Raw genomic sequence first — 115,343 nt, 5'->3', positions numbered from 1 at the left:
AAAGTATGCAGCGTAAACTGTTGAGCCAGTCCCAGAGCGTCGCGCTTGTTCGCCCATGCGTGGCTAACATTGTCCGCGCTGCGCGGGCGCTGGGGATCGCTCACCGATGGAAACACGAACGCCGAGCCCTGGTCACGCTGAGCGTTTAAAACCGCCATGGCGGCGTCGGAAAGGATGACCACGTGGGGCCGGTTGGCCTTCATACGTTCCGCCGGGATCGTCCAGCGATTGCCCTCCACCTCGTCCCAGCGCATTTCAACGGCCTCACGCAAACGAACGCCGGTCAGGGCGATCAGGCGCAGCGCCTTGCCCACGTCTCCCATTTCGGTAGTCGCTTCCAAGAAGGCGCGTAGATCCTTGGTGCCTGGGTGCCATGTGCGCGGTTTGGCCGTGTCCACCTCGGGCAACATGCTCGGGGTGATAGCGAACCCTTTGGGCAATAGCCCTCCCTTGCGGGCCTGCGTCAGCACGCCAGCGATGGCCGAGCGCAACTTGCGGGCCTGCTGGGGTGTTTTGGCCTGGATAGCCGTGATTGGGGCACTTAAGTGGTCTATGTCCAGTTCGCCGAGGGTGACGGCCTCACGCCCCGGCAAGAGGTGTTGTCGCAACAGCCGGTCATTGGCCTGCCATGACCGCAGGTTGTCGCTAGCCCAAGTGGTATAGTGATCTACCAGTTGTTCGAGGGAGATGTCGGCCTTGGTGTCAGGTCTCTCTCCTCTGCCGCGCTGGGAGCGCAGAGTAGCCCATTTGTCGCGCGCCTCAGCAACCGACATTTCGGGATAATGGCCGAGGGTCATTTCGCGCTGTTTGCCGTTCACCTCGGTGCGGTAGGTCCACCGTTTGAGGCCGGTTTTGCTGGATTTCATAATGAGGCCCGGTCGTACCGGATCGGCCAGACGCGCGCCGCGTCCTACGCGGTCGTAATGCAGTTGTGTGAGTTCCTTGGGCGCGTTGCCTTTGGCGATTTCGAGGGCGCGCACGAGTGTATTGCGCAGCTCCTTACGCGGACCCAACGCGATAGCCTGTTCAATCAGACTTGCAACTTCGGCGCGGATTTCCGATGTAGACCGCGACATGACCGTATACCCTTGCTGTGGCGGTCCCGTTACTCTCAGTTGGCGGAGCAACCGCAGCCGGGTCCTTATCCAAAATATAGTGATTCACACCCCACTAACAAGGACGAGTCACGGAAGAGTCACGGAAGAAGTGTGATACTGCACGGGTCACATCGGGTCATCGAGGGTCACTGATAGCAGGCCCCTCATCACACGTCGCAGTGAATGCAGAGCGCTAAGTGCTATGTTTTTTCAGGATTTTGTCAGGAAAATCAGTGGTGCCCAAGGAGAGACTCGAACTCTCACGCCCGTGAAGGCGGGGGATTTTGAATCCCCTGCGTCTACCATTCCGCCACTTGGGCCACGAACACTGGATTATCCTTCATAATCCGGAAGGTCCAGAGGCAAAAATCAACCATGTGCAGATTGTTTTTCCTATGCAGGTTGACGGTTTCGCAAGTGCGTGTTTTGGCTTGCACCAAGTTGGTTATGGAATTCTAATTCTTATGTTGCGATCGCTTTATGACTGGACCATTCGTCTGGCCGAACATCCGCATGCCCTTTGGGCATTAGCAATCGTTGCTTTTATCGAAAGCTCATTCTTTCCGATCCCACCAGATGTTCTGATGATTCCCATGGTTCTGGCGCGTCCCTCCCGCGCGTGGTTAATCGCCTCGGTCGCACTAGTTGCTTCTGTACTCGGTGGTCTTCTTGGCTATACAATTGGCGCATTTTTTTATGAAAGCATTGGTCAGCCTATCCTTGAATCCATGGGCAAAGCTGAGGCCATGGAGGAGTTCAACAACCGCTTTAATGATTTCGGTTTCTGGGCTGTATTAACAGCTGGCGTCACTCCATTTCCCTACAAGGTTATTACGATCATGTCCGGCTGGACAGGAATGCCTTTGGGCACATTCATTGCGACCTCTATACTTGCGCGCGCGTTGCGATTTTTTATCGTCGCGGGTCTGTTATGGAAATTTGGCGAACCCATACGCGATTTCATCGAAAAGCGGCTTGGATTAGTCTTTACACTTTTCATCGGGCTTTTGATCGGTGGGTTCATTTTGGTGAAATATCTATGAGTCGCAGAAGAATACTGGTGATATTAGCCTCCGGTGGTTCGGCCATTCTTCTTTTGGCTGCTTGGGGTTTTCAATATATTGGTGAATTGTCGCCATGCAAAATGTGCATCTGGCAGCGTTATCCGCATGGCGCTGCGGTCCTTCTGGGTGTCCTCGCTTTCGCCGTCCCCAGTTTGAGTTTGACCTACCTTTTGGGCGCTTTGGCCGCGCTGACTACCGCCGGGATAGGAATTTTCCATGCTGGAGTTGAACAGGGTTTATGGCAAGGCCCATCCACGTGCACTTCAGGAGACGTAGGAGCGCTGTCACAGCAGGATTTGTTTAATCAAATCATGAACGCGCCACTGGTGAGGTGCGATGAGATTCCTTGGGAATTTCTGGGGTTGTCAATGGCTGGTTGGAACGCGGTTACATCCGCCGGACTAGCATTGATTTGGATCGCAGCGTGGCGAGCCCGATAGACTTTACAATTGATCCAGTTCGGCATCCCAGTAAAGGAAGTCGATCCAGCTTTCGTGCAAATGGTTTGGTGGGAATTTGCGTCCAATATTCCGCAATGCTTCGGCATCTGGCTGCCGAGGAGGTCTGTTGAGCGACATTCCGGCCTGACGCAACGATTTAGATCCCTTACGCAGGTTACATGGGCTACAGGCCGCCACAACGTTCTGCCAACTGGTCACCCCTCCTGCTGCACGCGGAACCACATGGTCAAAGGTTAATTCACCCCTGCTGCCGCAATACTGGCATTTGAATTCGTCCCTTAGAAATAAATTAAAGCGCGTGAAGGCCACGCGCTTTCTGGGTTTTACGTAGTCTTTTAGAACGACCACCGAGGGTATTCGTATCTCGGTACTGGGGCTGCGGACTACTTCGTCATACTCGGCCACAATATCAACACGGTCCAGCCAAGCCGCTTTAATCGCCTCCTGCCAGGGCCAAAGTGATAATGGGTAATAGGATAGTGGACGGTAGTCTGCATTCAGAACCAATGCCGGATGATGCCTGAGCGCGCCGGGTTCCCTGACAAATTCGGTCCTGAAGTCTCCGTCCATAACAGAATCGCTCCTCGCTCTGTACTGCCCGTTTTAGACGTCAGAGCGGGGAACACCCGCCCCAGCCTTTTCTCAACTATATATCGTGTTAAAACTCTGACAAGCCCTGAGTTTCCACAACATCTCGGTTACTGGTTAAGACGAATCCGTAACACCAACATGACAGTTATCCACAGGTTGCAAGCCGGTTCAACGCAGGCTATGGCGAAGATCATGTCCTGGTTCATCCGTTTCAATAAACCATTCGACGTTCTGCCTCAGTTCACGGACCGCGCCAATGCGGGCCTGCCGCGCCAGACACTTTCTGATTTCATCGATCTTCCCGGCGTGTACCCCGCCGGACGGCTTGACCGAGACAGCGAAGGGTTAATTCTATTAACCGACAACGGACGGCTTCAGGCGCAGATTTCAGACCCCAAGCAAAAGATGTCAAAAACCTATTGGGTTCAGGTCGAAGGCATACCAGACACGGCCGCGTTAATCGCATTACGAAACGGGGTCGAGTTGAAAGATGGGATTACCCGCCCTGCTAAAGCTCGCTTGATTGAAGAGCCTGACGGTTTGTGGCCGCGCACCCCGCCAATTCGTGTGCGCAAGTCAATACCTGATTGCTGGATCGAACTGACATTGCGTGAAGGACGCAATCGGCAGGTACGGCGCATGACCGCGGCAGTTGGGCACCCGACCCTGCGACTGATCCGTTCGAGGATCGGCAATTGGACAATTGACGGGTTGGAATCCGGCTCTTGGGAAACTCTGCCGGCGCCAGAGACGTCACCCATTCAAGGCGTAAGAAAGCGCGACCGTCGTCCAAAGCGGTAAAGAAATTGATTCTCGTTACAGCGGCAGTTTTTCTCCACCAACAACGCGATAGATCTCCCTTGAGATCACTCCCACCTCACTCAAAGCCTTGCGAAAATTCTGCATATGCTGCGTGGCAAAATGTTCGTCCAGCGCTGCTTGGTCCTGCCATTCCTCGTATACACGAAAGCGATTGTCCTGTCCTAAAATCTGGCTGAACTCATAGAGGATACAACCGGGTTCTTTAACGGTTTCGCTAACCATTTCCTGTGCAGCTGCTTTCGCAGTTTCGATGCCGCCGGGGTCAACTTCAACTACTCCAGTTACGATCAACATTGTCTGTCCTCGTTTAGTTTGAAACTTTTGGATATCCGATCTATGGGTTTGCCATCGCGCAACGGAACGCCTCGCTCTACCGAAAAATCGCTGAAGCCCATTTTGTCATAATAGCTTAAACCGATTACTTTATCGGCCCGAATTGCGGCATTGATTGATCGGTATCCCAACTCAATCGCGACGCCTTTGGTTTTCTCAAGAAGAATTCGGCCAGCACCTTTCAAAACGGGCTCCCGCCGTGTGAATATCTCGATATCAACGCAGCAATCGGGAAGTTGATCATGAACGCCTAGCCATTGAAAACCAGCAACGGTCCCACGTTCATCCAGCGCTACTTGGCAAGAAATGGTATCTGCTCTGTACAAAAAACTTTTTAAAAACAATATGTTTGAGAAAGGAACTTCATGTGCAGTTGTTCCTCCTGCGACGATTATTCTATTCAAGACGCCGCAAGCATCTGCCACATCTTCAGTAATCATCGGACGGATCGCTATCATTACAAGCTGAGCTTGTCGCGCATAAATGCCAGCGCCACGCTTAGGCCATCAGGGGCAATACCGTGCCCGGTACCCTTCATCACATGAGCGTAAACTTCTTTGAATCCTGCGCTTTGCAATGCTTCGGCAGCTTCCGGAAGGGATTGAGGCGGCACCACGTCGTCAATATCTCCATGTACCAACAAGACTGGCATGCGGCTAGCGACTTCGTCGGTCAGCATGTCAGGTTCCAATAAGCGGCCAGAGAAAGCCACTATACCGGCCACAGGATCTTCTCGCCGAGGCGCGGCATGCAAGCTTAGCATTGTCCCTTGCGAAAACCCGAACAGGACAACTTGTTCTGGAAGCACATCCTCGTCCACCATCAACGCATCAAGAAATGCATTGAAGTCATCAACGGCCATATCCATGCCGCGTCGCGCTTCTTCTTCTGATGACCCATCAATCCATGGGATCGGAAACCATTGATACCCGTTGGGCATACCAGGGATTTGTTCTGGCGCGTCAGGGGCCACGAACATGGTTTCAGGTAGATGCTCTCCCAGAACATCGGCCAAACCCAGCAGATCGGCCCCATTCGCGCCATATCCATGCACGAACACCACGACCGATCGAGTGTCGCCCGAAACGGGCTCTTTTCTGAGCGCGTTCAATACCCTGGTCATCTGATCCCTTCCCTGCTCTTGGCTACTCGGTAATAGGCCCACAGAACCCTCGCCGCAACCGACCGCCACGGAGACCACGCTTCGGCCATTTTACGTAGCTCTTTATCCTTTGGTCTTTCCGGTAGGTCATAAAGGATGCGGGCGGCTTCTTGCAAAGCCAGATCTCCCGGAGCAATAACGTCCGCACGACCTAAGGAGAACATGGCATATATTTCGGCGGTCCAAACACCTATGCCTGACACTTGGGTAAGTATATCGACAACCTCGTCATCCGACGCATTTCTCAAAGCCTTAAAATCTATATTGGCTTCCGCCAAAGCCTTAGCATATCGAATCTTTTGTCGGCTCAACCCTGCTGCTCGCAAGTCTTCGTCCGTGGCCCACATAATCTTGCGCGGCCCAGTTAACTTGGCGTCCTGCAACCTTTTCCAGATCGCATTTGCAGAGGCCACGCTGACCTGTTGGCTTACGATCGCGCTAAGCAATTCTGCGAACCCATCAGGACGACGACGAAGCGGCAATGGCCCTGTTTGCCGCATGGCGTAGGCCATGCGGGGACAGGCTGCAGCCAGCCAATCGGCTCCCTCAGCGACACAATCCGGCGTCTCGATTATTCGCCCGACAGACATGCTTCAATTCTCCAATAATTGCGACGCACGTTAGGGCACCGTGTCGCAGATGCAAGCGGCTTGTGCCTGCCAGATTTCGCAGATACGCATTGGCACATGAGCATGACTACCACCTCTCCCCCTAACGATGATCAAGCCAAACGCAACGTAACGGTTTTGGTGGCTGCACAGGCCGTTCTTGGCGCCCAAATGCCAATGGTCTTTATTGTGGGTGGGTTGGCCGGGCAATCACTGGCCACCAATGCCTGTTTGGCCACATTGCCAATATCGCTCATTGTTCTCGGTTCGATGCTCGCAGCTACTCCTATCTCGGCAATAATGCAAAGATGGGGACGCCGGGCGGGATTCCTGATTGGGGCAACTGCTGGCGCTTGCGGAGGTGGGATCGGCGCATACGGCCTTTATCTGGGCTCGTTTCCAGTTTTCTTGTTGGGAAGCCTGTTCACCGGAATTTATATGAGCGCACACGGATTTTATCGCTTCGCCGCGGCCGATACCGCTTCGGACGCCTTTAGACCCAAGGCAATTTCTTATGTCATGGCTGGTGGTCTTTTGGCGGCGTTGGTAGGCCCTCAAATTGTAAAGTTGACTTCTGAATCATACGTCATCCCTTTTCTGGGAACATATGTTGCCGTGATTGCTATAAATGCATTTGGCGCAGTTCTGTTCTTCTTTCTCGACATTCCGACACCAGACCAACCAGCACCAAATGCGCCGAGGGGGCGCAGCAGAATAGAACTTTTGAAAACACCGCGCATCGCGGTGGCGGTGATCTGCGCAATGGTCTCTTACGCATTGATGAACCTTGTAATGACATCGACCCCTTTGGCTGTTGTTGGCTGCGGATATACTGCTGGTAATGCCGCCGATATCGTCTCTTCTCACGTATTGGCCATGTATATTCCCAGTTTCTTTACCGGCCACCTGATCGCGCGCTTCGGTGTAGAGAAAGTTATGGCTTTAGGCCTTGCCATTCTAGCTGGCGCAGGTGCGGTAGCACTTCAGGGCGTCGAGTTGGGCAATTTCTTTGCTGCGCTCATCCTATTGGGCGTTGGATGGAACTTCGGGTTCATTGGAGCCACCAGCATGCTTGCTGAATCCCACTCGGAGCATGAGCGCGGCCGGATGCAGGGGTTAAACGACCTGCTGGTTTTTGGGGGCGTCACGTTCGCTTCACTGGCGTCGGGCGGGTTGATGAACTGTTCAGGCGGATCGCCTATCGAGGGTTGGACGGCCGTAAATCTGGCTATGATTCCGTTGCTAACCCTTGCCGGAGCAGCATTGCTCTGGCTCGTACTCAAGCCTTCAAGTGCGAGGACGGCCTGATCGACTCTACCATCGGCCTGTTAATGTAAGTCTTATCAAGGACAACCTTCGTCGTGCCTCACTTTGCGACAAGCCGCCATCGGCAACCACTTGCGGTTTGGTAAAGGCCCGACGGAGCACCCAGTCGGCTTGCCAACCTGCATTAAAAGCTGGCCGAGCAGAGTCAGATATCGCAGTTCGTGCCGCCCTAGCCTTTCTTAGTTTTTCTAACCCCTTTTTTGCCAAAGCCCTGACTCCGTCAGTGGTTCCGTCCAACAACGGAATTCGCCCACGCGCCTCAAGTTCAGGGATAGCACGAAGCCAGTTAGCAACCCCAACGGCATAACCATAGTCTCGCAAAACTTTTTCGTCTGCAGGGCCCAACGTTTGGGCGGAAACGACCATCAATGTTCCCGCGCTGTGATCGATGTACGCGTCAAAATGCGCATCATCCTCAAACGGATCCCGATATATATCCCAACGTCTTACAGCGACATACTCGTCCAGTTTTTCCGCGAGGTGTGGTGAAAGGACTCGTGACAAAGGTGTAACCACCTCATGCCTTCGTACGCTTGGACCTTCGGCTATCTCGCGCAACGCATCCCGCCACCATTGCAGACGCATTTCTGCTATCATCGCCTCTTGCGTCACCCACGGAGCGCGGGCGACTTCCACGTTCAAAGCATAAATTGGAAATAGCACGGAGCGCGCTGCTACAGGGGCGGCCATTGCTGCCATGAAACGGTCGGGATCGGCGCGATGTACCAGAGCGGCACAAGCCTTGGTGTCATTGTCAAATTGCACAGCTACTCCGCAGCCGCCGTTCGCGACTCGCAATCGCGCACCAACTTCCACTGAATCGCTTCCAGCAACGCCTCAAACGAAGCGTCGACTATGTTCGCGCTGACACCCACGGTCGACCAACGACGCCCCTGCCCATCTTCGCTGTCGATGATTACACGTGTCACGGCCTCGGTTCCGCCCTGCGTGATACGAACCTTGAAATCAACCAGATGCATGTCATCCAAGATCCGCGAATACTGCCCCAAATCTTTAGCGAGCGCCTTGGCTAGAGCGTTCACAGGTCCTCGATCGCTGCCACTGTCATCCAATGACTCACTGACGGAAAGCTTTTTCTCGCCATCCACTTTCACGACGACAACTGCCTCGGACAGGCTGACCATTTTGTTATACTTATTCTTGCGACGCTCTACCGTGACCTTATAGCGCTTAACTTCAAAAAACTGTGGTAATTGCCCCAACTCTTCCCGCGCCAGCAACTCAAAACTGGCTTGCGCGGTATCATAGGAATACCCCTCTGCCTCCCTGACCTTAATACGTTCCAAAATACGTCCCAGCGCAGGGTCGCCAGATTCCACCGACAATCCCGCTTCGGTAAGGCGTTTTCGTAAATTTGACTGCCCGGCTTGGTTAGACATTGGAATGATTCGCGCATTTCCAACGCTCGCAGGATCGACATGCTCGTAAGTAGCAGGATCTTTGAGGATCGCACTGGCGTGAAGGCCTGCTTTGTGCGCAAAAGCCGAAGCACCGACATATGCCGTCTGTTTGCTTGGAACCCGGTTCAAAATATCGTCCAGCATTCGACTGATCCTGGTTAGACCAGCAAGTGCACCTAAGCTCACCCCGATCTCATAAGTCGAGGAATATGGCTCCTTTAACAACAAAGTCGGTATCAGCGAGGTCAGGTTAGCGTTGCCACAGCGTTCGCCTAACCCATTCAGTGTTCCCTGAATCTGCCTTGCCCCTGCATCGACAGCAGCCAGAGAGCAAGCAACCGCGTTTTCCGTGTCGTTATGGGTATGGATTCCTAACTTTTCTCCTGGGATTCCGGATGCAATTACTTCAGATACGATCCGGCCCACCTCAGATGGCAAAGCGCCACCGTTGGTGTCACAAAGCACGATCCAACGCGCACCTGCCTCCAACGCGGCGTGACAGACTTGCAACGCGTATTCTGGGTTGTCTTTGTAACCGTCAAAAAAATGCTCGGCATCAAAGAGCGCTTCACGATCTTGTGCCACGACATGCGCAATTGAGGCCCGAACATTTTCCAAGTTCTCTTCCAGCGACAGTCCAAGCGCATCTGTCACATGATAATCGTGCGACTTTCCGACCAGACAAACAGCTTGCGTGCCAGCATTCATTACTGCTGCCAGCACATCATCATTCTCGGCTGAACGACCCGAACGTTTGGTCATCCCAAACGCAGTAAGTCGCGCCGCGGTCTTAGGTGCAGCATCAAAAAAGGCGCTGTCAGTCGGGTTTGCCCCTGGCCAACCGCCTTCGATATAGTCGATACCCAATGAATCCAGTGCAGAGGCGATCTGTGTCTTTTCCGAAGTGGAGAACTGCACGCCTTGGGTCTGTTGACCGTCGCGCAGCGTCGTATCGTAGAGGTAAAGGCGGGTTTTGCCGTTATCTTTTTCAGACATCAGACCTCCTCCAGCTTGGTCGCGTCAAACCCGGGACCCGGTACCAATTCGACGCTATCCTTGCTCATCCTAACTTCCAATCCCGCTGCGATGAAAAGCGCCTTTAACCTGTCCACTTCGGAGAAATCCTTGCTGGCCATCGCTGCTGTCCGCGCAGTGACGAGTTTTTCTTTGTAAGAAGTAAAATCGGTTTCATCAGCCTTAGCCCATGCACCCAAATCCATCGTCAATAAACCCAGAAGTTGCCCACTCGCCAAAAGCTTGGCCGCTTCCCCGTCCGCAGCCAAACGGTGAAGTTCCGCAATGGCACCCGCTGTATTCAGGTCATCAGCCAGCGCATCGATTACGGCAGGAGCAACGCTGGAAGCGGGTTCAATACCTGCGGTCAGCGCCCGCCATTTTCGCAGTGTCGACTCGGCCTCACGCGCCTTTTTCTCGGTCCAGTCCATTGGTTTGCGATAATGCGTCTGTAGGAAAACGAAACGGATCACCTCGCCAGGAATGCCCTGATCCAGCAGATCGTGAACGGTGAAAAAATTGCCAAGTGATTTTGACATCTTCTTACCTTCGACCTGCAACATTTCATTGTGCAACCAGATCCGAGCGAACTCTCCTTCGGGGTGCGCACAGCAGCTCTGCGCGATCTCGTTCTCGTGATGTGGGAACATCAAGTCGTTACCGCCACCGTGGATATCAAAACTCTCTCCAAGCAACTCGTAAGCCATGGCCGAGCATTCTATGTGCCAACCCGGACGGCCCCGACCCCAAGGGCTATTCCAACCCGGTAGTTCGTCCGTCGAGGGTTTCCAAAGCACAAAATCCATTGGGTTCTTTTTATAAGGCGCAACTTCAACCCGCGCCCCGGCGATCATATCATCAACGGATCGACCCGACAGTTTGCCGTAATTTTTCTTCCAGCTGTCCACGGCGAACAGAACATGCCCCTCAGCCGCATAAGCATGGCCTTTGGAAATCAGGTCCTGGATCATCTCGATCATCTGATCGATATATTCGGTCGCACGAGGCATCTCGTTGGGTTCTAACGCACCCAAGGCACCCATATCGTTCAAATACCAGCCGATTGTTTCGTCCGAACGTTCTTGAACCAGTTGCTCTAACGATCCCTTGGCGCCAGCTTTTTGCCGGGACAGCGCAGCCGCGTTTATCTTGTCATCCACATCGGTGAAGTTTCGAACGTAAGTTACTTTATGTGCTCCGTAAACATGGCGCAGCAGTCGGTAAAGGACGTCAAAAACCACCACTGGACGTGCATTACCCAGATGCGCCCGGTCATAAACCGTCGGACCGCAGACATACATCCGCACGTTATCAGGGTCGATCGGCGCAAATTCTTCCTTTGCCCGCGTCCTTGTGTTGTGCAGTTTAATCGTGGTCATCGGGTCGTGCTCCTAAAACAGCGTACGTGCATCACGCTGGCGCGGGCTTAGCAACTTGTCTCAGAAATGAAAACGAAAGAAACCGACCCGCTTGATACTTCAGCGGGTAATGCAGCAGGTAATGATGCATTTCATCGGGTTCATGTCCCACGGCATACCACGGCAACTTCCCCGAGCCAAGGCTTGAGTTCCGCAACGTAAGTCGGCAACTTGGCAGCAATGAGCCGCGAAACCGTAAATGCCATTTGTGCCGAACTGCCCGGCGCCGAATTGTCCGATCCGCGGGGCGGCGGACACGATGCGTGGAAAGTTGGCGACAAGATGTTTGCCTGTATTGGCACCGTGGGCGATGGGGTTTCCGTCAAGACCCCAGATATTGAGACCGCACAGATGCTCATTGATGCCGGTATAGCCACTAAAGCCCCGTATTTTCACCGCAGCTGGATTCGCCTGTCGTGGGACACGGACGCCGAAGAGATGCGCCATCGGCTGACGGTTTCGTATGATCTGGTCCGGGCGTCGCTGACGAAAAAGCTTCAAGCGACGTTGTCGCCGCGCAGCTGATTGACAAATCCTCGCCTCTCTGACCCATTCTGCGTCAGAAGACAAACGGAGGCACGTCATGAAGCTGTCGCATCGTATTACCAACCTGACCGAAGGCGGCTCTGACGGATGGGATGTGTTTTATCGTGCTCGCCGGATGATTTCCGAAGGTCAGGCCATCACAGAATTGACTATTGGCGAGCATGACATCGGTACAGACCCCGTGATTCTCGACGCGATGGACGCATCTGCGCGTGGTGGTCACACCGGGTACGCAATGGTGCCAGGTACGGATTTGCTGCGTGATACAGTTGCGGCACGCGTCCAGATACGAACGGGCGTAAAAACAACCCGGGATAACGTACTCATTACACCAGGTGGACAGGCGGCATTATTCGCAGCTCATATAGCGGCGTGTAACCCAGGCGATACCGGCCTGTTTCTTGACCCCTACTATGCCACTTATCCCGGGACAATCCGCGCTGCGGGAGCGATAGCCAGACCAGTGCAAACTCATGCGATGGACGCCTTTCAACCACGAGAAAGCGAAATCGAAAGGTTTGCAGGGGGCGCCGTCTCGTTACTGATCAACACGCCCAACAACCCCACAGGGGTCGTTTATTCACAGGACACGCTCAACGCAGTTGCTAACGTTTGCAAAAACCGTGATTTGTGGCTTGTTTCAGACGAAGTCTATGACACCCAAGTCTGGGAAGGTAATCACCTTTCGCCACGGGCATTGCCTGGCATGGCTGAACGCACGCTAGTCGTCGGATCGATGTCAAAATCTCACGCAATGACTGGTTCACGATGTGGTTGGATCATAGGCCCGGAGGAAGTCGTAGAGCACCTTATCAATCTGGCGACTAACACAACATATGGCGTACCCGGATTTATTCAGGACGCAGCCAGTTTCGCTCTGAACTCTGGTCACAAACTTGAAGAAAAGATCGCTGAGCCTTTTCGGCGTCGTCGGTCACTGGCTATGCAAGTGCTTGGCGGTCAGCAAATCGTCGGCTTAATCCCGGCGCAGGGGGCTATGTATCTTATGTTAGATATCCAAGCAACTGGATTGACCGGTGATTCCTTTGCCAACGCTTTGCTGGATAGCCATAAAATTGCTGTTATGCCCGGCGAAAGCTTTGGCATGGCGGCAGCCGGCCACATTCGCGTTGCCATGACGATTGCCGATGAAAAACTTGTCAGTGCGTTGCAAACAATATGTGATTTCGCCGCTCAATTGGCCGAAAACAGGGGTGCGGCTTGACGGTCAGAACCGAAATGTCGTGCGCAAATTAAACACATTGGTATCGACACTTCCGCTAGGCCGGGAATCGAGATCGAAGTCTTGTCGCAGTGCTTCTCCGCTGATGACGAACCGATCGTTGACCGGGTAAGCAACGCCGATACCGTAAACAGCGGCAGTGTCACTGTCACCCGAAGTATCTGCTCGGGCCGTCCCGACCACGACGTAGCCTAGCGCGGAACCAAAGTCATAACCTCCGCGCAATTTTAGGCGAGAAACGCCATCCAAGCTGCCTTCGCCTTCACCGAGATCTAAATTTAAGCGATTGTATTCTAACTCACCGCCTAACACGAAACTGCCAAAGTCGTAATCGTACCCGATAAACGGACCAAATGCAGAATCACTGCCCCCAACGCCTCCGGGTCCATCTGCATCCGCATAGCCAAAACTGAACCCAACGAACGGCCCCGTCCAATCTTCGGCCAGAGCGGGTGAAACACCCGTCAACATCAACGCGGTCAGTGTAGCCTTCAATGCCTTCACGCAGACCTCCGAACATCCTGTGCCGGGCCGGGCGCTTAGACAAACATTGGCCGGGGCGCCCAAAAAATCGCAAATATTATGGCCTTTGAACTAATAACTATTCCTATCGTAACAGATTTCTAACTTTGCAGGTAAAAACTTTGAGCACGACATGCTGACTGTGTGGTGCGGACCACATTCACTCGCTCGCCAACTGAAGATTCTGGAATAAAGGTCGTAAACAGAACAGATTTTGTCAAAATGAATTTAAATAGTTGATGCACCTTTTTGAGGAAGCGGATGCAAAACGATACGTCGAAAATTCACCTGATCAGTCGCACCATCGGTGCTGATCGGGGACGCGCTGCGCGGGGACGGCCTCGGCAGGTTATAACCTGTTGATCATTTTTACCTGACCCAATTATCGGAACACCGAAATGAACGACCAGCCCCGCACAACCTCTCGCAGCGGTGGTCGCGCCGCACGACGCGCAGCTCGCGCCTCTGCATTGCCCGATCATCTGCGTCCAGTTCGCCCCGGCATGGAAGGTGGCACATACAAACCCCTTAGTTCGAAGGATCTTGAGCGTATCCACAAAGCCGCCCTTCAGGCCCTGGAAACGATCGGATTGGCAGATGCCCCGGCAAGCGGGATCGAATACCTCGTCAATGCTGGTTGTACACTGGGCGAAGATGGCCGCGTACGCTTTCCACCCTCGGTCGTCGAAGATGTCCTTGCAAAGGCAAACCGAGCTGTAACTCTGTACAGCCGGGACGGCAAAACAGACTTGGTTTTAAAAGGCAGCCGGGTTCACTACGGCACCGCAGGAGCGGCGGTGCACATGGTAGACGTGGAAGGACGGGAATACAGGGACTCCACCGTTCAGGATTTGCACGATGCCGCCCGTATTTGCGAACAGCTGGACAATATCCATTTCGTTCAACGCCCGATGGTCTGCCGAGACATTACTGACAACTTGGAAATGGACCTAAACACAATTTATGCTTGTTGTTCAGGCACGTTCAAGCATGTCGGAACCTCGTTTACAGATCCCGGTTATGTCGCGCCGGCTGTCGAAATGCTTCACATGATCGCGGGCGGAGAAGAAAAGTGGCGGGAACGCCCATTTGTATCCAACACTAATTGCTTTGTCGTTCCGCCAATGAAATTCGCGACGGAAAGCTGCCAAGTGATGGAGGAGTGCGTAAAGGCAGGGATGCCGATTTTGCTTTTGTCCGCTGGCATGGCAGGCGCGACGGCGCCGTCTACTATCGCTGGCGCCATCGTTCAGGCCACCGCTGAATGCCTGGCCGGATTGGTTTACGTAAATGCGATAAGTCCCGGAGCTCCTGCGGTTTTTGGGACTTGGCCATTTGGTTTGGATTTGCGCACAGGTGCCATGTCCGTAGGGTCCGGAGAACAAGCGCTGCTGAGCGCCGGTTGTGCCCAAATGCATAAATTCTATGACCTGCCCGGTGGTGCCGCTGCTGGTGCCTCGGATTCGAAACTTCCTGATATGCAGGCTGGTTGGGAGCAGATGTGTTCAAACGTGATGACCGGACTGGCTGGTTTGAACATGGTTTACGAGGCTGCTGGTATGCATTCTTCGTTGCTAGGATTCTGCCACGAGTCACTGATACTGAGTGATGACCTAATCGGCCAAGCACAGCGCTGTGTACGTGGGATAGAAGTTTCCGACGACACGCTTGCGCTGGATCAGATAGCTCAAGTCTGTCTGGAAGGTCCTGGCCATTACCTGGGCACGGACGAAACTTTGGGCCGGATGCAATTGGATTATGTTTATCCAAGTTTTGGTGACCGCACGTCTCCAAAAGAATGGGCGGAACTGGGAAAACCTGATCTTGTCGAGAAGGCCATAGCCCGCAAAAACGAAATCTTGTCAACGCCGTCGCCAGCACGATTTGATCCGGCGCTGGATTCTGATCTGCGCGACAAGTTTAACATTCACTTACCTGTATGACCCGTTGATCACAGGCGGCCTATTTTCGATTAGGCCGCCTGCTGGTTTCAGCCGTTGCTTGGCGGAAGAAGACCTGCCCCTTGCGCAACTGAGATTTCATCAGCATCCAGCGTTCCGTCACCGTTTGCGTCCATCGCTGCAAAGCTATCGGTATCAATCTCGGGCATAACGATTTGCACTTCTTCGAGTGTTAGAACGCCATCTCCGTTCGTGTCGACGCTTGACTGAGCGAAAGACCACGCTGGTAACAACAGAGCAATCGCTGAAATGAAAGCCAGATTGTGCGGTTTCATGATATTGCCTCCTATATGAAGTCCAATTTGACGTCGTCCGGACAAACACAGGAATTTTGATTTACACCAATCAGTCACCCCACCGATACCAAAGAGCGGATTTCGCGCTATTCTCCGCCTGTTTGAATGAGTCGGGTTTGCAATCAACCGTTGGACGAAATTGCCAGTAGGTCTTTCGGCGGTTCCTGCCCTACGCCATTTTCAAAACCCGGCGAAGTGTTGCCAGAATATTCGAATCGATTTGGGAAACAGAAAAAAGGGGGCCGAGGGCCCCCAAAAAGTTTCGCGTTCCAGGCTCATCTCGTTGACCGCCCGGTATTTTTTGCCTGCGGCCTGGACAGCGTGTGGGGCGAGCGCACCCGCCCCTGAAAGAGTGGGAAGGAGCAAAAATTCCGCCCCACCCTGTTCCCGGCCAACACGGGCATGCCGACCGAGTGGACAAAGGCGATGACGGTAAGTCTTGGCGCCTTTGTCCGTGTTCGTCGGGACCGGATATCCGGGGGGAAAATCACGGTCCCTACACCCCATTGCCGGGGCGCTATTCTCAGCTACACCCGCTGGTTGCTCCGCAGGTGTTACATTTCATGCATGTGCCGTTGCGAACCAAAGTGTAGTTTCCGCACTCACCGCATGGGTCGCCTTCATAACCTTGCATCTTGGCTTTGGTCCGCGCATCCATATTGCTTGCTACGGTGGTTTCAGTCGTGGCTTCGAATTGCACAGCTGTTTCTGTTATGCCTTCAACACCAGCCTGTCCGCCGTTCAAAACCATTAAGTCCTGCGGCAACCGCTTACGCAGATAACCGGTTGAGCTGATTTGCTTTAGAACTTCCAAGGACTTAGACGCAGCGCTGTCACTGATCTCAGAGATATTCGAAACGCCTTCTTCTTCACCCTTACCGATATCGTCAAAAGTTGCGCCTTCAGGCTTCACATGCGCCAAATCGGTGCGATCCAAATACGACACAGCCAATTCACGGAATATGTAATCCAAGATCGAGGTCGCGTTCTTAATTGAGTCATTACCCTGAACCATTCCAGCCGGTTCGAATTTGGTAAATGTGAAAGCGTCAACGAATTCCTCAAGCGGGACGCCATATTGCAATCCGACCGAAACCGCGATGGCAAAGTTGTTCATCATTGCACGAAAGCCAGCGCCTTCCTTGTGCATGTCGATGAAGATCTCGCCTAGTTTGCCATCTTCGAACTCACCCGTTCTCAGGTAAACCTTGTGGCCACCAACAATAGCCTTTTGCGTATATCCTTTACGGCGATGAGGAAGCTTTTCCCGGTGGCTGCGGATCATTTCCTTGACGACAACCTTCTCGATCACCTTCTCGGCTAAAACGACAGCTTTTTCCTGCGTCGATCCGCTCTCCAGCACTTCAGCCGCCTCATCGTCATCCTCGACTAGCGCTGCCGCCAACGGTTGAGAGAGTTTCGAACCGTCGCGATACAAAGCATTGGCCTTTACGCCCAGAGACCAGCTGAGTTCATAAGCTTTCTGGCAATCCTCGATGGTCGCATCATTCGGCATGTTAATCGTCTTCGAGATCGCGCCCGAGATGAAGCTCTGTGCTGCCGCCATCATGGTGATGTGGCTATCAACCCCAAGGAAACGCTTGCCTTTCTTGCCGCACGGGTTGGCACAATCGAAGATCGCGTAATGTTCCTCTTTCAGATGCGGGGCGCCTTCCAGAGTCATAGTTCCACAGACATGGTCGTTGGCAGCGTCGATATCAGCTTTGGAAAAGCCCAGATGCCGAAGCAAATCAAACGTCGGGTCGTTCAGCTTAGTGGCCGGGATGCCCAAAACACCGGTGCAGAAATCCTCGCCCAGCGTCCACTGGTTAAAGACAAACCTAATGTCAAAGGCGCTTTCCAGTGCGGCATCCACTTTACCCAGTTCATTCGGTCCAAAACCGTGACCCGTTAGCGAGGTATGGTTAATCCCAGGAGCATTGCCAATGGTGCCATGGCCGACCGCGTAAGACACGATCTCTTCGATCTGGGACGAAGAGTAGCCCAGTTTTTCCAGCGCTGAGGGTACCGAGCGATTGATAATTTTGAAGTAACCACCGCCGGCCAGCTTTTTGAACTTCACCAAAGCAAAGTCAGGTTCGATACCCGTTGTGTCGCAATCCATGACCAGCCCGATAGTGCCCGTCGGCGCGATTACCGTTGCCTGCGCATTGCGATACCCATTCTTTTCACCCAAGCTAAGCGCTTCATCCCATGCCGACATAGCCAAATCGACCAGACGTTTGTCTGGGCAGTTTTGGTGATCCAGCGCAACCGGCTTCACCGCCAGATTCTCGTAACCCTCGGTCACGCCCTGTGCGGCTCGGCGGTGATTGCGGATGACGCGCAGCATGTGGTCTGCGTTCCGCTCATAACCTTTGAAAGGACCAAGTTCGCCTGCGATTTCGGCTGAGGTCGCATAAGCAACACCGGTCATGATTGCTGTCAAAGCGCCACAGATGGACCGCCCTTCGTCCGAGTCATAACTGTATCCCATGTTCATCAACAGACCACCGATATTGGCATAACCCAAACCCAAGGTTCTGAAATCGTATGAGAGTTTTGCTATTTCCTTCGATGGGAACTGCGCCATGGTCACGGAAATTTCCAAGGTCAGCGTCCAAAGCCGCGCTGCGTGCATGTAATCTGCTGATTGGAATTCTCCGTCCTTGAGGAAGGTCAGAAGGTTCATTGATGCAAGGTTACACGCCGTGTCATCCAAGAACATATATTCCGAACACGGGTTCGAACCGCGGATTTCGCCATCTTCGGGGCAAGTGTGCCATTCGTTAACAGTATCGTGGAACTGAATGCCCGGATCGGCGCATGCCCATGCAGCGTGACCGACTTTTTCCCAAAGATCGCGAGCCTTTACTGTTTTGGCGACTTTGCCGTCAGTCCGATTGATCAGCTCCCAATCAGCGTCTTTCTCCACAGCGGTCAAAAACGCGTTGGTCACTCGGATCGAGTTGTTTGAGTTCTGGCCCGAAACCGAACTGTAAGCCTCCGAATCCCAGTCTGTGTCGTAGGTAGGAAATTCTATGCTGTCATGCCCCTGTTTGGCATAATCGAGAACGCGCTTTATGTATGTCTCTGGAATGGCGACCTTCTTTGCCGCGCGAACCGCGGACTTCAGGGAAATATTCTTCTTGGGATCATGGGCATCTTCTTGGGCGCCGTCCCAAGAGCGAATGGCCTCGAAAATACCGTTCAGCATCTTCTCGTGCATCTTTGATCCGGCAACGATCGAGGCCACCTTCTGCTCTTCAATCACCTTCCATTCGATAAATTGCTCGATGTCCGGGTGATCTGCGTCAACGATCACCATCTTTGCTGCTCGACGGGTCGTACCACCTGATTTTATAGCGCCTGCGGCGCGGTCGCCGATCTTGAGAAAACCCATGAGACCCGAAGATTTGCCACCACCCGACAGAGCCTCGCCATCTGCACGTAGGTGACTGAAGTTGGTACCGGTACCAGAGCCATATTTGAACAAGCGCGCTTCACGCACCCACAGGTCCATTATGCCCCCTTCGTTCACCAGGTCATCATCGACCGACTGGATGAAGCACGCATGGGGCTGTGGATGTTCGTATGCAGATTTTGATTTGGTCAGTTTACCAGTTTTGTAGTCAACATAGTGGTGCCCCTGCGCCGGTCCATCAATTCCATATGCCCAGTGAAGACCAGTGTTGAACCACTGCGGAGAATTTGGCGCGGCGCGCTGCGTTGCCAGCATGTAACGCATTTCGTCAAAGTAGGCGCGAGCGTCTTCTTCGTCTGTGAAGTAGCCGCCCTTCCAGCCCCAATAGGCCCAAGCACCCGCCAAACGATCAAATACCTGCTTGGATGACGTCTCTCCGTCGAATTCCGCATCTTCGGCTGGCACAGAGCGCCACAGAAACTCGGGAACGCCCTTTTCTTTTACTTTCTTCAAACGGTTTGGCACACCGGCCTTACGGAAATATTTCTGAGCGATGACATCACTGGCAACCTGGCTCCAGCTTGACGGAACTTCAATCTCATCTAAACGGAATACGATTGTCCCGTCCGGATTCCGAATCTCGGACGTTGCAGACACAAAATCCAGTTCTGCGTATGCGTCCTGACCAGGTTTGGTGAATTTTCTCTCAATCTTCATGTCCGCTGCCCCCGGGCAATTATTTTAAGTTTCCGGCACTTTTAATTAGTTTTGCGGAGTGCCGCCCGCTGCCGTCAGAATTTTGGGCACAAAAGACCAACCGCTGTTCATAACAGCGCAAAACCGCAAAAACGGTTGCACGTAGATAGATATGCATTAGTCCCTCGCCCCTCGCCTTTTTCCAGTCATTATCTACTAGATTTAGTGGCGCATGCTTCGGCCTATACAATCTGGCGTATCTTGCCATAGTTGGTCAACGGACTTTTTTGAGATTTTTGGAATCTTTTCTGTTGACCAACTCAGAGAGATCGGCGGGAACCTGCCGGCGCGCGATTCCTCCACAGGTCTTCCTAAGGCTGCCGGACAAGGACTTACCGAATTGGCAAATGGAATTCTCGTTTTTTGTGCCACGGTTACGAGCAAATGATCACCTAACGCACAATTAACGAACGTCACAGAGAATCATCGCGGCGCATCCAAAACACATGCAATAGTCAAAGGAACAGATAAAAAGTGCCTTGGGACCGATCTCAACATGCGTACATTGCGAACACTTCCCGCTCTGGCCCTGATCGTGTCCTGTACAACACAAGATAATCCAATTGGAACACGCAGTGCGCAGTTCACTGACTATCCAAAGCAAATGTTCAGCTCGTTCCAAACGCAGTGCGACGGTCCCGGAGAAGACTATTTGCGGATGGGAAAAGGCAGTTTTGAATGCCGTGAACAATTGCCGCCCGAGGCAACTGCATATCTGATTCTGTCCTTCGACGGTCACCCTCGGGATTTGCCAAGAATCGTTACACGATTAAGTTCGACCAAAAACCAGCTGGGATATCGCGTCGATGCGGATCTATTCTTTCTGGTTCCACAGAAAGATGGAACTACTCTTAGAGTTCCGGTTCAAAGCGAGACATTAGATAAGGATTTTAGCCAACTATATGTGCGGTTCGGCGGAATGCCTATTTAGGCACATATAGTTGGAAAGTGGTCGGGGCGGCAGGATTCGAACCTACGACCCCCTGTACCCAAAACAGGTGCGCTACCAGACTGCGCCACGCCCCGGACCGTGCGCCTTCCTAACGATGCCATTCGGATTTGAAAAGCCCTAACAAGGCCAAATTGCAGGACCTTGCGAAAAAACTTCATGCCGCATCTGGGTTCCGGGGCGAATGGCATACCGCGCAGCAAGCCCGGCATTGATTTCCAGCACAGTGTAGACCGAATCACCACCTTCAATGGGCGTCAGGTCGCCAGGAATTGCGCCTTCGTGCACATGAGTGACGTTACCAGCGCGATCCGTAAAAATCATGTCTAACGGGATGAGCGTGTTTTTCATCCAAAAAGCAACCGGTTGCGGAGGATCGAATACAAACAACATCCCTGCCCGATTGGGCAGACTTTCTCGAAACATCAAACCTTGTGAACGCTCTTGAGGGGTTTTGGCCAATTCGACATCGAATCGCACTTGGGCCTGAGAATTCCGCAGTTCAACCTGGTCAGCGCGACATTCCGCTACGGCCATCGAACCGATAATCGAAAGAAGCATCGCGAAAGCCGGGAGGAATTTCTTCATTCCGGTGATCAGCCGTTCAGGGCTGCCTCCCAAGCCAAAACCTGAGCGGCCATACGCCCACGCTTGCCATCAATGACTCGCATTGCAAGAGCTTCACCCGGTTGCAAGTCCGCCAACCCCGACCGGCGCAAAACCTCAATATGAAGAAATACATCTTCATTACTGCCAAACACATTGGCAAACCCAAATCCTTTGCCCTTATCGAACCACTTGACGCGTGCCGCTTCTAGCGGGGTTTGCGCAATCAAATCCGGATCCAACTCGGCAAAATCAGCCAGCATTAAAGTTTCAGCCCGATCCGGCGGATCCACTGAAATAACTTCAACGGCCTGAACACCGCGGTCCGTACGGTGGGTCATGATTTCGATGCCTGCGCCATCCGCAACCGAGCTTTGCCCAAAATTACGCAGAACATTCACATGCAGCAGAATGTCGGGCCCACCTTCATTGGACACAACAAATCCGTAACCCTTGGCAGGGTCGAACCATTTGACGTGTCCACGAACGCGGTACATGCTGCTCATATCTTCTGGCACTGTGTTCCCATCACGAAATTTAGCAAATCGTCAGGGGTCTGTTGTTGATGCAAATGAATTGCAATTTCAAGTCGAAAAAAATCTATGATTTCGGGCTTTTGCATTTCGCTGCGCATGACTGTCATGGATTCAACCTCTGCACTTGCCACTCGGAACCGGGGGCAGTTCTGCGCCACTGAAAACGGTCGTGCAACCTGAAAGCGCCATCTGCCCAGAACTCTATCTCCACTGGAATCAGCCTGTACCCGCCCCAAAAGCTCGGGCGTGGCGGGTTGGGTCCGAATTTGGTAGTAACTTTGGCCACTTCCGCCATCAATGCGGCCCTGCTCGTCAGCGGCTCAGACTGTCGTGATGCCCACGCACCCAGACGGCTTTTGAGAGAACGTGAGGCGTAATATTCGTCTGCTTGTGGTCCGTCTTCGCGCGTGATTGTGCCACGTACCCGAATTTGACGCCGTAGTGATTTCCAATGCATCACGAATGCCGCCTTTCCAGACTCATCAAGCTCGCCTGCCTTAGTGCTATGGTAATTTGTATAGAAAACAAAGGCATCTTCCTCGATTTCTTTCAACAAAACCATTCGAACATTTGGTAAGCTACTTGAATCTACGGTTGCCAACGCAATCGCATTTGGGTCATTAGGTTCGGTCTTTTCAGCTTCCTCCAGCCACCGTCCCGCAATGCTAAACGGATCGGTGCCAGCGAAAATGCCACTTTGCTCGTTCATTTCCATCCCCTGGAAATAATTGTTCCCGACACTAAGGCGAGAACCCGCTACGAGCAAGAGTGCATGGCCTTGATGCAAGGCAATCAATGGCATAAACCAATCCAACACAACGCGAAGACAGGCGGAGAACCGAACATGTCAAATCAGTTGATGGCCGGAAAACGCGGCCTCATCATGGGACTGGCCAATGACAAATCAATCGCATGGGGAATAGCTCGGGCTCTGTCCGAAGCTGGAGCCGAGCTTGCCTTCTCGTATCAAGGTGATGCTTTAAAAAAACGGGTTGATCCATTGGCGGCACAGCTCGGAAGCGAAATCGTCCTACCCTGCGACGTCAGCGATGAAAGCTCGATCAACGACCTTTTCAATGCGCTTGAAAAAACCTGGGGCAAGTTGGACTTTGTTGTTCACGCGATTGGTTTTTCGGACAAGAACGAACTTCGCGGTCGCTACGTCGACACCAGCCGCGCAAATTTTAACCTGACAATGGATGTATCGGTCTATTCGTTCACAGCTGTAATGCAGCGAGCCGAAAAACTGATGGGTGAAGGCGGCAGCGCAATTACCTTGACCTATTACGGAGCTGAGCAGGTGATGCCGCATTACAACGTAATGGGTATCGCCAAGGCGGCTTTGGAGGCATCGGTCAAATACTTGGCCGAGGATTTGGGCAAGGACGGCATCCGCGTGAACTCGATTTCCGCCGGCCCAATCAAGACTCTGGCCGCCAGCGGAATCGGTGATTTCCGCTACATTATGAAGTGGAATGAGTACAATTCGCCCCTTCGCCGGAATGTAACAATCGATGATGTTGGAAAGTCTGCGTTGTATCTGCTGTCAGACCTCAGCAGCGGCGTAACTGGCGAGAACCTGCACGTGGATTCGGGGTATCATATAGTCGGCATGAAAGCCGTTGATGCTCCGGATGTTGAAAAGGGATAAAAATTAATGAGCGCAAAGGACCGCCTACCCCACGAAAAAGGCTTTCACATAAGCTGGGACCAACTGCATCGTGATTCTCGTGCGCTTGCTTGGCGGCTGGACGGACAGGGTCCAGATAACGGGGCATGGCGGGCCGTGGTCGCCATTACTCGCGGTGGAATGGCGCCAGCCATGATCGTCAGCCGCGAACTGGATATTCGCACAGTCGACACTATCAGCGTCAAATCTTATCATCACCAAACTCGTGGAGAGGCCGAAATTCTTAAGGCGCCTGATGCCAATTTGATGGGTGACGGCACCGGCGTTCTGATTATCGACGATCTGGTCGACAGCGGAAAAACTCTGGAATTGGTGCGTGAGATGTATCCAAACGCGCATTTTGCCACGGTTTACGCCAAACCCAAGGGTCGCCCAATGGTTGATACTTTCATTACCGAAGTCAGCCAGGATACATGGATCTTTTTGCCTTGGGATATGGCCCTGCAATATGTCGAACCCTATCGCGGAACGGATTAAGATTCGGTCAACGACGAAATCTTCGGACGAGTTTCTGGACATGGGAAGCAAATGAAACTCACGCGCACAGCGGCAACATTTGCGCCGCCTGTGATGGAAGCATCACGATGGTTGCAGGGTGTATCATTCACGGTTGATCGGCCGTTGATCAATGTCAGTCAGGCTGCACCAGTTGACCCGCCTCCGCTTGCTCTGCGTCAGGCAATGGCCGAATTCGCGTTGCGTGATAACAGCGCTCATCTTTACGGACCGGTTTTAGGTAATGACGACTTGCGTGCTGAGCTGGCCTCTCAGATCAGCGTCCACTATGCCTCGGATATCTCAAAAAATCAGGTCGCAATCACTTCGGGATGCAATCAGGCCTTTTCCGCTGTGATTTCGGCAATTTCGAACCAAGGGGATGAGGTTATCCTTCCAACGCCTTGGTATTTCAACCACAAAATGTGGCTTGATATGGCTGGCGTCGGGACTGTCACTCTGGCTACAGGCGACAGTCTTTTGCCGAATCCGGACAAGGCAAGGGAACTAATTACTGAAAAAACCCGAGCCATTGTTTTGGTTACCCCGAATAATCCCGGTGGCGTGGAATACCCAGCTGATCTGGTGATGGATTTCTTTGAACTGGCGCGGTCGGCTGGTATTCACTTGCTTGTTGATGAAACGTATCGCGATTTCGACAGTCGCTCCGTCCCGCCTCATGATTTGTTCCAGCAACCAAGCTGGGACAATACTCTGGTACATTTGTATTCGTTTTCAAAGGCCTATAGGTTAACTGGTCATCGTGTCGGAGCGGTTGCCTCGGCCCCTGCTCTGTTGTCTGAGATAGAGAAGTTTTTGGACACGATCGCCATCTGTCCAAGTCAAATCGGTCAGTTCGCTGCACTTTGGGGGATGCAAAACCTGCCCCGATGGGTCTCTGAAGAGAGAAACGAAATACTGGACCGACGAGCTTTGATCTTGCAACAGATGCCCCGTTTGTCTGCGAAAGGATGGCGCCTTTTAGGTTTGGGCGCCTATTTTGCATATCTCGAACACCCTTTCGATCTGAGTTCCGACATTCTGGCCAAACGACTTGTTGTCGAGGCTGCTGTTCTGCTGCTGCCCGGTACAATGTTCATGCCCGTCGACGATCCAGACGGGAAAAGACAGTTGCGGATCGCTTTTGCCAATCTCGACAAGGAAGGCATATCCAGACTTTTTGATCGTTTAGAGGCGTTATCCTTCTAAGCTTGCTCCTCGGCGGCGTGCGTCGTATTCAGGGCCGCAACCGACCCGAGCAAGTACTGCCAACACAAAACACGAGGGCACCATGGCCGCAGGCATGAAAAATCTGTCAAAAACTTTTGTTTGGATCCTCATGGGCCTTTTGATGTTGGGACTTGCAGGCTTTGGGGCGACCAGCTTGACCGGCACCGTTCGAACTGTGGCTCAAGTCGGGGACGAAAGTGTTTCAGTCGACGAATATGTCCGCGAATTGCAGCGTGAAATCCGCGCGGTAGAAGCGCAAACCGGTCAACCGCTGCAGATTTCACAGGCCCACCAACTTGGACTGGATCAGCAGGCTTTGTCCCGTCTTGTTGCGCTCGCTGCTTTGGACAATGAGGTTGCGCAACTGGGCATTTCAATTGGTGACGAAAATCTGCAACAAGAAATCGTTCAAATTCAAGCGTTTCAAGGTGTCGACGGGACCTTCGACCGAGAAGCTTATCGATTTCAACTGGAGCAAGTAGGGTTGACCGACACTGAATTCGAGAATGACCTACGTAAAGAGTCCGCGCGTACCATTGTTCAGGGTGCTGTGATGGGCGGGGTGGATATGCCGCGTACTATGACCGAGGCATTGTCGAACTATGTACTTGCTCGCCGAAGCTTTACAGTCGCAACTCTTTCGTCCGACACTTTAGAAACGCCTGTGCCAGAACCAACGGATGCACAGATAAAATCATATTATGATGAAAACACTGACCGCTTTACCCTGCCCCACACAAAGAAGTTGACCTACGCAATCCTGTCGCCGGAAATGCTGTTGGACTCAGTAGAAGTTGACGCGGACTCGGTAAAACGCCTGTACGATCAAAGATCCGACCAATTCAAACAACCTGAACGCCGGTTGGTCGAACGTCTGATTTTTTCGGACGAAACTTCTGCAACAGAAGCTCTAGCGCAGCTTGAGGTCGGTGGGGCAAGCTTTGAACAACTGGTCCGCGACCGGGAACTGGAACTGAGCGATGTCGACTTGGGAGATGTGACCCGTGATGATTTGGGTGAGGCGGCCGAAGGCGTCTTTGCTGCAGAAATCGATGATGTAGTTGGCCCATTGCCGTCTGAACTGGGACCAGCGTTATTCCGTATCAACGGATCATTGGCAGAAAACATCGTCACATTTGCAGAGGCCGAAGCTGAGTTGCGCGAGGAACTTGCCGCTGACAGAGCTCGTCGCCAAATCGAAGCTCAAGCCGAAGATTTTAACGACCTACTGGCAGGCGGCGCGACCCTGGAAGAGCTGACCAACGAAACCGAAATGGAACTCGGCGAAATCGACTGGACTCAGCAAAGCGATCAGGGAATAGCTGCGTATGACGGGTTCCGTTCTGTTGCAGAAGCCGTGCAAGAGGGGGATTTTCCCGAAGTAGCGTTTTTGGAAGACGGCTCGATTTTTGCCCTGCGCTTGAACGAAGTTCTTCCACCCCGACCTGAACCACTGGACAGCGCCCGCTCGCGAGTAGCCGGAGCTTGGGTGCAGGATGAGATCGCCAAAGAGCTGCAATCCCAGGCGGGTTCAGTTATTACAGCGCTCGCAACAGATGGTGATTTTACGAACACCGGCTTGCCGTTCCGGGTTGAGAACGCCCTGACACGTACCGCCTTTTTGGATGATGTTCCTGCTGATTTCATGACGCAAGTATTTGAAATGGAGCCTGGAGAACTGCGTGTCATTCCAGGCGCTGGGACTGCTTTGATTGTACGTCTTGATGACGTTTTGCCCCCCGCGGAGACGGATGAGCAGCGGCAGATGCAAGATGCTCTATCAGCGCAAATGAACCAGGCCTTGGCGCAAAATATCTTTGACATCTATGTGCGCGATGCTCAGACACGTGCGCGCCCAGTCGTGGACCAGCAAGCGCTGAACGCCGTTCAGGCAAGCTATTAACCGGGGCTGACTATGGATCTGACACCCGACTTCGACAGTTTCGCGCGCGCCTATGAAGCGGGCGAAAATCAAGTGGTATACACACGTCTTGCTGCTGACCTAGACACTCCTGTGTCGTTGATGCTCAAACTGGCGGGCGCGCAAAAGGACGCGTTCATGCTGGAATCTGTGACTGGCGGAGAGGTGCGCGGACGATATTCGATCATCGGTATGAAACCTGACTTGATCTGGCGATGCCAGGGGGAAACCGCCTCCATTAACCGATCCGCACGCTTCGACGCCGAGGCGTTTTCGGAGCAGGCCGGGAATCCCATGGATAATCTGCGCGATCTGCTGGCCGAATCTCGCATTACCTTACCGTCTGACCTTCCTCAGGCGGCGGCAGGCCTGTTCGGTTATCTGGGGTACGATATGGTCCGGTTAGTTGAATATCTGCCGGACGTTAATCCTGATCCGCTAGGGCTGCCCGATGCCATCATGCTGCGACCGTCAGTGGTAGCGGTTCTTGATGGCGTAAAAGGTGAAGTTACGGTTGTGTCGCCCGCTTGGGTGAGTGACGGACAATCTGCCAAGGCGGCTTTCGCACAGGCGGCCGAGCGGGTAATGGACGCGGTCCGCGATTTGGAACGCGCAATGCCCTCTGAAACCCGAGATTTGGGTGAAGCCCGCGAGATCGCGCCCCCAATTTCGAACTTTACCAAATCAGGGTACATGGAAGCGGTTGAAAAGGCTAAAGAATACATTCGGGCTGGAGACATTTTTCAGGTCGTACCAGCGCAACGCTGGACGCAAGAGTTCCCGCAACCCCCATTTGCCTTATATCGCTCGCTTAGGCGAACAAATCCTTCGCCCTTTATGTTCTATTTTAACTTTGGCGGCTTTCAGGTGATCGGCGCCAGCCCAGAGATTCTGGTGCGTGTATTTGGCAACGAAGTGACAATTCGACCGATCGCAGGCACTCGCCCCCGCGGTGCAACCCCGGAAGAAGATAAAGCCAATGAAATTGACCTGTTGGCTGACAAAAAGGAACTTGCAGAACATCTTATGCTTTTGGATCTTGGTCGAAACGACACGGGCCGTGTAGCCAAGATTGGAACTGTTCGCCCGACCGAAGAATTTATTATCGAACGCTACAGCCACGTAATGCATATTGTTTCCAATGTCGTTGGTGAACTTGCGGATGACAAAGATGCGCTGGACGCGTTCTTTGCCGGAATGCCGGCCGGCACTGTTTCGGGGGCACCCAAAGTACGTGCTATGGAAATCATTGACGAACTTGAGCCAGAGAAACGAGGCGTCTACGGCGGCGGTGTCGGCTATTTCAGTGCAGGCGGCGACATGGATATGTGCATCGCACTACGGACAGCCATAGTGAAGGATAGTAAGTTATATATTCAGGCTGGTGGGGGTGTCGTGTATGACAGCGACCCGGAAGCGGAATATATGGAGACCGTGCACAAATCAAATGCAATCCGTCATGCTGCGGCTGAAGCGGCGCGTTTCAGCGGGAACGGCAACAGATAAGATTGATTGACCTAATCTTTAATATTCGGCCGAACCCGAGTTTCGCTGAACTTCACTCATCATAACGGCAGATATCGGCGCCATGGCAACCCGATTGCCGCGATCCTCGAGTCCCCAAAGCAACAGGGCTGAAATCGTCTCGGGGCGCAATCGACCCAACATGACAACAGCACCTTGCTGACTGGCGCGAAATGCAGCCTGATCCAGAAAACGGCGTATAACCTGAGCATCCTGACTGGCACCATCAAAGTCTCTGAAAACGACGCTGGACGGCACACCGTTTCGCGCAGCTAATTTCTGAACTGTGTTCAGCCCGCTATCCTGTGTGACCAACCCGCGACCGGTATCACCGGCGATAGCAGCAACCTGATCTGCCAATTTTCGGTTACCTTGAATTCCCGTTCCAACACCTTCCAATAAACCGACAGTTTCTGGCAGCGTCTCTAACCAAACCGCCAAAGACACCTCTGCGTCCTGCGCGCTAGCTGCAGTGTGCATATCGATAAGAGCCAATACTTCGAACCCAGCCTCACGGTGACGCGCCATTTTTTCCGCCGCCTTTGGGTCGGATGGATTAACTGCCAAGCTAAGCGGATATGGGAAATCCTTAAGTGCTTCGGCCCCAAATGCGCCTTCGTCATCGATCAAGATAATCGACATCAAAGGTTTGGCCTCTGGGTTTTCAAAGGCCACCGCATATTCTTCTATTGGTTTTCCTGGTGCAAGAGTTTGAACTTCGGCCTGCTCCTCAGTCGCTTGGTCACGTTCTGTCAAAGGCACAATCCGCTTGCCCACCCGCGTGCCAGACGGTTGCTCTGGTGAAATCTGCGGCAAGGAAATGATTCGTGGTTGATTGCGAGGCAGAGTGTCCTCTTCACCCTCAACCGCGATCGGGTTTTCATCGACCGCTATATCCTCCTCGACTTTAGGTGTTTGCGCTTCGGGCTGAGGAGTGTCTTCAGGTTGCACGGCGGCAACCTGTTCACCGCTGGCTTCTGGCTCTTTAGACAAAGGCGCCTGAACTGATTGTTCTTCTGGTTCTTCGATTACCGGGATTTGCGCTTCAGGCGTCAATTGAGCCGAGGAAGTTGTTAGGTCTGGCTCTGTTGCAACTTCGGGCTTTTGTTCCGGGGGCAGCAAGTTTTCTACAGCAATTTCAAGATCGGTATCTAGCTCAGGTGAAGTTGGAGTCGGAGCTGGTCTCGGCATCGATGCCGGAGTATCAGAGTCGACTGTCACAGGCTGCGCCGCAGGCGCATCAGGCGCTTGAGGACTCGAAGGGGATGACCCAGTTGTCGGTCGAGTATCAGGCTGCAACTCTATACCCGAAAGGCCGGCAAGTGTATCTGATTGCGTTTCTGGGTCATCTGGAGTTTTAGGTGCCAGCTCAACCAAATCGGCGTCTTTTCCCTGAATCTGCAAATCCGCGTTTTCTGAGGGGGTTGGTGCCTCAGAAGCTTTTGGCGCCACGATTGACACCTCGGGTTTTGTTGTAAGCGGCGTATATAGTGACGCCACAGTCGCCAAGGCTAAAACCGAGACAGCCCCGGCGAACATCCCACCGTAAAATCCCCGCATAGCTAACATGCCTCTCGCCTTGTTTATTGCCTCAATCGCTCGGGCACCGTCTGTAGCGGTGCTCACTTGCACAACCGGTCCGGAACGGATGTCCCCTTGACGCTGGCGCACAAGCCTGAGCATGTATATTCCGACATTATACCTTGGCTTGGGCCTGCATCGCCAGCCCCAATTGCCTCATTCAAAGATAAGTGCCGGAATGCTGCTGCTGATCGACAACTATGACTCGTTTACTTACAATCTTGTCCACTATTTGGGTGAATTGGGCGCCGAAATGGTCATTCGCCGCAATGATGCCTTGGATGTTCAAGAAGCAATGGCGATGAACCCGGCCGGTATCCTGCTAAGCCCGGGACCATGCGACCCCGATCAAGCCGGTATATGTCTGGCGCTGACCGAGGCGGCGGCAGAAACCAAAACACCATTGATGGGAGTGTGCTTAGGTCACCAGGCGATTGGTCAGACATTTGGCGGTAAGGTCGTACGTTGCCATGAGATCGTGCATGGCAAGATGGGCAAGATTAACCACTCCGGTAAAGGATTGTTTGCAGGCCTTCCAACTCCGTTCGAAGCAACGCGCTACCATTCGCTAGTTGTAGATCGAGGCTCACTACCGGACTGTCTGGAAATAACGGCAGAGCTCGAGGATGGAACGATCATGGGACTACAGCACAAGGATTTACCCATTCATGGTGTGCAGTTTCATCCCGAGTCCATTGCGTCCGAGCACGGTCATGCTCTGCTGAAGAATTTTTTGAATGAGATGAAAGTCCCGGCATGAGCGACGTCCTGAAACCGTTGATCGGCGCCGCAGCGGATAGGCCACTGACGCGGTCAGAAGCAGAGCAAGCCTTTCAAATACTGTTCGAAGGTGCTGCAACGCCCAGCCAAATCGGTGGACTTTTAATGGCCATGCGCACGCGTGGCGAAACCGTTGACGAATATGCGGCCGCCGCTGCCGTTATGCGAGCCAAGTGCCATGCCGTGTCAGCACCTGTCGGAGCGATGGATATTGTCGGTACGGGCGGAGATGGAAAAGGAACTCTTAATATATCGACGGCGACAGCGTTTGTTGTCGCCGGGGCTGGAGTCACCGTTGCAAAACATGGCAATCGAAACTTAAGCTCAAAATCCGGGGCTGCAGATGCTCTGAGCCAGCTGGGAATCAACGTTATGGTTGGACCAGAAACCGTTGAAAAGGCTTTGAAAGATGTGGGAATAGGTTTCATGATGGCGCCTATGCACCATCCCGCAATCGCTCATGTGATGCCGACACGGCAGGAACTTGGGACCCGGACGATTTTCAATATTCTCGGCCCCCTGACCAATCCCGCTGGTGTGAAACGCCAGTTAACAGGCGCTTTCAGCCGTGACCTGATACGACCTATGGCCGAAACCCTTGGCCTGCTCGGCACCGAACACGCTTGGTTGGTTCACGGATCAGATGGAACAGACGAATTGACCATCACCGGGGTAAGCTGGATTGCGTCGGTCGAGGATGGAACTGTCAAGGAAGCAGAAATTCATCCCGAAGACGCCGGACTGCCCGTACATCCATTTGAGGACATTCTCGGTGGAACACCCGAAGAAAACGCTGTTGCATTCCGCGCACTTCTCGATGGAAGACCATCTGCCTATCGCGACGCGGTGTTACTGAACGCGGCAGCAGCATTGGTTGTGGCCGACGCTGCATCGGAGTTACGCGAAGGCGTTGCAATGGCCGCCGAAAGCATCGACAGCGGCAAAGCGAAAGACAAGATAGCCGCGTTGGCTCGTATCACACAGGAAGCTGCATGACCGAAACAGTTCTGGACAAAATCAAGGCTTACAAGCTGGAAGAGATCGCAGCAGACAAAGCGCGAAAATCATTGGATGAGCTTGAATCCGAAGCGGAAAGCGCGTCTGAGCCTCGCGGTTTCGCCGACGCGCTTTCGGCAGCGACCCGTCGCGGTTATGGCTTGATTGCGGAGGTCAAAAAAGCCAGCCCTTCCAAAGGCTTGATCCGAGAAGACTTTAATCCACCCGCTCTGGCCCAGGCATATGAAAAAGGAGGTGCTGCCTGTTTGTCAGTTTTGACCGACACGCCCAGCTTTCAAGGTGCCAAGAACTTTCTAACCGCTGCACGCAAGGCTTGTTCTTTGCCCGCGCTTCGCAAGGATTTCATGTATGACCCCTATCAGGTGATCGAAGCTCGTGCGCTTGAGGCCGATTGTATTCTGATTATCATGGCGTCTGTCAGTGACTCTCAGGCGTCTGAGTTGGAACACACTGCGTTTGATTGGGGTATGGATGTTCTGATTGAAGTGCATGACGAGTCAGAGCTACACCGCGCAACCAACCTAAAAAGCCCTTTGATCGGAATAAACAATCGAAACCTAAAGACTTTCGAAACAAGTCTGGACACGACGCGCAGGTTGTCAAAATTGGTTCCGGCCGACCGAACAATTGTCTGTGAAAGTGGCCTGAGCACACCAGCTGATCTTGCAGAAATTGCGCGCTATGGCGCGAGGTGCTTCTTGATTGGCGAAAGTCTGATGCGTCAGGATGACGTCGCATCGGCAACACGCACTCTGCTAGCTAACCCTCTTGTTCCAGGGGTGATGTGATGGCGCTTACTCATTTCGACGCCAAGGGTCAGGCACATATGGTTGATGTGACCGAAAAGCAAATAACTGACCGAGTTGCTGTCGCAGCTGGTTACATCAGAATGGCCCCAGAAACATTTGATTTAATTTGCGAAGGCCGGGCAAAAAAGGGTGATGTTCTGGGCGTAGCTCGTCTTGCCGGGATTATGGGGGCCAAGAAAACGCCCGATCTAATCCCGTTGTGTCATCCGCTGCCAATAACTCGGGTTGCAGTTGAATTGACGCTGGATCCGTCTTTACCAGGCGTTCAGGTCGAAGCAACGGTTAAAACTACCGGCCAGACCGGTGTCGAGATGGAAGCATTAACCGCAGTCACAACCGCAGCCTTAACCGTGTACGACATGGCAAAGGCCGTTGACAAAGCCATGGAGATAGGCGGCATTCGCGTGCTTTTGAAAGACGGCGGAAAATCAGGACGTTACGAGGCGGAATGATAACAGTCAACGAGGCCCGCGCGCTGTTGTTTGAATTGGTTGACCGGCTACCGGAAGAAACGGTGCCACTGTCAGAGGCCGCCGGTAGAGTGTTGGCTCAAGACGTTCGTGCATCTCGCGATCAGCCTCCATTTGCTGCCTCATCCATGGATGGTTATGCCGTCAAATCGGTCGAAGTGGAACTGCATGCCATTTTCAAAGTCGTTGGCGAAGCCGCTGCAGGGCGACGGTATTCAGGTTCGGTTGGCGCGGGTCAAGCTGTGCGAATTTTTACTGGTGCGCCCATGCCTGACGGCGCGGATTTCGTAATCATTCAAGAAGACACAACACGGAGCGGCGACCTGATCACCATCACTGATGGTCCGGGTGCAAAAACTAATGTTCGTCCTGCCGGCGTGGATTTTAAAGCCGGAACGCCGATCAGGGCACCTCGTGAAATTCGTGCGGAGGACGTCGCACTAATGGCCGCGATGAACATTGCCTTGGTGCCAGTGACCCGCAAACCCGTTGTGGCACTAATTTCTACCGGAGACGAATTGGTCATGCCCGGAGAAACGCCTGGCCCTGATCAGATCATCGCGTCAAATACATTTGGCCTCAAGGCGTTACTGGAAAAAGTTGGGGCGCATGTTAGAGTGTTGCCAATCGCTCAAGACACAAAGTCTTCTTTGGAGACAGCGTTTTCTTTGGCTCAAGGTGCTGATCTGGTCGTCACTGTAGGCGGTGCCTCGGTCGGAGATTACGATCTGGTCGCAGATGTATCGCAGGACCTCGGGATGGAGCGATCATTTTACAAAATTCGTATGCGCCCGGGAAAACCATTGATGGCAGGCAGGATCAACGGTGCAGCCATGGTTGGCCTACCGGGAAATCCCGTCAGTGCGATGGTTTGCGGGTACTTATTTCTTGTGCCCATGATACGACGCATGCTGGGTGTTGAAGATGTTCTGGAACCATTCCGAACCGCACTGCTTACAGAGCCAGTCGGCCAAAACGGTCCGCGCGAACATTATATGCGTGCCATTGTGGACAAAACCGGCATCAAGGCGTGCGCCGATCAGGACAGTTCGTTGTTGAGTGTTTTGGCTGAAGCAAATGCTCTTTTGGTCCGCGCGCCTCATGATCCTGCCCGCTCAAAAGGGGAAGAAGTTTCCTATCTACCGATTTAGGGATTTCTCAAAAATATTGACACAAAACGTGAACATGCGTAGAACAAAAGAAAACGCATGAGCGACGAGGTGTGAGCGATGCTGACCAAGAAGCAGTTGGATTTGCTGGAATTCATCCATAAACGCGTACAGGCGGATGGTGTTCCACCCAGTTTCGACGAAATGAAAGCCGCATTGGACCTCAGGTCCAAATCCGGCATTCATCGCCTGATCACAGCGTTGGAAGAGCGCGGATTTATCCGGCGGCTTGCGCACCGGGCACGCGCGATCGAGATTGTTAAGCTGCCGGAAAGCCTGGGAGGTGAGCCCACGGTCGGGTTCAAACCGCGTGTTATTGATGGCGACAGGCCTTCTGGTATGCGTCCAGCCAATTTTGAACCAATAACTGTGGATGCAATGGAATTGCCCGTCATGGGCCGCATTGCGGCAGGTGTTCCAATCGAAGCAATCAGCCACGTATCGCACCGTGTAGCCGTCCCCGGATCAATGGTTTCCGGTAATGGGGAACACTATGCATTGGAGGTTCGTGGAGACTCTATGATCGATGCGGGCATCAACGATGGCGATGTTGTGGTGATCCGAGAAACATCAGCAGCCGACAACGGCGACATAGTTGTCGCTTTGGTGGACGATCAAGAAGCGACGTTGAAACGTTTCTTCAGACGTGGCCAAGCCATCGCGCTTGAAGCAGCCAATCCAGCTTACGAAACACGTGTGCTACCCGAGGATAAAGTCAAAGTGCAGGGCCGTCTTGTGGGGTTAATCCGTAGCTATTGACCTGAATGCCCTAAAGACCAAAAGTCTTCCCGACGATTGCATGCTGGTAGTTAGGCGCCCATTGCTTAGGGCCAAGCTTCCCGTAACCTTTAGTTTTTCGGGATCGTAAAGCCGACAGTCACCACTCAATTGCAAATCGACAGGTGATACGACAATTTGGTTGGACCGACATTCGTTGAAGTCTTTAGCTGCCCGCTTGCCTGTTAAGTGAACTATTTCCAAGCCTTCAACCTGGTGTCTTTGAACAAGCCCCGGTTCGCCAGGCCATCGTTTTGCCGCAAGTTTCTGATCGGCCCCATCTCCGTCGTTTTCCAACCATACCGACGCAACAAAACCGTTGCCCTTGCTTTTACTCAATGCGCGTCCGTTCTCTGTCATGACACCAATCAAGCCACCATTGCCCGCAACCAAAACATCTGGCGGGTCCCCTGCCCCCAGAGCGTCATCACCGCCATGGCCGGAACCAGCCCTGCCCAACAGGCGCGACCTTGCCAAAGGATGACCCACAACAGGCTTAATGAAAGTGCCGGTAGGACAAAGTCCGGAGGGCTCACTACATAGCCCTGAGCCCCGTGCAAGCCCGACACCCATTCGGACACCCCAAGAATCCACTTCAAACCGATCCCCATAACAGTCAACGCCACCCATTCCAGCCCAACCGGAGCCAAAAAGGCCGAAAGTACTGCTGCCGGCACAACAATCGCCCCCATAACTGGGACTGATAACAGGTTCGCCAACAAACCAAAGTGCGACATGGTGTTGAAATGAGCAGCTCCAATTGGAGCAGTCGCAAAGCCAGCAATGGCCGAAGACAAAATCAGGCCAATGAACTGCTTTAACCATTTCGGGCCGGACACCAGAACTTGGTTTCGCAAAGCACCAAAAACCGCTACCAAAGCTGTGGTGGCTGCGAATGACATCTGAAAACCCGGACCGAGAAGGCTTTCCGGACGCATCGCCAGCACAATCAAGGCTGCGACAGCCACAGCGCGCAAAGATATTGCCCTGCGGTCAAGCAGCAATGCCCCAAGCATGACTAATACCATAACAAACGCCCGTTCGGTGGCTATGTTGCCCCCTGACAGTAGAAAATAGATCGTTGCCGATACCATCGCGCATACAGCGGCCAGTTTCTTTACTGGCAAACGAAGCGCCGCCGACGGCACAGCAGAAAACCCAACCCGGCATGCAAGGAATACAAAGCCTGTCAGTAGCCCCATGTGCAGTCCCGATATGGCAAGAAGGTGGGCCAAGTTGGACGCTCGAAGACTCAGGAGCGTATCACTCCGCAGCCCGCTGCGGTCTCCAGTCGTGACAGCCGCGGCAAATCCACCGACCTCACCGGGGAGAAGGTTCTGCACATGGTTTGATATGGATATTCGCCAATATGTAACGGGAACACCACCATTGGCCGCGCTCGCGGGGGCGATGGTCAAAACAGGAACACGGGTGTAACCAACAGCACCAAGGCGTTGAAACCAAGCGTGGCGACGAAAGTCAAAACCGCCAGGTTCGACGGGTCCTTGTGGTGCAGATAGATGACCGGTCGTCATTATCCTTTGACCGGGTAACAAGTTAGTGGCTGGCCCATGCATAGAAATTCGAACACGCCTTGGCCTTTCGTCGACTGGCACACCTTCTATTCGAACTTGATCCAAGGTTACTCTCAAAGCGTCAGACGCCGAACGGTCGAGAGATACGACTCGACCTTCAATCGGGCCATAGTAACGCCACTTCAAAACCGGCTCTGATACCAAATGGGCTCGTCCACCGGCCAACAAAAATCCAAATGCAATCAGCGCCACTCCAATCGCGACGGGTGACCAAGCTGTAGGCAATTTCCAACTGCAAAACGCCCCGAGAAAAATCGCTGATACTAGCTGAGCATAGACGTGCACATCAGGCTCGAACCGGAGGGAAAAGTACAGCCCAATACCCGTGGCAACGCATATTGGCGACCAGACAATCAAGTGCCCGCGCTGGCGCAGCATTGCGGCCTCGACCAGTGCAAGAACACGCATGGTTGCCCCCGTCCTTCGTGCTCGTTAGACAGGCGCAAACTCTACGCTAATTGCGGTTACCAAAAGGTTAATCACCCCATGTCCGATCAGGTCGTCACCCGTTTTGCCCCCTCTCCCACCGGCTTTCTACACATCGGCGGAGCACGCACCGCGTTGTTCAACTGGTTGTATGCACGTGGCCGAGGCGGTAAATTCCTGCTGCGGATTGAAGACACCGACCGCGAACGCTCAACTCCACAAGCAACCGCGGCTATCTTACAAGGTATGGAATGGCTTGGACTCGATCACGACGGAGATGTCATAAGTCAGTTCGAAGGTGCGGATCGCCACGCCGAAGTGGCCAATCAACTGCTGGCACAAGGTAAGGCTTACAAGTGTTTCTCTACCCAGGAAGAAATCTCAGCATTTCGCGAACAGGCACGGGCTGAAGGTAAATCTACACTCTTTCGCAGCCCTTGGCGGGACGCAGACCCTTCCACCTACCCTGACGCGCCGTTTGCGATCCGCATAAAGGCACCACAAGAAGGCAGAACGGTAATTCAAGACCAGGTTCAGGGCGATGTATCCATCCGAAACGATCAGCTGGATGACATGATCCTTCTGCGCTCTGACGGGACACCGGTTTATATGCTGGCGGTCGTTGTAGACGACCATGACATGGGCGTTACTCATGTAATCCGCGGCGATGACCATTTGAACAATGCCGCAAGGCAAATGATGATTTATGAAGCGATGGGCTGGCCGGTTCCGGTCTGGGCGCACATACCACTTATTCACGGTCCAGATGGTAAGAAGCTTAGTAAAAGGCACGGCGCATTAGGTGCGCAGGAATATCAGGCGATGGGGTATCCGGCCGCCGGAATGCGCAACTATCTCACGCGGTTAGGTTGGAGCCACGGCGATGATGAGTTTTTCACTGACGAACAAGCACTTGAATGGTTCGATCTGGACGGAATCGGCAAAAGCCCTGCTCGGTTCGACCTGAAAAAGCTTGAAAATCTTTGCGGTCAGCATATTGCCGTTTCGGATGATGCTGCGTTGCGGCAAGAATTGGAGGTTTATCTTGCCGCCGCGGGGCTTACGCCTCTTACTCAGACACAATCGAGTGATCTGGAACGGGCAATGTATTGCCTTAAAGACCGCGCACGCACTTTTCCTGAACTTATTGAAAAGGCGCATTTTGTTTTGACCGGGCGACCGATTGTTCCCGATGAAAAAGCGGCAAAGGCATTAGTGAATGTATCCGATGGTATACTGGAAGAATTGACGCCGCAGTTGCAAAATGTTAGCTGGAGCCGGAACACACTGGAGGAAGCCCTCAACGCGTTCGCCGAAGCGAAGGGGGTAAAGTTCGGCAAGCTGGCGGGTCCCATGCGGGCTGCGCTAGCTGGGAGGACTGTTACACCTTCGGTTTTTGACATGATGCTCGTGCTTGGGAAGGAAGAAACCTTGGCACGGCTTTCTGACGCAGCAAATTAAACCTGATCTTCACAATCGGGTAACGCTGCCTCGTTAACACCCGGACTGCGTGACCAAGCGCAGCCGTTGCCCGCAAGTTCGGACAGCGATCCGATCCGCGCATGAATGAGGAAGGGACATTATGACCGATAGCAAAAACACCGCCACACTGACTGTCCATGGCAAAGAATACGAGCTTCCGGTCCACTCGCCCACAGCAGGACCAGATGTTGTCGACATCCGCAAACTATATGGTCAGGCGGGGGTGTTTACTTACGACCCGGGCTTTACCTCTACAGCAAGCTGTGACAGCACAATTACCTATATCGACGGAGAAAAAGGTGAGCTGTTGCATCGTGGGTACCCGATTGACCAGCTAGCTGAAAAATCACATTTCCTCGAAGTCTGCTATCTCCTTCTTTATGGGGAACTGCCAGCAGCAAAGGATCTGGAACAGTTCGAAACCACCATTACGCGCCATACAATGCTGCACGAACAGATGCAGTATTTTTACCGCGGTTTCCGCCGGGATGCGCACCCTATGGCTATTATGGTTGGTGTGGTCGGCGCCATGTCGGCTTTTTACCACGACTCGACTGATATCTCGGATCCGCGACAGCGTGAGGTCGCCTCGCATCGGTTGATCGCCAAGATGCCGACGATTGCTGCTTGGGCGTACAAATACCACACCGGGCAACCTTTCGTGTATCCGAGGAACGATCTGGACTATGCTTCAAACTTCCTGCGCATGTGCTTCAGCGTGCCGGCCGAGGAATACGAGGTTAACCCAATCCTCAGCCGCGCAATGGACCGAATATTCACGTTGCACGCAGACCACGAACAAAATGCGTCGACTTCGACTGTCCGCCTTGCATCCTCGTCCGGCGCGAACCCGTTCGCATGTATCGCTGCGGGCATCGCATGCCTGTGGGGTCCGGCCCACGGCGGCGCGAACCAAGCTTGCTTGGAAATGCTGGAAGAAATCGGCAGTGTTGACCGCATCCCCGAATACATCGCCCGCGCTAAGGATAAGAACGATCCATTCCGCCTGATGGGCTTTGGCCACCGCGTTTACAAGAACTTTGATCCGCGTGCCAAAGTTATGAAGCAATCCGCCGACGAGGTTCTTGACCTGCTGGGTGTCGAAAATAATCCAAAGCTGCAGGTCGCCAAGGAACTTGAAAAAGAAGCTCTTCAGGACCCGTATTTTGCCGAAAAGAAACTGTTCCCGAATGTGGATTTCTATTCAGGCATCATCCTAGAGGCGATGGGTTTCCCCACATCGATGTTCACGCCAATCTTTGCGCTGTCTCGCACAGTTGGCTGGGTCAGCCAGTGGAAAGAAATGATTGCGGACCCTCAGAACAAGATCGGACGCCCGCGTCAGCTGTATCTTGGCGAGACGCTGCGTGATTATGTGGATATTGAAAACCGCTGATTGGCCCAACCGATTAGGCACCAAAAAGACCTCGATTTTCTCGAGGTCTTTTTTCTTTTCAACGCCTTGTGTTACCAAATTGCAGTCTGAGACTTGAATTTTTGCGATCGGCCAAATCAGCCGCTTTGCCGAACGATGCATCCTGCACATGGTAACGGCCTTAGCCAAGTCCCGTGTTGCAATGAAATATCAAACATTGATATTTGCCGTGATGGGCGCATTGGGGTTAACCCGTATCGCGGGTGCTCAGGAAATTATTGAGAGCGCATTTAAGGAGTTTCCGCGGGAAAATACTGCTGGCTCCTTAGCTATTTTACGAATTGCCGGCATTCTGGACAACTCTGCCAACGCAATTTCACTTCAGTCCAACACGGATAACCGTGACTATGATTTTGAGTCTGCCCATATTGGGGGCGGTTTTCGTTTGAGTTTGGGCGTAACAATTTTTTTTGAGGGTTATATCTGCTGCGCAAAGCATGATCCGAAACTGTTTCTTTTCAGTTACGGGAGAAACAACGACATTACCTCTTAAATGGACGAGCGCAGCTGCGAAGACCGGCACAGGTTACAAATTTGATCTGAGCGAACGCTGGCGGTTCGTGGCAATGGCACATATCACAATCGGGCGAACGCAATCGGATGCAACTATTGTGACTTAGGTCGTCGCAGACAGGTTGGGGATAGAGGGTGATTTCCTCGAAATCGGTGGACTTTGGGCTGGCGGCGCAGGCGGATCTTTTACGATCGACTATGACCGACCACTTTCAAATGAACGCGAATTCGAGGCCAGCTTTCGCTATACCGATATTGAATAATGGCCAATCGGCGATGACGAAGATCTATTAGTGCAATCAACTGCATCTAACGCCGTGTTCTGGGCTCGTCATCGTTTTCCAACGGGCGTGCTCATGTTTGATTGCCTTGTGCGTTTGGTGGGCGATTTTTCTTATTTCTACCTGATCGGCAACCAATCCATAGTGTTGGGAACAAACTGGCTAGCGCGTGTCGGCGGCGGGATCGAAGTTGACCTGTCGGACAGATGGGTTCCGTGGGTTTCTACCACCCGCTTAATGGTGAGCTATTACGAAAGTGACACAGTGAACGGGTTCGCTGCCGGAATTGGTATAATCTTCTAAATCGGTCCCTTAAAACAGAGCCATCTGGTCACCCGGTTGCGGTGGAACCGAAAACAGATCACATCTTAGCGGTGAAGATTTAACGTTTAGCCCCAACCTTTTGCAAGTCATAGAAAATCTTTGGGAAATGACCTCGGCATACTCGCCTTCACCTTTCATGCGATGGCCCCAACGCGGATCATAGTCTTTGCCGCCATGCATTTCCCGCAGCCGAGCCATAACTTTGCAAGCGCTGCCCGGCACGTGCTCTTGCAACCATTGTTGCCATAGCTCGGAAACTTCCCGAGGAAGGCGCAACATAATCCAGCTGGCCGCATCCGCGCCCGCATCCCGCCCCGCTTCAAGCAATTTTTCCAGTTCGTGATCTGTCAGTCCTGGAATGACCGGTGATGTCATAACACGCACCGGAATACCAGCTCGCGATAGTCGCTCGATCATTTTCAACCGCCTTTGCGGAGATGGAGCGCGCGGCTCCATTTGCCGAGACAGATCTGAATCCAACGTTGTCAATGATATTCCCACGCGAACCAACCCGCTTTGCGCCATTGGCGCGATTATATCAAGGTCCCGTTCGACAAGAGTTCCTTTTGTCACAATTCCGATCGGGTGTCGAAATTCGTTTAGAACTTCCAAACACCTCCTTGTTATTTCTCGAGATTTCTCGATCGGTTGATACGGATCAGTGTTGGTGCCCAAGGCAATCGTGGATACTTTGTAGCTGCGCCGGGAAAGCTCTTTCCTCAGAATGCTGGCAGCGTTTGGTCGAGCAATCAGGCGGGTCTCAAAGTCCAACCCGGGCGAAAGGCCCAAATAAGCGTGTGAAGGCCGTGCAAAGCAATAAACACAACCGTGTTCGCAACCTCGGTAGGGATTGATTGACCGATCGAAAGGAAGATCAGGTGATCTGTTGTAAGTGATCAGGCTTCGAGCGGTTTCGTCACGAACCTCGGTCCGCAATGATGGCAAGTCTTCCTCGATGCTGAAATCTTCACGCACTGCAGTCGTAGTATAGCGCTCGAAACGCCCCGCTTGGTTCGAGGCAGCCCCACGCCCATTGGTTTTTGCGAAGGCTGTCATATGTTCTTCCTTTGTTCTTTTTGATAGACGATTCTGACATGCCACGCAAGTATCTGGTCGGAACGGGTTCGAGCAAAAAAGAACGTCGTTCCAACCGCATGTCATTCCGGAAGAAATTGAAATCTATGCACGAAAACCATGCACAAAATTCCACTGCATTGGTTCACAATTTACCGTATAGGTCGGTCTCAGATCGACCTAGGTCGCAATCGTCACAGTACAGATGCGGCGAAATGGCCAAAACAGTAAAAATTGCCACTTTGGGCCTCCGGCCCGCTCAGCTCAGGGAATTGCCCCATGTCCGATGAAGATGACATCGTTCTGTCCGAACTCAATGACGACGAGCTTGTCGAACAGATGTTCGACGATCTCTACGATGGCCTGAAGGAAGAAATCGAAGAAGGCGTTAACATTCTGCTCGAGCGTGGATGGGTGCCATACGACATCCTCACCAAGGCTCTGGTTGGCGGAATGACCATTGTAGGACACGACTTCCGTGACGGCATCCTGTTTGTGCCCGAGGTTTTGCTGGCCGCAAACGCTATGAAGGGCGGAATGGCGATCCTTAAGCCGTTACTCGCGGAAACAGGCGCGCCCCGTGTGGGGAAAATGGTTATCGGAACGGTCAAAGGCGATATCCACGACATCGGAAAGAATCTGGTGTCAATGATGATGGAAGGCGCAGGATTCGAAGTGGTCGATCTGGGTATCAACAACCCTGTTGAAAACTATCTTGAAGCCCTGGAAACGGAAAAACCAGACATCCTTGGAATGTCCGCCCTGCTGACGACGATGCCTTACATGAAGGTTGTCATAGACACTATGGTGGAACAGGGCCTGCGCGACGATTATATCGTGCTGGTCGGCGGCGCTCCGCTGAACGAAGAGTTCGGCAAGGCTATTGGAGCGGATGCTTACTGCCGCGATGCAGCCGTAGCCGTAGAAACCGCCAAAGAGTTTGTGTCGCGCAGGCATAACCAATTGGCCGGTTAACCGAGTTCGATCGCGAAGTGCGCCCGGAATTCGAGCACTACCCGACGAACGAAATACGCCGAAACCGGATGTGCCTGGTTTCGGCTTATGTAATTTGAAGCTGTAGCAATTGTCGGATTAGACCATGCAAAATCACTGCCCGCCCGATGACGTAAGCCTGACAATACAAGGCTATACCGACAACGGGCGGCCCGGCGGAATATTGCTGCTGGCATGCGGTGCCCTTGCACGGGAGATTCTTGATCTAAAAAAGCGCAACGGTTGGGACCACATGTCACTGACCTGCCTTCCCGCGATTTTACACATTCATCCAGAAAAAATCACACAGGCCGTTGAGGACGCGGTGAGCAAACACCGCGACAGCTACGACCAGATTTTTGTGGTTTACGCAGATTGCGGAACAGGTGGTCTATTGCAACAGGCCTGTGATCGTTTAGGGGTCGAGATGGTAAAAGGCCCGCATTGTTATTCCTTTTTCGAGGGAAATGACACCTTTTCCAAGCATCAGGAAGATGAAGCAACCGCCTTTTATTTAACAGATTTCCTCGCTCGCCAATTCGACGCGTTTGTATGGAAACCATTAGGATTGGACCGCCACCCAGAACTTCGCGACATGTATTTTGGGAACTATACTAAGTTAGTTTTTCAGGCCCAAACCGAAGATCCTGACCTTACCCGGCGTGCGATGGAATGTGCCGACAAAATGGGCTTGGCGTTCGAGCGTCGGATGACTGGTTACGGTGACCTGGAAACCACACTTTCTGATTGGGCAAAACGCTCTGTGCCGAAGTAGTTCGCAAGATGTTAAACGTACGCTCGCGCGACTTCACGAATTCGCTCAATCATCGCACGCAAGCCGTTTGAACGTTGCGCTGATAGGTGATCGTTAAGCCCCAACCGCGCCAATTCAGCAGCTGCATCCACCGAAGCAACATCGGAAACAGGCAATCCATTATAAAGGGAACGCAGTACTGCAATTAGTCCGCGAACTATCATTGCATCACTATCACCATCAAAGTGAAACTTCCCGTCGTTGATCACCGGGTGTAACCACACCTGACTTGCGCACCCTTTTACTTTGGTGGCAGGTACCTTAAAGGCCTCATCCAAAGGTTCCATCGCCTTGCCCTGATCAATCACGTGCCGGTACCGATCCTCCCAATCGTCCAAGAACTCGAAATCTTCAACGATCTCTTCAAAAGCTGCTGTTGCCATGATTGGGCTATCCTTGCGTGTCGCGGTAACAATCGTGACCTATGCCCCGCTTGACCCACTGTCCAGCCCCTGCCGTGCCTTTTCAAGCATTGGAATTTGCGCTAACCCGTTTCAAATCAAGTCGCGCAAAATGTTGGACCCATGCATAAAACTATTTCTGTTCTTTTGGTCTCTGCCCTTTTTCTTTCCGCCTGCAGCGGTTGGAGGAATTCGCGCGCAAACCCTTCAAACTGGTTTGGCAGCAGCACAACCTCTTCACCACCAGTGGAACCAAGCGAGGAATACGCTCTGATCCCGGACAACGCTAGCGGCGAGGAGTTTATCACCGGAAATGACCCGGATGACAGAAGCGTTATGATTGCTGTTGTTGATGAAATGCAGATCGATCAAACCCCAACAGGTGCCATCGTCTACGCGGCTGGCACTGCCTCGCGGCAGGGCGCTTACGACGCTCGTTTGACACGAATTGACAACGATGAAAACGTCAAGAACGGCATCCTGGAATTTGCGTTCAGGGTCAATTACCCCATTTCCCCGACGGCTCAAGGAACCCCACGTTCAAGAATGGTGTCTGACGCTATCACGCTCGGCAGACGCGATCTGGAAGGGGTACGCTTGATTCGAGTGGTGGGGCAGCAAAACGCGCTGGAGTCTCGCCGTCGTTGAGACGCGAGTTAAAGTGACACTACTCGAACTGACTGACCTTTTGCAGCAAGGGCAATCTTGCCCTCACAAAGCTTCAGCGCATCTTCTCCAAAGACCTCGAACCGCCAACCTGACATCGCTGGCAACGACCGTTCTCCTGCAGCTATCTGATCCAATTCGGAGCTGGATGCGATCAACTTTGCGGCTACACCCGAACTTTCCGTTTTCGACTTTAATAACACTCGCAGCAGATCGGCCAACGCCGGATTGACCTTTAGCTTGTCGCGACTGTTATCCACTTTGGGCAAGGCGTCGGCAGGACAGTTCATACCGCGCTTCACGGCAGCAAGAATACCATCTGCTATTGGTCCTTTGCGGGCTTCTCGCAAGAGAAGTCGCGATCCACCCAGATCAGCAGGAGTCCTTGGCTTAATTGACGCCATCTCAATCAAGGCATCATCTTTAAATACACGGCTTCGAGGAACGTTGTTGTCTTGCGCATAACCTTCACGGAAATGCGCAAGTTCGCGCACCACCGCCAAAAACTTACCGGAGTTTGTTCGTGTCTTTACACGACGCCATGCATCCTCAGGGCGAACGTTGTAGGTTTCCGGTTGTGTCAGTATCCGCAGCTCTTCTGCAACCCAATGACTGCGGCGGGATTTTTCTAATTCAGCTGCCAAATGTTCATAAATTTTGCGCAGATGGGTCACATCGGCCAATGCATATGTCTTTTGCGCGTCAGACAACGGGCGACGCGACCAGTCAGTAAATCTCGAAGTTTTATCGACACCTTCTCGGCAAATTTTCCGCACCAGTGTCTCATAACCGACTTGCTCGCCAAAGCCACAAACCATCGCCGCTACTTGGGTGTCGAAAAGTGGCGTCGGAAAAACTCCAGCCTCGAACCAAAAAATCTCAAGATCCTGACGAGCGGCATGGAAGACTTTGACGACCTTCTCATTCTTGAAAAGTTCGTAAAGAGGTTCCAGCGACATACCCTCCGCCAGTGGATCTACAAGAACTGCGCTGTCCTCGTCTTCCGACGGATAGGCAAGCTGTACCAGGCATAACTTGGAATAATACGTCCGCTCGCGCAGGAATTCGGTATCGAGTGTCAGATATGGGTGCTTGGAAGCGACCGCACAGAAATCGGCCAACTCTTGCGTCGTTTTCAATGTTCTCATGCGCGGTTCTGTTCTTGCTCTTGTTATTAGTGACTGCCCGTCTGTTTATCCTCGTTCCGAGCGTTGACGGCGACCATAGGCCGAACAGTAGGGCCGTGTAAATCACCCGAACGACCTCAGGGCATTTGAACAGGCGTCTTATCTCCGGCGGCAAAGCGTCTCAGGACAGCCGGATAAAGCTTGTGTTCCCAAACCAAAACTCGAGCTGCAAGCGTTTCGGGAGTATCTCCGACATTGATCGGCACCCGCGCCTGCCCCAAAACCGGACCGTCATCCAGCGCAGCAGTAACTTCGTGCACTGTGCAACCATGTTCGGCATCGCCAGCCGAAATTGCACGAGCATGTGTGTTGAGGCCCTTGTATTTCGGTAACAAAGACGGATGAATATTCAGCATTCTGCCCTGAAAGTCGGACACAAAATCACCGGTCAAAACTCGCATGAACCCCGCTAGGCACACGATATCCGGGCGAGCATCCTGCAATGGTTTCCGCAATTCGGCTTCGAAAGCACTGCGGTCACCTTTAAATGGGCGATGATCCACCGCTGATGTGGGAATCCCCCGATCTGCCGCCTTTTTTAAACCAGCTGCGGTGGGATCGTTGGATAATACCAAACAAGGCCGCGCCGGATGTTCGCCAGTCATGCTGTCTGCTAGCGCAACCATGTTTGAACCGCCACCAGACAACAAGATGGCAACACGTTTATGTTTCACGACAAGCTGCCTGAGTAGGTAACACCGGAAGCATCCGTCACTGTTCCAATGCGAACCACGGTCTCTCCCGCGTTCGACAACAATTCGGCAAGCGCGTCAGCCCGTTCATCCGCGCAAACGACGACCATGCCAATTCCGCAGTTAAATGTCTTGAGCATCTCTGATCCAGAAATACCACCTATTTTGGCCATCCACTTAAACACCGGCGGTAAATCCCAACTCTTAAGGTCGATCTCCGCACCCGTTGTGTCAGGCAGAACGCGGGGCAAGTTTTCGGTTAGCCCGCCACCTGTTATATGCGCCAAGGCATGCACTCCGCCCGCCCGGATCGCCGAAAGTGCGGGCTTCACGTACAACCGGGTTGGCGTCAACAGCGCTTCGCCCAACGTCCCGCTGCCAAAGGGCGACAGGTCGGTCCAATCCAGCCCAGACATCTCAACCAATTTACGAACAAGTGAGTATCCGTTGGAATGAACCCCATCAGAGGCCAAGCCCAATAGGGCGTCGCCCTTTTTCACACCCTCGGGCAAAGCAGCCCCCCGCTCCATCGCGCCAACGGAGAAACCGGCCAAATCAAAATCACCCTCCGGGTACATACCAGGCATCTCTGCCGTCTCACCACCGATCAAGGCACATCCCGATTGCGCACAGCCCTCGGCAATACCCTCGATGATTCGTGCCGCAGTGTCGGCGTCCAATTTTCCGGTAGCAAAATAATCCAAAAAGAACAGCGGCTCAGCGCCCTGACAGATCAGGTCATTGACACACATTGCGACCAAGTCAATTCCAACACCGTCGACCAAGCCCGTATCAATTGCGATCCGCAATTTAGTGCCAACGCCATCTGTGGCGCCGACGAGAATTGGGTCTGAATAACCTGCCGCCTTAAGGTCGAACAACGCTCCAAACCCACCCAACCCACTAATTACACCAGGGCGGTTGGTGCGTTCAGCTGCTGGCTTGATTCGATCAACCAACGCGTTTCCCGCATCAATATCCACGCCGGCGTCGGCATAGGTTATTCCGTTCTTGCCCGCTGTCATGGCCTATCCCTTTGTTTTACGTTGGGCGCGAGTTATTCGATTGTGCGACTTGTTGCAACGGTCAGGCTTGACGCGGGCCGTGATCGTGATACGCAGGGCGCTCAGGCGGGCCTGTAGCTCAATTGGTTAGAGCAGAGCGCTCATAACGCTTTGGTTGGGGGTTCGAGTCCCTCCGGGCCTACCACATTACTAAGATTCAAAAATCACCTGCCAATAATGATATCGGCGCACAAACCGCCGAGGTTTTCGCTTTTACCTAGCCTCAATGCGCCTCCGTGTGCTCTTGCGATGTCAGCGACGATTGCAAGTCCCAATCCCACACCACTGCCCAGATTTTGGTTTCGGGCAGGATCCAGCCGTGTAAACGGTTTGACGGCCTCGGTCCGCTGTTCGACTGGAATTCCGGGGCCGTCATCTTCGACGCGGATGCGCATGGATTTTGGCGTCAGTGTCAAACTGACCTCTGCACAAGTACCATAGCGGACGGCGTTCCCGATAAGGTTTTCAACTGCACGACGCATTGCCATGGGACGGAACGATACTGTCCCCTGCCCTTCAACAGATACCAATTTTACACTGTGACCCGCCCGCAAAGCGTCTTCGGTTATCTGACGCAACCAAACTGCCGGGTCCACGTTTTCGGGAGAACCCTCGGCTGTACCGCGCGAAAACTCAAGAAACGCATCCAGTAGGGATTGCATCTCATTGACATCGTTCATCAACGGAGCTGATTCATCCTCAGGCAAAAGCGACAGACCCAGCTTGAGCCGCGTAAGTGGCGTGCGTAAATCGTGACTGACACCAGACAGCATAAGAGTGCGCTGTTCCATCTGTCGTTCAATCCGAGTTCGCATGTCCACAAATGCATTGCCCGCTGCCCGTACTTCGATTGCACCACTGGGTGAATACGGCACGGTTCGTCCTCTGCCAAAGGCTTGGGCCGCCTCCGCCAGCCGGGTAATAGGGCGCAACTGATTTCGCATATACAGGAACGAAATCGAAGTCATCAAAACGGCAAAGAACACCATTGTGACGATGAGTTGGTGGGGCGCCACAGGCGACAATCGCCTGCGCTCAAACGCCAATTCCAGAATTCCAAGGTCCGTTGCAAGATACAGTCGCACCGGCTGCCCCCGGGGCAATGCAATTGCAACGAATTCAGGCAATGCACCGCGCAACTCATTCACAAGTTGCGGAGCAATGAAATCATACCAACGGCGCTTTCCGACCTCAGGCTCTTCGTTGGGACGCAAGAACCTAGCCGTCATTTGAAGGGCCTCCATATCCGGCTGTGCCGCTGCCAGCGCTTCTTGCTGAGTTTCAGCACCTTGCATGACATCTGTTACAAGGTTCACTTCTCGCACAGCATTTCGCGTCATCTGGGCGGTCACATCTTCAAGATGCTTTTGCATGAACGCGATAGAGACGACCAGAAGCACTACAACAACGGGCACAACAAGGATTAGTGCTGCCCGGGCATATAGGCTGCGCGGCATATATGGTTTGAGCCAGTGCGAAGACATGCGCTAAACCTAACGAGCCGATTGGGTAAGAGAAAGAGGTCAGAATGCAGGCTCCCGATGATTTCAACGCCCAACCTGGCGAGGTTGTCACCTTGACGCACGGCGCAAGACGAATTTTGGCACCCAATCCCTCTCCGATGACCTATCGAGGCACCAACACTTACTTAGTTGGCGAAAGAGACATCGCGGTAATAGACCCGGGCCCGCCAAGTGAAGCCCATCTGAAATCGATTCTGGGCGCACTCAAGCCCGGTCAGCACATTAGCCACATTATTGTGACGCACAGCCACATGGACCATTCACCCTTGGCCGCGCCGCTGTCTCGGCACTCCCGCGCCCCGATTCTGGCGTTCGGCGGAGCAGAGGCCGGACGTAGCGCTATCATGACCCAGCTTGCCAAACAGGGGCTTGCTGGCGGGGGTGAAGGCATTGATGCAAGCTTTCGCCCGGACAAAGAGTTGACTGACGGAGAAATTGTTAAAGGCGACGGATGGGCGCTCGAGGTAATCCACACGCCCGGCCATCTGGGCAATCATATTTCCTTGGCGTTGGATGATATGTGTTTCACCGCAGACCACGTGATGGGTTGGGCTAGTTCACTCGTCTCGCCTCCGGACGGGGATCTAACGGATTTTATGGCATCATGTCGTAAGCTGAGAGCACGAAGTTGGTCCGTTTTTCATCCAGGTCACGGAGCACCTGTCACTGATCCAGCCGCCCGATTAGACTGGTTGATCGAACATCGATTGGGTCGAGAGAAACAAATACTGGCGGCGCTCGAAGATCATACAGCGACGGCCAAAGATCTGGCCCAGCGCATCTATTTGGATACGCCTGCAGCCCTTCTGCCCGCTGCAGAACGAAACGTCTTCGCGCACTTGGTCGATTTGACGGAAAGATCCATCGTCAACCCGGAACCCGAGCTGTCAGTCAACGCTGTTTTCAACAGGTTGACGTGACCTAAAGATTTTTTTTTCGCTTGAAGCGCTTCCCCTCTGGACGACCAGAATCCGGATTGCTATACGCGCGTCAGTTCCGGCGTAGCTCAGCGGTAGAGCAGTTGACTGTTAATCAATTGGTCGTAGGTTCGATCCCTACCGCCGGAGCCAATTTTCAAGCTTGTATCAAAAAACCACGTTGTTTCTCTTACCGAAAAAAGCGCCGCTCTTTCTTTTAAAATTCTCTACGCCCTCTGGACGCGAGCAAACCGGATTGCTATACGGCGCGGACCGTTCCGGCGTAGCTCAGCGGTAGAGCAGTTGACTGTTAATCAATTGGTCGTAGGTTCGATCCCTACCGCCGGAGCCAATTAAATTCAAAGACTTAGTTAAATATAGCTCTAACGCTCAAAAAGACTGGGAGGGTTATGGGCGGGTTCAAATATCAGAAGCGGCATCCCAATACCGCTGAGTTACTTGAAAACCTTATCCACATTCAAATATTCTCGAACAATCCAATTTTTCGTCCCTCAATCACTCCCGAACAACAGAACAATGCTAACCCCGCACTAAGCTGCAACACCAAGCTTAAGTTGCTTCCCGGGATTTGGCCAACCTACCCTTTGCATCATCAGTGCCCACGCTCTGATTCGCTCTGCATTCAATCCCGCCAGTTCGCAGAACAACTCTAACCTCTCCCCACCCAGCAAAAAGTCTCTAGCCTCATAGACAGCATTCGCCTTCTCGCTAGGTGCCAATCCACTCACATACCCCAAAGCAATCTTCACTTCCGATAAAATGACAGCCTGAAACAACCTCTGCTCTGGGCTAACTGTCCTATGGGTCCACGTGGACAACCCATCTAAGCCGCGTCCCCGCATCCATGACACCTCGCTACCTCAACCAACTGCCCACTGCCCCACAGACCACGACCCAGTAGCGCCAACCCAACAGCAAGCACCATGTCATCATGACCCCTCCGGGCTTCCAGCTTAATTTGACCCACGGACCTCCCCGCCTTAGCGCCAAAGTTCTTCAGCTCATCCCTCAGCCTTTCAGCTTCATGAGGTGGCAGCTCAGCCTTAACTCTGCCCGTTGAAAGAGCCCTTCTGGTAATCCCCATCAACGCCATTTTACCAACATTAATTTCACGCCCGATAACCTTGATTTTCCCACCTCTTATGATCCGGGCGGCTGCCAATCTGGGACACTCTGGTGCCAGCAAATCGAACAACGGATCGCCAACCCCAGTCCGGTCCAGCACCACCAGATCATTCACGCTATGGGCCTGCCGCAAGGCCTCCAGCACATCATTATAATCAGTTGGCACAGGCAGCGCCTTGCATCTTCGCAGCACCCGGCCATCAAGTTCGGCAACAACCGTCGCGTCCCTTTTGGCCCCGATATCAATCCCAGCAATCCGCATGTCATGCCCCCGCTGCCACAACCAATCCGCCATAATCGCGATCGCCCCATTCGCTGGCAGCCCCAGACTTGTAAGCCTGCCAAACCATCACCGCGACCCCCAGCGCCAAGCATTCGCGCACACTCAAATCCACCAACCCAAGGCCGTCCTGCTCCTGCGTTGGAGGCTTTTGCGTCATCTCCAACATGGCGCTGCGCAACGCCTCTCTCTCCAACGGATCATCGATCGCAACCTTCACCTTTCCTCGGCTCATTCGGCTTTTCATATGGGCCAGCAAATCCAATCTTCCGATCGGTTTAACGCCCCCTTCTGTCTTACCCTCGCCCTGCCCGGTCCGGATGGAGACCATACTCGTCCAGGGCAACAATTCCTTTGCGCTGGGATCGGTCGACAAGTCCGCACAAAGGTCCAATCCCCGTGCCATGGCCCCTTCAAGGTGCGTTGCGGCATGGGCGAGCTTCGTGTCCCTGATCGTCGCGAGCCTGAGCTGCCGCCCGAGGAGGAAAAAAAGCTTCGCAAAGCCATTGAGGTTCGCCAGATCGCCATAGCACAAGAGAAGGCCGCCAATGTCGCTAAGACCGAAGCCGATCACCGGATTAAGCAAATCCTTCGTAACAACGACACGTCCTTCGTGAAGGTCGACGGTGCAACTGCGTCGCTGTCGAAAGTGAAGGGGCGTGAAACGTTAGACAAGGGTGCCTTGGCCGCCTCGGGTGTAGACCTTGGCGAATACACCAAGACCGGGGTTCCTTCAGTACGTTTGAGTGTGCGGGGCAAAGTCTAGTGACAAATGACTGACTAAAAAATCATTCCGTTGCAACAAACCACCTTGAATGATTTGCGTTACAGAAGCCTGTAACGATAAGGTGCATTATGGCTAAGTGTGAGAACTGTGGGGCAGCGCTGGTTGGTGGCCCTCGAAGAAAATACTGCGGCAGCCGATGCCGCGTTTACGCCTTAAGAAAAAGGCGTAGAGCGGCCGGTCTAACCGCGGAAGGTCGTCCTCTCGTTACAGCTCAATCTGTAACGGAAAGCGTTACAGATAAGGCTGTAACGGAACGCATAACACGTTCCTTAACTAAGCGATTTGAACGTGAAATCGACATTATTGCCGAAGGATTGGACACCTTATTGACCAGGGTAAATGGTCTCGAAAAGGGCGGTCAAAAGGTCCTGTCAAAAAGTGAATACAAATTGATACGTAAGGCCATGCACCCAGGTGGAAACGCTTCAGAGAAAACAAAGTCAGCTGCTTGGATGGCATTTCAGAAATTGAATATTGAACCGCTAACAGATGAAGAACATTCGCGGATCAAAGAGCTACGTCGAAAAACGCAAGAGTTCAAAAAAAGTAGCTCAAAATAGTCAGTCTGTGGTCAAGTTTTTCAGGTTTTTTTAATTGTATCAGTAATTTGCCGGAAATATCTAACCTTCCACCTTTGATTGATAAACAGGCATATTCGGAAATTTGTGTCCACCTTGGTTGACGTCTAGCGCGTTTTTTCTGTTTCCCGAGAGGTGTTTATCTTTTTTGTATCGTCACCGTAGTCTGCTGCCTAAAGCGGATTGAGGCGTGACCAAAGCGGCCATTACCCAACCTTTGACGGGCACCTTGCGGCTCCAAGTGACGGTACTTACCCATAGAAAACCTGGGTAGATCTAAAGCCAAGCCAAGCTTAATTAACTCTGCGCCTATATCGCGTCCATCGGGAAGGTAGCATGTTCCTACAAGCCGGTCGTACGATCTCTCGCCATCAAGTTCGGCCGTAATGATCTGTCCCTTACAAATGTTGACCATGGCCCATTTCGACTTTTGTCCCCAAGGCTGGTCCAACTCCGGCGCATCAATTCCCACCAAGCGAATTTTCGTTCCTTTTATGCAGATGGTGTCGCCGTCGATGATGTACGCGCGCCCCTTAGCTGCGTTCCAAACCAATTCACGTCTGGGCACGACAAAGACGTCGATTTCGTCAAACCGATCTCGATTGCCATAGTACAAAAGAACCGCGTCCACTTTGACGCCAGCCACCCGGTTCCAAAGCTCGATTTGAAACTCAGCTTGCTTCACATGCTCGAACTTCGGCAAAGACGATGCGTTTGGCCCTCGGGATTTGATTTCCAACCCGATCCCGTATTCTGAACCAGGCTTCAATTCCACACCATGCACTTCGATTTCATCATTTGCACGGGATACGATCAAACCGTCCGGCGTTGCGGATAATCTTGCTTCAGGGTCGATCAATGTTCTCTGATGATCTCCGGCTGCCTCAAGGTAAACACCATGCGGCAACCCCTTGATTATCTTCGGAACAAGCCAATCTTCGAAACCGTTCCCAGCTTCTGCCCAGCCCCAGTTATCGACAAAGCCTTCGTCACACGGAACTTTGTCTTTTCTGAAGCGCTGAGCCCTGGCGCATTTGGTTCAACTGGACGCACTAACCGTCTTCGATCGATCAACAATATCGCCGGATGTGTCGTGGAACACGGTTTGAGATTTGCGGACACCCTCGGCGACTACTTCGGCCAAATTAACTTTGGTCATTGGCGGTCTCTTTCATTGATTGGTGGGTCGCCTGCTCGACTTCTCTTACTTCGATTTCGAGGCGTGGGCGCTCGCCGTACCTCTGATTTGCGCGAATGCAGGCAACTTGGCGGTCATCGCGGTAAGCAACGGTGTTCATGCCGTCCAAGCTCGCCTTGATGATTTGGTCGAGATCAGGCGTACCAACCGCCCGCCATGATCCGATCCGGGCGGCTTCCTGTTTCCACTTGGGCCAGCTGTTCGGAATGGGCATGACCGCATCAATCATGATTTCGACCGGGCCCTCACAAGGTGGAAACTTGTCCATAGCCTCGTAGGTATGGCCCCGGATTTCGCTTTCGTAGTTCCGGGTCGCGGTGTCGTTAAAAGCGCGACCCGTGGCACGACTAAAGCGAGGGCGACCCTTTCCCCGAGGCGACCCGGGGATTTCAAAACGTAAGTAAAGCATGGTTATGCCTCCAGCCCGACCGCTCGCAGCCCTTGGCCTTTGAGGGACAGAATTTGGCTGACGCGTTGATCAAGCGTATCCGGGACGAACATTATCCGGACCAACACCCGGGGATGTTCTGACGAAAGCCGAGCTATGCGGCGCGTCGCTTGGTAATAGCTGGCGGGGGACCAGGGAAGCTCAACAAAGTCGGCAATCTCTCCTTCGGGCAAGTCCAACCCGGTTCCACCGGATTGCAGCTGCAACAATATCCCCGGGGCACCTTCTTTCTTGAAAGCTCCAAGTGCTTTCTTTTTGCCCGGTTGGTTCACATCGCCCCCAAAGCGGGGCCAGCCCAACTCTGCCGCCATCAACTCCCCAGCCGCAACATGATGATAGAACACCACCCGCTGCCGGGTGTCCCCAGCTTCGATCTCGGCTTTGGCAAGTTCGCAGTACGCTTGCGCTTTCAACAACCCAACCGATCGCCTTGCGACGTGCAATTCCGGAGAATTGGTTTGTTCAAGCAAATCCAGATCAGCACTGTCGATATCGATCCCAATCTTTGCAAGGCTGCTTTCCGCTTTGATAGCTGCGTCCGCAATCTTGTGATCGCCCAGCGCAAAACGCCGGGTAATGATCCTGGGCAACTGATCCTCGACCTCTTGAGCAGAAACCCTTACCTCAACTTGTGACAGCAACCGTTGGAAATCGCATAATCTTTTGTTGCCAACGATACGCCGACCCCGAGGCTTTAACGGCCGGAATTCCGCAAAAACTTCCCGAATGCCATGCACGGTCGGTTCCGCGCGAAATACACCAGTAGGCTCCAGCGTTTCGCTATGGGTCATGGCATAGAAATGCGGGGCAGCATCCGCCAACCAATTCGGGAACGGCGTTGCGCTCATCCCAATATACGCCCCGGAGCTGAAGAATAGCGCATCCGGATCGGTTAAAACGGTTCGCGTTATCCTGGCATCCGGATTGACCAGCCTTTGACATTCGTCACAGATCAATAGCGAATTCGGGTCGCTTTCCAAAAACGCCCGCAGCTCAAAGCGACGGGCGGTAGCGATTTCGTAATTGCAGACGATCACCTCAACGCCGGAGGGCAATTGATTACCCCTTCGGCCATACATGACCCCTACCCGCCTTTTTGACCAACTGCGCAATTCTCTCGCGGTTTGTTCCTTTAAGGTTGAAAGGGTCAGGTAGACGGCCCTCGAAGGCGCGTCCTCTAAAGTGAGCAATCTGCCGACGACAGCGGTTTTGCCGCTCCCTGCCGGGGCGATAAGGAAAGCGGCGGGCTTTTCCGCCAATTCCCCCATCGCGCGCGATTGGTACGGTACGAGCTCAAGATTTTCCATAAGCGCCCCCGCGCTGAGCCAACCGCCATTGCTGCCAAGCGGTTATTTCGCGCAAAGACCAAAGGCTCCTGCCTTTGTCTGCTCCCGGGGCGGGGAAAGTGTTTTCTCGGATACGTTCATAAATGGCGGACCTGCCAAGCCCAACTTTATCTTTGACTTCTGGCAGCCCCAACAACCGATCATCTTGCGGTTTTACAAAGGCGTGTTTCATCCAAGGGGTCTCCCCTTGGTGTTTCGACGCGCGGTCTACTCCTAGCCGGGACATAACCGCATGGCTTGCGACTTGATCAGTCATGGTTTCACTCCAGTAAACAAAAGCACGCATAGATAGACATGGCTGGACGAAAACATCGGTAGACAAAAACGAGGAAAATTATTTCTCTTTTTGTCTATTGACCTTCCGTTCCTCTGCCTTTTGGGCCCTGATCTCTTCGGCCTTCTGCCGAAGGCGATCCCCAAAGAATTGATAAGCCAGCTTGCGATACTCGGTCGCTCGACGCTCGCTTACGGAAATGACCCGTTTTCCTTTTTTATTGTGAAGGACGTATTCGACATCGGGCCAACCGCCCCTTTTGACGTCTTTCCCATTCTGAATGAGGATCAGGCCGATCATCGCGCGACGAAATTGCTTGTTAAGCGCCTTGACGCCTTTGTTTGGCGGGTAGATCCGATTTAACTGAGACTTAGGGATAACGTTTTGAATGATGCCCAGCACGTGCATTGCGTTAGAGTTTTGGTCTAAACCCTCCAGATATCCCGTCAGCTCGATCAAGGCCAATTCCCGCTTGGCCTTGGTCGCCATTTCGTTGTTCACCTCTCGCGACAACTCCAGGGCTTCCCGCAGGAACGGCATTGTGGAGCCGGGACCGCCGAAAGGTTGGGGTTCGAATTTGGGTTCCTCAGGAAGATTGATTTTCTCTTCCTCTGGGGTTTGATTTGTTTTCAAGTCTTCCATAATTCTTTTTCCTTTTAAATTTCTGGCAACAACGCCCGAAATCAATTTAATAGTGAACTAGACATTGTAAGCTTACAATGTATTAGACAGAAGAAAGTGGAATTGACTGTACTTAATTAGCTAACTATTAAGAAATTCATGTATCTTTTTTCAAACCCAGACCTCGCAATGGAGCTCGCTAGGGCGGCAGCAATATTGAAAGACGCATCTGATTTCACGAATTGGCGAAAATTGAATGAGGAAAAGATCGACCGGGTGTCCGAATTGGTTGTACAACTCAACACCCTGGCAGAGGAGGCTGCCGGGTTATTGGGGGTTTTTGATCAAGTGATGGCCGACCGCGCCGGGGGTCTGATCATGTGTCGCTGGTTAATGCATCAGAACGGCATTAGCGCCGCCGACTTGGCGCGAGAGATCGGCGTTTCGAGAGCGACGGTGTTTCAAGTTTTAAACGGTTATAGCAAGTCGCCAGGCAGCCCGGCAGAGCATAAGATCCTGGCATATCTACTGAGTTTACCAACGGACTGACCGAATTAGCTTTACCCTGTTCCTCGGTGTTGTCTCAGTACTTTCATTGCGTCCCGTTGGCCAATAACGATCTGACCCCAATCGTCCAGGGCGTCGGCTCGCTGCTCCAAGTACTGAAACTTCTGATAAACCGCGTTCACACCTTTCCGGGCGTGGCCGAGGGCCATATCAACAACATCTTCACTGTGCCCGCACTGGGCGAGCAACGTTACCATGGTGTGCCGGAAAGCGTGGCGCCCCCCATGCTCGACTTGGGCGTTACGGAAGTAAGCCTTATTGCGCTCGTTGTTATGGTGCATGGCTCCCCCGGTGGTCGTAGTGAACACAAGCCCCCTCGCCTTCCCGACTTGGGGCTGCATCGCCTTCAGTATTTCCAGCGCGGGGGCGGAAAGATGAACGATGTGGGCACGACCGTTCTTGGTCCGATTGGCGGGTTGGGTCCAAGTGTGTTGGGCTAGGTCAACATGTTGCCATTCCATCCGGGCGACATCTGCGTGACGCTGAGCAGTCAATAGCTGGAAGCGCAAGAAGTCCCGCCATTGGGGCGAGAACTGATCGGCAGCATTATAAAGCGCCCGGACTTCAAGGGCTGAATAGATGCGGTGGTCAACTTCCACTTTGCGCTTCTTGATCGTGTCCTCGAATGCCATCAAGAATTTATGCTCAATGTAATCCTGAGCTACCAACCAACGCAGAAAACTCTTTGCGTCTCGAATAAAAAGCCCGGATGTGGGCGATCCCACACCCATCCAAATGGACGCAGACGGACAATCAGTCAAGAGGGCAAAGCCCTTTATTATATGGAAATAGTGGTTCGTAGCGGATGGGGTGGGACGAACCCGGATTACGATCTATCAATTAACTGTTAATCAATTGGTCGTAGGTTCGATCCCTACCGCCGGAGCCATCTTTCTACTTTACCCGTTCAGGGCATCCTCAAAGTCGGCGCGCAAGTTGCGTTTTAGGACTTTGCCGGTTGCATTCAGGGGCAACGCATCCACGAAAACAACTTTGTCCGGTATTTGCCATTTGGCAATCTTGCCGTCGAAGAACTCCAATAACTCGCCCTCGCTGGGCTCTTCACCTTCTGCCTTTACGGCAACTAGAAGTGGTCTTTCATCCCATTTCGGGTGTGGTACGCCGACGACCGCCGCAGTTGCCAACTTAGGATGTGCGACGGCGATGTTTTCCAACTCCACCGAACTGATCCATTCCCCCCCTGATTTTATGATATCTTTGGACCGGTCCCGGATAGTCATGTATCCGTCAGAATCCAATGTGGCGACGTCACCGGTTGCGAACCAACCGTCGCTCAGCAATTGCTGATCCTGCATTTGGAAGTAACTATTCAACACCCAATGACCTCGGACCATCAAGTCACCTTGTGTTGCTCCGTCGTGCGGCAGATCGTTGCCGTCATCGTCAACGATTTTTAACTCGACGCCGTACGGTGGACGTCCCTGATTTTCGCGCAGCTTATGCTGCTCTTCGATAGGTAAATCAACGTGCTTTGCCATCGGATAGTTTGTGGTACCGAGCGGGCTCATTTCGCTCATACCCCAAGCGTGAACCGTATCGACGCCGTATCTCTCGCGGAATGTTTCGATCATTGATGGCGGACAAGCTGCACCACCGATAACCGTCCGTTCAAGAGTCGTCAGCTTTGAGCCGGATTTGGCCGCAAACGCCAAAAGCCCCTGCCAGATGGTCGGTACACCCATAGCTAAGGTGACACCATAGGTGTCGATTAGGTTTACCAGCGCCTCACCATGCAAATCGGGACCCGGCAGAACCATCCTCGAACCCGACATGGCGCATGCATACGGCGATCCCCATGCATTGACATGGAACATTGGGACGACCGGCATAACCGTGTCCATAGCCGAATACCCGATAACATCCCGTGTGTTTGAGGCAAAGCTGTGTAACAAGGTCGAGCGGTGTGAATATAGCACACCTTTGGGGTTGCCAGTTGTACCTGAGGTATAGCAAAGGCTCGACGCAGTGTTCTCATCGAAAGTGGGCCACTCAAAGCCCGGGTCCCCAGAACTGATCAACTCGTCGTAGAATTTCACGTCAGGCACCTGAGAAAGGACCGCTTCATCTCGTGGCCCCATCAAAACGAAATGTTGAACTTCGCTCAGTTGTTCATGTAACGCAGCTACAAGAGGTAGAAATGTTGCGTCAAAAAAAAGCACCTTATCCTGTGCGTGGTTGATAATATATGTCAGTTGTTCGGGAAACAGTCTTGGGTTGACCGTGTGGCAAACGAAACCAGCGCCCGACACACCAAAGTAAATCTCAAGATGCCGCCGGTTGTTCCACGCTAACGTCCCGACACGATCCTGTGGTTGCAGGCCAAGCGCAGTCAAGGCCGACCCTAACCGTCGGGCGTTTTCCGCAACTCGTGCCCAACTGGTCTGAGTGACATTTCCGCCCCCTTCAACCGAATAGATATCGGTGCCACCGTGATAGCGTTCGGCGTGATCAATCAGTGACGAAATCAGCAATGGCTGCGTCATCATCTGTCCCAGCATGGACGTCCTCCCATTGTTGGCGCAATTGTCCTTTCGAACGCGCCACACCTTGTGCCTGTGAAGTTCACGAATATTTCCGAGCTTCCAACAGGCGTTTCCTTGGCATTGAACCTGCCAAGGAATTAATTGTCTGACAATAAGAGAATGCGCAATCACTTGATCGCTGGCAACTTTTGCAGTTTTTGCTCAATCGCGGTGCCGCAAGGCATAAGCAACCAATTCTGCAGTTGAGCTGTCTTTGCCATCAGCACTAACCTGTCCATCCACAATCGGACCAAGCGAAGTCGCCAGATCCTTGCCCAATTCGACGCCCCATTGATCAAAAGAGTTGATGCCAAGCAAGACGCCTTCGACAAACACGCGGTGTTCATAAAGTGCAATGATCTGACCAAGAACAAATGGTGTGAGCTTTGGATAGATCAGGGTAGTGGATGGTCGGTTACCCGAAAACACGCGATGACGCGCCTGCCTTTCCAGTTCGTCGCCCTGCAAACCTTTTTCCATCATTTGGGCTCGCGCTTCATCCAATGTTCGACCGCGCATCAAGGCTTCGGATTGCGCAAGGCAATTGGCCAGCAAAAGGCGATGATGATGCGCCAGTTCCGGCTCGTGCCCTTCAGCCGCAACCATGAATTCACACGGAATTGTGTCGGTACCCTGATGAATCAGTTGATAAAACGCATGTTGCCCATTGGTGCCCGGCTCACCCCAAACGACAGGCCCCGAAGGAATAGTCAGCGTACTTCCATCCATAGCGACAGATTTACCGTTCGACTCCATCTCCAATTGCTGGAAATAGGCGGGTAAGCGCAGCAAGCGCTGGTCATACGGTAAGACTGACCGGCTTGTGTAGCCCAATACCTGTCGATGCCAGACGCCAAGCAAAGCCAACATGACCGGCAAATTTTCAATCCACTCCGCCGATTGAAAATGCAGGTCCATGGCCTGTCCGCCGCGCAAAAATGAGTCGAAAGCGTTTGAGCCCACAGCGATCATTACCGGCAAGCCTACTGGTCCCCAAACCGAGTATCGGCCACCAACCCAATCGGCAAACCCGAAGACACGCTTTGAAGGGATCCCAAAAACCTCTGTTTTGTCCAAGGCACTGGAAACTGCCGCGAATTGACGTGCCGGATCGCCACCCCCATCAACCATCCAGGCGCGCGCCGTGCGCGCATTGGTCATGGTTTCAATTGTTGTAAAAGTTTTTGAAGCGACGATAACCAGTGTTCGTGTTGGATCAAGTGCTCGCAAAGTATCCGCAATATGGGCGCCATCCACATTCGAGACGTAATGCAACTGTGGTCCGTCATGATATGGTGATAACGCGTGAGTAGCCATCACAGGACCTAAATCAGAACCCCCGATCCCAATATTAACGACGTCGGTAAAGCTGCCCCCTGCACCTTTTGCCGTGCCACCCCGGACCTCTTCCGCAAAGACGCGCATGCGTTGCAACGTTTCAAGAACACCGGGCATAACATCCTGCCCATCAACTCTGACGGGACCTCCGTCAAGGTTACGCAGTGCGGTGTGAAGCACCGCCCGACCCTCAGTTTCATTGATTTTTTCGCCCGCGAACATGGCATCACGGCGTTCAGCAAGCTCAGCCTCATCGCAAAGACGGATCAACGAAGACCGGATTTCGTCGTCAACTCCGGTTTTGGAGTAGTCAAACAGCAGTTCCCCAGTCGAAGCCGAGAATTTCTGAGCGCGATCCCCGTTGGTTTCAAACAGATCCAGAATGCGTCGGTTTGAATGTTTTGCTGCCAAAGTTTTCAAGGGTTCCAATTGCATGTTTACTACTCCGCCCAATGTACGGTCATGCCGCTGAGTACAGCTGCGATTGGTGCTTCCTCGGGCGGAAGGCCCATTGCTCGGTCCAGCGCTTCGCGCTTGGATGCGCCGAAGATGACCAGGTGTTTGGACAAAGCCCCATCCAACACCGGTGCCGTAAGGGTTATGCGCGGCTCCGGCTGCACCTCGGTTCGAGCGATCGAAAGGATGGGCGCGTGGCTGTCCAGTGCAGCTTCCAAGCCCAGCATCCCCGGAAAAAGCGAAGCGGTGTGCATATCCTCTCCCATTCCGAGCACCAAAACCGAAAGCGGAAGAACCGGTGCAATCAGAGTTTCAATCTCGGCCAGTGCATCTTCGGGGTTCCGTCCGGATACATAGAGTGGGACATACTCCGCGACCGATGCTCTGTTGGTCAGCAACCTTTCACGGATCAACCTTTCGTTTGAACGTGCATCGTCGTTTGGCACACATCTTTCGTCTGTGGGCATTACCCGTACACGTTCCCATTCCAGATCAGCGGCACACAAAACGTCAAATATCGGCCCTGGCGTGGTTCCACCGGGAACCGCCAAGGCAACTTTTTCATTGTGCAAAAGCGCAGACTCGATGTCACCGGCCAGCGCGTTGGCAACATCTATTGCCAGCATGTCGCGGTCGGGATATTCCTGAAAATTCATGGCTTTATTCCTTGCCAATGGCGACCATCACGTTTCATCAGCAACTCGGCGTCGCCGGGCCCAGTGCTGCCGCTGTCATAAGGTTTAGGGACATCACCACGTGCTTGCCATCCGGCGATTATCGGATCGGTCCAAGCCCACGCCGCCTCAACCTCGTCCCCGCGCATGAAAAGTGTTTGATTTCCCCTAATAACGTCCATGATCAACCGTTCATACGCGCCCGGAGGATCTTGATTTTCCGGCCCCAACGCTTCGGCGAAACTCATGTCCAAAGGGACATCCACCAAACGCATCCCGCCCGGACCCGGTTCCTTGATCGTCACTTTGAGCGTGATGCCTTCGTTTGGCTGCAGCCGGATCGATAATACGTTGGCGTGGCGCCCAGCGTCTTCGCCAAAAATCGAATGCGGTGCATCCTTGAACATCACATTGATTACTGAGGACCGTGCAACCAGCCTTTTGCCTGTTCGCAAATAGAACGGAGTCCCGGCCCACCGCCAGTTGCTTACATGAGTGCGCAGAGCAACATAGCTTTCAGTGGTTGAGCGTGGATTTCCAACCACATCTCGGTATCCCGGCCCCTGTGGTCCTGCCAAAAACTGCCCGCGCACAATGTGATGCGGTTCTACCAAATCCAACGCGCGGATCACCTTCAGTTTCTCATCCCGAACTGCGTCAGGATCAAACTTGGCAGGTGGCTCCATTGCGATCAGGCACAACAATTGCATCAAGTGGTTCTGGACCATGTCACGCATTGCCCCTGCGTGTTCATAGTACTCCTCCCGCCCATCGATTCCGACGGTTTCTGCTACAGTAATCTGAATGTGGTCGACATACTGGCTGTTCCATAGTGGTTCAAAAAGCATATTGCCAAACCGAACGGCCATCAGGTTCTGAACAGTCTCTTTTCCCAGGTAATGGTCAATTCGGTAAATTTGACTTTCTTTGAAATGCGTCGCCAGCGTCGCATTCAGGCTTCTGGCGCTGGCTAAGTCGTGACCAAATGGCTTTTCCACAACGATCCTTGTCGTTTCGTTGGTAAGACCGTTCTTGTGAAGTCTTTCTGCCAGTGGGCCGAAAAGTTCTGGTCCCACAGAAAAATAGAATGCCCTAATACGATCACTCTGAACCATCTTAGCGAGCTGATCCCAGCCGTCTTCGCGGTGGGCATCTAGTCGAAGGTAGTCAAGGCACTCGAAGAACCTGCTAAGCGCTGACGCATCGTCTGCAGGCACCAAACCCCGCAACTGTTCCGCCACCATATCGCGGAACGTTTCAGTATCGAGATTTCGTCGCGCAATCGCGATGATACGGGCGTCAGTTGGCCATTGCCCCGCACAAAAACGACGAAACATTGCCGGCAATATCTTGCGCTGCGCCAGGTCGCCGGTGCCACCGAATATGATCAGATCGAACGGGTCGACAGGTATGACGCGAGAAACCATGACTTTTCCTTACCTTACCCCCTTGGCCATGTCCAATGTTAGCGCAATCATATTTAATGTTCCCACTCATCAAAACTCTGTCAGAACCGGCGCAGTTGTCTTTCACCTTAGGCAGCAAACGATTAGACCTGTCGAACCGTTGCAACGAACCGGAATCTATAATGAAAGACACTGCCACTCAGACTGCCAATATTGGCAAATTTCGCAACAAATTGGTAACTGCAGATGGTCAGACTAGGGCGTCAGTTGCGTTGACCAATCCCAAAACGCTTTGGTTCAACACCGGAACGCTTTGCAACATCGAATGCGTTAGTTGTTACATTGCCAGTAGCCCAACCAATGACGCGTTGGTTTATATCTCCGCTGCCGAAGTGAATGACTACCTCAACCAGATCGAAGCCAGAAACTGGCCTGTACGTGAGATCGGATTCACTGGTGGCGAGCCATTTATGAACCCTGAGATGATAGAAATAGCTCGAGCCGCGTTAGAACGCGGGTACGAGGTGCTGATCCTCACAAACGCTATGGCACCCATGATGCGAAAAAAGATGCGCACCGGTCTTCTGGAGCTGCGTCGTGAATACGGCCCCAAGCTTACACTTCGAATTTCGGTCGATCACTACAGGCCGGATCTTCACGACGAAGAACGCGGCTGCGGCAGTTTTGCGAAAACGGTTAGCGGAATGAAATGGCTGCGCGACAACGGTTTTAATATGGCGGTTGCAGGACGGTCAGTCTGGGGCGATTCCGAAAAAGACAGTCGAATCGGATACGCTAACTTTTTCTCTGAATACGGATTTTCTATCGATGCCAATGATCCGTCGAAGACAGTTCTTTTTCCCGAGATGGACGAAACTGTAGAAGTCCCTGAAATCACCACCAAGTGCTGGAGTATTTTAGGGAAATCGCCTGAAGCGGTGATGTGTGCCAGTTCACGAATGGTAATAAAACGCAAAGGCGCAAAAAAGCCAACAGTTTCGGCCTGTACTCTGCTTCCTTATTCCCCAGAGTTCGAGATGGGAACAACCCTGGCCGAAGCCGAAGAAGATGTGCACCTGAACCACCCGCATTGCGCCAAATTCTGCGTATTGGGCGGCGCCAGCTGCTCAGGCTGATCAGTTCAATTCTGGAGATTTCCAGAATTTCGTTCCGGAGGCACCCGCTGAAACCCTCCACCCTTTCTTATTCAAAACAAAGAAAGAGCGTCCATCAGTGAACCTTACGGTTTCGGCCGTGCGCTCATCGCCATACATCGCACCCGTTTCAGCAGTCGCGTCATATCCATAAGTAATAAAATTCTCGAGGTCCGCAGGCGTTTCGAACATGATCACGAATTTTGATTCGAATCCGCCGATGCCTACGGCCGCACCTACACCGCCAGAACCCATGTTCATATACGTGTGCTGTCCAGTAACCTTTGAAACAGCTACGCCGCGCCCATAGCCAGCCGAGACCGGAAACACCGTAACCTTGCGAGAGTCGAATACGGCATACCCCGCAGCAATTTCATACAACGAGCTCGCTTCTGGGTTTTCAGCAAGCAGCTGGTTCAGTATTTGGTCGGCCATAGCGTCCAACTTGACGCGCGTTTCTTCCGGTGTCGCCTCGTTTGACAAAAGTTCAGTGGTGGAGTCGATTGTCTGGTCGACAGCGGTGGCACCTTTTTGGATTGTGTTTCCGACTGTTTCCGCCCCGCGGCCTACAGCATCGGCTGAATTTTCGGCGCCTTTTTTGATTTTGTCTAGCAGGCCTTGTCCGGATGCAGGGCTACTGATGCAGGCTGCGAAGATAAGAAACAGTACTCTGTACATGATACGATTCCTGACTGGATCATCGGTTTGATCGACACAATAACCCACATCCGTGAAAAGGTAACAGGCCTTGCAAAGCACAGGCTGAATATCATTTGTTGACCGTTCAGTTGACCCTGAATTCGCCCACTACATTTCGCCATTCGCCTGGCGCAATCATTTTGCGATGTGTAAACCGCACTGAATGCAGCGGCCCTTCGATCTCTCTCTGCCAAAAATCGATGAAATCGAATAGTTTTGGGTGATCAGGTGCCAGATCGTATTCCTGCCAAACAAACGTGTTCAAGACATGAATGTAGTCAGGCATATGGTAGAAAAATTCAGCTGTTGTCAGTCCATAGCCTTTGAGCATCAATTCGGTTTCGCTTTGCTGCATGCAGACCTCCGATTTTTTTGCCAGGTCCCTTTAGCGTAACACGTCGACCACCTAATTCTTACTTAACAATATGTTACTCTGATGTTACGGGGTTTTTTGCACACAGAACTGTTGCTTGCTTGCACCTTATGTGCCAGGTCTGATAAGGTGCATCCACAAGATATAGACCCTGCACAAAGAACGGGCAGTTTACGTGAGCGATACGCCAGAAATTCCTGAAAACATGGATGAAACACCGCCGGAACGCCCTGTTTACGACGGTCCCACGGTATCAATCGAATCCGAGATGCGTACATCATACCTGGATTACGCGATGTCCGTTATCGTGTCCCGCGCGATCCCCGATCTGCGTGACGGACTGAAGCCCGTGCACAGGCGTATTCTTTATGCGATGCACGAGACCGGGAACACGCACGATAAGGCCTATCGTAAGTCCGCGCGCCCAGTCGGCGACGTTATGGGTAAATATCACCCGCATGGCGACAGCGCGATTTATGACGCGCTAGTGCGAATGGCGCAGGATTTCTCGATGTCGCTGCCGCTGTTGGATGGTCAGGGCAACTTTGGCTCGATGGATGGCGATAACCCCGCAGCCATGCGCTATACCGAAGTGCGCATGGACAAACCGGCGGCCTCTCTACTTGCGGATATCGAGAAAGAAACAGTCGATTTTCAGGACAATTATGACGGCAAGGACAAAGAGCCGACTGTCCTTCCTGCGCGTTTCCCGAACATGTTGGTCAATGGCGCAGGTGGTATCGCCGTGGGTATGGCGACGAACATACCACCGCACAATCTTGGTGAAGTGATAGATGCCACGTTGGCTCTTATCGACAATCCGGATCTTACGTCTGAACAATTGATCGAATATGTCCCCGGGCCTGATTTTCCGACCGGGGGTGTGATGCTAGGCCGGTCCGGCGCTCGTAAGGCGTATCTGGAGGGGCGCGGTAGTGTTATCATCCGCTCAAAAACACGGGTCGAAGAACTGCGTAAAGATCGCTACGCCATCGTCGTGGATGAAATTCCCTATCAGGTGAACAAAGCCGCAATGATAGAGAAGATCGCTGAAGCTGTTCGTGAAAAGCGAATCGAGGGCGTAAGCCATGTACAGGACGAATCCGACCGCAACGGTGTACGCGTAGTTGTCGAATTGAAACGCGACGCGACCCCCGAGGTCGTGCTTAACCAGCTGTATCGCTTTTCGCCTATGCAAACATCTTTTGGTTGCAACATGTTGGCGCTGAACGGTGGGCGTCCCGAGCAGCTAACTCTACGACGGTTCCTGACTTCGTTTATTGATTTCCGCGAGGATGTAGTCGCCCGTCGTACCGCGTATGATCTGCGCAAGGCACGCGAACGAAGCCATATATTGTGTGGCCTTGCCGTTGCCGTTTCGAATGTGGACGAAGTGGTTGCTACGATCCGCTCCTCTGCTGATGCTGCCGAAGCGCGCGAAAAGCTCATGACACGCCGTTGGCCTGCTGCGGACATCGAAGGTTATCTACGTCTGATCGACGATCCTTTGTCCAAAATGAACGACGACGGCACTTATAACCTGACTGAAATTCAGGCTCGCGCCATCCTTGACTTGCGTCTTCAGCGCCTTACGCAACTGGGTGTCAAAGAGGTTACTGACGAACTGGAAGAACTGGCTGCCAAGATCAAAGAATACTTGGATATTTTGTCATCTCGCGAAAGAATTATGTCAATAATCGCAGACGAACTGCGCGACGTCCGCGACCAGTTCGCCGTCGACCGACGCACCGAAATCGTCGATTGGTCTGGCGACATGGAAGACGAGGATCTGATCGAGCGCGAAGACATGGTCGTGACAGTCACATCGGGCGGATACATCAAACGTACCCCTCTCGCAGATTTCCGCGCTCAGAAGCGAGGTGGCAAAGGTCTATCGGGAATGCAGACCAAGGAAGAAGACGTGGTCACCACCCTCTTCGTTGCTAATACCCATACACAGCTGTTGTTCTTCACCACCGATGGGATGGTCTACAAGCTCAAGACCTGGCGCCTGCCGCAATCTGGGCGCACCGGCAAAGGCAAAGCTATCGTAAATATTCTGCCAATCCCCACGGGTGTTTCTATCGCCGCCATCATGCCTGTGGATGTACCGGATAATGAATGGGATAACCTGCAAATCGTCTTTGCCACCAGCGCCGGAGACGTTCGAAGGAACGCGCTAAGTGATTTCACTAATGTAAAACGTAACGGCAAAATTGCTATGGATTTGCCTGACGGCGTCGAACTGGTTAACGCGCGTATCTGTTCCGAAGATGACGACGTGATGCTGGTCACCAATTCGGGTCGCGCGATTCGGTTCCAGACTACTGCGGTGCGTGTCTTCAAAGGGCGTAAATCCACAGGTGTGCGAGGAATAAAACTGTCTAACGGCGACCGTGTTGTGTCGATGTCGGTGATCCGCCATTTCAAAGCCTCCTCGGACGAGCGAGCCGCCTATTTGAAAATGCGACGTTTGATGGCCGGAGTGACAGACGAGGCCGAAACTGATGAGGATGAAGGCAATGCTGACAGCGTATTGCCGCAAGACCGCTATGCCGAAATGTCCGCAGCCGAAAACTTGATACTGACGATCACAGCTGGCGGCGCGGGCAAGTTAAGCTCCAGCCACGACTATCCGGTCCGTGGGCGCGGCGGAGTGGGTGTCGCAGCCATGGACAAAGCAATGCGCGGCGGCGAGCTTGTTGCGTCGTTCCCTGTTGAAATCGACGATCAAATCATGTTGGCGACGTCAAAAGGACAGTCGATCCGAGTGCCCGTCGAAGGAATTTCCTTCCGTTCGCGCTCGGCTGGCGGTGTCAAGGTATTCAACACTGGCAAAGGCGAAGAAGTCGTCAGCGTTGCGTGGATTGCTGATCAAGGCGATGAGGACGCGGAAGAATAAAGCAACAGAAGCAGAACAAATTCGATTTTGGTGCGTTGGTTTATCCTAATTGGCGCAAAGCTTTGTCGAATACCTAAGAAACACCGGATTTTTACAACCACCACGTTGACATATCGCGCGATACTCACCGAAACTCTGGCATTAAGTTAATTTATGTTTCGTTTTGGGGTGTTTGAGAGGCGATCCGACATGAAGGTCATTGCCTGTTATTCCAACAAAGGCGGTGTAGGTAAAACTGCGACAGCGGTCAACTTGGCTTATTCGTTGTCCTTGGCTGGCGTCCGGACGTTACTGTGTGATCTCGACCCTCAAGGGGCTTCGGGGTTTTATTTTCGCCTCAAGCCGTCGAAGTCACTTACAAATGCACGGTTCTTTGATGACACAAAGCGGCTGAATCAAGCCATTCGAGAAAGCGATTTTGAAAATCTTGATGTGTTACCGGCGAACCAGAGCTATCGTGGCTTTGACATCCTTTTGTCACAGATGTGCGAGCGAAAATCCCCTTTGGATAGAGCTTTGTCGGGCGTCCAATTCGACTATGAAGTCGTCGTGCTGGATTGCCCGCCGAACTTGTCGCTTTTTGCCGAACACATATTGCGCACGGCCGACGCGATCCTTGTACCGGTTATTCCATCGACCCTGTCACAGCGCACCTTCCACCAATTGGTGAAGTTCTTTAAAAAAAAAACGATCTTTCAATAAAAAAACTTCTTTGCTTTTTTTCTATGGTGCAAAAGACGAAAACACTGCACCGACACACGATTGAAGATATGAAAAGAACCTACGGAAAGCGATTCCTCAAAACGCAAATCCCCTTTGCGTCGGAGGTAGAACGAATGGGAATTTACCGAGCGCCTGTTACAGTGACAGCGCGCAACTGTAATGCAAGCAAGGCGTATTTGTCGCTGTGCGAAGAAGTCATCTTGCGCGTATTCAATTCTTAAACCCGCATGAATTCGTTAAGCACAACACGCGCTGACCATGTCATGCAACCGAAAATTTTTGGCGAATTCAAAGCCCGTAAATTTCTCCGAATTTTAGTTCGAGATAGTTCATCAATGGCTCTGGACCCGGCTCAAAGCCGCTCGCCCGGGTTATGACTTCACGTGGAGCATAAAGCCCACCGTGTCGTTGAACATGCAGGCGCAGCCAGTCAGTAGCACCCGATGTGTCACCTTGGGCAAGTTGCAGATCCAGATCGGGAACCGCGTTGCGTAACGCCTCATATAGGCACCCAGCGTAAACGTTCCCCAATGAATAAGTCGGGAAGTAGCCGAACAGGCCAACCGACCAATGCACATCCTGCAGGCACCCGTTTGAAGGTTTGTCCACTGCGTAACCAAAATCTGCCAGAAAGCGTTCGTTCCAAGCGGCTTCAAGGTCACTAACCTGCAAGTCGCCCTCCATCAGGGCCCGCTCAAGGTCAAAGCGAAGCATTATGTGAAGGTTGTATTGAACCTCGTCCGCCTCCGTTCGGATATATCCGTTGTGTACGCGGTTTACCGTTGCATAAAACGCGTCAGCGTCTTCAATTCCGAAATCTCCGAATACTTCGACCATTTGCCCGTAAAGCCATCCTGTGAAGGCCCGCGACCGCCCTAGTTGGTTCTCATATATACGGCTTTGGCTTTCGTGAACGCCCATCGAGACACCTCGGCCCAGCGGGGACAACGCAAAAGCCGGATCGATACCCTGTTCGTAAGCTGCGTGGCCAACCTCATGAATGGTCGAGTAAAAACAGTTGAAAGGGTCACTTTTACTGGTGCGGGTTGTGATACGAACGTCCGAACCGCTGCCAGAGCTGAATGGATGCACTGCCTTGTCTATTCGCCCCCTGTTCAGATCGTAACCGAACGCAATTGCCAGTTTCTGTGACAAACGCATCTGATCCAGTTCATCGAAACCGCCGCTGAGTGATTGCGGTTCAGGACGATCCAGAACTGCCGAACGCAAAGCGACAAGGCGCGGCCTCATCTGATCAAAGATGGTCGCAATCTGACTTCCAGTTGTATACGGCTCATAGTCTTCGACAAGCGCGTCGTAGATATCTCCGCCCTGCGCTAATGCCGCGCCCTCTTCACGCTTTAACGATACTACTTCCTCCAAAACTGGCAGAAATGCTCCGACGTTCTCATCCGCCCGAGCTTGCGCCCATGTGCCCTGAGCCGAGGATGTAACGCGTGCGATCGTCGTTGCCAAATCTGCGGGCACCTTTACGGCACGGTCATATGCCCGTTGGATTTCCCGCAGTTGAGCCTTACCTGCTTCGCTTTCCGCTCTGGCCTCGTGCAACCATTCTGCCACGCGCGGATCAGATCGACGCGCGTGCAAGACCGCTTCGATCGCCGCCATCTCTTCAGCCCGTTGCGGAGCGGCGCCGCGAGGCATAACCGTTTCCTGATCCCACCCCAATCGACCTGCAATTTGGTTCAAGGCAGAAGTTTCACGCTGATAGGCCATCAGGTCTTCAAAAGCTGTCATTGGGTTATGCTCCACGAAGCGAAGTTGCTATTGGATAAGCTGTTAGGAAACGGGCTCGCAATATTAGCGTCCAAACAACGACCGCAAGAAATTGATGAAAGATAGCAATCTGCCACGGCGCTGCATAGATAACGGTCATAATACCAACGACGACTTGTAGGGACAGAACTGCAAAGGCTGCGTTAAATGCAAATCGGGTCTGGAGATGTGCGCTTGCGCTGCCCTTGCGCCAAACCACAAACGCGAAAATAATAAGCAGGTATCCCAAGCATCGATGGACAAACTGAACCAACCCAGGGCTTTCGAAGAAATTTCGCCACATCGGGTCCAGAATGGTTGCATCCGGTGGCAATAATTGGCCGCCGATCAAGGGCCAGTCTGTATAGCTTCGCCCGGCATCTATACCGGCGACCAAAGCGCCGACAAGAATCTGAAGGAAAGCGAAGTGCATCAACCCTGTGGACAATGAAGACAACTTTGTTTCCTTCGATCGACGTGCTTGCATCAAGTCACGTTCATCCCTCCCAAGTTCAAAGATGTACCATGCCAGGAAGCCGAGAATGACGAACGCCAAACCCAGATGCACAGCAAGGCGATAGCTTGCGACGGCGATCATTCCTTCGCCTTGCGTCACACCAGATGCTACCATCCACCATCCGACCGCACCCTGAAAACCACCCAAAGCTCCTGGAATCAAAAGTTTACCAGTCCAACCTATTGGGACTTTCCGCGCTAAAAGGAACCCGAAAAAACCAATTGCCCAAACCAAGCCGATAACGCGACCTAGCTGTCGGTGGCCCCATTCCCACCAGTAGATGAATTTGAAATCATCCAGTTCCATCCACTGGTTTTGAATACGCCATTGGTCGATTTGTTTGTATTTTTCGAATTCCGCCTGCCAATCGGCTTCGTTCAATGGCGGGATCGCTCCGGTTATGGGGCGCCACTCGGTTATCGACAAGCCACTGTCAGTCAGGCGGGTAAGGCCGCCCACGGCAATCATCACTACGACCAATGCGAACAGGACCATCAACCAGACCCGGATGGCCTGCCTAGCTCCGCCGCGCCCCCTGTCGATCATGCCAGGTTGAACGGTCTGTTGTTTTTCGGTTTCCGAGACTTCTTCGAAGATGCTGCGCTTGCCGCTCATGCCGTCCTCATCTGTCACAATTTTTTGTGCAAGCTAGGGCCAAGGGTGCCTGAGGTCCAGCCTCAGCCCTTGTCCTTCCACCGGACCATCTGACGCATGATCCCGTGTAGCATCTGAACGTCTGCGCGGGTCATCCGCATGCGCGACCACAGGTTGCGAAGATTGACCTTCATGCCTTCGGCCTTTTCAGGCGGGTAAAAAAACCCTGCTTCCTCCAGCCGATCCTCGTAGTGTTCAACCAGTTTTTCGACCTCGATGCCTGTTGCCCAGTCGCCTTTGCCCAAATCAGTCGACTCATGAACCACATCGCCCGTCTGACGCATCCATTCATAAGCAGTCAACAATACGCATTGCCCCAAGTTCAGCGAAGCGTATTCCGGATTAACGGGTACTGAGATGATCGCGTTGGCCTTGGCAATATCTTCGTTTTCAAGACCGGCCCGTTCAGGACCAAACAATACCGCAACCTTCTCACCGTCTGCCACTTTCTCTGCCGCGATCCGCATCGCTTTTTCTGGGCTGAAAACGGGCTTGGTCAGACCACGTTGTCGTGCAGTCGTTGCAAAAACATAAGTGCGGTCGCCAAGAGCTCCGGAAAGATCATCGAACAACTGAGCTTCGTCCAGCAGTCGACCCGCCCCGCTCGACATTGCCACTGCCCTTGGGTTGGGCCAGCCGTCGCGAGGCGCAACAACCCGCATCCTGTCCAGCCCGAAATTCCACATCGCGCGCGCAGCGGCACCGATATTCTCGCCCATCTGCGGGCGTACAAGGACGAATGAAGGCTGGGATTTGTCGCTGGGCATAGCTCACCTAATTAAAACCACGCCTGCTGTAGTCGGCGCATTGCAACAGAGCAAGGCGTTTAGAGTGCAATTCACAAACACATCGCCATAAAAGTTTGCTTCGCCGCTGCAATCCGCTAAACCCCGCCAGAGACTAAAAAGCAAAGGACCCCGATGGAACCCCCCGAGCAGCCGCAGATTTACCTGATTACGCCTCCGGCGATAACGCTAAGCACTTTCCCGGACCAGTTGGCGCGCGTTTTGGACGGGGCTGAAATCGCCTGTATACGTTTGGCGCTGGCGGGCAATGACGAAGAGGCGATCGCAAGGGCGGCGGATGCTTGTCGCGAGGTTGCGCACGCCCACGATGTCGCGCTGGTGATTTCAAACCATTTACTGCTGGCGCAAAGATTAGGCTTGGATGGCGTGCATCTGGATGACGGTGCAAGATCCGTACGCGCGGCACGCAAAGAGCTGGGCCCGGACGCAATCGTCGGTAGTTTCTGCGGCGTATCCAACCATGATGGCATGACGGCAGGTGAGGCCGGGGCAGACTATGTTGCATTTGGTCCGGTTGGCGGCGAAAATTTGGGCGACGGAACGCGCGCAGAACGCGATTTGTTTCAGTGGTGGTCGGAAATGATCGAAGTTCCTGTTGTGGCTGAAGGCGGCCTTACACCGAGTCTGATGCGCGATCTGGCACCCTGCACAGATTTCTTTGGTATAGGGGATGAAATTTGGTCTAAAGATGATCCGCTGATCGAATTGAACACGCTTGTCGCAGCAATCGGCTGAACCAAGCCTGAAATTATCCATTCTGACTTGCGCCTTAACCAGGCCTGCGGCATGACAACTTCATGAGACAGAACAGAAACATTCTGTGTATCGGCTCCGTTCTCTGGGACGTAATTGGCCGTTCAGCCAGCGCCATGCGCCATGGATCGGACGTGCCGGGTCGGATCACCCGCCTACCCGGTGGCGTGGCGTTGAATATCGCAATGACGCTTGTTCGGTTTGGAATGACCCCTACGCTTCTGACGAATGTGGGCCGCGATCCCGAGGGCGATGAATTGGTCCGTGCCTGTTCCCGTCTCGGCATGGTGACGGATTACATTTACCGCTCACAAGACCTGCCAACCGATCGTTACATGGCTGTCGAAGGCGCCAACGGCCTAATTGCTGCGATTGCTGATGCGCACTCGCTTGAGGCTGCAGGGCGGAAGATTTTGCATCCTGTAATCCGTGGACCATTGGGACATGAGAACGCTCCATTCGAAGGCCAAATCGCACTGGACGGTAATCTGACACAGGACTTGCTTGAAGAAATCGCTCAAGGCGCTGCTTTTGCCCGGGCCGATCTACGCGTGGCTCCGGCCTCTCCGGGAAAGGCTGAGCGCTTGCTTCCTTTTCTGAAGCACGCCCGAGCGACGCTATATGTAAATCTCGAGGAAGCGGGATTACTGTGTCAGCGGGACTTCACCGATTCAGAAAGCGCGGCCAAAGGTCTGTTGGATCGTGGCGCTCTACGCGTTTTGGTTACCGATGGCGGCAACTCGGCAACGGTCGCATCAGCATCGGGAGTTTTAACCCAAACACCTCCGTCTGTTTTGGTGACCCGCGTTACCGGCGCGGGCGACACTTTCATGGCTGCTCATATTGCCGCCGAATCCGGCGGAGCAGATGAGGCCATGGCGCTAAGCCGAGCCTTGAAAGCCGCCGCAACTTACGTTTCCGGAGAAACACCACTGTGATCGACATTCAATATTCCTCCGAAGTTCGAGCCGCCAAAGAAGCTGGCCAACCGATTGTCGCGCTGGAAAGCACCATTATTACTCATGGCATGCCCCACCCGCAGAACATCGAGGTGGCCGCACAAGTCGAACAGGACATCCGCGATGCAGGTGCTGTGCCTGCCACGATGGCCGTTCTCAATGGCAAGTTGCACGTGGGCTTGGAGTCCGAACAGTTGCAAGAATTGGGTCGCGCTCAGGGAGTTGCCAAAATTTCGCGTGCGGATATGGCGGCCTGCATGTCCGGTGGGGGGACTGGTGCGACGACTGTTGCCGCCACGATGATTGCTGCCCGTTTCGCTGGAATCGAAGTTTTTGCCACCGGAGGTATAGGTGGTGTTCATCAAGGGGCGGAAACGACCTTTGATATTTCCGCCGATCTGCATGAACTGGCACAAACGTCGGTTACGGTTGTCGCTGCTGGGGCAAAGGCGATCCTTGATTTGGCCAAAACTCTGGAAGTTCTCGAAACTTTAGGCGTGCCGGTCATCGCGTTCGGTCAGGACGAGTTTCCCGCGTTCTGGTCCGCCAAATCTCCCCTCGCAGCTCCACTGCGTATGGACAGCACCGAGGAAATCGCCAAGGCACATGCCATGCGCCGCGCCTTGGGCATTCCGGGTGGGCAACTGGTGGCAAACCCGATTCCCGATGCTGATCAGATTCCTGCCAAGGAATTGGCCCCAATCATCGCGGCGGCACAAGCTGATGCCGACGCTCACAGGATCACGGGAAAAGGAGTTACACCCTATCTGTTGCAGCGAATCTTCGAGCAGACCGAGGGACGTTCACTGACCGCAAATATTGCTCTGGTCCGCAACAACGCGCGGCTTGCCGCCAGAATAGCGACAGCTTTGTCAGCGCACGACGCACAAGTCTGCCCTATTGTACCGATGCCCGGAACTGCTTAACTAAATTCTCAAATCACTCAGGACTACATAGCCAGAAACATAATGAACACACCATTCGACGAAGAGCCTCATCGCCGCCCCGGTTTGTTAGCCGGTCTTCGCGCGTCTTTTTTGACGGGTATCGTCGTGATCGCCCCGGTTTGGCTGACGATTTGGCTAATCTGGTCTGTTGTGGGATGGATTGACAGCGCTGTTCTGCCACTGGTCCCGCAGCGTTTCCAACCCGAGGAATATGTCGGCATTAATCTGCGCGGCGTCGGCGTCATTATTTTCCTTTTCTTCACGATAATTGTTGGATGGATCGCCAAGGGCATTTTGGGCCGGTCGCTAATACACTTTGCCGAAAGTGTGGTGGATCGCATGCCTGTCGTCCGGTCTGTTTATTCCGGGATCAAACAAATCTCGGAAACCGTATTTGCGCAGACCGAAAGATCATTCGAAAAAGCTTGCCTGATCCAATATCCACGCCGGGGAATTTGGGCCATCGGCTTTGTTTCGACTACAGCCCGCGGCGAAGTCAGTACACGCGCAGAAACCAGTGGAGAGTTGTTAAGCGTCTTCGTCCCGACCACCCCAAATCCAACGTCCGGCTTCTTGCTGTTTTTCCCAGCTGAAGACGTTATCCTGCTAGATATGTCGATTGAAGACGCGGCAAAACTCGTAATCTCGGCTGGGCTTGTCTATCCCAACGACAAGGACCCCACGCAACCGCCTGAATAATCAGCCGAACATGGCAGGAAGGTCGACAGTGCTGCGCTCGCCCAAGTCGGATTTGTGGTTGCGCAAAAAGGCGTCGGCAGCGGACTGACCCGCGTGTTTCAGGCGGTGCAACACAACTGGGTTCGGCACAATTTTGGTTGCCGCCGAAAGGTCGTTCATCAAGGCATCATCAGCGATCATGTGGATGAGAACACGGCTCATTTCCCCGGCTTTTAACTTACCGTCTTGTAGTAGGCGCTGCACGAAACTAATTGCCCGCAATTCTCTGAACAGAGAGGAGTTAAAACTGATTTCGTTGATGCGGTTTTGAATTTGCTGCGGCGTCTTTGGCACCTCGTCCCGCTCTAGCGGATTGATATTCACGATAACAACATCGTCTGGCAAGTCCCCGTTGAACAGCGGGTAAAGAGCCGGATTTCCAGTATACCCGCCATCCCAATATGCCTCAGTTCTACCGGATTTCGGATCAAAAATTTCAACTGCCTTGAACAAGTTCGGCAGACAAGCCGACGCCAATATTGCATCCGTCAAGATTTCCTGCCCAGTAAACACCCTGATCTTGCCGCTCCGGACACAGGTCGCACAAACAAACAGGCCAGGCCCATCTTTTGCACATATTTCATCGAAATTGAATCGGTCTACTACCGGCTCTAAAGGATTGCGGTAAAATGGACCGTAGGCGTACGGCGACACGAGACGGGACCACGTGTCGGCCATTGAGAATGGAACTGAATATTCCAATGCTTGCGCAATATGCGCAGGTTCCAAGCCGCGCATCCAATGGGCAATTCGCATGTCGCCAATGGCTCCCATACGCTTCCACAAACCGTCCAGATTGTCCCGTGCACCTTGGCGCCCGGCATGAACCATTCCGGATTTAAAGGCAGCACCGTTCAAGGCACCGGCAGAGGTTCCCGTGATAGCCGCAACCTCAATGTCTTCTTCATCCAGCAGCCGGTCCAAAACACCCCATGTGAAGGCTCCATGTGCTCCGCCGCCCTGCAATGCCAGATTTATTCGTTTCAACTTCGCGCCCCCGTAACAATTCCAAATTCCATTGGAAGCTCGATTGTGGATCTGCCGTCGGAACCAAAAACAGTGATCACAGGAATCAACTTTAGATCGTCACAAAGCTGTCCAGCCCCCATCAACCGAGATCGTCGTACCCGTGATCTGTGCAGCTGCGTCCGAGCATAGAAAAACCGCCGTGCCGCCAAGTTGTTCGACCGTTGCAAATTCTTTGGATGGTTGCCGCTCTAGCATGATGTTCTTAATCACGTCCTCCCGGCTCATGCTGTATTCTTTCATTGTGTCGGGGATCTGAGCCTCGACCAATGGAGTCAGGACGTAACCGGGGCAGATCGCGTTACAGGTAATCGGCTCTTGCGCCGTTTCCAAGGCAATTGTCTTGGTCATGCCGACTACGCCATGTTTTGCCGCCACATAGGCCGCCTTGTAGGGAGATGCCGTTAAACCATGCGCCGAGGCAATATTGACGACGCGCCCCCAACCCGCCTCTCGCATCATTGGTAGCGCAGCTGCCACCGTGTGAAAGGCAGAGTTCATATTGATCGCTATGATCGCGTCCCATTTATCGACTGGAAATTGGTCAATCGGCGCGACGTGTTGAATACCCGCATTGTTGATCAAGATGTCGCAGGAACCTGCTTGCTCGATCAGTGCACGGCATTCCTCGCCCTTTGACATGTCTGCCTTTATGTACCGCGCGTTGGTGCCCGTTTCTTGGGCGATGCCGGCAGCCAGTGCGTGGTCTTCATCACGATCAGTAAAAGAATTCAGGATCACGTCCGCTCCGGCTTTGGCCAGTTCCCGCGCAACACCCAGACCGATACCCGAATTCGAACCGGTGATGATTGCAGTTTTTCCTGACAGGCTCATGCCACCTCTCCCACAGAGTCGATTCACTAACACAGTGCCATGCTGCACCTGCAAAGAAAACGGGGAAACGTCGCCGCAGTTTGCCACATGCAGCACCAACCCTATTGCCAAAAAAAACGCCCGCACGAAGCGGGCGTTAAGTTATTGAGGCAGGTTTCATACAGGCAAGAAACCTATCGAGCAGTGCATCCTTTATAAGCAATTCCGTGCCGTCATCCAAGCTAAAAGTTTGATAATATGAAAAATCATGGGTACGATGAATCTCAAACAAAATAAGGCCAGAGCAGGATTGTTTCCAAAATGAGCCCCAATATTCTCTGCCGCGTCCGATCAATGATCGTGGGAATCGCACCGATTTTTTCCGCGACTTTCGCGCACGCAGATTCGGCCCATGGCATAGCTATGTATGGAGACCCTGCCCTACCACCGGATTTTGTGTCTCTACCCTATGCGAACCCCGATGCGCCTAAGGGCGGTAGGGTCGTGTTCGGCAATACTGGCGGGTATGACAGTTTGAATCCATTTGTCCAGAAAGGCACCTCTCCCTGGCAATTGCGATTTTGGACGCACGAGGGGCTGATGGGCCGATCTTGGGACGAACCCTTCACTCTTTACGGTTTGTTAGCCGAATCAGTTGATACTGCGCCCGATAGGTCTTGGGTGGAATTTACACTGCGGGAAGAAGCCCGTTTTTCGGACGGCAGCCCTGTTACAATTGACGATGTTATTTGGTCATATGAAACGCTAGGCACACAAGGCCATCTACGCTATCGCGGGTTATGGGGCAAGATCGACAGCATCGAACAAACGGGACCGCGCAGTGTTCGAATTTCTTTCAATGAACCGGACAGGGAACTGGCCCTGATCGCTGGACTGCGCCCGATTTTGAAAAAGGAACAATGGGACGGTAAAGAATTCGCTGACGCTCAGCTGCATGACGTCCCAATCGGGACTGGCCCATATGTTATTGATGACTACGAGGCCGGGCGTTACGTCAACTTGCGTCGCAATCCCGATTATTGGGGCGCCGACATTCCTTTTCGCCGCGGTACCATGAACCTTGATGACATTCGCATCGAGTTTTACGGAGATGGCACCGTGTTGTTTGAGGCGTTCAAAGCCGGAGAGCTGTCGGCTGTGCGCGAGTTCAACGCTGACAAATGGGAAACGCAGTATGGTTTCCCTGCGGCCCAACGCGGAGACATCGTAAAAACCGAAATTCCCCATGGCAAACCATCAGGCATGACTGGTTTTGTGATGAATACCCGAAAAGCTCCGTTTGACGATTGGCGAGTGCGTGAGGCATTGATGCTCGCGTTCAACTTTGAATTCATAAACGACACGATCACTGGAGGCGCACAGCCCCGTATCACCTCGTATTTCTCGGGATCTGATCTTGCCATGCTACCAGGTCCGGCCGCAGGTCGCGTAAGGGAGCTGCTTGAACCGTATGCCGACGACCTGCCGCCGGGCGCGTTGGAGGGTTACTCATTGCCTGAAGGCGATGGATCGGCAAGAAACCGGGCCAATATCAGAAAAGCGTCACAGCTGTTGGCAGAAGCAGGTTGGACAATTCAAGACGGAGTTTTGCGCAATCAAAACGGCGACCCGTTATCGATTTCAGTTCTGCTACAACAAGGTGATACGGACAATCAAACAGCTGTGGAAATCTATGCGCGCGCCTTGGAGCGGCTTGGCATCAAAGTAACGACGGAATTGGTCGACAGCGCGCAATTTGCAGGACGAACGTCTGAGCATGATTTTGAAATAACAGTATTCCGCCGTGCGCTTTCCCTATCGCCGGGTAACGAACAACGCTTGTATTGGGGGAGTGAAAACGCGAATACGCCGGGCACGCGGAATTTGATGGGCGTGACCTCATCGGCCGTTGACGGGCTGATCGACGAAATGTTGGCGTCGGAAGATCGCGAAGACTTCGTGGCCGCGACACGAGCATTGGACCGTGTTCTTACAACTGGCCGTTATGTGATACCGATCTGGAGCTTCGACGTCGGTCGGATCGCCCACGCCAAAGAACTTAAATTTCCAGATACGCTTCCAATCTATGGCGATGGACCGGAATATATGCCTCAGGTCTGGTGGTACGAGGATTGACAGCGGCCTCTTAGTTCCATAATTCGTGAAATATGGAAGTAAAATTGCAAGACAAGTTAGGCGCCCTAGCGCATCCAAAACGGCTGGAGCTGTTTCAGTTGCTGATGCGCCGCTATCCAGACTCGGTGCCGGCAGGTGAAATCGCAGCGGCGCTATCATTCAAGCCAAACACGACATCAACCTATCTCAACGCACTGAAGTCTGCAGATCTTATCCAGCAGGCCCGCGACGGCACATCGCTTCAGTACAGCGCAAACCTGCCAGCAATTCGCGGGCTGTTCGATCAACTACTAGGCAATTGCTGCCAAAACCGCCCAGATCTCTGCCTCCAAGCAACTAAAGACACCGTAATGACCAGCAAGGATCGCATACTAAACGCGCTGTTTATCTGCACCGGAAACTCTGCCCGCTCAATCATGGCTGAGGCTATTTTAAATTCGGAAGGTGACGGAAAATTCCGCTCTTATTCCGCAGGAACTGCTCCTTCAAATGCCCCAAGCCCTACGGTTTTGGACCTGTTGCAGCAAAAGGATATCGATACAAGCAGTTTGCGCTCGAAATCGGTGGAGGAATTCTCTGGTCCTGACGCGCCAAAGATGGACTTTGTTTTCACGGTCTGCGATCACGCCGCGAACGAAACGTGCCCCACATGGCCCGGCCAACCGATGAGCGCCCATTGGGGATTGGCCGATCCGGTCAAAGCACAAGGAACAGATGCGCAAAAGAAACTGGCCTTTCAGCAAACTTACGGATTATTGCGCAATCGGATCACAGCGTTTGTCAGCCTGCCATTTGAGACCCTTGATCGTATTTCTTTACAACACAAAGTGGACGATATCGGCCGGATGACCGATTGATACACTCGCAATCCTAGGAAATCTGTAATGCAAGCCCGACAGTATTTTGCTGAATTCCTTGGCACTGCCTTTCTGCTGATCGGCGTGGTCGGCTCTGGAATCATGGCCCAGACTTTGTCGGAAGGGAACGTTGCCTTGGCCCTTTTAGCCAATGCGATTGCGACGGGTTGTATCCTGTTTGTGATAATCGCCACCCTTGGCCCCGTGTCTGGCGCCCATTTCAACCCAGCCGTGACATTGGCCTTTGCCATGCGAGGTGAACACCCGTGGAAAGCGGTTGCCCCCTACATTCTAGTTCAGTTGGCAGGTGGAGTCATCGGCGTCTGGGCCAGTCACTACATGTTTGACCTACCAATCCTACAAACCTCGGAGACACTGCATCGCACTGGTTCGCATCAATGGTTTTCAGAAATTATCGCGACTCTGGGCCTTCTTTTTGTAATTTTCGGCGGAATTCGGCACAAACCGGATACGGTACCAGCGCTTGTGGGTCTCTATATTACGGGCGCCTACTGGTACACATCATCCACAAGTTTTGCTAATCCGGCCGTAACAATCGCAAGAGGCCTTACAGACACCTTTGCTGGCATATATCCCGGTCACATTCCAATGTTCATTTTAATGCAAATTTTTGCGATGTTTATCGGACACATAGTCCTGAACTGGCTATTCAATCCCGCGGATTGAGGGGTCTACACCCGCTCACCTAAAAACAGACTTATACGGCTTTTTTGATCCATGTTGAGGGGGTATTTCGTCGACCTAGCAGACGAAAAGAGCTGCGACATTTTGTCATGTCAGCAGGAGTGTCCGCGCATTCGTACGCTAGTTGAGGGGAGAGCAGTCCTGAAAACCGCCATAAGGAAGGCTCGCAAATGCTGAATTGGGCTGATCTTACGCAAGACTGGAGCGCTTTGTATTCACGCGCGAAACTCAGGTTTCCGAACCTGCGTGACAAAGACATGGCGACAATGCGCAAGGATCGCAAACAATTCGAAGCATACTTGGCTGAGCGTCACCACCTAACAGTCACCGAAGCCCGAGAAGAGCTTGAAGACTTTCTATATACCGAGGGATTGAAGCGAGAGATTACGGCTCGCTAAGCCAGCGACGTTACCCAAAGGATGGTGGCATCTTCGTCGCTGACGGAAACGACATTATGGCCCATGCTGGCATCATAATATGCGCTGTCCCCTCGTCGCATCTCAACCGATTCATAAAACTCGGTATACAGCCTGACGACCCCTGTCAGAACGTAAAGGAATTCTTCACCGTCGTGGCGCACCCAACCCTCGAATTCTTCCATTGACCTCGCCCGAACACGAGCGCGGTATGGCAGCATTTGCTTGTTGGTAAGAGTTTCGGCCAAAAGTTCATGCTCGTAAGTGGTGGTGGCATGGGCAGTTCCGTCGCCCATCTTGGTGACGGCCATTCGCCCCAATACCTGATCGCGCTGCGGCGGAGTAAAAAGCTGCGGCACTGAAATCTCTAGACCCGTAGCAAGCTTTTTCAGGGCGTCATATGTCGGCGACATCTGCCCGTTTTCGATCTTGCTAAGCGTCGAACGCGCAAGGCCCGCCTGGCTGGCCGCCTGTTCCAGCGTCCAGTTGCGGGCTTTGCGAAGCTCGCGGACTCGCGCTCCAAGATCCAGCGGCTCAATGTGCGCCGGCTCGCCACTGTCGCGCGCAATTCGAATTAGGGATTTCGGATCACTTGTCGTCATAGCCAACTCTATAGGGCCAGCGCGACGTGCTTGCAACGCGCCAGCTACCGAGTTAGCCAGACCTCATGCTTTCTGTTTTTGATCAGGGTCCTGCCAAGCCCTGCCCCGCTCCGTTCAACATGGCAGCGCATGTATTGCGAAAAGCCGAAGAACATGCCGAGAAAACGGCACTTTCTATTTTGCGAAATGACGGCTCTGAAGACTGGAGTTATCGGGAACTAAAGTCGGCGATTTTGGGAACAGGCACAGGGTTACTAAAAGCTGGGCTGCGCCCGGGCGACTTGGTGCTCTTGCGCCTAGGCAACAGCGTCGAATTTCCAATCGCTTACCTTGCGGCCATCGCGGTGGGGATCGTGCCAATCCCGACATCGTCTCAGTTAACGGAGACAGAGACCGGACAGATTATCGAAGATCTTTCTCCTACCGCTGTTCTACGCGACCCGGAAATTGCCTGCGCACCTCATACCTACCAGATTACACTAGACGAGCTCGCAAATATGCGTGACCTGTCGCCAGCAGAATTCGAAATGGGTGATCCGAACCGACTTTGCTATGTTATCTACACCTCTGGCACTTCGGGCAAGCCCCGAGCGGTTGCCCATGCGCATCGGGCGATCTGGGCACGGCAGATGATGGTTGATGGTTGGTACGGTCTTAGCGAAACGGACCGCTTGTGCCATGCAGGAGCGTTCAACTGGACATACACTTTAGGTACTGGGCTAATGGACCCGTGGACTACCGGCGCGACTGCCCTGATCCCCAAACCAGGTACTGATCTAAGGAATCTGCCTAGGCTGTTGCAGGCGCATCGCGCCACAATATTTGCTGCTGCACCCGGGGTTTTCAGGAAACTCCTGCAGAATCCTAATCTGCCTGAAATGCCCGACTTGCGTCATGGGTTATGCGCGGGCGAAAAGCTGTCCCGTCACCTTCATGAACATTGGAGCAAATCTACAGGGACGGAGCTCTACGAAGCTTATGGGATGTCCGAGTGTTCGACTTTTATCTCATCCAGCCCATCACACCCCGCCCGGGATGAAGCGCTTGGACGGCCGCAACTGGGTCGTCGCATTGCAATCGTTGGTCCGAACGGTCCCGTTCCACAAGGACAAGAGGGCACCATTGCCATTCACCGTGAAGACCCTGGTTTGATGCTGACATACCTGAATGCCCCCAACGAAGCCGAAGCAAAGATGCAAGGCGAGTGGTTTTTAACCGGTGATCAGGGTGCGATGGCCGTGGACGGACAGATCACTTATTTGGGTCGAGATGACGATATGATGAACGCTGGTGGGTACCGCGTATCGCCGGTCGAAGTGGAAGCTGTTCTGGCGCGGTATCCCGGCATTACCCAAGTTGGAGCCGCCGCGGTTGAAGTCAAGCAGGACTCGGCCATTATCGCTGCCTTCTATACTGGACCAGAAAAGCTGGACGAAAACGCGTTGCGCACTTATGTCTCCGAAAAGCTGGCGCGCTATAAACAGCCGCGCGCCTTTGTTCACCTCTCAGCCATGCCCACCGGGGGCAATGGCAAACTCCTGCGCCGCGCCCTGCCGGCCTATTTTAAGGCATCTGTTGAATGAGCCAGACCGTCAAACTTGACATCATGTCCGACCCGATCTGCCCTTGGTGCTATATCGGCAAAACGCACTTGGACAAGGCTTTGGCCGCCGTGCCTAACCACCCCTTTGTAATTGAATGGCACCCATTTCAGCTTAATCCCGACATGCCCACCGTAGGTATGGATCGCCGGGAATACCTTGAACGAAAGTTCGGCGGCAAGGATGGCGCTGTGAAGGCATATGCACCCGTTGTAGAACATGCCGAAAAAGCCGGCCTGTCTATCGATTTCGAGGGCATGAAACGTACGCCGAACACGCTGGACGCGCATCGGCTCATCCACTGGGCCGGGATCGAGGGCAAACAGGATGCTGTTGTCGATGCACTTTTCAAGGCCTACTTTGTCGAGGCCCGAGATATTGGCGATCACGAGGTACTGGCCGATGTGGCAGACAGCGTTGGTATGGATGCAGCGGTTGTGCAAAAACTGCTGAAATCAGACGCCGACCGCGAAGACATTAGTGATCGCGACAAGCACTCGCGGCAGATGGGCGTAAACTCGGTTCCCACCTACATTGTCGCGAACCAGCATGCCGTACCAGGTGCGCAACCTCCTGAGTTATGGGGGAAAGTGATTGATGAGATAATGTCTCAAATTGAGGCTTCATCTGCAGAATAACACATATCACTGTGCATTTTCCGACCTAGTTCCACCCGCCTCAGCATGATAGCGCGGACCGGAAGGAGTGTTTGATGACCAGCCGCATGTCACGGGGTGAGTTCATTGCGCTTATCGCAATGATGTTCGCCACGATTGCCTTTTCGATAGATTCGATGCTGCCTGCGCTGCCGGAAATCGGAGCGCAACTCAGCCCCACTGATTTGAATAAGGCACAACTGATCTTAACATCATTCGTTTTGGGAATGGGTATTGGCACTTTCTTTACCGGTCCAATCTCGGATGCTCTTGGTCGCAAGCCAGTGATTTACGCAGGTGCGTCGCTTTATATTGTTGCGTCGGTCATTGCATGGGCCAGTTCTTCACTGGAAGTGTTACTGGCAGCCCGAGTTTTGCAAGGGCTAGGGGCCGCCGGCCCCCGTATCGTCGCGATGGCGATCATTCGCGATCTGTATTCGGGACGCGAAATGGCGCGCATCGTTTCGATAGCAATGATGATCTTTACGTTGGTCCCTGCAATTGCACCAATGCTGGGCGCGGGTGTGATTGCGCTGTTCGGATGGCGCTCTATATTCGTCTCATTTATCTTATTTGCCACAATCATACTGATCTGGATGACCGTGCGGTTGCCAGAATCACTTGCCGCCGAGAACCGCCGCCCTTTCCGCCTGCCTTTGATCATAGCGGCAGTAAAAGAAATGTTTCTGCACCCGACGGTTCGGTTGTCGATTTTTGTTCAAACGTTGTGCTTGGGTACTTTGTTTACCATGCTAACGATGGTCCAGCCAATCTATGACGTGATACACGACCGTGCCGACAGCTTTCCTTTTTGGTTTGGTTTTGTCGCTTTGATTTCTGGTTCAGCCAGCCTGCTGAATGCAGCAATTGTAATCAGGGTTGGGATGCGTCGTATCGTGACGTGGGCTTTGGGGTCGCAAGCGGTCATCACACTGGCTGTGATCCTGCTGAACTCATCTGCACTAACTCCAGAAGGCTCATTTGCGTTGTTCGTGTTTTGGCAGACGACTGTCTTCTTTTTAGCGGGCGTAACCTTGGGCAACTTGAACGCCATCGCAATGGAACCCATGGGACATATCGCAGGCATGGCAGCCTCGGTAATCGGAGCAGTTTCAACAGTATTAGCCGCCGCTATTGCCGCGCCAGTCGGTTTGCTGTTCGACGGATCGATCGCTCCGTTGGCAATTGCGATTCTTACCATGTGTGTTTTCGGTTTTGTGCTGATGCTGCATATGGGTCGGATAGAAGACAGATTGTTGGCCTGATCTGTGCATGAACGCGGAATCGCGTTATCCTGACCCTGTTTTCCGGGGAGGGAGTTGTAATGAGTTACGATTATGATCTGGGGACTTACACTTGTCCCGTAACGACCTCTTCGTCCGAGGCGCAGGTTTGGTTCGACCGAGGCCTGGTTTGGACCTATGGCTATAACCACGATGAGGCAGTCGCATGCTTTCAACGCGCAGTTGACGCCGATCCGGACTGCGCGATGGCTCATTGGGGTGTAGCGTACGCCGCTGGCCCAAATTACAACTTACCATGGGATTTGCGTGATGATCAGGGCCGCGCCAAGGCTCTGGCCATCGCTTTTGATGCGACTCAACAGGCCTTGAGGCTGATCGACCAGTGTTCACCGGTCGAACAGGCGCTTATTCAGGCGTTGCCGTCCCGCTACCCTCAGCGCGAACCAATCGAGAAAATGCATCAATGGGATTATGAATATGCAGATGCCATGCGCTCTGCGTTTTCCGCCCAGCCTGATCATCTGGACCTACGAACGATTTATGTCGAGGCTTTGCTGAATCTGACCCCTTGGAAAATGTGGGACCTGAAAACCGGCCAACCAGCTGATGGCGCAGCTACGTTGGAGGCCCAAGATGCTTTGGAAAAGGCCATGTCGGACGACCCCGACGCCATGACCCATCCCGGGCTTTTGCATTTGTACGTACACCTGATGGAGATGTCCCCGACCCCAGAAAAAGCTCTTAAAGCCGGCGATGTCCTACGCACATTGGTGCCTGATGCGGGCCATCTGGTTCATATGCCCACACACATTGATGTTTTATGCGGCCATTACCACGACGTTGTCTACTGGAACGAAAAAGCTTCGGTGGCAGATTTGAAGTATTACGAGCGCGAAGGTGCATTCAACATCTACACCGGGTATCGCCAACACAATTACCATTTTGCAATTTACGGTGCGCTGTTTCTGGGTCAGATCGAACCGGCTTTGCAGGCCAATGAAGGCCTTTGGGAAACGACACCGGAAAAGATGTTGCAGATCGAAAGCCCACCCATGGCAGATTACTTTGAAAGCTACATGTCAATGGGTCCCCATATCTTAGTTCGATTTGGTCGATGGGACGAAGCAAAGGCGTTGAAACTACCGTCGGATCCAGATTTGTACCGCACACTGACTGCAACAACACATTATGCCCGAGCGGTAGCCTTTGCCGCGACGGGTCATGTCGCTGATGCAGAAGAGGAAGAAGAACGGTTCCTTGCCGCCAAGGGTCGGGTGCCCGAAACGCGACGACTTCACAATAACAGAGTCATTGATCTTCTTGAAATCGCTACGGAAATGCTTCGCGGTGAAATCGAGTATCGAAAGGGAAATTACGAATCCGCATTTTCGCATTTACGGCGTTCTGTCGAACTGGACGATACTTTGCCCTATGACGAGCCGTGGGGCTGGATGCAGCCAACGCGTCACGCTCTGGGCGCACTCCTATTCGAACAAGGGCACGTTGCAGAAGCTGAAATCGTCTATCGCGAGGATTTGGGGCTGGGCGGCGAACTAAGCCGTGCATCGATCCACCCGGACAACGTTTGGAGCTTAAAGGGTCTGCATGATTGCCTTAGTGCGCGAGGAGAGGAGCTTGAAATTAAGCAAATCAAGCAGCGTCTTGACCTTGCTCTTGCCCGCGCGGATCGCGCTGTAGCAGCCTCTTGTTTCTGCGCCCAGGCCGCTATGAAGGCTGCAGAATGAAACTGAAATTTGCCTTGGCGATTGCTTTGATTTGCACTTCAGCCATAGCGGATCGTCAGACATTCACGCCAGTGGACCAGGCAGACCGCGATGCAACTTTGGTCTCATTCCGTGCCGAATTATTGGCAAAGATACAAGCACGAGACATCGATGCAGTCGTTGCATCGGCATGTCCCGACATTTACCTCAGTCACGGTGGCGAAGGTGGACCCAACGAGTTACGAGCCAATTTGATTATGAACTCTGAGGGGGCAGATCAACAGGTTGGCGTTGAAGCCAGCGAACAAATCGATGCGTATTGGACTGCATTGCAAAACACATTGTCGCAACCGGGATACTTTGACGATCAGGGAGAATTCTGGATGCCGCATCAATGGCAAATCACGCTCCCGGCCCGCTTAGATCCTGCGATCACCTATTTTGTGACTGGTGAAAATGTTTCACTTCGCACAGGTGCATTTCAAGGCGCATCGATCAGCGCTCTCATAAGTCATGAAGTTGTAATCGTACCGCAATTTCAGTCTGACTCTGATTATCAGCAAGTTCTTTTGACCGATGGGACCACAGGTTTCATGCACAAAGATTATCTTTGGTCCATGATCGGCTATCGTGCTGCAATTGTTAAATCGGAAGATGGCGACTGGCAGCTTTGTAGTTTTGTCACTGGCGACTAGGTCTTTGTCTTTTTCTTCTCAGCTCTCGCTTTTTCCGCCAGATCTCGTGCAATGGCGAAAGCGCCTTTGATCTTATCGCTATCCTTTTTCCAATCGCGACGAACAACAATCTTGTTATCCTTGACTTTAGCCAAACCACGTTGGTTCCGGATAAACTCGACCAATCCTTGGGGGGATGCAAACTTGTCGTTGTGGAACTGAATGGTTGCACCCTTTGGCCCGCCATCAAGCTTGGCGATTCCAGCGCGTTTGCACATCGCCTTGATGCGTACGACTAACATAAGCGTGTTAACCTCTTTTGGCAGTGCGCCAAAACGGTCGATCAGTTCAGCTGCAAACCCCTCAAGCTCAACTTTTGTGGAAAGAGAAGACAGACGGCGATAAAGGCCCAGGCGCACATCCAGATCGGGCACGTATTCCTCTGGGATCAATACCGGAACACCCAGATTGATCTGCGGAGCCCATTGGTCATCAGCATCGCTTAAACCTTCCATTTCGCCTGCTTTTATCTTGGCAATAGCTTCTTCCAACATCGACTGGTAAAGTTCATACCCTACATCGCGCATCTGGCCGGATTGCTCTTCTCCCAGCAAATTGCCAGCACCGCGAATGTCCAGATCCTGCGATGCCAACGTAAATCCGGCCCCTAACGTATCAAGCGACCCTAAAACCCGCAGGCGTTTCTCGGCAGCTGGTGTTAAACGTGTGCGTGGTTTGGTGGTCAAATATGCGTACGCTCGCGTCTTTGATCGCCCTACCCGGCCGCGTATTTGATACAGCTGGGCAAGCCCGAACATATCCGCGCGATGCACGACCATTGTGTTTGCCGTGGGTATGTCCAATCCGCTTTCGACAATGGTCGTCGCCAACAGCACATCGAATTTTCCATCATAAAATGCGTTCATTCGATCGTCGAGCTCGCCCGCCGCCATCTGACCATGCGCGACTACGAAAGTGAGTTCAGGGAGTTGTTCTTTAAGAAAATCTTCGATTTCAGGCAGGTCTGAAATACGCGGAACGACATAAAAGCTCTGCCCGCCGCGGTAGTGCTCGCGCAGCAACGCTTCGCGAATTGTTACCGCGTCGAATTCACTGACGTATGTCCGGATCGCAAGTCGGTCGATGGGCGGGGTGCCAATGATTGACAAATCCCGAACCCCGGTCAACGACAGTTGCAGGGTCCTAGGGATGGGTGTGGCAGTAAGCGTAAGCACATGAACATCACTACGCAGCTGCTTAAGTCTTTCCTTGTGGGCGACGCCAAAGTGCTGTTCTTCATCGATAATAAGAAGACCCAGGTTGTTGAACTTAATACCCTTGGCCAACAGAGCGTGCGTACCGATGACAATATCGACTGTGCCGCGAGCCAAACCATCCCTGGTCTGTTGGGCCGCTTTGCCCGAAACAAAGCGCGACAATTGCCGAACTTCCAACGGAAAACCCCGGAAACGATCTGAGAAACTGGCTGCGTGTTGCCGAGCCAACAGCGTTGTTGGAGCAATAACTGCCACCTGCACACCTGACATTGCTGCGACAAAGGCGGCACGCATGGCAACCTCGGTCTTTCCAAAGCCAACATCGCCGCAGATCAGACGATCCATCGGCGCGCCGGAATGCATATCCTCCATAACTTCGGCAATAGCACGAAGTTGGTCGTCAGTTTCCTGATACGGGAAGCGCGCGCTGAATTCTTCCCATGCGTGTGGCGGTGGGTCCATAACCGGCGCCTTGCGCAGCGCGCGTTCAGCCGCAATGCGGATCAACTTGTCCGCCATCTCGCGAATGCGTTCTTTTAGTTTGGCTTTTTTGGCCTGCCAAGCCCCGCCGCCCAGGCGATCAAGCAATCCTTCTTCGTGGCCATACTTTGATAACAGCTCGATATTTTCGACAGGTAAGTACAGCTTTGATTGTTCGGCATACTCCAATAACAAGCATTCGTGAGCCGCACCTGCCGCAGTAACGACCTCCATTCCCTTATAGCGACCGATACCGTGGTCTACGTGAACGACCAGATCGCCGGGACTGAGTGATTGCGTTTCTGTTAGGAAGTTCTCAGCCTTGCGGCGTTTTTTAGGTGCTCGGATCAGGCGGTCCCCCAGCACATCCTGTTCCGCAATTACGGTCAGATCATCAGATTCGAACCCGTGTTCCAAAGCCCAAACGGCCAAATGAAGGCCGCGTTTCCCCACACCTGAACCGTCTGAAACCAGAATTGTTCCGGCCAGCCCCTCATCCTCGATCAATCCACTTAAACGTTCGCGTGCACCGTCTGAGTATGACGCAATCAATACCGGTCCATGGACCATCCTGTCTTTGATATGACTTGCCAGCGCAGCGAACAAACTGATGTTCTCTTGTTGGCGTTCGGGTGCAAAGTTGCGACCAATTCGTCCACCTGCGTCAATCACACCCGGCCCACTGGCCTGTGGTAAAGGACTGAACTGCATGACACGTCGGTCCCCGACCGCCTCCTCCCACGCTGCGTCATCCAAATACAGCAGATTTGGAGGTGCCGGCTTGTAGACAGTGTCCATTCGCGACCGGTTCTCCAACGCCATACGTCGCGTCTCGTACTGATCCTTTATACTATCCCATCTTGCTAACCGTGCTGGTGTGACCTGGTCATCCAGGGTCAGAGTCGCTCCTGGAAGATAGTCAAACAGAGTTTCCAGCCCGTCGTGAAAAAAAGGCAGCCAGTGCTCCATCCCTTGGTGCTTGCGACCGGCGCTGACAGCCTCGTAAAGCGGATCGTCGGTACCTGCCGCGCCGAATTCGATGCGATAATTCTGCCGGAACCGCGTTATCGCCGTCTCGTCCAAAATAATCTCTGAAACAGGAGCCAATTCAACAACGTCTAGCTTTTCAGTCGTGCGTTGGGACACGGGGTCAAACCGACGCGCACCGTCCAGTACATCGCCAAACAAGTCCAGCCGCACCGGACCAGACTCTCCCGGAGGGAAAATATCGAAGATTCCACCGCGGATAGCGTAATCTCCAGGTTCCATGACTGTTGGGCTCTGAGTGAACCCCATACGCACCAAAAAACTCCGAAGGCCATCTTCGTCAATGCGGTGATCAACTCGGGCAGTAAAGGCTGCTTCGCGCAAAACGCCCCGGGCGGGAACTCGCTGTGTCGCTGCATTTAGCGTAGTCAGCAGAACAAATTGCCGGGGCATTTTGTGAACGAGCGCGGCAAGTGTGGCAACGCGGGCGGCTGAAATGTCCGCATTGGGAGAAACCCTGTCGTACGGTAAGCAATCCCATCCGGGAAACAGAAAAACCGGCATCTCCGGCGCAAAAAACGCAAGCGCGGCCCGCATTGCCTCCATACGCTTATCATCGCGGGCAATGTGGAGGACCGGGCCGCCTGACCGATGGATTTCCTTTAGAACAAGTTGCGCGTCAAACCCTTCGGGGGCGCCGCCGACCGTCACATGGATCGGAGCCTTCATTGCCATGCCTTTCCGATTCTACCAACCCAGAACGCCGATGGAAAAGTTCTGATACATACCCCAAAGCGATGTGACCAGTATCGAAACCACACCAATCATCTGTGTGAAGACCCTGCAGCGTGTCAGGGTTTTGGACACATTTTCGAGTGTTGGTTCCAACGTCTTCAACTTACGAGCAGCCGAAAGGTTGATTGCGCCCACGAAACATAATGGAAACAAAAGTAAAAAGAGCGCCTGCGCAAATTCAACGCCGTAGTAAAAACCCAATATCGCCAGACCAGTGAAAACAAAACAACCGAGCGCAAGTATCACAAGGCCCGAAACTTCCATTACATAAAGTAACCGATTGCAATTTATGCGCACGATATCCAACAAGTCTTGTTCGGATTGACCTTTGACACGTCGCGCACGCACGACCAGATCGTAGGGCACGCCCATGATCCAATGACTAACGGAAGACCATAGCACAGCCAATGCGATCCAAAACCACAGATTCGAAAAGCTGCGCATATCAATGAGTTCAAAGATCGAAGAGTATATGTCCAAGCGTCAGCCCTTTATTCACGGCCTTCAGTAGGGTTTGTCTTGCCGACGCGATCATTGGCACCCTTGAGACTGCATGGAATTCATGCCACCCAATGCAAAAATGTTCAAGGAGACTGCGCAATGAAACCAACCATCGCACCGTATCCTCTGGCCCGTTTCCGTCGCGCGCGCAAATCCCAAGCGATCCGAGGGCTGGTCCGAGAAAACACGTTGACTACTGATGACCTTATTTGGCCGGTTTTCGTTCGTGACGGAGAGGGCGTAGAGGAGCCGGTGCATTCTATGCCTGGTGTCAAGCGTCGGTCTGTTGATTTGGTCGCAAAGGCAGCTGTGGAAGCACAGGCTTTAGGTATACCTGCAATCTGCATTTTTCCTTATACCGATGCGTCTCTGAAAACCGAGGATTGCGCAGAGGCATGGAGCCCTGACAACCTTTCAAACAGAGCCATTCGCGCCGTTAAAAAAGCTGCGCCTGATCTTGCCGTAATGACGGATGTTGCTCTGGACCCCTACAATATCAATGGTCATGATGGGTATGTCGTTGACGGTGAAATCGTGAATGACCTAACTATCGAAGCCTTGGTCAAAATGACGTTGGCGCAGGCCGAGGCCGGTGCTGATATCATCGGTCCCTCTGACATGATGGATGGGCGAATAGGCGAGATGCGTCGCGCGCTTGAGGCTGCAGGGCATCATAACGTTATGATTCTCAGCTATGCAGCAAAATACGCCAGTTCTTTCTACGGACCGTTTCGTGATGCCGTCGGCGCGTCTGGCGCTTTGAAGGGTGACAAAAAAACCTACCAGATGGACCCGGCCAATTCCAACGAAGCTCTGCGCCTGATCGAACGTGACCTGACAGAAGGCGCTGACATGGTCATGATAAAACCCGGCATGCCCTATTTGGATATTTGCCAAAGGGTCAAAGAAACCTTCGGAGCGCCAACATACGCGTACCAAGTGTCAGGGGAATTTGCCATGATTCAGGCCGCCGCCCAAAACGGGTGGATCGACGGTGAAAAAATAATGTTTGAAAGCCTTCTTGCTTTCAAACGCGCCGGTTGCGACGGCATTTTGACCTATTTCGCACCTGAAGCGGCCAGAACCTTGCAAGGCTAAATCACCATTGCCACGCAACTTTTCGCCGATTCACTGGGCGCTGGATGCAGCTTTTCCGTGACATGGCGCAGTATTCGGCGTACTCTTACACATAAGATCGGGATCACCCGGCAAATCAGGCAGTTACACAGAGAAAAAATATGAGCAGTTCCAATTTCCCTCGACTGAACCGTCGTGGCTTTGCCTTAGGCATTGCAGGTCTGACATTTACGGCCGCATGTGGCAATGGCGTTGGAAATTCCAATGCGGCCAAAATTGACGCTCGCGTCGATGCGACGTTGAACGAAATGTATACCAAGTACCCGAACACAATCGAAATTGCCGACAAATCGAACGGCATGCTGGTTATGCCTCTGATAACCGAAGCTGGATTCTTCTTTGGCGGCGGCTTTGGCCAGGGCGCGTTGCGTATTCAGGGGGCAACTGTCGATTACTATTCCGCAGTCAAAGGCACTGCCGGTCTACAGATTGGCGCGCAGCAATATGCGCATGTACTTTTCTTCATGACCGAAGATGCACTGAATGATTTTCGTCGCTCGAGCGGTTGGACCGCTGGCGCAGACATTGGTTATGTCGTTGATGCAACAGGCAGCACATTGTCAGCGACCACAACAACATTAAGAACACCCGTTATTGCGGCGATATTCGGTCAGGCCGGACTGTTGTTCGGGGCCACAGTCGAAGGCACCAAATATACGCGTATTATTCCATAACCCCAAGCAGCAAGACCCCTCGTTGATGAGCCTCGCCGGACTATTTGGCGGGGTTCATCAAATTTTTGGGTCCAGAGTTCGATGCGAACGGTAAAACTCTTTCGGTTCAGTCGGGGTTCTACTAATCTTCGACCCACCGAAAACGGATTGGGAATGTGGGGCAGGAATGGGGCTTGTTTTTCGTTGGCTAGTACGGATTGCGACAGGTCTAATTTTGCTGATTTTGGCGGCCGTAGGTCTTGTTTATTTTTTGGCCAGCCAGTCCCTACCCACCTACAACAAGACTGTTGAAGTAGCGGGAATAAACGCACCCGTTGAAATTGTGCGTGACACCGCCAATGTTCCCCATATTTTGGCGCAAACCGATCCGGACGTGTTCTTTGGTTTGGGTTACGCACATGCGCAGGACCGGCTGTGGCAGATGACCATGTTGCGCCGAACAGTTCAGGGGCGTTTATCTGAGGTTTTCGGCGCACGCACAGTTCACATCGACAAGTTATTGCGAAGGCTTGATCTTTATGGACTGGCGCACAGGTCCTTCGATGTCCAAGATGACTATACCAAGGCTGCGTTACAGGCCTATGCCGCCGGAGTAAACGCGAGGTTGGATGAAATCAACGAAATGGCACTGGGGCGCGGAGCACCTGAGATGTTCCTGTTCAACGCTCCCGTATCGCCATGGCAACCAGGCGACAGTATTGCAGTAATTAAGCTAATGGCGCTGCAATTGTCGGGTCACTTGCAGGATGAAGTACTGCGCGCGCGCACGTCGCTTATGTTGGATGATCCTCAGCGTTTAACAGATGTTCTGCCGGATGTCCCCGGCCCCGGCATCGCCGCATTGCCGGAATATGCACATCTGTTTCCTAACTTGCCCCGTTTCGCCTCAGGTACGGTTCTGCCGGAAACGCCTCTCTCTCCTATTTCCGGCCGGGGTCTATCTGGTGCTTCCAACGCTTGGACAGCCGCGCCCTCTCGATCGGCCAGCGGCGGCACGCTTCTTGCCAATGACCCGCATCTAGGTTTCACGGCACCGGGCGTTTGGTATCTGGCCCGGCTGGAACTGGCCAAAGGAGGCGTTATCGGAGCCACAATTCCCGGCGTTCCGGCCGTCATGGCTGGACGCAGTGACCGGCTGGGATGGGGTCTCACATCGTCCTACCTGGACGACCAGGATGTACATATTGAAAAACTAAACCCCGAAAATCCAGAAGAATACCTGACCCCCAATGGCCATCAACGGTTTCGAGCCCGTCCATCAATCATAGAAATCAAAGACGAATCCCCGATTACTCTAACGCTACGCTGGACCGAAAACGGTCCGGTACTGCCAGGAACCCATTACGATCTTGAGACTATCACCCCGCCGGGTCACGTCGCTTCGCTATCCTGGACCGCGCTTAGCGCCAGGGACACGTCAATGACAGCGTCCATGGCATTAATGAACGCAGTTTCAGTGCGTCAGGCTATTGTAATTGCCGAAGATTTCATTGCGCCTTCGCAGAACTTGTCGCTGGTGGACAAGGAGACAATCGGAATGAAGGTGATTGGCGCTATGCCCCGGCGCGATCTTAACAACCAAAGTCGGGGGCGCATTCCGACCCCTGGATGGCTAGCCAGAAATCGATGGCAAGGCCGCCTGCCCTACGCGGACAATCCCGAGTTTGTTGCGCCCGTCGGTGGCGTTCTGGGAAATACAAACAACAAAGTAATCGACCGACCGTTTCCATTGCACGTCTCTTATGAATGGGGCGATTCACAACGGGTTCACCGTTGGGAAAGGCTAATGCAATCCCGCGAAGTACACACACGCGACAGCTTTATCGAGGCGCAGCTGGATACTGTAAGCTTCACGGCCCGCTCTCTGTTGCCGTTGGTTGGCGCCGATTTATGGTTCACTGGTGAGTCCGCACCAGAAGGTACCCTGGAACGTCAGCGCCAGATTGCCTTAGATTTGCTGGCAAATTGGAATGGTGAGATGAATGAGCACCTTCCCGAACCTTTGATCTATGCAGCGTGGCTTCGAGCGCTTCAAATCCGGTTGATCTCGGATGAGCTCGGTCCTTTGGCCACCGAATTCAAGCATGTCGAGCCGCTGTTCATCGAGCGCGTCTATCGCGACATCGAAGGTGCCTCTGTCTGGTGCGATGTAGAGCAAAGCGCCCCGATCGAGAATTGCACCGACATGGCTCGGTTGGCATTGGACGATGCACTTATCTGGATATCCGAACGCTATGGCAGCGCCCTGGAATCTCTTCGTTGGGGCGACGCGCATCAGGCAACCCACGATCACACCGTCTTGGGAAAGGTTCCGCTGCTTCGCTATTTCGTCAACATTCGTCAGTCCACAAGCGGCGGAGACAACACCTTGCTGCGAGGGCGTACTTCTGGCGAAGGGCCGGATCCATTTCAAAATGTGCACGGTGCAGGCTATCGGGGCGTGTACGACTTTGCTGATCCTGACAGTTCGGTTTTCATTACGGCTACGGGCCAATCCGGCCATTTCCTTTCTCGCTATTACGATGATCAGGCTCAATTGTGGCGGCGAGGAGAGTATATCCCAATGTCACTGGACATCGGACTGGCACGTGCTGCGGCCGTTGGAATCACGTTGCTGACTCCACGCTGAAGAAATCGGCAATTCCCCGCCCCTTTTAGCTTATGTCGTGGACGAAAGCGCATCCAATCGCCTAGTCTAACCGCAACGAGGGATAGGGGGAATGAGCATGGCCAGCATGCGGGATCTGCTGAACAATTTGGCAAGGGACTATGCCATTGCTTGGAGTTCTGGCGATCCCGAGGCCGTAGCTTCGTTCTTTGCTAAAGATGGTCAAATTACGATTAATCGCGGTGACCCCATTAAAGGCCGTGCGGCTATAGCAGACATGGCGAGCGGGTTTTACAGCGAGTTTCCTGATCTAGAAGTCCGATGCGACATGATGCGCTGGGCGGGCACACACGCTATTTTCGTCTGGACGTTGGAGGGACACCACGCCAAGACCGGCAACCGCGTTGTTACCCGTGGATGGGAAGAATGGGAACTCGATGCCGAACACAAGGTCCAATCATCGCTAGGATGGTTCGACTCGGATGATCACCAGCGACAGATTGATGGCTAGTGGACGCTGGACTGCATCCTATTCGCCCTCTTCCACTTTCACTGTGTAGTCGCGCGGGACACCCTGGGTGACTGTAAACCAATCCGAAGCTTTGGTTCGGCTCTGATGAGCGTCAAAAGCTTCCTGATTTTCAAAAACTTCCGAAACGTTAAAACGGCCTGTTTGAACGGTATCTTCGACAACTTCAAAGGAAATGCACCCAGGCTCAGCGCGTGTCAGCTCGATATGCCGCGGCAAAGCAGACCGCACCTGCTGTAATTTATCTTCAGGTACGTCCAAGAACCCTTGAAGGTATACTTTTGCGATACCATCCTCATTCGCATTCATTAAATTCAAAATGGCACCTTGGATCAAAGACCGTCGAATTTCGCCGCCTGTTTATCGGTCCAAAGCACGTTAATAACAAACCCATCATCGGTTTGTTCTTCTGAGCGAACAACATCTTGCCGAAAAAGCCAGGCGCGTTTGTCTCCCTCTGCGAAGCTAAGCTTTAATGTTTTCTCGTGTCTGGTACCCTGCAATTGCGTAGCGATTTCCGCCAGTAAAGTTTCGAGACCTTCTCCAGTGATCGCCGAAATGGCAAAAATTTTTCGATCGCGTTCCGCCCGCGCCAAAGCGGCTTCGCGTTCGTTCTCGCTCAGCAGATCTATTTTGTTCCAAACCTCAAGCCTCGGGCGCCCTTCATCCACACCCAATGAGTCTAAAATAGTCTCCACGTCCTGCGCCTGAGCGTCACTCTCTTCGTGACTAATGTCCCGAACGTGTACGATCAGGTCAGCACCCAACACTTCTTCCAAAGTAGCGCGGAACGCAGCGACCAACTCGGTCGGTAGGTTAGAAATAAATCCAACAGTATCCGAAAGGATAACTTCGGGCCCATCCGGCAACTCAACCCGACGCATGGTCGGATCCAACGTGGCAAACAACATATCCTTTGCCATTACTTCCGCACCAGTCAGGCGGTTAAACAGTGTAGACTTGCCTGCGTTGGTGTAACCGACAAGCGCAACAATTGGGTAAGGCACCTTGGCCCTCGCAGCCCGGTGCAATGTTCGGGTCTTAACAACCTTCTGTAGCTGACGGCGCAGTCGCACAAGCTGCTCATCAATTGCACGGCGATCAGCCTCAATCTGGGTTTCCCCCGGACCACCGACAAAGCCCAACCCGCCCCGTTGCCGCTCCAAGTGGGTCCATGCGCGAACCAAACGCGTACGCTGATAGCTAAGCGCGGCCATTTCGACCTGCAGCACACCTTCGCGTGTTCTTGCGCGATCAGAGAATATTTCCAGGATCAAGCCGGTTCGATCAAGAATCTTGACCTTCCAAGCTCTTTCCAAATTGCGTTGCTGCACAGGCGTTACCGGGCCGTCGATCAATACAAGCTCGATCTCACTTTCACGAAACGTTTCGCCCAATTCTTCAATCTTGCCGCTACCGAACAGCAAACCGGGTTGGGCACGTTGCAGGCGCACGATTTCAGACCCGATTACAACTAAATCGGGCAAAGCGGCAGCAAGCGAAACCGCTTCTTCCAACGCGGGCTCAGGAATGCGGCGTTGTTCATCTGTTTTGATTTCGGGATGCAACACCCAAGCTCGGGTGCGCGTCCGGTCATGTTCCATCAAGAGGCGTCTTCGCCCTCATACAAGCTGATCGGCTGCGATGGCATAATGGTGGAAATCGCATGTTTATACACAAGCTGCGACTGTCCGTCGCGGCGCAATAATACGCAGAAATTATCAAACCAAGTGATCACGCCCTGCAATTTCACGCCGTTGATCAGGAAAATCGTGACCGGGACTTTTGCTTTCCGTACGTTATTCAGGAACGCGTCCTGCAGATTCTGTCTGTCCGAAGCCATATTTTTATAATCTCGCCATTTTTCTTGCTACGCGCTGCGGACCAACGCGCTCCCTCTGGCTGAGTATGGAGTGGCAAGCACAGATATTCCAGACGAAAAATTGTGCAAGAAGATTGCGGCACTAATCCTTGTCAATCGCGCCACAGTGTCGGCGTTATCAATGCAATGATCGCCAATGTCTCCAGACGTCCAATAATCATAGCCGCGCAAAGCGTCAGTTTGGCCCCGGCTGAAAGATCGATGAGGCGGATGGGAACGTCAGTAGCAAGCTCAATCAGCGGTCCGGTTGTACTCAGCGCGGCGACGCTGAGTACCATAGCATGTTCAAAGCCGACTCCGGTGATTGCCAATAAAAGGTCAAACAGAGCTAGGCTCAGCGCGAATAGCATAAGAAATATCCAGGCGATGAATGCGCCATCGCTTTGAATTCGGCGATTACCGCCACCCTCTCCACTAACCGACGAAGGATAAATAAGTCGGTCTATTTCGCGTTTGCCATTTAGATATAGCGCGAATACCCGCAATAGCTTCACCCCGCCCGCTGTCGTGGCTACTCCACCACCGATCAATGCCAGACCCATCAGGACCAAGCCGGGTGTTCCCAGACCGGAAAGCTGTTGAGCATCGTTCCAGTTGGCGCTTTCAAACCCTGCCGTGGTCAAAAATGACATCACTGTGAACAGCATTCCCCAGATCACATGCAAGGCCTGACCAGCCGTAATCTGCAATCCAATCTCCGTGACACCAGCCAAAACGCGAAAGAAAAGCAGCATCGCGACGACAAGTACGATGAGGATACCAATGCGAAGTTCAGGGTCTTTATCAAGGCGCGCATAACCAGTCGTGGCCGTATCTGCCGAAAAGGTCAGGCGCGACAAGGCAAAAAACAAAAACAGGAACAAGATTAACTCGCCGGTTATGCCCGCAGTAGACCCTTCCAAGCCCCCGACCGGAGAGATGCCTGACGTTGCCATGATTGACATAGCATGACAAACCGCGGTCAGTCCTTGTTCGCCTGCTATCAGCAAAAGAATCCAAATCACTCCGGTCAATCCAGCATATACCGGAGTCAATGTACGCGTCACACGGATGAGGTGACCGCGCGGATCCGTTTTCTCGCTTTGCGCGACGCCCGATACAGGACGCCCCGGTTGGCCCCTTGCCGTCACCTCAAACCCGCCCAATGAAAGAGGAGCCAAAATCGCCGCCGCTGCGACCCACATCAAAAGCCCACCTAACCAGCCGACAAGTGCCCGCCATAAATGAAGCGGCGCATTTAATCGGGTCGGGTCGCCAAACAAATCAGCCCCAGTCGTAGTCAATGCACTGACCATATCGAAATATGCGTTCAGAAAACTGGTGGTGCCCAACGCATCATGGAATGGGATGGCGAGGAAAAGGGGCAGGATCGTAAACGAGGCCAGCAGAACAGCCAATTGCCCAAGCGTGCCGCGGCGAGGTCTGCGATTCATCTGTGCCAGGGCGATCAGGTTAACGATGAATAAACCCAGCAGTCCGGAGTAAAAAAACGAACGCGATGTATCGTGGTCATCAAGAGCAAGCGCATAAATGGCCGGAATCCACATTGCAAAGGATACGATACCCCAAATCATCAGCAAAAGAGGCAACCGCCGCAAAACACCGTGCCGTTGCTGTCGAACCCGGATCATCAGAAAAAGTCGATCGAAACCTGCATCAGGCGCTCGACCTCTGGCACATCTTTGGCCAGAGCAAAGATGGCAACCACGTCTTTTTCTTCAATGCGAAGACCGCCAGTAGGGCGTAAAACCTCGTCTCCTTTGTGTACAGCACCGACCAAAACACCCTCGGGAAAATCTATGTCACGTAGCCTTTGACCAGCCATAGGGGAAGTTGACAGAACTTCGGCCTCAATAACTTCGGCTTCGGCATCGCCTATAGAATAAACCTGCCGCACGCGACCATGACGAATGTGACGAAGGATTGAGCTTACGGTTGTCGCCCTGGGGTTAATATAGGCGTCGATCCCCAGTGGCCCCATCAGGGCAACCATGCTCGGGTCATTAATCAACGCTATGGCAAGTGCGCAGCCCTCGCCTTTTGCCCGCACAGCCGCCAGCATATTGGTCCGGTCATCGTCGGTAACCGCCAGCATCGCATCGGCCCGCCCGATACCAGCCTCGCGCAGAAGCGCAGAGTCAAGACCATCGCCGTGCAGAACGATTGTTCGTTCCAATGCTTCGGCGGCGATTTCGGCGCAGGCACGATCACGTTCGATAATCTTGGCCCTTACACGACTTTCGCGTTCTTCCAGAGTTCGCGCGACCTCAAGCCCAACATTCCCGCCGCCAACGATTACGACGCGGTCTTGTTTACCCTGAAGTTTTCCGAACACCTCCATCGTGCGCTCCACATCCTGAACGCTTGTGAAGACATAGCACTCGTCACCTACGAACAACTGATCCTCGGATTCTGGCGCAAAGAGCGAGCCTTCGCGCCGGATCCCAACAACTATCGAGCTGAGCGTAGAGAATAAGTCCGTCAACTGCCTCAAGGGTGTGTTCACGATTGGACAGTCTTCATCAACGCGAATACCCAGCAACTGGGCCTTACCGTCCATGAAAATTTCGGTATCGAATGCGGACGGCGCGGACAAGCGGCGCATCGCAGCGGCGGCTACTTCGCGTTCAGGGCTGATCACCACATCTATCGGGAGGTGATCGCGGCGGTAAAGATCAGAATGGATGGCCTGAAGATAGGATTTCGACCGCAAACGGGCGATCTTACGCTGAATCGAAAATACGGAATGCGCCATCTGGCAGGTGACCATGTTCACCTCGTCAGAATGGGTGGCGGCGATAATCATGTCTGCATCGCGAGCCCCTGCCCGTTCCAGCACATCGGGATAGCTGGCAAAACCCGCTATCCCCTGAACGTCCAGTGTTTCGGTCGCGCGGCGCACCAAATCGGGATTGTTATCCACCACCGTCACATCATTCAGTTCACCCGAAAGGTGCCGCGCGATTTGCCAGCCCACCTGACCAGCGCCGCAAATGATGACCTTCATGTTCCTGGCCCTTCTGCCTGAATTCTTTGAATGACAGATGCCCACATAGCGGTCAATTGAATTGTCATGGCTACTTTGATGAGGCAATGTAAGTGTATGAAATCAATGCTGCCCACACTTGTTTGCCTGCTGACATTGTCGGCCTGCGGACCGTTGTCGTTGTATTACCGCGAAGGGGAAAGCGTTTCACGCATGCAATCTGAGACGACGGAATGCCGGGTTCAGGCCTTAAAAGACGCGCCCGTAGCAAACCAAGTACGACAAAGCCCACCAGTCTATTGGCCGGGTCGGTCTTATTGCGACGGCAGAGGACGCTGCTATCGAACTCCCGGTTGGTGGGAGCCGGGTAGAATTTACACGGTGGACGTAAATAAAGGACTTCGCGACACGGTCGAGGCCCAATGTATGGCAAAGAAAGGCTTTCGTCCGGTAAGCCTCCCACCCTGCAAACAAGCGGTTAAATCTAGGGTGGCAGCGGTACGAACAACGACATTGCCTCCGCTCAACTCGGCATCGTGTTTTGTCAAATTTGATGACGGGTCATTTCAGATCATCACGCCAGGGCAAACTGGGTAGCGGCCGTTCTTTCTAAGCAGCCATCCGTCGACGCGCCAGCCAAAGATGGGCACCAATCGCGGCCAGGTAAAACCCGACAACTGCAACAAGCATTCCATCCACTCCGGTTAGTCCTAAAACAGCCAACAGGACAGGCGTACCCAGCAGGTTACCGGAATTACCCATCTGGGCCATCGCCCCATAACTCAAAGCCTGCGTCTCTGCAGAGTCATTCAATTCAGGTACAGCAGCGAAGCTGCCACCTTGCACCAAACCCAGAACCGCAAACAAACCGATGGCGACATAAGTTAACGGACACCCCAAAAAAGCGGTACCCATTATGGCGATCCCAAGGGCAAAGCCCAAATTGATCACGGCTACGCTGGTCAGATAGGTCAACATCAACGGCACAGCCAGCCAAGACAAAACAATCCCGGCCAGCGGCATCAAACCTGCCACTATTGAACCAGTATTTCCTTGGAACTGACCGGGCAAGATTGCGAGAAGCGAGACAAAAGTCAGGGTATAAAAAAACCATCCGATCGGAGGAGCAGCCACCCGAGGAGAGCTATAGATCCGCGCATGCGCTCTTAACAAAGCGCGCCAGCCCCAATTGAATTCGCCCGGTTCTCCCAAATCGATTCTAATGCGGCACAACGCCAGGATTGCTGCGGTTAAAATCATCAAACCGCCATGCAACGCGAAAAATACTGACAGCCCAAATTGATCGACAATTTGTAGACCGATCCATGCGTTTAGTGCGAAAGCGACGCCAAAAAAAGTACTCCACAATACCATCGCCGCGTTGCGTGCACGTCCTACCGTGATTTGTGCCATGATTGTTGGCGCGGCAACTACAATTGCCAGGTGAGACATCCCCTCGACGACACGACTGGCCAACATGACGTAAAAACCGGGCTCCGTCGCTTGAAAAAGAGAAACTAGCCCTCCTAGGACAAGGCCAAAAATCAAAAGCCGCGAGGGGCCAATCCAGGTGGTTATTGAGCCTGAGAGGGCACCGAGAAGGGCGCCTATCAAGCTCACGATCGATAACAGCCAACCAATCGCGTCGCCAAATTCGGGATACAGCGACGAAACTTCGGTAAACGGAACCGCGATTTTGGCAAATTGCGTGGCCGCTCCCAACCCTGCCATCCAAAGCAGAACGACCTGAAATAGAACTTTAAATGAACGTGCCATAAGGCGGTTCTATCGATACGGCGCAGCCTCGGGAACGCATAAATTATGCGGACGCAGCACGGGAACTAGTTACCAACCGCACCGGAGTGCCATCAGAAAGGTAAAGTCGCTCCCACACGATTTCGCCGGCCCAGATGCGTATTCTGTCGTGCACCGCCTCAGATGTTATGAAAGCCTTAGGTAGCGGCGCGTGAAGTTCCCACCATCCTTCGTTGGCCAACTCAGTCTCAGCCAAGCGGATTTCATCCGTTGCGAATTGCCAGAGCGACACTCCCAACAAAGCGTGCTGGCTCGTCCGCCAGTCCTGCGCACGGCTGGCGGAATAAGCGAGGCATTTGTGGCTGGCTTCGTCCACCAGATGCACGCACTCTTTCGAATTCATCACAAGTCGCTTCAAAACTTCGTCTTCTGTCTTTCTCGATTCGAACTGAGAAAACACTGATTGTTGAGTCTTCGGGGACGGTGTTTGTGATCCACTTTCCCATCGCGACACAGTGGTTTGGTTCACCTGCAACCGGTCGGCCAAGGCGGATTGCTTCAACCCGATAGATCTGCGCAATCGCTTCAAACGCAAGCCGAATGCGGGATAGCCGCGTGTTTCTAGCACGAGGCCTTTTGATAATTGATGGTCGCTGACCAAATCTTCACTTTCACCGTACCGACCAGACATCCAACTGGTTGATTTAGTCACGACGCAAAACTCCGTCAAAAATCTCTATTGTTAATTTCGATAGATCATTCTGCTGGTTCCGGTTCGTCAATTTGCGCCACTCTTGCACCGGATTTATTCGATGTAACAACACCTAGAGACTTCAGTTTGCGATGCAATGCGCTCCGCTCCATACCGACAAAGCTGGCTGTGCGGCTTATATTGCCGCCAAACCGATTGATTTGAGTCAGCAAATATTCGCGTTCAAAGGCTTCGCGCGCCTCTCGCAGCGGCAATGTCGCCAACGCTCCGGATAAAACAACGCGCCCTGTTTCGTCGGACTTTTCCTCTTCGCTTGGCAATTCCCGTGCTTCTACCGGACCTGTACCATCGCCCAGTATCAAAACGCGCTCGATCAGATTCTTCAGCTGTCGAACATTGCCGGGCCAAGTCATCGTCTGCAACAAGGCCACAGCCTCATCCGACAATTCTCGCATCGGCAAGCCCTGTGTTTCATTACAGATCCCAATAAAGTGCTGCGCTAGCACAGGAATATCCTCGCGGCGCTCCTCCAACGAAGGCACGGCGACTGGAACGACGTTAAGGCGGTGATACAGTTCTTCTCGGAAACGTTCAGCCGCTATTTCCTCTTCGAGATTGCGGTTCGTTGACGATATGACGCGAAGATCGACCCGCACTTTGTCGGTGCCGCCGACCCGTTGAAACTGCTGGTCGACAAGAACACGTAGAATCTTGGACTGAGTACCCAAAGGCATATCGGCCACTTCGTCGAAATAGATTACGCCTCCATGAGCTTCTTCCAACAAGCCGGACTCCACACCGCGTTCTGCGGTTTCACGTCCAAAAAGAACCTCTTCCATCCGCTCCGGCTCGACCCCAGCACAGTTGACAGTAACAAAGGGTGAATTCGCGCGATTGGAATGCGCGTGAATATAGCGCGCAGCGATTTCTTTGCCTGACCCCGCCGGCCCGCTCAGCATCACGCGACCGTTCGATTTTGTCACTTTGTCCAATTGGCCCTGCATTGCTCGGAAGGCGGCAGATTTTCCGATCATGTCCGAACTACTGACTTCCTTACGCTTGAGCGAAGCGTTCTCTCTGCGCAGCCGCGACGTTTCCATCGCGCGCCGAATAACAACCATTAACTGGTCGATGTTGAAAGGTTTTTCGATAAAATCGTAAGCACCTTGCTTGATGGCAGCGACCGCGATCTCGATGTTGCCATGGCCGGAAATGATAACAACCGGAACATCTGGGTTATCGCGTTTCACCGCCTTCAGGATGTCAATGCCATCCATTCGGCTGTCCTTCAACCAGATGTCCAGGATCAACAGCCCCGGGGGTTCGGAATTAATGGCCGTCATGCACTCGTCCGAGTTCCCGGCCAGCCGGGTTGAATAGCCTTCGTCCTCCAGAATGTCGGACACCAGTTCGCGAATATCGCGTTCGTCATCTACGATCAGAATGTCACTCATCTTTTAGCCTGCTTTCAGTGGTTTGGTTTTTTTCGCCTGTTTCTGAGGCGCATTGGTCGGGGTCTCTCCGACCCCGGGAAGACGGATGACAGCCATTGCGCCAAAATGGTCCTGTCCGTCGAAGACGGGCGCATCTTCAAGTGTCAGCGCACCGCCGTGTTCTTCGATTATCTTTTTGACAATGGGCAGGCCCAGACCCGTCCCCTCGTCGCGGGTAGTTACATAAGGTTCAAACAGCCGGGCCCGGTCTTCTGGCAGACCAATACCGTTGTCCGCGATGGTGATCAGTGTCCCGTTATCGTCAACGGACATCTCAATTTTGATTTGCGGCAGCAGATTTTCCGGCGCACCTTTTTCTTTCAGTGTTTCAATCGCTTCACCCGCGTTTTTGATCAAGTTGGTCAATGCTTGGTTCAACATCGTTGCATCAACATCAGCCTGCACCGGTTGATCTGGAAGGTCCGCTTTGATTTGTACGCCCGGTTGACCAGACTGCTGCAGCAAGACCGCTTCGCGAACAAGGTCGACCACATTTTCGTTATTCCGGTCGGGTTCAGGCATACGTGCAAATTTGGAAAACTCGTCCACAATACGTCGCAGATCATTTGTTTGACGCACAATGACGTCAGTCATCGCCTCAAGGCTCTTGCAGTCTTCTTCGTCGAGTTTGCGGGAAAATTTGCGTTTTATCCGTTCGGCGCTCAATTGAATCGGTGTGAGTGGGTTCTTGATCTCGTGTGCGATCCTGCGCGCCACATCACCCCAAGCGGCCATTCGTTGTGCGCTTACCAAATCAGTGACATCATCAAAGGCCACGACATAGCCTTCAAGACGACCATCTTCGCCGCGTCTGGTCGCCATCCGCACCAGCAGATTCTCTAAGCGCCCCTTTCGAGTTACCTTAATCTCACCCTGAATTGATTCTTGCCCGCTGTCTTTTAAGCTTTCGAACAAAGGCAAAAATTCGGGGACTGCAATTCCGATGGCCAAATGTTGCTCTCCTCTGGACCAGTCAAGCAGTCTTTCGGCAGAGCGATTCACAAAAGTCACGCACCCATCTGAGTCCACTCCTACAACACCGGAGGTGACAGAGCTCAGGACCGAGTCAAACAGACGACGGCGACGCTCGATCTGTCTGGTGTTTTCCAGAAGCGTGTCCCGCTGACCTTTCAACTGCCGGGTCATCTGATTGAAATAGCGTCCCAGCATCGCAATCTCGTCGTCGCTGGCCTCTTCAATCACCTGCACACTTAAGTCGCCGGCACCCACGCGCTGTGCAGCCGTGGTCAATCGCCCAACAGGGCGCGACAGCCGCTCGGCGAACCACATCCCCAGTGACATCGCCGCGAGAATAAGGATGACCGCAAAACCCAGATACAAAAGCCCAAATTCGAATAGTACCCTGCCTCGCTCACTTTCAAGTTGTCGGTAAAACTGGGCTGTTTCCTTTGTGTCATCCAGAAGAGTCAGAAGCTGGCCGTCAACTTCGCGACTTACATATAGATACCGATCAGCGTAAGCTCTCAGGGGAACAAGGGCGCGAAACTCGCTGTTGTTCCAATCGTCGATTATGGCAAGACCTTGATTGTCGGCTTCAGCAATCTGTTCAGTTGTAGGTTCTTCGTAATTGAATAAATAGGAACGATCACCCCGCGCTCGGATTTCGCCACTGCCGTCGATAACATAGGCCTCTCTTAAACCGCGTTGAATCTGTGCTTGCCCTTGCGCCAAAACCTCACGCAGCTCTGCGTCGGAAATGTAGAAATCCAGTGCCCTCGCATTGTCCAAAAACCGGGCCAGCACAGAAGCGTCCTGCGTCAGGCCTTGTCTGTGTTCCAGCTCGTATGCCTCTGCGGCAGTAAGAGAAGAGCCAACAACCTGACGAACCCGGTCAGAGAACCAGCCCTCGAGGCCGATGTTGACTGTTAAACCAGCGAAGATGGCCACAGTTACTGTGGGAACCAATGCCAGGAGCGTAAAAGCTCCGATCAGACGAAGATGCAGGCGGGATCCCGCGGACTTTGCCCGGCGGGCTGCGATCAGGCTGCCCAGCTGGCTTAAAACCAGCGCTGCGACAACCAGCACATACACAAGATCGGCCAATAGAATCAGACGGAGTGTTGGGGCCGTCGCGCCAAGATCAAATGGACCGATAACAAGGTAAGTCGCAAGTGTAAGGATGGGACCCAGAATAACCAGGCCGAGGCTGCCAATATTTCGCAATCTCCGTGACTTACGCCACTGATTGATCGATAGGATTGACCGGCTGTGTGCCCGGGTTGCCACCTTCTGCCCTCATTCTGATGTGCCGCTTGCGCAGCTAACCGCCATATCTCGTGGTCGTTGCCCGGGTCGGACCCGGATGCCACGGTTTGTGTGGCCATATTACATCAGTTTGCGGCGGCGTGTCACCTGAATATCGAGGTCTGTAATCTTTTTTCGAAGAGTATTTCGGTTAATACCTAACAAATCAGCACATTTTGCCTGATTGCCACCTGTTGCCTCGAGCGCAATTTCGATCAAGGGCGCCTCGACTTCGCGCAGAATCCGCTGATACAGGCCCGGAGGGGGCAGAATGTTTCCATGCAGATCAAAGTAGCGACGCAGATGACGGTCAACAGAAGAAGAAAGTTTTTCGCGCTCACCGTCGCCCAAAACCGGCTCAGCTTCGGGCTGTGAACCCAAAACCATCTCGACCTCCAGCTTCGAGATTTCGTCAGCACGGCTGGTCAAGCTCAAACGGCGAACGGCGTTTTCCAATTGCCGTACGTTGCCTGGCCAAGAGTAACGCCGGACGAGTTCCACCGCTTCAGGGCTGAGCCAACGCTTTGTCCCACTGTCCCTTTCTTCGCGAGCCAAAAAATGGTCTGCCAACAGCGTAACATCATCAACTCGTTCACGAAGCGCGGGCACATGAATCGTGGCGCCGCTCAGGCGGTAGTAAAGATCCTGCCGAACTCGACCCTGTTCCATCGCGTCGGCCAAGTCTGACTGGCTGGTAGCCATAAATCGAGGCACGTGATCTCCGGGTGTATCCATCATTCGGACGATACGCGCCTGAATTTCGTCGCCAATATCCGTGATTTCGTCGATTAACAGCGTTCCGCCGCGCACTCGCGCCATCACCCGGGCAGGTCCTTCAAGATCACTCAGATCCGCAGCCGTTGCCGTGACAAAAGGCAGAGTACGCCTATCCGAGAAGTCATGAATAGCCTTCGCAATCAAAGATTTACCGGTTCCACTTTCACCAGAAATGATTACCGACAAATCTGTATTCATGACGCGCGCAACCAGACGATATAACGCCTGCATGACTGGGGTTCGACCGACCAGTGGCAGGTCATCAGGTCGATCCTCGCCATCATGTGTGATCTCAGGCTGACTACGCTGTTTCTGATCCAGCGCGCGCGCAGTGCGCTTCATCAGGTCCGGTAAATCGAACGGCTTGGGAAGATAGTCGTATGCATCCGCCTCGGCGGCCTGAATGGCGGTCATGATCGTATTCTGCGCCGAAATCACAATGACTGGAAGACCGGGCCTATCTTCTGCAATTTTAGGCAGCATTTCCAGACCATTACCGTCCGGCATTACCACATCTGAAATCACCACATCGCCCTTGCCTTCACCGACCCAACGCATCAAAGTCGTCAGCGAAGACGTCGCGTGAACCTTACATCCTGCACGAGTCAGCGCTTGTGTTAGAACTGTTCGGATCGTGCGGTCGTCATCGGCAACCAGTACTGTGCCATCCATCAGTTATTCTCCATAATTTTTTCATCACGCGGCGCCCGGCGCAGCGATAGCCGAAAAACAGTACGCCCAGGAACTGAGTCCGCTGTAATCCAGCCGTCATGATCGGAAATGATCTTACTGACCAATGCCAACCCAAGCCCTGTCCCGTTTTCCTTGCCCGAGACGAAAGGATCAAAAATATCGCTTCGGATCTTATCAGGCAGACCCGGACCGTCGTCGATAATCTCGATCTGCAACGGTAATGAATGTCCCGATCCGTCGCTGCGACGCAGTCGGAAGGAATGCTCGAAATACGTTCGAAGACGGATTTTTCCGCCCTTTGGATCGGCTGCTTCGGATGCATTTTTCAGCAGGTTCAAAATTACCTGCAGAAATTGATCCGGGTCACCATAAGCCAAAGGCAGCGAAGGGTCGTAATCTTCGATAATGGTCATGTGAGCGCCAAATCCAAGCAAAGCGGATCGGCGGGCGCGGTCCAGTACATCATGTATGTTCACAGGCTTGAAATCCGGCTCGGACAGATTGCCAAATTGCTCGACTTGTTCCAAAAGCTTTACGATTCGGCGGCTCTCAGCAACGATAAGATCCGTTAATTCAAGATCTTGAGCCGATATATTCATGCTCAACAACTGTGCCGCACCTGTGATTCCAGCCAGGGGGTTCTTGATTTCATGCGCAAGCATTTCTGCCATGCCGATCGCGGACTGAGCCGCCGACTTTACCGTGTTCCCTCTGGTCATCTGACCCGCAAGTTCGCGTGGTGAGATTATCATTATCATTGAACCCGGATGTCCCATCAGGGGCGCGATTTGCAATGCGCATTGCAAGGGCGCCCGGTTACCCGAACCAACATCCACATCGTTGACAAAGAGTGGTGAGCTTTGCTGCCGTGCCCTCAGAAAAGCGGCCTCCAACGGAGCGTCCACGGCGACCTGATCCCAGACGGGATGCCCCAGAACGGACTTGCGTGAGGCGTTCAGAAAACCCTCACCCGCAGAGTTCACATCAGAAATTCGATCCTCGGCATCTATTATGAACGCCGGGACGGGAAGAGATGCCCAAATGCTTTGATCCGAAGTCATGCAGCGACCTCTCGGTCGGGCAATAACGCGTCAACCAAAAGCCTCAGTACTTCTTTTTCATCTCGTGAGGTCAGAACGGCGCGACGTAGACCGGCGGGCGTGGCCACTTCATCCATGTACCAGCCGAGGTGTTTGCGTGCGACGCGCAGACCAAGTTCGGCACCATAAAACGTCAGCATCGCCAGATAATGTTCTTGAACCATTTCAACAAGTTCAGCGCCTGAAGGAATGTAAGGCTCGGGCGCACCGAAAAGATCATTGCATACCTGAGCCAAAAGCCATGGCCTACCTTGCGCACCACGACCGATCATCACTCCGTCTGCACCTGAGAGTGAAAGCGCGGTGCGCGCAGCAGCCGCGTCAACGATGTCACCATTGGCAATGACCGGAATTGAAACTGCATCTTTCACAGAACGTATGGCTTTCCAATCAGCGCGTCCCTTATAAAACTGGCAGCGGGTGCGTCCGTGTATTGTTACCATTTTGACTCCGGCATCCTGTGCGCGGCGTGCAACATCGGGAGCATTCAAAAGATTATCATCCCACCCCAAACGAGTTTTTAAAGTCACTGGAACCTGAACCGCCGAAACCACAGCCTCGATAAGCGTCAGTGCATGGTCCGGCGTTTTCAACAATGCCGAGCCGGAATAGCCGTTGGTGACTTTCTTTGCTGGGCATCCCATGTTGATATCAATTACCCGGGCGCCGCGGTCAGCAACCTGTCGGGCAGCCTCAGCCATCCAATACGCTTCACGCCCCGCCAATTGGACAGCGGTGTTTTCAACATCGGCTGAAAGTTCGGCCCTTTCCCTGACACCGGGTTTCGCTTGGACCATTTCTTGGCTTGCAACCATTTCGCTCACCACCAGTCCAGCGCCAAAGCGCATTACGAGATCGCGAAAAGGTCGGTCGGTGATTCCAGCCATGGGCGCCAGAAGCACCGGTAAGGCCAAGTCCTTTTCAGCAAGACGCAGTGTCAACGTGCCTAATCCTTGAGCAATTGGAGTTTTGATATAGAAATCGGAGCATATGAACAATAAATCGCCGCGCTACAAGCCCGCAAAATCATCAGTTGCTTAATTTTTAATCACGTTATCGCAGGTGATTGCCTCTGCATTCACCGCGCCCTAAACATTCCCAACGATCAGGAGGCCACGAGCGCATGAAAACTGCAGCAATAATTGTCGCCGCAGGGCGCGGTCAACGCGCAGGAGGTGGCACGCCAAAACAATGGCGTGTCCTAGCAGGTCGGCGCGTCGCAGATTGGACAATCGAGCGGTTTACCGACCTTGTCGATCACATTGTACTTGTACTATCGCCTGATGATGAAAGTGCGTGGCACGAATTCAGGGACAGCGACATTATTCTCGCCGCCGGCGGAGACGACCGTGCGAATTCTGTTCGAAGCGGACTACACGCACTTTCCGATAAGGGCGTTCAGCGTGTACTTATCCACGATGTAGCGCGCCCTTGTGTTAGCCCTGACACGATAACAAACATACTGTCATCATTGAAAACCTATATTGCAGTTGCACCTGGGTTGGCTGTGACGGATGCACTCTGGACTGGTGACGGGTCTGTCGTAACCGGAGTTCAGGATCGGACCGGATTGTACGCGGCTCAAACGCCGCAGGGATTTCATTACGACGCCATCGTTTCAGCTCATGCCTCTCATTCCGGAGGCGCTGCGGACGATGTTGAAGTTGCACGCGCAGCAGGCTTGGAAGTCGCCATATTGCCGGGTGACCTCGATAATATCAAAATTACGTATCCCGAGGATTTCGCCCGGGCCGAGCAAATTTTAGGAGCAGCTATGGACGTAAGGTTGGGCAACGGGTTTGACGTGCATCGTTTTGGTGACGGCGACCACGTGGTTCTGTGCGGTGTAAAACTTCCGCATGATCGCGGACTTCAGGGCCACTCGGACGCGGATGTCGGAATGCATGCCGTAACCGATGCAATATATGGAGCGTTAGCGCAGGGTGACATAGGTCGTCACTTTCCCCCGTCCGACACTCAGTGGAAAGGTGCAGCCAGCGAGATATTTTTGCGGCATGCAGTAGAATTGGCAGGTCAGATGGGATTTCGACTATCCAACGTGGATTGTACGCTGGTTTGCGAGTACCCCAAGATCGGCCCGCATGCCCCTGAGATGCAAAAAGAAATGTCCAGAATTATGGACTTGGAATTGGACAAAATCTCTATAAAGGCAACGACGTCCGAGCGTTTGGGTTTTACCGGACGCGGCGAAGGCATCGCGGCATTAGCCACCGTATGCGTGGTGAAACCGTGAACGTCGCGCGTCTGGTTGGGACGGTTTGCGGGATTGGATATCTGCGACCGGCGCCAGGAACTTGGGGGTCTTTAGCCGCATTGCCTTTGGCTTGGGCCATGCATGAGTTGGGCGGTTTTCCGCTGTTGGCTCTGGTGACACTTATCGTTTTTGCGGCGGGTATTTGGGCCACTCGTGAGATGACGGCTGGGCAAGAAAATCACGACCCTTCAGAAATCGTTGTCGATGAAGTTGCCGGTCAGCTGATCGCCGTGTGGGCTATCTCTTTTCCAGCTTGGACCCATGGTATAGAAATCACACAACTTTGGCCGGGAT

Annotated in this window: 108 protein-coding genes and 6 tRNA genes (1 of these 114 running past the window's edge); 55 read left to right on the top strand and 59 right to left on the bottom strand. The window is 53.1% G+C overall.

The genetic code is table 11. The features are described from left to right. Together AC2FNV_RS03665 and AC2FNV_RS03660 are read right to left on the bottom strand one after the other, a co-directional pair. Positions 1-1,076, bottom strand: partial view of a tyrosine-type recombinase/integrase gene (locus tag AC2FNV_RS03665; protein ID WP_170607861.1) — the 5' portion only. 214 nt of this gene lie to the left of the window's left edge; only the first 1,076 of its 1,290 coding nucleotides appear in the window; the start codon lies at positions 1,074-1,076; its stop codon lies beyond the left edge, outside the window. Between the two features lie 255 nt (positions 1,077-1,331). Then, a tRNA-Leu gene (locus AC2FNV_RS03660) sits at positions 1,332-1,417 on the bottom strand. A gap of 144 nt (positions 1,418-1,561) precedes the next feature. Here AC2FNV_RS03660 and AC2FNV_RS03655 point away from each other — a divergent pair. Together AC2FNV_RS03655 and AC2FNV_RS03650 are read left to right on the top strand one after the other, a co-directional pair. Then, complete coding sequence (locus AC2FNV_RS03655) at positions 1,562-2,140, top strand: YqaA family protein (protein ID WP_170607900.1); 579 nt, start codon at positions 1,562-1,564, stop codon at positions 2,138-2,140. Continuing rightward, entirely contained in the window at positions 2,137-2,601 is a 465-nt protein-coding gene (locus AC2FNV_RS03650; RefSeq protein WP_170607859.1) for a disulfide bond formation protein B, read from the top strand. The genes AC2FNV_RS03655 and AC2FNV_RS03650 overlap by 4 nt, the downstream gene beginning before the upstream one ends. 3 nt (positions 2,602-2,604) lie before the next feature. Here the strand turns inward: AC2FNV_RS03650 and AC2FNV_RS03645 are convergent, their stop codons facing one another. Then, on the bottom strand, positions 2,605-3,192 hold the full coding sequence (locus AC2FNV_RS03645; RefSeq protein WP_170477554.1) for an HNH endonuclease: 588 nt from the start codon (positions 3,190-3,192) through the stop codon (positions 2,605-2,607). Between the two features lie 213 nt (positions 3,193-3,405). Here AC2FNV_RS03645 and AC2FNV_RS03640 point away from each other — a divergent pair, with 213 nt between their 5' ends. Next, positions 3,406-4,014, top strand: coding sequence for a pseudouridine synthase (locus AC2FNV_RS03640; protein ID WP_170607857.1), 609 nt, complete (start codon positions 3,406-3,408; stop codon positions 4,012-4,014). Positions 4,015-4,029: 15 nt separating this feature from the next. On the opposite strand, the gene AC2FNV_RS03635 is transcribed toward AC2FNV_RS03640, so the two are convergent. From AC2FNV_RS03635 to AC2FNV_RS03620, 4 genes are read right to left on the bottom strand one after another with little or no spacing between them, the layout of a single operon-like run. Further along, positions 4,030-4,329: a putative quinol monooxygenase gene (locus tag AC2FNV_RS03635; protein WP_170607855.1), complete on the bottom strand. Its 300-nt coding sequence runs from the start codon at positions 4,327-4,329 to the stop codon at positions 4,030-4,032. Next, positions 4,323-4,826 carry a GNAT family N-acetyltransferase gene (locus AC2FNV_RS03630; RefSeq protein WP_170607853.1) on the bottom strand — a complete coding sequence of 168 codons (504 nt, stop codon included), beginning with the start codon at positions 4,824-4,826 and terminating at the stop codon, positions 4,323-4,325. Before AC2FNV_RS03630 ends, AC2FNV_RS03635 begins: the two co-directional genes overlap by 7 nt. Further along, positions 4,826-5,491: an alpha/beta hydrolase gene (locus AC2FNV_RS03625; protein ID WP_170607852.1), complete on the bottom strand. Its 666-nt coding sequence runs from the start codon at positions 5,489-5,491 to the stop codon at positions 4,826-4,828. The genes AC2FNV_RS03630 and AC2FNV_RS03625 overlap by 1 nt, the downstream gene beginning before the upstream one ends. Further along, positions 5,488-6,120 carry a DNA-3-methyladenine glycosylase family protein gene (locus tag AC2FNV_RS03620; protein WP_170477566.1) on the bottom strand — a complete coding sequence of 211 codons (633 nt, stop codon included), beginning with the start codon at positions 6,118-6,120 and terminating at the stop codon, positions 5,488-5,490. Before AC2FNV_RS03620 ends, AC2FNV_RS03625 begins: the two co-directional genes overlap by 4 nt. A 96-nt stretch (positions 6,121-6,216) precedes the next feature. Here AC2FNV_RS03620 and AC2FNV_RS03615 point away from each other — a divergent pair, with 96 nt between their 5' ends. Beyond that, complete coding sequence (locus AC2FNV_RS03615) at positions 6,217-7,446, top strand: MFS transporter (protein ID WP_496772428.1); 1,230 nt, start codon at positions 6,217-6,219, stop codon at positions 7,444-7,446. Positions 7,447-7,452: 6 nt separating this feature from the next. Here the strand turns inward: AC2FNV_RS03615 and AC2FNV_RS03610 are convergent, their stop codons facing one another. The 3 genes from AC2FNV_RS03610 to cysS are packed head-to-tail and all read right to left on the bottom strand — an operon-like array spanning position 7,453 to position 11,278. Beyond that, complete coding sequence (locus AC2FNV_RS03610) at positions 7,453-8,229, bottom strand: squalene/phytoene synthase family protein (RefSeq protein ID WP_170607848.1); 777 nt, start codon at positions 8,227-8,229, stop codon at positions 7,453-7,455. Between the two features lie 2 nt (positions 8,230-8,231). Next, the gene (cimA, locus tag AC2FNV_RS03605) at positions 8,232-9,881 is read right to left on the bottom strand and encodes a citramalate synthase (RefSeq protein WP_170607846.1); all 1,650 of its coding nucleotides are present in this window, start codon (positions 9,879-9,881) and stop codon (positions 8,232-8,234) included. Beyond that, a complete protein-coding gene (gene cysS, locus AC2FNV_RS03600) occupies positions 9,881-11,278 on the bottom strand; it encodes a cysteine--tRNA ligase (protein WP_170607844.1) in 1,398 nt (465 codons plus the stop codon). Before cysS ends, cimA begins: the two co-directional genes overlap by 1 nt. A 219-nt stretch (positions 11,279-11,497) precedes the next feature. Between cysS and AC2FNV_RS03595 the strand changes: the two genes are divergently transcribed. Further along, the gene (locus AC2FNV_RS03595) at positions 11,498-11,842 is read left to right on the top strand and encodes an MmcQ/YjbR family DNA-binding protein (protein ID WP_170607842.1); all 345 of its coding nucleotides are present in this window, start codon (positions 11,498-11,500) and stop codon (positions 11,840-11,842) included. Positions 11,843-11,900: 58 nt separating this feature from the next. Continuing rightward, positions 11,901-13,088 (top strand): pyridoxal phosphate-dependent aminotransferase, encoded by a 1,188-nt coding sequence (locus tag AC2FNV_RS03590; RefSeq protein ID WP_170607840.1) that lies wholly within the window; start codon positions 11,901-11,903, stop codon positions 13,086-13,088. Between the two features lie 3 nt (positions 13,089-13,091). Here the strand turns inward: AC2FNV_RS03590 and AC2FNV_RS03585 are convergent, their stop codons facing one another. Then, positions 13,092-13,610 carry an outer membrane protein gene (locus AC2FNV_RS03585; protein WP_170607838.1) on the bottom strand — a complete coding sequence of 173 codons (519 nt, stop codon included), beginning with the start codon at positions 13,608-13,610 and terminating at the stop codon, positions 13,092-13,094. Positions 13,611-14,026: 416 nt separating this feature from the next. Here AC2FNV_RS03585 and AC2FNV_RS03580 point away from each other — a divergent pair, with 416 nt between their 5' ends. After that, positions 14,027-15,571: a trimethylamine methyltransferase family protein gene (locus tag AC2FNV_RS03580; protein ID WP_170607836.1), complete on the top strand. Its 1,545-nt coding sequence runs from the start codon at positions 14,027-14,029 to the stop codon at positions 15,569-15,571. A gap of 47 nt (positions 15,572-15,618) precedes the next feature. Here AC2FNV_RS03580 and AC2FNV_RS03575 read toward each other — a convergent pair whose 3' ends face one another. Both AC2FNV_RS03575 and AC2FNV_RS03570 read right to left on the bottom strand, forming a co-directional pair. After that, on the bottom strand, positions 15,619-15,864 hold the full coding sequence (locus tag AC2FNV_RS03575; protein WP_170477595.1) for an EF-hand domain-containing protein: 246 nt from the start codon (positions 15,862-15,864) through the stop codon (positions 15,619-15,621). A gap of 544 nt (positions 15,865-16,408) precedes the next feature. Further along, positions 16,409-20,026: a vitamin B12-dependent ribonucleotide reductase gene (locus AC2FNV_RS03570; protein ID WP_170477598.1), complete on the bottom strand. Its 3,618-nt coding sequence runs from the start codon at positions 20,024-20,026 to the stop codon at positions 16,409-16,411. A 535-nt stretch (positions 20,027-20,561) separates the two neighbouring features. Between AC2FNV_RS03570 and AC2FNV_RS03565 the strand changes: the two genes are divergently transcribed. After that, positions 20,562-20,996, top strand: coding sequence for a hypothetical protein (locus AC2FNV_RS03565; RefSeq protein ID WP_170477601.1), 435 nt, complete (start codon positions 20,562-20,564; stop codon positions 20,994-20,996). 18 nt (positions 20,997-21,014) lie between these two features. Here the strand turns inward: AC2FNV_RS03565 and AC2FNV_RS03560 are convergent. The 4 genes from AC2FNV_RS03560 to pdxH form a co-directional block, all read right to left on the bottom strand. After that, positions 21,015-21,091: transfer RNA gene (locus tag AC2FNV_RS03560), tRNA-Pro, on the bottom strand. Positions 21,092-21,134: 43 nt separating this feature from the next. Further along, positions 21,135-21,602 (bottom strand): DUF192 domain-containing protein, encoded by a 468-nt coding sequence (locus tag AC2FNV_RS03555; RefSeq protein WP_254442616.1) that lies wholly within the window; start codon positions 21,600-21,602, stop codon positions 21,135-21,137. An 8-nt stretch (positions 21,603-21,610) separates the two neighbouring features. Then, positions 21,611-22,138: a cold-shock protein gene (locus AC2FNV_RS03550; RefSeq protein ID WP_170477604.1), complete on the bottom strand. Its 528-nt coding sequence runs from the start codon at positions 22,136-22,138 to the stop codon at positions 21,611-21,613. A gap of 121 nt (positions 22,139-22,259) precedes the next feature. Beyond that, the gene (gene pdxH, locus AC2FNV_RS03545; RefSeq protein WP_170607834.1) at positions 22,260-22,865 is read right to left on the bottom strand and encodes a pyridoxamine 5'-phosphate oxidase; all 606 of its coding nucleotides are present in this window, start codon (positions 22,863-22,865) and stop codon (positions 22,260-22,262) included. A 135-nt stretch (positions 22,866-23,000) separates the two neighbouring features. On the opposite strand from pdxH, the gene fabI reads away from it, so the two are divergent. From fabI to trpE, 5 genes are all read left to right on the top strand, one after another. Continuing rightward, positions 23,001-23,807 (top strand): enoyl-ACP reductase FabI, encoded by an 807-nt coding sequence (fabI, locus tag AC2FNV_RS03540; protein WP_170477608.1) that lies wholly within the window; start codon positions 23,001-23,003, stop codon positions 23,805-23,807. A gap of 6 nt (positions 23,808-23,813) precedes the next feature. After that, entirely contained in the window at positions 23,814-24,323 is a 510-nt protein-coding gene (gpt, locus tag AC2FNV_RS03535; protein WP_170477611.1) for a xanthine phosphoribosyltransferase, read from the top strand. Positions 24,324-24,374: 51 nt separating this feature from the next. Then, complete coding sequence (locus tag AC2FNV_RS03530; RefSeq protein WP_170607832.1) at positions 24,375-25,550, top strand: aminotransferase; 1,176 nt, start codon at positions 24,375-24,377, stop codon at positions 25,548-25,550. Positions 25,551-25,632: 82 nt separating this feature from the next. Beyond that, on the top strand, positions 25,633-27,474 hold the full coding sequence (locus AC2FNV_RS03525) for a peptidyl-prolyl cis-trans isomerase (protein WP_496772420.1): 1,842 nt from the start codon (positions 25,633-25,635) through the stop codon (positions 27,472-27,474). A 12-nt stretch (positions 27,475-27,486) separates the two neighbouring features. Beyond that, positions 27,487-28,998 carry an anthranilate synthase component I gene (trpE, locus tag AC2FNV_RS03520; RefSeq protein ID WP_170607828.1) on the top strand — a complete coding sequence of 504 codons (1,512 nt, stop codon included), beginning with the start codon at positions 27,487-27,489 and terminating at the stop codon, positions 28,996-28,998. Positions 28,999-29,016: 18 nt separating this feature from the next. On the opposite strand, the gene AC2FNV_RS03515 is transcribed toward trpE, so the two are convergent. After that, the gene (locus tag AC2FNV_RS03515; protein WP_170607826.1) at positions 29,017-30,642 is read right to left on the bottom strand and encodes a divergent polysaccharide deacetylase family protein; all 1,626 of its coding nucleotides are present in this window, start codon (positions 30,640-30,642) and stop codon (positions 29,017-29,019) included. Between the two features lie 133 nt (positions 30,643-30,775). Between AC2FNV_RS03515 and AC2FNV_RS03510 the strand changes: the two genes are divergently transcribed. The 6 genes from AC2FNV_RS03510 to lexA all read left to right on the top strand — a co-directional run bounded on the left by AC2FNV_RS03510 (position 30,776) and on the right by lexA (position 35,601). Then, positions 30,776-31,357, top strand: a complete 582-nt coding sequence (locus AC2FNV_RS03510; RefSeq protein WP_170478124.1) for an anthranilate synthase component II — start codon at positions 30,776-30,778, stop codon at positions 31,355-31,357. Next, positions 31,354-32,373 carry an anthranilate phosphoribosyltransferase gene (gene trpD, locus AC2FNV_RS03505; protein WP_170610955.1) on the top strand — a complete coding sequence of 340 codons (1,020 nt, stop codon included), beginning with the start codon at positions 31,354-31,356 and terminating at the stop codon, positions 32,371-32,373. The genes AC2FNV_RS03510 and trpD overlap by 4 nt, the downstream gene beginning before the upstream one ends. Next, positions 32,370-33,182 carry an indole-3-glycerol phosphate synthase TrpC gene (gene trpC, locus AC2FNV_RS03500; RefSeq protein ID WP_170607822.1) on the top strand — a complete coding sequence of 271 codons (813 nt, stop codon included), beginning with the start codon at positions 32,370-32,372 and terminating at the stop codon, positions 33,180-33,182. Before trpD ends, trpC begins: the two co-directional genes overlap by 4 nt. Continuing rightward, positions 33,182-33,655 (top strand): cyclic pyranopterin monophosphate synthase MoaC, encoded by a 474-nt coding sequence (moaC, locus tag AC2FNV_RS03495; RefSeq protein ID WP_170607820.1) that lies wholly within the window; start codon positions 33,182-33,184, stop codon positions 33,653-33,655. Before trpC ends, moaC begins: the two co-directional genes overlap by 1 nt. Continuing rightward, positions 33,652-34,824: a molybdopterin molybdotransferase MoeA gene (locus AC2FNV_RS03490; protein WP_496772416.1), complete on the top strand. Its 1,173-nt coding sequence runs from the start codon at positions 33,652-33,654 to the stop codon at positions 34,822-34,824. Before moaC ends, AC2FNV_RS03490 begins: the two co-directional genes overlap by 4 nt. A gap of 78 nt (positions 34,825-34,902) precedes the next feature. Beyond that, entirely contained in the window at positions 34,903-35,601 is a 699-nt protein-coding gene (gene lexA / locus AC2FNV_RS03485; protein ID WP_170477637.1) for a transcriptional repressor LexA, read from the top strand. Positions 35,602-35,987: 386 nt separating this feature from the next. Here the strand turns inward: lexA and AC2FNV_RS03480 are convergent, their stop codons facing one another. After that, positions 35,988-37,622 (bottom strand): ComEC/Rec2 family competence protein, encoded by a 1,635-nt coding sequence (locus AC2FNV_RS03480; protein ID WP_367648191.1) that lies wholly within the window; start codon positions 37,620-37,622, stop codon positions 35,988-35,990. 78 nt (positions 37,623-37,700) lie between these two features. Between AC2FNV_RS03480 and gltX the strand changes: the two genes are divergently transcribed. From gltX to AC2FNV_RS03460, 4 genes are all read left to right on the top strand, one after another. Beyond that, positions 37,701-39,101 carry a glutamate--tRNA ligase gene (gene gltX, locus AC2FNV_RS03475; protein ID WP_170607816.1) on the top strand — a complete coding sequence of 467 codons (1,401 nt, stop codon included), beginning with the start codon at positions 37,701-37,703 and terminating at the stop codon, positions 39,099-39,101. Between the two features lie 121 nt (positions 39,102-39,222). Then, positions 39,223-40,518 (top strand): citrate synthase, encoded by a 1,296-nt coding sequence (gene gltA, locus AC2FNV_RS03470; protein WP_170477646.1) that lies wholly within the window; start codon positions 39,223-39,225, stop codon positions 40,516-40,518. Between the two features lie 181 nt (positions 40,519-40,699). Beyond that, positions 40,700-41,050, top strand: coding sequence for a hypothetical protein (locus tag AC2FNV_RS03465; protein WP_254442615.1), 351 nt, complete (start codon positions 40,700-40,702; stop codon positions 41,048-41,050). Between the two features lie 376 nt (positions 41,051-41,426). Further along, a complete protein-coding gene (locus AC2FNV_RS03460; RefSeq protein ID WP_254442614.1) occupies positions 41,427-41,654 on the top strand; it encodes a hypothetical protein in 228 nt (75 codons plus the stop codon). A gap of 9 nt (positions 41,655-41,663) precedes the next feature. On the opposite strand, the gene AC2FNV_RS03455 is transcribed toward AC2FNV_RS03460, so the two are convergent. Further along, complete coding sequence (locus AC2FNV_RS03455; RefSeq protein WP_170607814.1) at positions 41,664-42,731, bottom strand: PA0069 family radical SAM protein; 1,068 nt, start codon at positions 42,729-42,731, stop codon at positions 41,664-41,666. Positions 42,732-43,028: 297 nt separating this feature from the next. On the opposite strand from AC2FNV_RS03455, the gene AC2FNV_RS03450 reads away from it, so the two are divergent. Next, positions 43,029-43,724: a corrinoid protein gene (locus AC2FNV_RS03450; protein WP_496772412.1), complete on the top strand. Its 696-nt coding sequence runs from the start codon at positions 43,029-43,031 to the stop codon at positions 43,722-43,724. A 124-nt stretch (positions 43,725-43,848) separates the two neighbouring features. Next, on the top strand, positions 43,849-44,517 hold the full coding sequence (locus AC2FNV_RS03445; RefSeq protein ID WP_170607812.1) for a DUF1638 domain-containing protein: 669 nt from the start codon (positions 43,849-43,851) through the stop codon (positions 44,515-44,517). A gap of 11 nt (positions 44,518-44,528) precedes the next feature. Here the strand turns inward: AC2FNV_RS03445 and AC2FNV_RS03440 are convergent, their stop codons facing one another. After that, on the bottom strand, positions 44,529-44,939 hold the full coding sequence (locus tag AC2FNV_RS03440) for a SufE family protein (protein WP_170477657.1): 411 nt from the start codon (positions 44,937-44,939) through the stop codon (positions 44,529-44,531). Positions 44,940-45,080: 141 nt separating this feature from the next. On the opposite strand from AC2FNV_RS03440, the gene AC2FNV_RS03435 reads away from it, so the two are divergent. Then, on the top strand, positions 45,081-45,605 hold the full coding sequence (locus AC2FNV_RS03435; RefSeq protein WP_170607810.1) for a hypothetical protein: 525 nt from the start codon (positions 45,081-45,083) through the stop codon (positions 45,603-45,605). A gap of 8 nt (positions 45,606-45,613) precedes the next feature. Here AC2FNV_RS03435 and rnd read toward each other — a convergent pair whose 3' ends face one another. The 3 genes from rnd to purM form a co-directional block, all read right to left on the bottom strand. Next, positions 45,614-46,771, bottom strand: coding sequence for a ribonuclease D (gene rnd, locus AC2FNV_RS03430; protein WP_170477663.1), 1,158 nt, complete (start codon positions 46,769-46,771; stop codon positions 45,614-45,616). 116 nt (positions 46,772-46,887) lie between these two features. Then, positions 46,888-47,484 carry a phosphoribosylglycinamide formyltransferase gene (gene purN / locus AC2FNV_RS03425; RefSeq protein ID WP_170607808.1) on the bottom strand — a complete coding sequence of 199 codons (597 nt, stop codon included), beginning with the start codon at positions 47,482-47,484 and terminating at the stop codon, positions 46,888-46,890. Further along, positions 47,481-48,527 carry a phosphoribosylformylglycinamidine cyclo-ligase gene (gene purM, locus AC2FNV_RS03420; protein WP_170607807.1) on the bottom strand — a complete coding sequence of 349 codons (1,047 nt, stop codon included), beginning with the start codon at positions 48,525-48,527 and terminating at the stop codon, positions 47,481-47,483. The genes purN and purM overlap by 4 nt, the downstream gene beginning before the upstream one ends. 107 nt (positions 48,528-48,634) lie before the next feature. Between purM and AC2FNV_RS03415 the strand changes: the two genes are divergently transcribed. Next, positions 48,635-48,711, top strand: a tRNA-Ile gene (locus AC2FNV_RS03415). A 19-nt stretch (positions 48,712-48,730) separates the two neighbouring features. Here AC2FNV_RS03415 and AC2FNV_RS03410 read toward each other — a convergent pair. Next, on the bottom strand, positions 48,731-50,050 hold the full coding sequence (locus AC2FNV_RS03410) for an ATP-binding protein (protein WP_170607805.1): 1,320 nt from the start codon (positions 50,048-50,050) through the stop codon (positions 48,731-48,733). Between the two features lie 44 nt (positions 50,051-50,094). Between AC2FNV_RS03410 and AC2FNV_RS03405 the strand changes: the two genes are divergently transcribed. The 3 genes from AC2FNV_RS03405 (at position 50,095) to AC2FNV_RS03395 (ending at position 51,358) form a co-directional block, all read left to right on the top strand. Further along, positions 50,095-51,009 carry an MBL fold metallo-hydrolase gene (locus tag AC2FNV_RS03405; protein ID WP_170607803.1) on the top strand — a complete coding sequence of 305 codons (915 nt, stop codon included), beginning with the start codon at positions 50,095-50,097 and terminating at the stop codon, positions 51,007-51,009. 75 nt (positions 51,010-51,084) lie between these two features. Continuing rightward, positions 51,085-51,159 (top strand) — tRNA-Asn (locus tag AC2FNV_RS03400). Between the two features lie 124 nt (positions 51,160-51,283). Next, positions 51,284-51,358 (top strand) — tRNA-Asn (locus AC2FNV_RS03395). Between the two features lie 492 nt (positions 51,359-51,850). Here AC2FNV_RS03395 and AC2FNV_RS03390 read toward each other — a convergent pair. Together AC2FNV_RS03390 and AC2FNV_RS03385 are read right to left on the bottom strand one after the other, a co-directional pair. Continuing rightward, a complete protein-coding gene (locus AC2FNV_RS03390) occupies positions 51,851-52,447 on the bottom strand; it encodes a hypothetical protein (RefSeq protein WP_170607801.1) in 597 nt (198 codons plus the stop codon). After that, entirely contained in the window at positions 52,416-52,838 is a 423-nt protein-coding gene (locus tag AC2FNV_RS03385; RefSeq protein WP_170607799.1) for a hypothetical protein, read from the bottom strand. Before AC2FNV_RS03385 ends, AC2FNV_RS03390 begins: the two co-directional genes overlap by 32 nt. 24 nt (positions 52,839-52,862) lie before the next feature. On the opposite strand from AC2FNV_RS03385, the gene AC2FNV_RS03380 reads away from it, so the two are divergent. Then, positions 52,863-53,198 carry a hypothetical protein gene (locus AC2FNV_RS03380; RefSeq protein ID WP_170607797.1) on the top strand — a complete coding sequence of 112 codons (336 nt, stop codon included), beginning with the start codon at positions 52,863-52,865 and terminating at the stop codon, positions 53,196-53,198. 738 nt (positions 53,199-53,936) lie between these two features. Here AC2FNV_RS03380 and AC2FNV_RS03375 read toward each other — a convergent pair. From AC2FNV_RS03375 to AC2FNV_RS03355, 5 genes are all read right to left on the bottom strand, one after another. Continuing rightward, entirely contained in the window at positions 53,937-54,656 is a 720-nt protein-coding gene (locus AC2FNV_RS03375) for a thermonuclease family protein (RefSeq protein ID WP_496772406.1), read from the bottom strand. 286 nt (positions 54,657-54,942) lie between these two features. Beyond that, positions 54,943-55,404: a RusA family crossover junction endodeoxyribonuclease gene (locus AC2FNV_RS03370; RefSeq protein WP_170607793.1), complete on the bottom strand. Its 462-nt coding sequence runs from the start codon at positions 55,402-55,404 to the stop codon at positions 54,943-54,945. Positions 55,405-55,406: 2 nt separating this feature from the next. Next, entirely contained in the window at positions 55,407-56,750 is a 1,344-nt protein-coding gene (locus tag AC2FNV_RS03365; RefSeq protein WP_170607791.1) for a DEAD/DEAH box helicase, read from the bottom strand. Next, complete coding sequence (locus AC2FNV_RS03360) at positions 56,737-57,045, bottom strand: helix-turn-helix transcriptional regulator (RefSeq protein WP_217362396.1); 309 nt, start codon at positions 57,043-57,045, stop codon at positions 56,737-56,739. The genes AC2FNV_RS03365 and AC2FNV_RS03360 overlap by 14 nt, the downstream gene beginning before the upstream one ends. A 78-nt stretch (positions 57,046-57,123) precedes the next feature. Then, positions 57,124-57,705, bottom strand: a complete 582-nt coding sequence (locus AC2FNV_RS03355) for a hypothetical protein (protein ID WP_170607789.1) — start codon at positions 57,703-57,705, stop codon at positions 57,124-57,126. A 138-nt stretch (positions 57,706-57,843) separates the two neighbouring features. Between AC2FNV_RS03355 and AC2FNV_RS03350 the strand changes: the two genes are divergently transcribed. Then, positions 57,844-58,233 (top strand): helix-turn-helix domain-containing protein, encoded by a 390-nt coding sequence (locus tag AC2FNV_RS03350; protein WP_170607787.1) that lies wholly within the window; start codon positions 57,844-57,846, stop codon positions 58,231-58,233. A gap of 11 nt (positions 58,234-58,244) precedes the next feature. Here the strand turns inward: AC2FNV_RS03350 and AC2FNV_RS03345 are convergent, their stop codons facing one another. After that, positions 58,245-59,012, bottom strand: coding sequence for a tyrosine-type recombinase/integrase (locus AC2FNV_RS03345; RefSeq protein ID WP_217371829.1), 768 nt, complete (start codon positions 59,010-59,012; stop codon positions 58,245-58,247). 59 nt (positions 59,013-59,071) lie between these two features. Between AC2FNV_RS03345 and AC2FNV_RS03340 the strand changes: the two genes are divergently transcribed. Next, positions 59,072-59,140 (top strand) — tRNA-Asn (locus tag AC2FNV_RS03340). A gap of 10 nt (positions 59,141-59,150) precedes the next feature. Here AC2FNV_RS03340 and AC2FNV_RS03335 read toward each other — a convergent pair. The 4 genes from AC2FNV_RS03335 to zwf form a co-directional block, all read right to left on the bottom strand. After that, entirely contained in the window at positions 59,151-60,770 is a 1,620-nt protein-coding gene (locus AC2FNV_RS03335; RefSeq protein WP_170607783.1) for a long-chain-fatty-acid--CoA ligase, read from the bottom strand. Positions 60,771-60,956: 186 nt separating this feature from the next. Further along, positions 60,957-62,567, bottom strand: a complete 1,611-nt coding sequence (gene pgi / locus AC2FNV_RS03330; RefSeq protein ID WP_170607781.1) for a glucose-6-phosphate isomerase — start codon at positions 62,565-62,567, stop codon at positions 60,957-60,959. A 5-nt stretch (positions 62,568-62,572) separates the two neighbouring features. Continuing rightward, positions 62,573-63,244, bottom strand: coding sequence for a 6-phosphogluconolactonase (gene pgl, locus AC2FNV_RS03325; RefSeq protein WP_170477680.1), 672 nt, complete (start codon positions 63,242-63,244; stop codon positions 62,573-62,575). Further along, a complete protein-coding gene (zwf, locus tag AC2FNV_RS03320) occupies positions 63,241-64,689 on the bottom strand; it encodes a glucose-6-phosphate dehydrogenase (protein ID WP_170477683.1) in 1,449 nt (482 codons plus the stop codon). Before zwf ends, pgl begins: the two co-directional genes overlap by 4 nt. 161 nt (positions 64,690-64,850) lie before the next feature. Here zwf and AC2FNV_RS03315 point away from each other — a divergent pair, with 161 nt between their 5' ends. Then, positions 64,851-65,804 (top strand): radical SAM protein, encoded by a 954-nt coding sequence (locus AC2FNV_RS03315; RefSeq protein ID WP_170607780.1) that lies wholly within the window; start codon positions 64,851-64,853, stop codon positions 65,802-65,804. Here AC2FNV_RS03315 and AC2FNV_RS03310 read toward each other — a convergent pair whose 3' ends face one another. Together AC2FNV_RS03310 and AC2FNV_RS03305 are read right to left on the bottom strand one after the other, a co-directional pair. Next, the gene (locus AC2FNV_RS03310) at positions 65,805-66,500 is read right to left on the bottom strand and encodes a lipid-binding SYLF domain-containing protein (protein WP_170477688.1); all 696 of its coding nucleotides are present in this window, start codon (positions 66,498-66,500) and stop codon (positions 65,805-65,807) included. A gap of 106 nt (positions 66,501-66,606) precedes the next feature. After that, positions 66,607-66,876 carry an usg protein gene (locus tag AC2FNV_RS03305; RefSeq protein ID WP_170477691.1) on the bottom strand — a complete coding sequence of 90 codons (270 nt, stop codon included), beginning with the start codon at positions 66,874-66,876 and terminating at the stop codon, positions 66,607-66,609. Positions 66,877-67,099: 223 nt separating this feature from the next. On the opposite strand from AC2FNV_RS03305, the gene gyrA reads away from it, so the two are divergent. Both gyrA and AC2FNV_RS03295 read left to right on the top strand, forming a co-directional pair. After that, positions 67,100-69,796: a DNA gyrase subunit A gene (gene gyrA / locus AC2FNV_RS03300; protein ID WP_170607896.1), complete on the top strand. Its 2,697-nt coding sequence runs from the start codon at positions 67,100-67,102 to the stop codon at positions 69,794-69,796. Positions 69,797-69,985: 189 nt separating this feature from the next. Beyond that, on the top strand, positions 69,986-70,498 hold the full coding sequence (locus AC2FNV_RS03295; protein ID WP_496772397.1) for a ParA family protein: 513 nt from the start codon (positions 69,986-69,988) through the stop codon (positions 70,496-70,498). A gap of 309 nt (positions 70,499-70,807) precedes the next feature. Here AC2FNV_RS03295 and AC2FNV_RS03290 read toward each other — a convergent pair whose 3' ends face one another. The 3 genes from AC2FNV_RS03290 to AC2FNV_RS03280 form a co-directional block, all read right to left on the bottom strand. Then, positions 70,808-72,277, bottom strand: a complete 1,470-nt coding sequence (locus AC2FNV_RS03290) for a carboxypeptidase M32 (protein WP_170607777.1) — start codon at positions 72,275-72,277, stop codon at positions 70,808-70,810. A gap of 4 nt (positions 72,278-72,281) precedes the next feature. Beyond that, on the bottom strand, positions 72,282-73,427 hold the full coding sequence (gene ctaA, locus AC2FNV_RS03285) for a heme A synthase (protein WP_170607894.1): 1,146 nt from the start codon (positions 73,425-73,427) through the stop codon (positions 72,282-72,284). A gap of 62 nt (positions 73,428-73,489) precedes the next feature. After that, a complete protein-coding gene (locus AC2FNV_RS03280; RefSeq protein ID WP_170607775.1) occupies positions 73,490-74,233 on the bottom strand; it encodes an RNA methyltransferase in 744 nt (247 codons plus the stop codon). A 153-nt stretch (positions 74,234-74,386) separates the two neighbouring features. Here AC2FNV_RS03280 and AC2FNV_RS03275 point away from each other — a divergent pair, with 153 nt between their 5' ends. The 4 genes from AC2FNV_RS03275 (at position 74,387) to AC2FNV_RS03260 (ending at position 77,630) form a co-directional block, all read left to right on the top strand. Beyond that, on the top strand, positions 74,387-75,007 hold the full coding sequence (locus tag AC2FNV_RS03275; protein ID WP_170610946.1) for a thiamine phosphate synthase: 621 nt from the start codon (positions 74,387-74,389) through the stop codon (positions 75,005-75,007). A 62-nt stretch (positions 75,008-75,069) separates the two neighbouring features. Then, complete coding sequence (locus AC2FNV_RS03270; protein WP_170477704.1) at positions 75,070-75,963, top strand: PfkB family carbohydrate kinase; 894 nt, start codon at positions 75,070-75,072, stop codon at positions 75,961-75,963. Next, on the top strand, positions 75,960-76,910 hold the full coding sequence (locus AC2FNV_RS03265; protein WP_170607771.1) for a pseudouridine-5'-phosphate glycosidase: 951 nt from the start codon (positions 75,960-75,962) through the stop codon (positions 76,908-76,910). Before AC2FNV_RS03270 ends, AC2FNV_RS03265 begins: the two co-directional genes overlap by 4 nt. Positions 76,911-76,952: 42 nt before the next feature. Continuing rightward, positions 76,953-77,630 carry a DUF502 domain-containing protein gene (locus tag AC2FNV_RS03260; RefSeq protein WP_170477710.1) on the top strand — a complete coding sequence of 226 codons (678 nt, stop codon included), beginning with the start codon at positions 76,953-76,955 and terminating at the stop codon, positions 77,628-77,630. Here the strand turns inward: AC2FNV_RS03260 and AC2FNV_RS03255 are convergent, their stop codons facing one another. Together AC2FNV_RS03255 and AC2FNV_RS03250 are read right to left on the bottom strand one after the other, a co-directional pair. Continuing rightward, positions 77,631-78,656: a patatin-like phospholipase family protein gene (locus tag AC2FNV_RS03255; protein ID WP_170607769.1), complete on the bottom strand. Its 1,026-nt coding sequence runs from the start codon at positions 78,654-78,656 to the stop codon at positions 77,631-77,633. A gap of 99 nt (positions 78,657-78,755) precedes the next feature. After that, entirely contained in the window at positions 78,756-79,529 is a 774-nt protein-coding gene (locus AC2FNV_RS03250; RefSeq protein ID WP_170477718.1) for a 3-hydroxybutyrate dehydrogenase, read from the bottom strand. A gap of 300 nt (positions 79,530-79,829) precedes the next feature. Here AC2FNV_RS03250 and AC2FNV_RS03245 point away from each other — a divergent pair, with 300 nt between their 5' ends. The 4 genes from AC2FNV_RS03245 to AC2FNV_RS03230 all read left to right on the top strand — a co-directional run bounded on the left by AC2FNV_RS03245 (position 79,830) and on the right by AC2FNV_RS03230 (position 83,604). Beyond that, positions 79,830-81,644 (top strand): extracellular solute-binding protein, encoded by a 1,815-nt coding sequence (locus tag AC2FNV_RS03245; protein ID WP_170607767.1) that lies wholly within the window; start codon positions 79,830-79,832, stop codon positions 81,642-81,644. Positions 81,645-81,676: 32 nt separating this feature from the next. Further along, positions 81,677-82,501 carry an arsenate reductase/protein-tyrosine-phosphatase family protein gene (locus AC2FNV_RS03240; protein ID WP_170607765.1) on the top strand — a complete coding sequence of 275 codons (825 nt, stop codon included), beginning with the start codon at positions 81,677-81,679 and terminating at the stop codon, positions 82,499-82,501. Between the two features lie 27 nt (positions 82,502-82,528). Beyond that, entirely contained in the window at positions 82,529-83,188 is a 660-nt protein-coding gene (locus tag AC2FNV_RS03235; protein WP_496772389.1) for an aquaporin, read from the top strand. A 188-nt stretch (positions 83,189-83,376) separates the two neighbouring features. After that, positions 83,377-83,604: a hypothetical protein gene (locus AC2FNV_RS03230; protein ID WP_170477728.1), complete on the top strand. Its 228-nt coding sequence runs from the start codon at positions 83,377-83,379 to the stop codon at positions 83,602-83,604. On the opposite strand, the gene AC2FNV_RS03225 is transcribed toward AC2FNV_RS03230, so the two are convergent. Further along, positions 83,601-84,224: a helix-turn-helix domain-containing protein gene (locus tag AC2FNV_RS03225; RefSeq protein WP_170607761.1), complete on the bottom strand. Its 624-nt coding sequence runs from the start codon at positions 84,222-84,224 to the stop codon at positions 83,601-83,603. The two genes, AC2FNV_RS03230 and AC2FNV_RS03225, sit on opposite strands and share 4 nt — an antisense overlap. Positions 84,225-84,289: 65 nt before the next feature. On the opposite strand from AC2FNV_RS03225, the gene AC2FNV_RS03220 reads away from it, so the two are divergent. The 5 genes from AC2FNV_RS03220 (at position 84,290) to AC2FNV_RS03200 (ending at position 90,144) form a co-directional block, all read left to right on the top strand. Then, on the top strand, positions 84,290-85,807 hold the full coding sequence (locus AC2FNV_RS03220; RefSeq protein WP_170607759.1) for a class I adenylate-forming enzyme family protein: 1,518 nt from the start codon (positions 84,290-84,292) through the stop codon (positions 85,805-85,807). Continuing rightward, on the top strand, positions 85,804-86,463 hold the full coding sequence (locus AC2FNV_RS03215) for a DsbA family oxidoreductase (protein ID WP_170477733.1): 660 nt from the start codon (positions 85,804-85,806) through the stop codon (positions 86,461-86,463). The genes AC2FNV_RS03220 and AC2FNV_RS03215 overlap by 4 nt, the downstream gene beginning before the upstream one ends. 74 nt (positions 86,464-86,537) lie before the next feature. Continuing rightward, the gene (locus AC2FNV_RS03210) at positions 86,538-87,746 is read left to right on the top strand and encodes a multidrug effflux MFS transporter (RefSeq protein WP_170607758.1); all 1,209 of its coding nucleotides are present in this window, start codon (positions 86,538-86,540) and stop codon (positions 87,744-87,746) included. 59 nt (positions 87,747-87,805) lie between these two features. Further along, on the top strand, positions 87,806-89,470 hold the full coding sequence (locus AC2FNV_RS03205) for a tetratricopeptide repeat protein (protein ID WP_170607756.1): 1,665 nt from the start codon (positions 87,806-87,808) through the stop codon (positions 89,468-89,470). Next, the gene (locus AC2FNV_RS03200) at positions 89,467-90,144 is read left to right on the top strand and encodes an SH3 domain-containing protein (protein ID WP_170607754.1); all 678 of its coding nucleotides are present in this window, start codon (positions 89,467-89,469) and stop codon (positions 90,142-90,144) included. The genes AC2FNV_RS03205 and AC2FNV_RS03200 overlap by 4 nt, the downstream gene beginning before the upstream one ends. Here the strand turns inward: AC2FNV_RS03200 and mfd are convergent. Further along, on the bottom strand, positions 90,141-93,596 hold the full coding sequence (mfd, locus tag AC2FNV_RS03195; protein WP_437436824.1) for a transcription-repair coupling factor: 3,456 nt from the start codon (positions 93,594-93,596) through the stop codon (positions 90,141-90,143). The two genes, AC2FNV_RS03200 and mfd, sit on opposite strands and share 4 nt — an antisense overlap. Before the next feature lie 18 nt (positions 93,597-93,614). Continuing rightward, positions 93,615-94,142 carry a component of SufBCD complex gene (locus AC2FNV_RS03190; RefSeq protein ID WP_170477746.1) on the bottom strand — a complete coding sequence of 176 codons (528 nt, stop codon included), beginning with the start codon at positions 94,140-94,142 and terminating at the stop codon, positions 93,615-93,617. 120 nt (positions 94,143-94,262) lie between these two features. Between AC2FNV_RS03190 and hemB the strand changes: the two genes are divergently transcribed. The 4 genes from hemB (at position 94,263) to AC2FNV_RS03170 (ending at position 99,093) form a co-directional block, all read left to right on the top strand. Then, positions 94,263-95,261, top strand: a complete 999-nt coding sequence (gene hemB / locus AC2FNV_RS03185; protein ID WP_170607750.1) for a porphobilinogen synthase — start codon at positions 94,263-94,265, stop codon at positions 95,259-95,261. Positions 95,262-95,401: 140 nt separating this feature from the next. After that, the gene (locus AC2FNV_RS03180; protein ID WP_170477751.1) at positions 95,402-95,974 is read left to right on the top strand and encodes a lipid-binding SYLF domain-containing protein; all 573 of its coding nucleotides are present in this window, start codon (positions 95,402-95,404) and stop codon (positions 95,972-95,974) included. 166 nt (positions 95,975-96,140) lie between these two features. Then, on the top strand, positions 96,141-98,603 hold the full coding sequence (locus AC2FNV_RS03175; protein ID WP_170607748.1) for a penicillin acylase family protein: 2,463 nt from the start codon (positions 96,141-96,143) through the stop codon (positions 98,601-98,603). A gap of 91 nt (positions 98,604-98,694) precedes the next feature. Beyond that, a complete protein-coding gene (locus AC2FNV_RS03170) occupies positions 98,695-99,093 on the top strand; it encodes a nuclear transport factor 2 family protein (protein ID WP_254442613.1) in 399 nt (132 codons plus the stop codon). 18 nt (positions 99,094-99,111) lie between these two features. On the opposite strand, the gene AC2FNV_RS03165 is transcribed toward AC2FNV_RS03170, so the two are convergent. The 12 genes from AC2FNV_RS03165 to dusB all read right to left on the bottom strand — a co-directional run bounded on the left by AC2FNV_RS03165 (position 99,112) and on the right by dusB (position 113,715). Beyond that, positions 99,112-99,420 carry a putative quinol monooxygenase gene (locus AC2FNV_RS03165; protein ID WP_170607747.1) on the bottom strand — a complete coding sequence of 103 codons (309 nt, stop codon included), beginning with the start codon at positions 99,418-99,420 and terminating at the stop codon, positions 99,112-99,114. A 23-nt stretch (positions 99,421-99,443) separates the two neighbouring features. After that, the gene (gene hflX, locus AC2FNV_RS03160) at positions 99,444-100,715 is read right to left on the bottom strand and encodes a GTPase HflX (protein ID WP_170607745.1); all 1,272 of its coding nucleotides are present in this window, start codon (positions 100,713-100,715) and stop codon (positions 99,444-99,446) included. Beyond that, entirely contained in the window at positions 100,715-100,954 is a 240-nt protein-coding gene (hfq, locus tag AC2FNV_RS03155) for an RNA chaperone Hfq (RefSeq protein WP_010440340.1), read from the bottom strand. Before hfq ends, hflX begins: the two co-directional genes overlap by 1 nt. A 131-nt stretch (positions 100,955-101,085) precedes the next feature. Continuing rightward, complete coding sequence (locus AC2FNV_RS03150) at positions 101,086-102,624, bottom strand: TrkH family potassium uptake protein (protein WP_170477759.1); 1,539 nt, start codon at positions 102,622-102,624, stop codon at positions 101,086-101,088. Further along, a complete protein-coding gene (trkA, locus tag AC2FNV_RS03145; RefSeq protein WP_170477762.1) occupies positions 102,624-104,000 on the bottom strand; it encodes a Trk system potassium transporter TrkA in 1,377 nt (458 codons plus the stop codon). The genes AC2FNV_RS03150 and trkA overlap by 1 nt, the downstream gene beginning before the upstream one ends. 588 nt (positions 104,001-104,588) lie before the next feature. Further along, the gene (locus tag AC2FNV_RS03140) at positions 104,589-105,755 is read right to left on the bottom strand and encodes an MFS transporter (protein ID WP_170610940.1); all 1,167 of its coding nucleotides are present in this window, start codon (positions 105,753-105,755) and stop codon (positions 104,589-104,591) included. 43 nt (positions 105,756-105,798) lie between these two features. Then, positions 105,799-106,446: a helix-turn-helix domain-containing protein gene (locus tag AC2FNV_RS03135; protein WP_367648188.1), complete on the bottom strand. Its 648-nt coding sequence runs from the start codon at positions 106,444-106,446 to the stop codon at positions 105,799-105,801. Between the two features lie 44 nt (positions 106,447-106,490). After that, the gene (gene ntrX, locus AC2FNV_RS03130; protein ID WP_170607741.1) at positions 106,491-107,900 is read right to left on the bottom strand and encodes a nitrogen assimilation response regulator NtrX; all 1,410 of its coding nucleotides are present in this window, start codon (positions 107,898-107,900) and stop codon (positions 106,491-106,493) included. Positions 107,901-107,903: 3 nt separating this feature from the next. Then, positions 107,904-110,186, bottom strand: a complete 2,283-nt coding sequence (locus AC2FNV_RS03125; protein ID WP_170607739.1) for a sensor histidine kinase NtrY-like — start codon at positions 110,184-110,186, stop codon at positions 107,904-107,906. A gap of 99 nt (positions 110,187-110,285) precedes the next feature. After that, entirely contained in the window at positions 110,286-111,653 is a 1,368-nt protein-coding gene (locus AC2FNV_RS03120; protein ID WP_170477776.1) for a response regulator, read from the bottom strand. After that, positions 111,653-112,735 carry a two-component system sensor histidine kinase NtrB gene (locus tag AC2FNV_RS03115; protein WP_170477778.1) on the bottom strand — a complete coding sequence of 361 codons (1,083 nt, stop codon included), beginning with the start codon at positions 112,733-112,735 and terminating at the stop codon, positions 111,653-111,655. Before AC2FNV_RS03115 ends, AC2FNV_RS03120 begins: the two co-directional genes overlap by 1 nt. Then, complete coding sequence (gene dusB / locus AC2FNV_RS03110; protein ID WP_170607737.1) at positions 112,732-113,715, bottom strand: tRNA dihydrouridine synthase DusB; 984 nt, start codon at positions 113,713-113,715, stop codon at positions 112,732-112,734. Before dusB ends, AC2FNV_RS03115 begins: the two co-directional genes overlap by 4 nt. Before the next feature lie 182 nt (positions 113,716-113,897). Between dusB and AC2FNV_RS03105 the strand changes: the two genes are divergently transcribed. Continuing rightward, positions 113,898-115,028, top strand: a complete 1,131-nt coding sequence (locus AC2FNV_RS03105; RefSeq protein ID WP_170607735.1) for a bifunctional 2-C-methyl-D-erythritol 4-phosphate cytidylyltransferase/2-C-methyl-D-erythritol 2,4-cyclodiphosphate synthase — start codon at positions 113,898-113,900, stop codon at positions 115,026-115,028. Continuing rightward, positions 115,025-115,343, top strand: a 319-nt coding sequence (locus AC2FNV_RS03100; RefSeq protein ID WP_496772372.1) for a phosphatidylglycerophosphatase A family protein, incomplete at its 3' end; no start/stop codon positions are given. The genes AC2FNV_RS03105 and AC2FNV_RS03100, both read left to right, overlap by 4 nt.

This window comes from Ruegeria sp. BHSA163 (assembly GCF_059613365.1).
This window is presented reverse-complemented; position numbering and strand designations above follow the sequence as displayed.

Coding starts and splice junctions, on each gene's coding strand:
- AC2FNV_RS03655 (WP_170607900.1), top strand. CDS start 1,562: ATGTTGCGATCGCTTTATGACTGGACCATTCGTCTGGCCGAACATCCG.
- AC2FNV_RS03650 (WP_170607859.1), top strand. CDS start 2,137: ATGAGTCGCAGAAGAATACTGGTGATATTAGCCTCCGGTGGTTCGGCC.
- AC2FNV_RS03645 (WP_170477554.1), bottom strand. CDS start 3,192: ATGGACGGAGACTTCAGGACCGAATTTGTCAGGGAACCCGGCGCGCTC.
- AC2FNV_RS03640 (WP_170607857.1), top strand. CDS start 3,406: ATGTCCTGGTTCATCCGTTTCAATAAACCATTCGACGTTCTGCCTCAG.
- AC2FNV_RS03635 (WP_170607855.1), bottom strand. CDS start 4,329: ATGTTGATCGTAACTGGAGTAGTTGAAGTTGACCCCGGCGGCATCGAA.
- AC2FNV_RS03630 (WP_170607853.1), bottom strand. CDS start 4,826: ATGATAGCGATCCGTCCGATGATTACTGAAGATGTGGCAGATGCTTGC.
- AC2FNV_RS03625 (WP_170607852.1), bottom strand. CDS start 5,491: ATGACCAGGGTATTGAACGCGCTCAGAAAAGAGCCCGTTTCGGGCGAC.
- AC2FNV_RS03620 (WP_170477566.1), bottom strand. CDS start 6,120: ATGTCTGTCGGGCGAATAATCGAGACGCCGGATTGTGTCGCTGAGGGA.
- AC2FNV_RS03615 (WP_496772428.1), top strand. CDS start 6,217: ATGAGCATGACTACCACCTCTCCCCCTAACGATGATCAAGCCAAACGC.
- cimA (WP_170607846.1), bottom strand. CDS start 9,881: ATGTCTGAAAAAGATAACGGCAAAACCCGCCTTTACCTCTACGATACG.
- cysS (WP_170607844.1), bottom strand. CDS start 11,278: ATGACCACGATTAAACTGCACAACACAAGGACGCGGGCAAAGGAAGAA.
- AC2FNV_RS03595 (WP_170607842.1), top strand. CDS start 11,498: ATGAGCCGCGAAACCGTAAATGCCATTTGTGCCGAACTGCCCGGCGCC.
- AC2FNV_RS03590 (WP_170607840.1), top strand. CDS start 11,901: ATGAAGCTGTCGCATCGTATTACCAACCTGACCGAAGGCGGCTCTGAC.
- AC2FNV_RS03580 (WP_170607836.1), top strand. CDS start 14,027: ATGAACGACCAGCCCCGCACAACCTCTCGCAGCGGTGGTCGCGCCGCA.
- AC2FNV_RS03575 (WP_170477595.1), bottom strand. CDS start 15,864: ATGAAACCGCACAATCTGGCTTTCATTTCAGCGATTGCTCTGTTGTTA.
- AC2FNV_RS03570 (WP_170477598.1), bottom strand. CDS start 20,026: ATGAAGATTGAGAGAAAATTCACCAAACCTGGTCAGGACGCATACGCA.
- AC2FNV_RS03565 (WP_170477601.1), top strand. CDS start 20,562: ATGCGTACATTGCGAACACTTCCCGCTCTGGCCCTGATCGTGTCCTGT.
- AC2FNV_RS03555 (WP_254442616.1), bottom strand. CDS start 21,602: ATGAAGAAATTCCTCCCGGCTTTCGCGATGCTTCTTTCGATTATCGGT.
- pdxH (WP_170607834.1), bottom strand. CDS start 22,865: ATGAACGAGCAAAGTGGCATTTTCGCTGGCACCGATCCGTTTAGCATT.
- fabI (WP_170477608.1), top strand. CDS start 23,001: ATGTCAAATCAGTTGATGGCCGGAAAACGCGGCCTCATCATGGGACTG.
- gpt (WP_170477611.1), top strand. CDS start 23,814: ATGAGCGCAAAGGACCGCCTACCCCACGAAAAAGGCTTTCACATAAGC.
- AC2FNV_RS03530 (WP_170607832.1), top strand. CDS start 24,375: ATGAAACTCACGCGCACAGCGGCAACATTTGCGCCGCCTGTGATGGAA.
- AC2FNV_RS03525 (WP_496772420.1), top strand. CDS start 25,633: ATGGCCGCAGGCATGAAAAATCTGTCAAAAACTTTTGTTTGGATCCTC.
- trpE (WP_170607828.1), top strand. CDS start 27,487: ATGGATCTGACACCCGACTTCGACAGTTTCGCGCGCGCCTATGAAGCG.
- AC2FNV_RS03510 (WP_170478124.1), top strand. CDS start 30,776: ATGCTGCTGCTGATCGACAACTATGACTCGTTTACTTACAATCTTGTC.
- trpD (WP_170610955.1), top strand. CDS start 31,354: ATGAGCGACGTCCTGAAACCGTTGATCGGCGCCGCAGCGGATAGGCCA.
- trpC (WP_170607822.1), top strand. CDS start 32,370: ATGACCGAAACAGTTCTGGACAAAATCAAGGCTTACAAGCTGGAAGAG.
- moaC (WP_170607820.1), top strand. CDS start 33,182: ATGGCGCTTACTCATTTCGACGCCAAGGGTCAGGCACATATGGTTGAT.
- AC2FNV_RS03490 (WP_496772416.1), top strand. CDS start 33,652: ATGATAACAGTCAACGAGGCCCGCGCGCTGTTGTTTGAATTGGTTGAC.
- lexA (WP_170477637.1), top strand. CDS start 34,903: ATGCTGACCAAGAAGCAGTTGGATTTGCTGGAATTCATCCATAAACGC.
- AC2FNV_RS03480 (WP_367648191.1), bottom strand. CDS start 37,622: ATGCGTGTTCTTGCACTGGTCGAGGCCGCAATGCTGCGCCAGCGCGGG.
- gltX (WP_170607816.1), top strand. CDS start 37,701: ATGTCCGATCAGGTCGTCACCCGTTTTGCCCCCTCTCCCACCGGCTTT.
- gltA (WP_170477646.1), top strand. CDS start 39,223: ATGACCGATAGCAAAAACACCGCCACACTGACTGTCCATGGCAAAGAA.
- AC2FNV_RS03465 (WP_254442615.1), top strand. CDS start 40,700: ATGAAATATCAAACATTGATATTTGCCGTGATGGGCGCATTGGGGTTA.
- AC2FNV_RS03460 (WP_254442614.1), top strand. CDS start 41,427: ATGTTTGATTGCCTTGTGCGTTTGGTGGGCGATTTTTCTTATTTCTAC.
- AC2FNV_RS03455 (WP_170607814.1), bottom strand. CDS start 42,731: ATGACAGCCTTCGCAAAAACCAATGGGCGTGGGGCTGCCTCGAACCAA.
- AC2FNV_RS03450 (WP_496772412.1), top strand. CDS start 43,029: ATGTCCGATGAAGATGACATCGTTCTGTCCGAACTCAATGACGACGAG.
- AC2FNV_RS03445 (WP_170607812.1), top strand. CDS start 43,849: ATGCAAAATCACTGCCCGCCCGATGACGTAAGCCTGACAATACAAGGC.
- AC2FNV_RS03440 (WP_170477657.1), bottom strand. CDS start 44,939: ATGGCAACAGCAGCTTTTGAAGAGATCGTTGAAGATTTCGAGTTCTTG.
- AC2FNV_RS03435 (WP_170607810.1), top strand. CDS start 45,081: ATGCATAAAACTATTTCTGTTCTTTTGGTCTCTGCCCTTTTTCTTTCC.
- rnd (WP_170477663.1), bottom strand. CDS start 46,771: ATGAGAACATTGAAAACGACGCAAGAGTTGGCCGATTTCTGTGCGGTC.
- purM (WP_170607807.1), bottom strand. CDS start 48,527: ATGACAGCGGGCAAGAACGGAATAACCTATGCCGACGCCGGCGTGGAT.
- AC2FNV_RS03410 (WP_170607805.1), bottom strand. CDS start 50,050: ATGTCTTCGCACTGGCTCAAACCATATATGCCGCGCAGCCTATATGCC.
- AC2FNV_RS03405 (WP_170607803.1), top strand. CDS start 50,095: ATGCAGGCTCCCGATGATTTCAACGCCCAACCTGGCGAGGTTGTCACC.
- AC2FNV_RS03390 (WP_170607801.1), bottom strand. CDS start 52,447: ATGGCGGATTGGTTGTGGCAGCGGGGGCATGACATGCGGATTGCTGGG.
- AC2FNV_RS03385 (WP_170607799.1), bottom strand. CDS start 52,838: ATGGCACGGGGATTGGACCTTTGTGCGGACTTGTCGACCGATCCCAGC.
- AC2FNV_RS03380 (WP_170607797.1), top strand. CDS start 52,863: ATGGGCGAGCTTCGTGTCCCTGATCGTCGCGAGCCTGAGCTGCCGCCC.
- AC2FNV_RS03370 (WP_170607793.1), bottom strand. CDS start 55,404: ATGCTTTACTTACGTTTTGAAATCCCCGGGTCGCCTCGGGGAAAGGGT.
- AC2FNV_RS03365 (WP_170607791.1), bottom strand. CDS start 56,750: ATGGAAAATCTTGAGCTCGTACCGTACCAATCGCGCGCGATGGGGGAA.
- AC2FNV_RS03360 (WP_217362396.1), bottom strand. CDS start 57,045: ATGACTGATCAAGTCGCAAGCCATGCGGTTATGTCCCGGCTAGGAGTA.
- AC2FNV_RS03355 (WP_170607789.1), bottom strand. CDS start 57,705: ATGGAAGACTTGAAAACAAATCAAACCCCAGAGGAAGAGAAAATCAAT.
- AC2FNV_RS03350 (WP_170607787.1), top strand. CDS start 57,844: ATGTATCTTTTTTCAAACCCAGACCTCGCAATGGAGCTCGCTAGGGCG.
- AC2FNV_RS03335 (WP_170607783.1), bottom strand. CDS start 60,770: ATGCTGGGACAGATGATGACGCAGCCATTGCTGATTTCGTCACTGATT.
- pgi (WP_170607781.1), bottom strand. CDS start 62,567: ATGCAATTGGAACCCTTGAAAACTTTGGCAGCAAAACATTCAAACCGA.
- pgl (WP_170477680.1), bottom strand. CDS start 63,244: ATGAATTTTCAGGAATATCCCGACCGCGACATGCTGGCAATAGATGTT.
- zwf (WP_170477683.1), bottom strand. CDS start 64,689: ATGGTTTCTCGCGTCATACCTGTCGACCCGTTCGATCTGATCATATTC.
- AC2FNV_RS03315 (WP_170607780.1), top strand. CDS start 64,851: ATGAAAGACACTGCCACTCAGACTGCCAATATTGGCAAATTTCGCAAC.
- AC2FNV_RS03310 (WP_170477688.1), bottom strand. CDS start 66,500: ATGTACAGAGTACTGTTTCTTATCTTCGCAGCCTGCATCAGTAGCCCT.
- AC2FNV_RS03305 (WP_170477691.1), bottom strand. CDS start 66,876: ATGCAGCAAAGCGAAACCGAATTGATGCTCAAAGGCTATGGACTGACA.
- gyrA (WP_170607896.1), top strand. CDS start 67,100: ATGGATGAAACACCGCCGGAACGCCCTGTTTACGACGGTCCCACGGTA.
- AC2FNV_RS03295 (WP_496772397.1), top strand. CDS start 69,986: ATGAAGGTCATTGCCTGTTATTCCAACAAAGGCGGTGTAGGTAAAACT.
- AC2FNV_RS03290 (WP_170607777.1), bottom strand. CDS start 72,277: ATGACAGCTTTTGAAGACCTGATGGCCTATCAGCGTGAAACTTCTGCC.
- ctaA (WP_170607894.1), bottom strand. CDS start 73,427: ATGAGCGGCAAGCGCAGCATCTTCGAAGAAGTCTCGGAAACCGAAAAA.
- AC2FNV_RS03280 (WP_170607775.1), bottom strand. CDS start 74,233: ATGCCCAGCGACAAATCCCAGCCTTCATTCGTCCTTGTACGCCCGCAG.
- AC2FNV_RS03275 (WP_170610946.1), top strand. CDS start 74,387: ATGGAACCCCCCGAGCAGCCGCAGATTTACCTGATTACGCCTCCGGCG.
- AC2FNV_RS03270 (WP_170477704.1), top strand. CDS start 75,070: ATGAGACAGAACAGAAACATTCTGTGTATCGGCTCCGTTCTCTGGGAC.
- AC2FNV_RS03260 (WP_170477710.1), top strand. CDS start 76,953: ATGAACACACCATTCGACGAAGAGCCTCATCGCCGCCCCGGTTTGTTA.
- AC2FNV_RS03250 (WP_170477718.1), bottom strand. CDS start 79,529: ATGAGCCTGTCAGGAAAAACTGCAATCATCACCGGTTCGAATTCGGGT.
- AC2FNV_RS03245 (WP_170607767.1), top strand. CDS start 79,830: ATGAGCCCCAATATTCTCTGCCGCGTCCGATCAATGATCGTGGGAATC.
- AC2FNV_RS03240 (WP_170607765.1), top strand. CDS start 81,677: ATGGAAGTAAAATTGCAAGACAAGTTAGGCGCCCTAGCGCATCCAAAA.
- AC2FNV_RS03235 (WP_496772389.1), top strand. CDS start 82,529: ATGCAAGCCCGACAGTATTTTGCTGAATTCCTTGGCACTGCCTTTCTG.
- AC2FNV_RS03230 (WP_170477728.1), top strand. CDS start 83,377: ATGCTGAATTGGGCTGATCTTACGCAAGACTGGAGCGCTTTGTATTCA.
- AC2FNV_RS03225 (WP_170607761.1), bottom strand. CDS start 84,224: ATGACGACAAGTGATCCGAAATCCCTAATTCGAATTGCGCGCGACAGT.
- AC2FNV_RS03220 (WP_170607759.1), top strand. CDS start 84,290: ATGCTTTCTGTTTTTGATCAGGGTCCTGCCAAGCCCTGCCCCGCTCCG.
- AC2FNV_RS03215 (WP_170477733.1), top strand. CDS start 85,804: ATGAGCCAGACCGTCAAACTTGACATCATGTCCGACCCGATCTGCCCT.
- AC2FNV_RS03210 (WP_170607758.1), top strand. CDS start 86,538: ATGACCAGCCGCATGTCACGGGGTGAGTTCATTGCGCTTATCGCAATG.
- AC2FNV_RS03205 (WP_170607756.1), top strand. CDS start 87,806: ATGAGTTACGATTATGATCTGGGGACTTACACTTGTCCCGTAACGACC.
- AC2FNV_RS03200 (WP_170607754.1), top strand. CDS start 89,467: ATGAAACTGAAATTTGCCTTGGCGATTGCTTTGATTTGCACTTCAGCC.
- mfd (WP_437436824.1), bottom strand. CDS start 93,596: ATGAAGGCTCCGATCCATGTGACGGTCGGCGGCGCCCCCGAAGGGTTT.
- hemB (WP_170607750.1), top strand. CDS start 94,263: ATGAAACCAACCATCGCACCGTATCCTCTGGCCCGTTTCCGTCGCGCG.
- AC2FNV_RS03180 (WP_170477751.1), top strand. CDS start 95,402: ATGAGCAGTTCCAATTTCCCTCGACTGAACCGTCGTGGCTTTGCCTTA.
- AC2FNV_RS03175 (WP_170607748.1), top strand. CDS start 96,141: ATGGGGCTTGTTTTTCGTTGGCTAGTACGGATTGCGACAGGTCTAATT.
- AC2FNV_RS03170 (WP_254442613.1), top strand. CDS start 98,695: ATGAGCATGGCCAGCATGCGGGATCTGCTGAACAATTTGGCAAGGGAC.
- AC2FNV_RS03165 (WP_170607747.1), bottom strand. CDS start 99,420: ATGAATGCGAATGAGGATGGTATCGCAAAAGTATACCTTCAAGGGTTC.
- hflX (WP_170607745.1), bottom strand. CDS start 100,715: ATGGAACATGACCGGACGCGCACCCGAGCTTGGGTGTTGCATCCCGAA.
- hfq (WP_010440340.1), bottom strand. CDS start 100,954: ATGGCTTCGGACAGACAGAATCTGCAGGACGCGTTCCTGAATAACGTA.
- AC2FNV_RS03150 (WP_170477759.1), bottom strand. CDS start 102,624: ATGATCCGGGTTCGACAGCAACGGCACGGTGTTTTGCGGCGGTTGCCT.
- trkA (WP_170477762.1), bottom strand. CDS start 104,000: ATGAAGGTCATCATTTGCGGCGCTGGTCAGGTGGGCTGGCAAATCGCG.
- AC2FNV_RS03140 (WP_170610940.1), bottom strand. CDS start 105,755: ATGGCACGTTCATTTAAAGTTCTATTTCAGGTCGTTCTGCTTTGGATG.
- ntrX (WP_170607741.1), bottom strand. CDS start 107,900: ATGAGTGACATTCTGATCGTAGATGACGAACGCGATATTCGCGAACTG.
- AC2FNV_RS03120 (WP_170477776.1), bottom strand. CDS start 111,653: ATGGATGGCACAGTACTGGTTGCCGATGACGACCGCACGATCCGAACA.
- AC2FNV_RS03115 (WP_170477778.1), bottom strand. CDS start 112,735: ATGACTTCGGATCAAAGCATTTGGGCATCTCTTCCCGTCCCGGCGTTC.
- AC2FNV_RS03105 (WP_170607735.1), top strand. CDS start 113,898: ATGAAAACTGCAGCAATAATTGTCGCCGCAGGGCGCGGTCAACGCGCA.